The sequence below is a fragment of the Phytohabitans sp. LZ39 genome (genome assembly GCF_059359075.1).
The window spans coordinates 281746-397088 of the sequence record NZ_JCADBM010000002.1 but is presented as its reverse complement, the minus strand read 5'-3'; the positions used below and the strand labels follow the sequence as shown (position 1 = coordinate 397088).

Here is a 115343-nt window from a genome sequence, read left to right as displayed (position 1 = left end):
TAGACTGCCCAGCATGCCACTCACCCGCACCCTCGGCCCAACGACGGTCGTCGCTCTGCACGACGGCGAAGGCACCTTCTTCGAGCCGCGCGAAGAGGCGTTTCCGCAGGTCAGCGCCGAGTTGTGGGCGCGGGCCGACGAGCGGGACCCGGGCGCGGTGACAGCTGACGGACAGTGGCTGCTGCGCTTCCGGTGCTTCGCGGTCCGCCACGGCGACCACATCACGCTCGTCGACACCGGCATCGGGCCGGCCGACTCGCTCGCGGCGAGCTGGGCGCCCGTGCCCGGCCGCCTGCCGGACGAGCTCGCCGCCGCCGGCATCGACCCCGCCGACGTCGACACGGTCGTGCTCAGCCACCTGCACACCGACCACATCGGCTGGGCGGTCGTGGGCACGCCGTACTTCTCCAACGCCACGTACCTCGTCCAGCGGGCCGACGCCGAGGCCTTCCGCGCGGATCGGGAGAGCGTCCTGGGTCCGCTTCGCGAGGCCGGCCAGCTCAGGCTCGTCGAGGGCGATGTCCCGATCGCCGCCGGGGTCACCGCGATCGCGACGCCCGGCCACACGCCGGGCCACCAGTCGGTGCTCGTCGAGTACGGGCAGGAGCAGCTCCTCGTCACCGGCGACCTCCTGGTGCACGCGGTACAACTCGTCGCCCCGGAGACGGCGTACTCGCACGAGGCGGACCCGTCGGCGGCGAGGGAGTCCCGGACGAAGCTGTTGAAAGCCGGCATCACCCTCGCCACACCTCACCTGACCGAGCCGTTCGTTCGGGCGTAAGGGGCGATTCACCGCCATCCACGAGTGTCAGTGCATGGCTAACCCGTACCCCCTAAGCCGGCGACGCTTCGTCGCCGCAGGCGCTGGCCTCGTGGTCGGACCCATGTTGCTCTCCCCCGACGGCCGAACCGAGGCGCACATCCCCTCGACCGCCGGTGGCTCTCTCCCGTCCGGCCTCTTCACCCTCGGCGTGGCCTCCGGCGATCCGCTGCCCGAGGCGGTCGTCATCTGGACCCGCCTCGCCCCGCGGCCGCTCGACGGCGGCGGCATGCCCGACCGCCCCGTGCGCGTGCGGTGGGAGGTCGCCGAGGACGAGCGCTTCCACCGCGTGGTCCGGCGCGGCGTGGCGCTCGCCCATCCCCTGGTCGGGCACTCGGTACACGTGGACGTGCAAGGTCTGCGCCCGGACAGCGTGTACCACTACCGCTTCCGCGCCGGCGACGAGATCTCGCCGGTCGGCCGCACCCGTACCGCCCCCACGCCACACTCGCGTCCGCGGCTGCTGCGCTTCGCGTTCGCCAGCTGCCAGGACTACCAGGCGGGCTTCTACACGGCCCACCGCCACCTCGCCGCGGAAGACCTGGCGTTCGTGGCGTTCCTCGGCGACTACATCTACGAGGGCCCGGCCAACCCGGCCGCCCTCCGGCAGCACGAGGGCACCGGCGAGCCGATGACGCTGGCGCAGTACCGCAACCGGCACGCGCAGTACCGGAGCGACCCCGACCTGCAAAGCTCGCACGCGGCGTTTCCGTGGATCGTCACGTTCGACGACCACGAGGTCGACAACAACTGGGCCGACGAGATCCCGCAGGACCCCGCCCTACAGACGCCGGAGGCGTTTCGGGAGCGGCGCAAGGCGGCGTTCCAGGCGTACTACGAGCACATGCCGCTGCGCCGCGAATCCACACCACGCGGGCTGGACATGCGCCTGTACCGGCGGCTGCGCTTCGGCCGGCTGGCCAGCGTGCACGTGCTGGACACCCGGCAGTACCGCAGCGACCAGCCGGCCACGATCGAGGCGGCCAACGACCCCGCGCTCAGCATGACCGGCGCCGAGCAGGAGCAGTGGCTGGTGCACGGCATGCGCACCTCGGGCAGCCGCTGGAACGTGCTGGCCAACCAGGTCATGTGGGCGTCCAACGACCGCCGGGCCGGGCCGGAGAAGGTCTACGACCTGGACAACTGGGACGGGTACCGGGTACAGCGGCGGCGGCTGCTGGAGTTCTTCGGCTCGGGGCAGGTGGACAACCCCGTCGTGCTCACGGGCGACCGCCACTGCACGTGGGTGTGCGACCTCAAGCCAGACTTCGACGACCCGGCGTCGCCGGTGGTGGCCGCCGAGATCACCGGCACGTCGATCACGTCGGGCGGCAACGCGGACCCGGTGGCGTTCCACAACACGTACGACCCGATCATGGCGGAGAGCCCGCACTGGAAGTACATCGACAACCAGCGCGGCTACGTGGTCTGCGACGTCACCCGCGAGCGCATGCTCAGCTCGCTCCGCCTGGTCAGCACGGTCCGGGCCCAGGAGTCGACCGTCCGGACAGCAGCCCAGTTTCTCGTGGAATCCGGCCGCCCCGGCATCTCGGTCGCCGGGTAACGACCGTGACTCCGGGCCCGCCCGTGCGCGCGGGTGGACCCGGAGTCCTTCACGGCTACAGGGTCGCTACGTCGGCCTGCTTGGCGCGGACCGCCTCGGCGGCCTCCTTGAGACCGGCCAGCTCCGACTCCGTCAGGTCGGTCTCGACGACCCGGTTGACGCCGTTGGCGCCGATCGCGGCCTCGACACCGAGGTAGACGCCGGAGATGCCGTACTCGCCGTCGACCCACGCGCAGACGGGCAGCACGGCGCCGGAGTCTTCGGCGACGGCGCGGGCCATACGGGCGGCGGCCGCGGACGGCGCGTAGTAGGCCGAGCCGGTCTTCAGCAGCGCCACGACCTCGGCACCGCCGTTGCGGGTGCGGACGACCAGCTCCTCGATCTTGTCGGCGGGCAGCAGCTCGGCGAGCGGCTTGCCGTTGACCGTGCACTTCGAGGGCACCGGCACCATCGTGTCGCCGTGCGAGCCGAGCGTCAGCGTCTTCACCGAGCCGACCGGCACGGCCAGCGCCTCGGCGACGAAGTGGGTGAAGCGGGCGGTGTCGAGCATGCCGGCCTGGCCGAGCACCCTGTTCTTCGGGAAGCCGGTGGCGAGCTGGGCGAGCGCGGTCATCTCGTCGAGCGGGTTGGAGACGACGATGACGACGGCGTTGGGCGCGTACTTCGCGACGTTTTCCGCGACCTGCCGCACGATCTTGGCGTTGACGCCGAGCAGGTCCATCCGGCTCATGCCGGGCTTGCGGGGCAGGCCGGCGGTGACCACGACGACGTCCGAGCCCTCGATCACCTCGTAGCCCTCGCCGTTGGGGCCGGTCGTCTGCCCGACGACCTTGGTCTCGAAGCCCTCGATCGGCCGCGACTGGTTGAGGTCGAGCGCGAGACCCTCGGGCTTGCCCTCCACGATGTCGGTGAGCACAACCGTGTCGAAGATGTCGTATTCGGCTAGCCGCTGCGCCGTCGTCGAGCCGTAGAAGCCGGCGCCGACGACGGTGACCTTCTTGCCCATGGTCGTCTCACTCCCTGATACGGACGGCACTCTTTTCCGGACCGTATCAGCCGGCTCAGGTGCAGAGTCCGTTGACCGGGGCGCCTGTGCCGGTCCACACGTACGCGTCGCTCACCCAGCTCCCGTCGGCCAGCTTGTTCCACAGGTCCGTGACGTAGCTGTTGCGGCCGGCGTGCTTGGTACCCCGGGCCGAGCAGGTGATCGTCACCGTGTCGCCGTCGGTCAGCTTGCCCACCACCGGGTTGGCCGTGCCGGGGCCGGAGCGGCGGTTGAGCGTGGTGCCGCCGTCGGTGTCGACCACGCCCTGGGTGAGGCCGAGCGCCCCGTAGTTGTAGAGGCCGCCGCCGACCGCGACCCGCTTCGAGCCGTGCAGCGCGGCGCCGTCGTACGCGCCGCCGGTCGCGACGATCACCCACTTGCCGAACGAGTACTTGTCGATCGGCGTGTACGCCCCGTCGCGCCGCAGCGAGAAGTGCACGTGCTTGCCGGTGGAGCGGCCGCCGCAGGAGACGTCGTTGCCGATGTTGCCAAGGAACGCACCCTCGGCCACCCGCTTGCCGTCCACTTTGATGTTGCCTTCGAGGTGGTAGTAGTCGGTGGCGAAGCCGCGGTCGTGTACCACGCGCACCCAGCCCCGACCGGATTTGCACATCGTGTACGCCAGCCCGGCCCGCGCCGCGAGCACCTTGCCGTCGCCGCCGGCCAGGTCGACCGAGCTGCGCGCGCCGCCGCTCATCGGGTGCGGCCCGCCGGTGTACCGCCAGGTCTGCCCGACCGCGAACGGCAGTCGCATCCCGGTGCGCCGGTCGGTGGTGGACTCGGGCCCGCGCGTGCGCGCCCTCGTCGCACCGAGGGCGCGGCGCTCGTCGCCGGTCAGGATCACGGACGCGGCGCTGAGCGTGGCGAACTCCGCCTCGCCCTCCAGCGCGACCCGCCAGACGCCGGTCTCCCGCCGCGCGACGAAGAGCCACCCCTCCGGGTACGCGGCGGTCGGCCGCACGGCGGTGCCGAAGCCCCACCGGTCGGTGGTGCGGGGAGCGATGTTCACCTGCACGGTCGGGCCGAGCCGCGCGACAACAGCCGCCTCAAGACCCCCGACGGACGCCGCGGCCGCCGGCGTGCCAGCACCTACGAGGGAAAGGGCCAGAAGCGCAATGGGTAGTCGCATAACTCGATCTTGAACAAAAGATACAATTTGGTCACGGTGCCGCGCCGACGCCAGCACCAGCGAACCAACATCGAGCGGGTCTCGAACGGTGGGCCGGATTCGGGCAGGACGCGGTCGAACCGCCCGAGGCATCGGCGCCCACCGATTTACACCTCATCGACCGGTACGCCGGGCACTCCCTGAGGGTCAGGCTACTGGGTTGGCACTTTCAACTGGCATATGTGGCCGAAATGGATCTCCCCGTGGCGCTTCCGTGCCAACAATTTGCCTGACAGGGCTACCGAACGCAACGATGACTGAACGGGCCTTGGCGCCTTAACCTGGTAGATTGAGAGGGGCATCTGCCGTTCGAGGCGGTCCCCCCTTTCTGTCCCCGAAAGGAAGCGCGAGTGGCCTCGGCGCAGTTGTCCCCACCGCTGGTGGTGGTCACGACCCGTGACGGCCGGCGACTTGCCGTCGAAGTCACGGGCGCACCGGATGGTTTGCCGGTCTTCCTCCTGCACGGCACGCCCGGGAGCCGGAGCGGTCCCAAACCGCGGGGCATCGTTCTGTACCGGATGGGCATTCGCCTCATCTCATACGACCGCCCGGGATATGGCGACTCCGATCGCCACGAGGGCCGCAGCGTGGCCGACGTGGCTGGCGACATCGAGGCGATCGCCGACCACTTGAATCTCGACCGTTTCGCGGTCGTCGGCCGCTCCGGCGGTGGCCCTCATGCCCTGGCCTGTGCCGCGCTCCTGTCTGACCGGGTCACGCGGGCCGCGGCGCTGGTCAGCATCGCACCCGCCGACGCGCCGGACCTCGACTGGCACCATGGCATGACCCACCTCAACGTCAACGAGTATCGGTCGGTCGACGCCTCCGGTACGGCATACGCCGCCGAGCTGGCCGCGCGTACGGAGGAAACACACAACAAGCCGGAGAGTCTCGTCGACCACCTGCGTCCGGCGTTGTGCGAAAGAGACCACCGCGTGGTCGACGACATCGCGATGAGAAAGCTCCTCACCGCCAGCTACAGGGAGGCGACCCGATCCGGCCCCGGGGGCTGGATCGACGATGTCACGGCGTTTCGCAAGAGCTGGGGCTTCGAACTCTCGACGATCAGGCCCCCGGTCCTGCTCTGGCACGGCGACGCCGACACATTTTCACCGCTCCAGCACACCAGATGGCTGGCGAAGCAGATTCCCAGTGCCAAGCTGCTGGTCAAAGAAGGCGCGGGTCATTTCGCCGCGGTCGAGATCCTGCCACTGACGTTGATGTGGCTCAGCGGCGTCCGGCAGGCCGCCGCGGACGACGTCCTGCCGGGGCCAGATTGGATGGCTGAGGCGTTTCCGTCAGAATGGGTGCGGATCTAGCACCCGATGCACAAGCCTCTCCGCCTGAAGCGTCTTGACCACCGGATGGTGGCGGCCGATCGCGTCGATCAGACGCCGCACTGATCCCGTCGGGTCGGCGCCCTGATCGGTCCGGCCGAGCCACCTGCCGGTGATCGCCACATGCGACTGACAGCAAAGGGTGTCCGGATGCTCCGGGCCGAGCGCCTCCGCCATCCGCGCCGCCACCTCCTGCATGCGGACGTGTGCCTCCTCGACCTCACCCTGCTCGGCCCGGCAGCTCGCCAGGTTCATCGCCGCCGCCAGGCTGTACGGGTGGTCGGGTCCGAGCGTGTGCTCGAACTCCTCGCTGGCCCGCTGTGCCAGCTCCACGGCCCGCTCAACCTGACGCGCCGCGCTGGCGGCCGCCGAGAGGTTGGTGAAACACACGAGCGTGTGGGGATGGCTAGGGCCGAGGAACTTTTCGTAGGCCTCGGTCACCTCCTCCATCTCCGCCATGGCCTGCGCCAGCGATCCGGTCGCCAGCAGGTTGGCCGACCGGCTCAGCCGGCAGGCGAGCGTGTCCGGGTTGCCGGGACCAAACCGTTGCTGGAGCCGGTCGTAGGCCTCGTCCAGGAGGGGCGCGGCGTCGGCCGCCTTGCCGGCGCTGCGCATCGAAACGGCGAGGTTTGCCTGCGTTTTCAGCGAGTCTGCCGCCTCCTTCCCCAGCACCGAGTGCAGGCTGCTCAACACGTTTTGGAGAAGCAGCACCGATTCCTCGTATTCACCGGCCTCGCGGAGATCACGGCCCAGGCAGGACGCCGATGCCAAGGTGCTGGGGTGGTCGGTGCCACGCACGATCTGAAGCCGGGCATAGACCTTCTCGTCGCGGCTGCGGGCGTCGCGGAAGTTGCCCACCGCGCGGAACGAGACAGCGAGGTTGTTGGCGGTGACCAGGGTTTGCGGGTGCAACTCGCCGAACACCTCCGCCCACACGCGATAGGCGTTCTCGTCCATTTCCAGCGCCTCCGCGTACATGCCGAGCCCGCGGAGGTCGGCGGCCAGGCCGCGGGCGGTCATCAGCGTGTGCGGATGCTCCGCGCCGAGCAGCGCTTGCTGCGCCGCGTGGACCTCCTCGTTGATCTGCCTCGCTTCCTCGAAACGACCCTGCGAGCGCAGGATGTTGGCGAGGTTGAACCGGAGGTGGAGCAGGTGCCGGCGCAGCGCGTCGGCCTCGTCCTCGTCCGACATGGAGTTCAGCTGCTCGAGCCAGGCTGCCTCGACCTGACGGCCGAACTTCTCGCCCTCGCTGAAGTCGCCGCCGAGCCAGAGATATCGCAGGCGGCTGACGATCAGCTGCCACATCTTCTCGTCGGTGCTGTGCAGGGCATGTGAGACCTCGAGGTGGGGCCAGAGCGTCCGGTAGCGGGCCCAGGTGGCCGGACTGTCGACCTCGCCGTCCGGCCGAGACCCGCAGAGCACTCGGTGGACCTGCTGGCGCACCTCCGCCAGCTCCTCGTCCGTCATCCGCGCGCGGACGACGGCCTGCAACAGGCGGTGGATGGCAACCTGCTGGTTGTGGGGGTCGAGCTTGACCAAGGCGAGCCGATTGGTGCGCTGGATCAGCGCGGACCGCACCATGGGCTCGATGACGGTCGCGTCGTACGGCTTGAGTGCGGCGGCCATCTCGTCGCTGTAGACCAGGCTCAGCGCGATTTCGGGGGCCAGCACCGAGCAGAGTTGGAGCAGGCGGTACGCGGCCTCGGACTGGCTCCGCAGGCGGGTGAGCGAAAGGTCCCACGTCGCCTCCACCGCGGCGCCGCTTCCCTTGTCGTCCGAGCCGGACAGCGCGCGTGGACCGTGGCGTTCGATCTCGCGCAGGTACTCGGGCACCGAGGTGAGGGTCTCCGCGAGCCACGCACCGGCCGCGGCGATCGCGATCGGCAGGTCACCGAGGATCTCCGCCACCTGGTCGGCCTCTTGCGCCGTCATCTCGGTCACGCGCTGGCGAAGGTGCGCGACGCTTTCCGCCCGCCGGAACACATCGACGGACATCCCCTTGGCATAGTCAGCCCACGCCTGGTTTCGGGACGTGATGATGATGTGGCCGTTTCCCTCCGGCATGAACCGCATGACCTGCTCCAAGTCCTCGGCGTTGTCGAGGACCACAAGCCAGCGACCGAACGGCTCGCCTCGGCGCAACGCCTGTAGCGCCCAGCGCGCCTTGTCGATGGTCTTGGACTCGGGTGGCACGGCGAGGCGGTCGGCCAGGTCGGCCAGCGCCGTGTCGATGAACTGGGGCAGTTCGGCGTTGACCCACCAAACGATGTCGTACGCGTTTCGGAACCGGTGGACATACTCCAAAGCGACCTGGGTCTTGCCCACGCCGCCCATCCCTTGCAGCGCCACCGGGAGTGCGGATGTCTTGGGCAGCACGATCGCCGTGCGATCCGACTGTAGGTGGGCACGGAGGCGCACGAGCTCCTCTTCCCGTCCCGTGAACATCGCGTTGCGGGTCGGCGCGGAGAAGATCCTCGGCTCCGCGCCCGGGAAGCGGGCCAGGTGGGGAGGTCGCTCCTTTATGGCCGAACCTTGGCGCCCGAGCAGCCGGAGGACGCGTTCCTCGGCGCTCTGCTCCGAAAGCCCGACGATGGTGGCTGACGTATCGCTCGGAAACGCGGGCAGCGGACGCAGCTCGCCGACATAGATCGCCAGCGGCGGTCGTGTGCTGACCTCCTCCCGCGGAGAGGTCGCCAGGGCGTCCGCCGCCACGTACGCACCGGAAACGACGGCCAGCCGGCGCGGCTTGACCCGGCGCCCCTCCGCGGTGAGGTGGACACCTCCGCTCGCGTGGACGCGTATGTCCGCGCTTTGCAGGACCGCCCCGATCCACTCCGCCCACAGCTGATCGGCCGGTGCGTACTCGAGGACGACGTCCTTTTCGATGTACTCGGGCACCTTGCGGATGAAGCGTGCCTTCTGGTGCAGGCGGGTGGCTTCGTCCATCGGCGGCAGCGCCCGGACCTCGCCGCCGGTGATGTAGTGGGTCAACGTCTCGAACGCGGCCAGCAACGAGGTGCGCGACCCCGGCTCGTCGCCGAATGTGGCGAGCGTCTCCTCGTAGGCGTAGTACGGCTTGTACGGCACCTCCACGGCGGCCCAGTACGCGTCGCGCTCCTCGTCGCTCATCCGCGCCGGCAGCGAGCCGAAACTCCGCTTGGCGAAGGCGCGGCCGGCGTCGACCTTCTCCTTTTCCGCGGCGTCGACGCGCATCGGCACGGGCAGGATCTGGATCTCGCGTTTGATGTAGTTGCGGACCCGGCGAGCGACCCATGCCGCCCCCTCGATGCCCTGGTCGCTGAGTGTGAAGCAGTCGACCAGGAGATCGGGAAGGTGCATCGTGCAGATGTCCGCGACGTCGCTCAGCCCGGTACGGCTGTCGATCAGCGTGTAGTCGTACCGGCGTTTCATGTCGTCGCGCAGTGCGTCGAAGAACGCGGCGCCGTCGAGCCGGTCGTAGAAATTGTCCCAGTCGAGGCCGCTGAGGGTGGCGGCGTAGTGGTCACTCTGGCGTCCGGCGGAGAGAAAGGCGAGCGAGCCGCCACTGGGAAATTGCCAGCCCACCGTGAAGGCACCGCCGACCTTGACGTACTCCTTCTGCCAGCCGTCGTCGCGATGCCGGTTTTTGATCGCCTCGTCCTCGTAGGCCCGGACAAGGTCGATGATCCCTTCGGTGCCGCCGATCACATCGGGATCGAGAAACGGCTTGTAGAACCGATGCAGGCCGGGCGACTCGAGATCCCAGTCGGTGACCAGCACGCGCTTGCCGCTGGCCGCCAGGATCCACGCGACATTCGCGACCGCCATCGTACGCCCGGTGCCACCCTTGTATGAGTAGAACGTGACGATCTGACCCACACGTGTGTCTGTCATGGTCTTTCCTCAACCGGCAGAGTTTCGGCATCCGGATCGATCAGCTTCGGACGCTTGACCGACTTGGTCGACGTGGGAACGGGCACATTCTTCAGGTACTGACGGCGTGCCTTGGCGATGAGACTGGGCATGATGCGAACGAACTCGCTCAGCTGACCCACCCGCTCCGGACGCCGACCGCCTTCCGCATAGAGGATATCCGCCGCTGTGCCTGCGAGTTTCGCGCCCCGCGCCAGATACTCGGGATCTTCTTCGTCCGCCACGATGAGCGGAATCACCCACTCGGGGAGCTCCCGCGCGAGGTCGCTCAACACCCGCGCGCCGTCTCGCGCGGCAATCACCCATGGATCGATGAGCAGCACGGCCGGACGCCCCGGCATCGGCCCGCCCGCGTCGGCGTAGTCGCTGACCTTGGTGGACAGCCCGAGCCGCTGCGCCGTGTTCGCGGCGTCGTCCGCGACCGGCAACGCCTGGCGGTTGCCAAACGGCCGCCACAGCACACTCGTCTCGCCGTAGCCGTCCGTGGCACGCTCCGGTGGCAGGTCCACAGTGGCGGGTGCGAGGACGGCCACCTCGAAAGCCGCGTCGACTCCGACACCCTGGTACGGGTCGGGTGTTGGCGACGGCCGCAGTGGGGCCCGTTCGGCCAGGTCCACGATGCCGCCGGCGATACGCCCCAGGACCGCTCGGTACTGGTCCTCGAAGTAGCTCAGCATTCGCAGCCCGCGCATGCCGTTCTCCAGGTACTCCGGAACGTCGTGCGCCAGCTTTCGGGCACGGCGAATCTGCGCCACGTGCGCCTCTCCGGGGTCCTCCCAGGACATGAACGGCACCCAGAGCACCGGAAGGAGCCGATCCGAAGGCGATCGTTGCTCGGCCACCCGCGCCCCGAACGCCTCCTGCTCCCTCGCCGACCAGGAGTTGCGGATGTAGCCCGGCGAGTACAGCGCCACGAACACCTGTGCCGAGCCGAGCGCCCGGAGGAGCGCGGTCCGAGCGTCGGCCGCGGGAGAGACCTCCAGGTCCAGAAAGCCGACCTCGGCGCCCACGTCGTGGCGGGCCCGCCGTCGTACCTCGAGGGACAGGTCCCGGAAGAACTCACGGACCCATGAGTCGGCGTCCGTACGCGCGCTGTCTGTCGGCGGTGCCACACGCGCATGGCTGAGGAAGAAGTACGTTTCCGGCGTCGGACTCATGGCACCCCCCGGTCACGGAAGACGTTGCGTAGCTCCTCCGGGCCTTCGGGAATCAACGAAGTCACCCAGTGGGACCGGAAAATCGACATCACGTGCTGCGCGAGCCGCCAGACGACCGCGCGATATTCCTTTTCCATGCCGAGCCGGAGCAGCCCCAGGAGACCCTCCCGCTCGTACGCCTCGACGATCTTCTGATCGGGTAGGCGTGCCGGAGTGAACCATTGGATCCCGCGGACGACATCGGGAAGATCGCCTGGCTCGATCGGCGACCACCGGACCGGCACGATCCCGGTCGCGTTGTCGGGCCGGCCGTCCGCACGCCGCACCCTCGTCCTGCGAGCGAAGGCGTGCCACTCCATGCCGCACCAGTCGCTCGTGATCAGCGAGGCGGAGAGCAACGGCACGAAGACCTGGCAGGTGCCGGCGGCCCTCAACAGCTCCGGACTCCACCGCTCGCCGCCGCCCATGACGGTGTCCATGAATCCGGGATACGCGCCCACCACACGGCCGAGGAGCTCGCTGATATCCGTCGAGAAGTCTTCGAAGAAGCGGGCGACCTCGTCGCGCGTCGCGGTGATATGCGCGTAGCTCATGAAGAACAGCGGCTCCCCCGGCTCGAGCTCGAACACGGGGCCGTCCATGGCGCTGCTCTCCCTGCCGACCGGGCGTGCCGTCCGCCACCATGGTAGGTATCCCTCCAAACCTCGGCGCGAAACGTGCTTTCTGATCGACTGTCAGCTATCCGACCACGTATTGAAGATCGCTACCAGCCATCCGCGCGCTGAAGCATTCGGCCGACGAATCGTTCGCCTTCGACCGTAAGCGCACCGGTGCCGACGAGCTGATCGATCGCCGCGTGCACCCAGTCTCGGTAGCGTCGAAAGGTCGCGCTCGCCCGGTCGCGGGTGCGCCAGATCTCGGCGACCGCCAGGTGCGCATAGGTCCCTTGCAGCACGGCTTCGAGCGGCCGCGGGTCCGAACGCCATCCCACCCGAAGGCGCAGATCGCGGGTGGTGTCGACAAGATCGCACAGATCCAGCACGGCGCCGAGCTTGAGATGCTGGATCTCATGCACCAGCAGGACGGCCAGCGCGTCGCCGTCCGGGACTTCCGCCACTCCCACGGCGCCGAACGCCAGTCTGCTGGTCGCGCTGCGCTGGAGACCACCTTCGCCGGGCAGCAGCGGGGTCAGCGCACGCAACCCGACACGCAGGGCGGGCATGTGCCCAGGCGCGTACTCCCGGATGCTCTTCCAGGCGACGTCCTGCAACCGCTGCCAGGAGTCCACCGCGGTGCCGTCCAGTCGGGTGGCCACCGGCGCGCCGTAGCAGTCGCGGTAGGGATCGGTGTCTTCGAGCTCGACCACCAGCCCATCCCCATCGAGCCGCCGGACCGGATGCCAGTTCGTGAGGCGCGGAGCCGCACCCACGACGGGTGCCGTGTGGACGGTGCCGCCCGCCCGAACCTCGAACCCGCCGGTGACGGACCGGAGCGTCGCTACCTCACCGACGCCGGGGCCGAGCACCAACCGGCCGAGCGTCGGCAGATACACCATCTCGTCGTGCACCGGCAACGCGATCTCGACAAGCTCGCCGGCCCGCACCGCGGCGGCCGCGGCCAGACAAGCCAGGTAGGCCGGATCCGCCTCTCGTCTCAGGCACCGCACCGCCCATGCCTTCACGTACGGATGGGCCAGCACCTGCTCGACTGCCCGTGGACGCTCGCCGTCGAGCCGGCCGAGCAGATCCCATCCGTCGACCGCCACCTGGTTGTCCGTCGTCGCGCCGAGCACCGCCAGCAGCGCTCGGGTGATGGAGAGTTGGGAAGCGGCCAGATACCTCATGGTGGCCGCGTCGCCGTAACCAGAGCCCAACTCGTCCAGGACGGTCTCGGGCACCGAAGTGCTTGCCCGCGCAGGTGTGCTGTCCATACGGGAGATGAACTCCTTGAGGTCGGAGCAGTAGACCGAGGGATTGTCGTACCCGTTGGCGGACCGGAACCGGTGGGCGTACAACCCACCGCCGCACCGGTGCACCACCTCGCAGTCGCGGCACGTCTCGCACACGCCCCTGATCCCCGACTGGCGGACGGCGATACCCGGGTGCCGGGCCGTGTCGTCGACCGTGTGCCGAAACACGTCGAGGCCGGTCGCCGCCGCTCCGTCGTAGGCCGTCTTCAGCGAGTCCGCCTGCTCCCAGGTCCCGTCAGTCTCGATGACGGCGACGTCGGCCGGGTCGAGGCCGACCGCTTCGGTAAAGCTGGGGCCGCCGCCGGCCGTCGACAGCAAAGAGTCGAAGAGGCGAATCGGAACCGGCCGCCCGTCGCGTATCCAGCGTTCGTAGATCCTGCCGAGCCAGGTCGCGTACGGCGTAGGATCGGCGTGCGGCCGTGGCGGAGGGTGATCCCACGTGGCATGCGGCAGCAGCAGGTCGATGCGGGGCGGATCCTCGGCCAGCAACGCCTCGTACACCTGGATCGGATCGCTTTCGGCGTCGACGGTGCAGAGAATGCCGCCATAGATCTGTCGGTGCTTTCGCAGCAACGCGAGCGCGCGGAGTGTCTGTCGATGACTGCTCGCGCCGTTGGCGAATCGGCGGTGCCGGTCATTGGCCACGCGATCGCCGTCCAATGAGACTCCCACGTGGACGCGGAAGTCGGCGAGGATCGCACAGAATCGTTGCGAGAGCAGCACGCCATTGGTCTGAAGGTGCAGCCGCAGGTCGGTGACGGGCGCAATCGTGGCGTGGAGCACCGTGAGTACGTCACGTAATCTGGCCGGCCCCAGGAGGAGCGGCTCGCCGCCGTGGAGCACGACATGCACCTGGCCGAGCCGGTGGGAGCGCACGTGTTCGGCGATCCGCCTCGCCGCAGCCTTTACCGTGCGGAGGTCGATCGCGTGGGGACGTTTGCGCCAGCTGTGGTCGCCGTGCTCGTAGACGTAGCAATGGTCACAGGCAAGATCGCAACGGCTGTGGACCTTGAGTACGTAGTTGGTCAGGGCAGGGGTCGGCGACGGCTGGACAGCGTCCGCGATCGACACGACGGAGACTAGATGGCGGACTGGAACCGCGTGGGATCATGATCCGGTAAGACCCGACGACAGACCGCCGCCACCAATCCAGGGTGCTGGTCGAATATCGCGTCCAACCGGGTGAGCTGAAGGTCCTTCAACTCAGTGGGATCGAGACCTGGTGGGCCGGTGTCCGGCAAACGCGCTCCGACTTGGTTCACGACGGTTTCCCCTTAGTTCAAGCAACATCGATCCCCCTGGTTAGGATAGGCAATACTCGCCGTGATGTCACGGTTGCGGGAGAGTCAACTTCGACATCCGCCGATGCGAGAAAAATCGAGTATTCGGCCGATTCCCAGAGTTCCGGAGGCCAGGCGGCGTGCGGGCGGCGCGTGAGCTTAGCCGGCGTCCCGCTCCGCGCGTTCGACCACATTGGTCAGCAGCATCGCGCGGGTCATCGGGCCGATCCCGCCCGGCACCGGGGCGAGCGCGCCGGCCACCTCGGCCACGTCTGGGGCCACGTCGCCGGTGTAGACACCCTTGCCGTCCTCGCCGACCACGCGGGTGATGCCGACGTCGATTACGACCGCGCCGGGGCGCACCATGTCGGCGGTGACCAGCCCGGGCACGCCAGCCGCGGCGATCACGATGTCGGCGCTGCGGGTGTGCGTGCCCAGGTCGCGTGTGCCCGTGTGGCACAGGGTCACGGTCGCGTTTTCGCTCCGGCGGGTGAGCAGCAGCCCGAGCGGGCGCCCGACCGTCGTGCCGCGGCCGACCACGGTGACCTCGGCGCCGCGCAGCTCCACCCCGTATCGCCGGAGGATCTCCACGATCCCGCGGGGCGTGCAGGGCAGCGGCGCCGGGTAGCCGAGCACGAGCCGGCCCAGGTTGACCGGGTGCAGGCCGTCGGCGTCCTTGTCCGGATCGATCAGCTCCAGCACCCGCTGGGTGTCGATCTGCGGCGGCAGCGGCAGCTGCACGATGTAGCCGTGGCAGGCCGGGTCGGCGTTGAGCTCCGCGACGACGGCCTCGACCTGCTCCTGCGTGGCGTCGGCGGGCAGCTCGCGCTGGATCGAGGCGATGCCCACCTCGGCGCTGTCGCGGTGCTTGCCCCGCACGTACGCATGTGACCCCGGGTCGTCGCCCACCAGCACGGTGCCGAGCCCTGGAATGATGCCTCTTTCGGCGAGAGCCTTGACCCGCGCCCGCAGGTCGTCCTTGATTGCGGACGCTGTTGCCTTACCGTCCAGGAGTGTCGCGGTCACGCCGCAAATGGTCTCATAAGGAGCCGACGAGAAACTGATGAGGGATGTCATGCAGCTACGCGCGATCGCCGTCTGTGCGATCCTCCCGGCGCTGGCCCTGACGGCGTGCGACCCGCTCGGCGGCGAGTCGGCCAGCGGCACCGGCCCGCGCTCGGTGAGCGTGCAGATCGCCCAGCCGCGACACCTGCTGCCGACGAACACGAACGACCCGGACGGCGCCCAGGTGCTCTCCGCGCTGTTCGCCCCGCTGGTCACCTACGACGGCGACCACCGCCCGCGCGAGCTGGCCGCCGAGTCGATCAAGTCGACCGACCGCCGGGTCTGGACCATCACGCTCAAGGACGGCTACACGTTCCACAATGGCGAGAAGGTGACCGCCGACAGCTACATCAACGCGTGGAACTACGGCGCCTACGCGCCCAACAGGCAGAGCAACGGCTACTTCTTCGCCAAGATCGGTGGGTACGCGGACACCCAGCCCACCGACCCCGACGGTGCCGGCCCGCAGCCGGTCGCCGAGCCGAAAGCCAAGACCCTCTCCGGCCTCAAGAAGCTTGACGACCGCACCTTCCAGGTCACGCTCTCCACGCCGTTCACCGAGTTCAAGGCGATGCTCGGCGACACCGCTTTCTACCCGCTCCCCACCTCCGCGTGGAAGGAGCCGGGCGTGCTGGCCGACGGCTTCGAGGACGCGATCGTGGGGCAGGGGCCGTTCAAGCTCAAGGGCGGCTGGCGAGACAAGTCGGCGATCGAGGTCGAGCGCTTCGACGCGTACCCGGGCGACAAGCCCAGCGTCGAGAGCGCCGCATTCCGGGTCTACGACAACCTCGCCAAGGCGTACGAAGACGTCCGCGACGGCGACCTCGACGTGATCCGCACGATCCCCGCCGAGCAGGTGACCAGCGCGGCCAAAGACCTCGACGGCCGGGCCGGCAGCAGCCCCGACTCGACGATCCAGTTCCTCGCGTTCCCGGCGTACCGGCCCGAGTTCTTCAAGGGAAGCGTGCGGCGCGCGGTCTCGATGGCGATCGACCGGGACGCGATCGTCACGTCGGTGTTCCACGGCGCGCAGCGGCCCGCCCGCTCGTTCGTCGCGCCCGTCGTGACCGGCTACCGCGAAAACAGCTGCGGCGCCGCCTGCGAGTTCGACCCCGCCGAGGCCAAGCGCCTCTACACCGAGGCGGAAGGCCCCGCCACGCTCCAGATCAGCTACAACGACGACGGCGGCCACAGGGCCTGGGTAGAGGCGACCTGCGCGCAACTCCAGGCCAACCTGGGCGTCCAGTGCACGGCGGTGGCCGAGCCACGCTTCGGCGACCTGCTCGCCAAGGTCGAGCAGCACAAGGCGGTCGGCCTGTTTCGGATGGGGTGGCCGATGGACTACCCCTCGATGGAGAGCTACCTCGCCCCGCTCTACTCCACCGCCGGCTCGTCCAACTACGCCGGCTACCGCAACGCCCGCTTCGACACCCTCGTCAACGACGCGATGCAGGCGCCCGACGAGGCGGCGACGATCAAGAAGTACCAGGAGGCCGAGGACATCCTCGCCCGGGACATGCCGGTGGTCCCGCTCCGCTTCGGCCAGAACAACTACGGCTACTCAGCCCGCGTCGGGGGTGTCGAGCTCGACATCTTCGGCCGGGTGAGCCTCACGAAGATCACCGTCAGCGCCGCCGCTTGATCGAAGAAGATTCGAGCTACCGCGACGTCCTCGCCTGCGGCCTCCGCGGACGTGGCGGTAGCTCGAATATCGATGTCGCGGTAGCTCGGATATCGATCAGTGGAAGAAGTGGCGTGTCCCGGTCAGGTACATGCTTATGCCGGCCGCGTTGGCGGCGGCGATGACCTCTTCGTCGCGGACCGAGCCGCCCGGCTGCACGACCGCGCGGACGCCCGCCTCGGCCAGCACCTCCAGCCCGTCGGGAAACGGGAAGAACGCGTCCGAGGCGGCCACCGCGCCGGCCGCCCGGCCGCTGGAGCGGGTCACCGCCAGGCGTGCGGAGTCGACGCGGTTGACCTGGCCCATGCCGACGCCCACGGCGGCGCCGTCGGCGGCGATCAGGATCGCGTTGGACTTCACGGAGCGCACCGCGCGCCAGGCGAACGCGAGGTCACGCAGGTCGTCGACCGGCTCGCCGGCCACGAGGCGCCAGGTGGCGGGGTCGTCGCCGGGCGCGCCGATGCGGTCGCTGATCTGGACCAGGACGCCGCCGCCGACGGGGCGCCACTCCGCGGGCAGCGGCTGCCACGGCGGGGCGACGAGGATGCGCAGGCTTTTCTTGGCGGACAGCAACTGCACCGCACCGTCCTCGTAGGACGGTGCCACGATCACCTCGGTGAAGACGTCGGCCACCTGCTTGGCCATCTCGACCGACACCGGGCGGTTGACCGCGATCACGCCGCCGAACGCCGACACCGGGTCGCACGCGTGCGCCTTGCGGTGGGCCTCCGCGACGTCGGCCGCGATCGCGATCCCGCACGGGTTGGCGTGCTTGATGATCGCCACGGCCGGGTCGCCGAAGTCGTTGGCGGCGCGCCAGGCCGCCTCGGCGTCGACGTAGTTGTTGTACGACATTTCCTTGCCGTGCAGCTGCTCGGCCTGCGCCAGCCCGGGCGGCGAGTCCGGGTTGAGGTAGAGCGCGGCCTCCTGGTGCGGGTTTTCGCCGTAGCGCAGCACGTCCGCCCGGCGCAGCGCCAGCCCGGCGAAGGCCGGCCAGCCGCGCGGGTCGGGGTCGAGCACGGCCGCCGTCCACTGGGCCACCGCGATGTCGTATTCCGCGATGTCCGCGAACGCGCGAGCCGCGAGCGACTTGCGCTGCGCCAGCGTGAAGCCGCCGCCGTCGAGGGCCTCCAGGAGCATTGGGTACAGGGAAACGGAGGTCACCACGGCGACCGAGGCGTGGTTTTTCGCGGCGGCGCGCACCATCGCCGGCCCGCCGATGTCGATCTGCTCGACGCAATCGTCTTCGCTCGCGCCCGAGTCGACCGTCTCGCGAAACGGGTAGAGGCTGGAGACCAGCAGGTCGAACGGGCGCACGCCCAGCTCCGCCAGCTGCGCCTCGTGGGCCGGGAGTCGCAGGTCGGCCAGCAGGCCCGCGTGGATCGCCGGGTGCAGCGTCTTCACCCGGCCGTCGAGGGTCTCCGGAAAGCCGGTCACGTCTTCGACCCGGGTCACCGGCGCACCGGCCGCCTCGATCGCCGCGGCGGTGGAGCCTGTGGACACCAGCTCGACGCCGGCCTCGTGCAGCGCCTTGGCCAGCTCCGGCAGGCCGGTCTTGTCGTACACGCTGATGAGGGCGCGCCGGATCGGACGCCGCCCCTCCGCGGAGCGCTGTGCCTGCCGCGCTCCGTCGCTCGGCGCTCGTCCTCCGTCGTGCCCAAGGCCCGTAGCCTCGCGACTCCCGCTCATGGGATCGTGACCTTTCTTCCCGTGATGGTCCAGCCCTCGCGGACCAGGCGGCCGACCGACTCGACGAGCTGGCGCCGCTCGGCCTCCTTGATCCGCTCGGTGAGCGTCTCCTCCGTGTCTTCGGGCAGCACGGGCACCGCGACCTGGGCGATGATCGGCCCGGTGTCGACGCCGGCGTCCACGAAGAACAGCGTCGCGCCGGTCACCCGCACCCCGTAGGCGAGCGCGTCGCGCGGGCCGTGCATGCCGGGAAACGCGGGGAGCAGCGAGTTGTGCGTGTTGATGTAGCGGTCGCCGAAAGCCTCGAGGAACGCGGCGCCGACGAGCTTGAGGAAGCCCGCGGAGATGACCAGGTCGGGCTTGTACTCGGCGACGTGCGCGGTGAGCGCGGCGTCCCACTGCTCGCGCGTGGGGTAGGCGCGGACGGAGTCGACGAAGGTGGGCACACCCGCCGCGGCCGCCCGGTCGAGGCCGGCGATGGCGTCACGGTCGGCACCCACGGCCACCACCCGGGCCCCGTACGCCGGGTCGCCGGCGGCGTCGAGCAGGGCCTGGAGATTGCTGCCCGAGCCGGATACCAGGACCACGAGACGAGCGGGATCACGCACGTCGAAACCCTACCGGGACCTCGCGGAGTGGCGATGACCAGGTACGCTGCCGGTCGCCGTGGGTCACCCGGCAGGAGGACCCAGCACCCTCGTCATCAAGGAGCTCCGATGCAGCCCGGCTATCCAGGCCAGGACCCGTACGGCCAGCAGCCTCAGGACCCTAACGCGCAGCCACCCTACGGCCAGCCCCAGTACGGTCAGCCGCCCACCTCTGGCCAGCCTTACGGTCAGCCGACCTCTGGCCAGCCGAGCTCCGGGCAGCCGTACCAGGACCCTTACTCCGCGCCGCAGCAGCCCTACCAGGACCCGTACGCCGCTCAGCAGCCGTACCAGGATCCGTACGGGCAGCAGCCCACCTCGGGCCAGCCGTACCCGCAGGCGCCGATCTACCCGGGCACGGGCTACGGCCCGCCGGCGCCCACGGGGCAGAACAACACGCAGGGCCTGCTCGCCATGATCTTCGGCATCGCGTCGATCCCGCTGGCCCTCTGCTGCGCCCTCCTCGGCCTGGGCCTCGGCATCGCCGGCGCGGTGCTCGGCCACCTGGGCCGCAACAAGGCCGACCAGGGCCTGGCGAGCAACCGCGGGCAGGCGCAGGCCGGTTTCATCACCGGCATCATCGGCGCCGTCATCGGCGTGGCCAACGGCATCCTCGGGCTGGTGCTCAACATCAGCTACTACTAGCGACTCGCCCAGGCGGCGGGGCTTGACGAGCATGTGATCAAACGCGAGCATCGTCCAGCCACGTCTATCCATCGGAGAAAGAAATTGGGGAGGAACAGAAAGTGACATACCCGCCACCCGCCGCGCAGCCGGCCAACGACAAGACGACCCTCTGGGGCGTTCTGGGCATCGTCCTCGGCCTCATCTGCTGCTGGCCCGCCGGCGTCGTTTTCGGCATCCTGGCTCTCCAGGAGGCGAAGAAGGCCGGCAAGCCGCCGACGCTGGCCTACCTCGCGTTCGCCGCGAGCGCGCTCAACCTGATCGTCGGCATCATCTACATCGCCGGTCGCTGACCTCAGGCGACCGCGTCGGGGCGTTCCGGGTGCACCGGGGCGCCCCGAGCTGTTTATGGCCCGGTGAACGCCCTCGTGCCGGCCGCGCCGATCACCGCGCCGACCGCCACGACCACCGCGGACATGACCACCACCTGCCACGCGACCGGCCCGATCTCCGCCATCCGCCCGCCGCCGAGCGAGCCGCCGGAGACGAGTGCACCCGCGCCTAGCACCAGGCCGGCGACCGGCCCGGACAGCAGCGCCGCGCCGAGGACCGCCCGCCAGCGGGCCGACCGGTCCGCCCGCAGCATGCGACGGGCGAGCAGCCAGCCGGCGGCCATCCCGGCCACGACCGGCACCGCGAGCAGGGCCGCGCCGGCACCGCCCAACGGGCCCTCCGGCAGCCCGGCCAGCAGCGGCACGGCGGGCAGCGCGCCGATCGACACCTCGGTGGTCCGCACGACCGTGTCGGTGCCGACCGCGAACCCGGGGCCGAGCAGGTAGGCGGCGGACCAGACCGCGGCGTTCGGCGCGTAGGCGACGCAGACGAGCGTGATGCCGGCCTGGCCGGTGACCCCGGTGCGGTACGCGCCGAGCATCTCGCTCGCGTCGCCCCCGCCCAGCGCCACGGCGAGCCCGGCCGCGCCCGCGCCCGCGCCGAACACCAGGAACGCGGCCACCACACCGGTGCGCAGCCCGTCGCGCAGCACGCCCGGCATCCGGCGGGCCACCAGCCGGAGCGCGCCGGTCGTGCGGAGCGCGCCGACCAGCGCGGCGGCGGCCCCGAACGCGGCGAGCGTCAGCCCGGCCCGGAGTGGCGAGGCGGAGACGTTTCCGGTGTTGAGGATGACGGCGGCGAGCAGGCCGATCACCCCGTACGCGAGGCCGACCGCGCCCGCGACGGAGAGCGCCTGAACCGGCGTGCCGCGGTGACGCGCGCCGATGGCCCGGCTGACGTGCACCCCCGCGCGGGATACCCGCCACGCCGCGAGCGCGGCCAGCGCCAGCGGGGCGAGGCCGATCGGCCCGGTGGGGGTGTCCAGCGGTACGCCGTGCCCGAGCAGCCAGCCGGCCAGGCCGAGGCGGGCCGCGCCGGGCGGTGAGCCGGCGTCCTCGGCGAACTGGGCCATGCCCAGCACGACGGCCACCGGCAGGTACGAGATGAGGGCGGCCCAGAGCGTCGCCACGGCGACGGCCACCGGGAGCGGGGCACGGCGGGCTCGCCGGACGGGGCGGCCAGGGTGGGCGCCGCGGCCCGGGCCAGAGCGCTGGCTAGGCAGCCGGACGGTTTCCTGCTCCCGGACCGTGATGCGCACAGTCTCCCTGTTGGCCGGGTTTTCCGGCTCGGGCTGGTCAGGGGTGGTGGCGGACATCAGGCCCTACTCTGACACGCGGCGGGCCCCGCTCGATGGCGACACCACCGTCGATCATGGTGTTCTCGGGGCAATATGCGGGCATATCAGGACGTTTTCGCGCTAGCCTCTGCCCAGGACCGCGATCATCGGGGGTCGCGGACGTGACCCGCGGAGATCAGCATGAGCGAACCATATCCGCCACCCGCGGCGGCTCCGTCCAACGACCGCACGACGCTCTGGGGCGTGCTCGGCATCGTCATCGGCCTGATCTGCTGCTGGCCGGCCGGTCTCGTCTTCGCGTTCCTCTCCTTCCGCGAGGCACGGAAGGTGGGCAAGCCGCCGACGCTGGCCTACATCGCGTTCGCCTGCTGCGCGATAGGCATCATCTGGAACATCATCTACGCCGCCACCCGCTAGCCGGCCACGAGAAAGTCCAAACCCAAGAAGCTTTGGGCTACCGCGATATCCGTCGTGGTCCAGACCGTTGCTCCCGCGGCCTCACCCGTCCGCTGTTGGTCGAGGTGTCGTTTTCGCGACGCCTGGCGGGTTGGGCTTGTCGCGCGGACCCGGCAGCGGAGGTCGGGGGTTTCGGCTCGCCCCGCGAGCCGCCGACCTCCGCGGTCTCCGGCGGGAGCGGCGGTCCGCAGCTGACGCGGCCCGGGACATGGGTTCTCGCAAACGATCAGGCCCGGACCGCTGTCGCGGGCCGGGCCTGAGGCGGTTCTGAGATCAGCTCATCAGCTCGCGCATGAGGCGGGCTGTCTCGCTCGGGGTCTTGCCGACCTTGACGCCGGCGGCCTCGAGCGCGACCTTCTTGGCGTCGGCCGTGCCGGACGAGCCGGAGATGATCGCGCCCGCGTGGCCCATGGTCTTGCCGGGCGGCGCGGTGAAGCCGGCGATGTAGCCGACCACCGGCTTGGTCACGTTGGCCTTGATGAACTCGGCGGCCCGCTCCTCCGCGTCGCCACCGATCTCACCGATCATCACGATCGCGTCGGTGTCGGGGTCGTCCTGGAACGCGGCCAGCGCGTCGATGTGCGTCGTGCCGATCACCGGGTCGCCACCGATGCCCACGCAGGTGGAGAAGCCGATGTCGTTCAGCTCGTACATCATCTGGTAGGTGAGCGTGCCGCTCTTGCTCACCAGGCCGATGCGGCCGGCCCCGGTGATGTCGGCCGGGATGATGCCGGCGTTGGAGGCGCCCGGCGAGGCGATGCCGGGGCAGTTGGGCCCGACGATGCGGGTCTTCTTGCCCTTCGAGACGTTGTACGCCCAGAAGGCCGCCGTGTCGTGCACCGGGATGCCCTCGGTGATCACCACGGCGAGCGGGATCTCGGCGTCGATCGCCTCGATGACCGCCGACTTGGCGAACGCCGGTGGCACGAAGATGACCGTGACGTCGGCGCCGGTCTCCTTCATCGCGTCGGACACGGTCGCGAAGACCGGCAGCGCGGTGCCGTCGAAGTCGACCGTCTGCCCGGCCTTGCGCGGGTTGGTGCCGCCGACCACGTGGGTGCCCGCGGCGAGCATCCGCCGGGTGTGCTTGGAGCCCTCGGAACCGGTGATGCCCTGGACGATGACCTTCGAGTCCTTGGTCAGCCAGATTGCCATGATCAGACTCCTGCCGCGGCGAGCTCGGCGGCGCGCTTGGCCGCCCCATCCATAGTGTCCACCCGCTCGACCAGCGGGTTGTCCGCGCCGTCGAGGATGGCTCGACCCGCCTCCGCGTTGTTGCCGTCGAGGCGGACGACAAGCGGCTTGGTGACCCGCTCGCCGCGCTGCTCGAGCAGGGCGAGCGCCTGCACGATGCCGTTGGCCACCTCGTCGCAGGCGGTGATGCCGCCGAAGACGTTGACGAACACGCTCTTGACGGCCGGGTCGGAGAGCACGATCTCCAAGCCGTTGGCCATGACGGACGCGCTCGCGCCGCCGCCGATGTCGAGGAAGTTGGCCGGCTTGGCGCCGCCGTACGCCTCACCCGCGTAGGCGACCACGTCGAGAGTGGACATGACCAGGCCCGCGCCGTTGCCGATGATGCCGACCTCGCCGTCGAGCTTGACGTAGTTGAGGTCCTTCTCCTTGGCGCGCTGCTCCAGCGGGTCGACCGACGCCTGGTCGACCAGCGCCTCGTGCTCCGGGTGGCGGAAGTCCGCGTTGCCGTCGAGCGTCACCTTGGCGTCGAGGCACAGCACCTGCCCGCTGTCGGTCTTCGCCAACGGGTTGACCTCGACCAGCGTCGCGTCTTCGGAGACGAACGTCTGCCAGAGCCTCACCGCGATGTCGACGACCTGGTCGGCCACGTCGGCCGGGAAGCCCGCCTGCGCGACGATCTCGCGCGCCTTGGCCTCGGTGACGCCTTCGACCGCGTCGATGGCGACCTTGGCCACCTTCTCCGGCGACTCTTCGGCCACCTGCTCGATCTCCATGCCGCCGGCGACGCTGGCGATGCAGAGGAAGGTGCGGTTGGCGCGGTCGAGCAGGTAGGAGAAGTAGTACTCCTCGGCGATGTCCGCGGTCACCGTCAGCATGACCTTGTGGACCGTGTGACCCTTGATGTCCATGCCGAGGATGTTCGTGGCGTGGGCCACCGCCTCCTCGGCGCCATCGGCGAGCTTGACCCCGCCGGCCTTGCCCCGGCCCCCGACCTTCACCTGGGCCTTGACGACTACGCGTCCGCCAAGGCGCTCGGCGATCGCGCGGGCCTCCTCCGGGGTCGTGGCGACGCCACCGGCCAGCACGGGCAGCCCGTGCCGGTCGAACAGCTCGCGCCCCTGGTACTCGTACAGGTCCACGTAGCACCCTCAGCGTGAGAAAACGGTTTGACGCCTGTCATCGGAAAGAAACAGGCCATTGGGCGCAGCCTAGCGACAGCCGAACAGCTGGCAACCGAACGGGTGACCGGTGTGCGGTACTGCACAGCAGCGGGGTTCAGGTGACGTGCATCCGGCCGCCGGAGAAGTGCGCGACCGCCGCGATGATCTCGGCTTCGGGGCGGTCGGCGAAGTTGAGCGGCGCGGTGAAGCCGGTGCCGAAGACCATCTGCTGCATGCCCGAGTCGAGCGCGGTGAAGGCGCCGAGGTTGGCGCCGGTACGCGGGTCGCGCGGCTTGACGCAGAGGTTCTTGTCGAACGCCCACCGCCGCTGGTAGACCCGCTCGATCGCCTCCCACGGCAGCCAGATCGCCTGCCCGCGAGTGGGACGCGTCTTTATCCAGAGGCCGGCCGGGCCGATCGCGAGCACCGGGCCGCCGGAGGCGAGCAGCCAGATCTGTAGGCCGAAGACGAGCCCGAAGAAGGCCGCGAAGCAGCCGAACGTGGCGAGCGCGACGAGCGCCTCTCCGGACGAGACGCCGATGCACGCGGCGAGGACGAAGGCGATGCCGCCGAAGATGCCGCCGACCAGGAGCACCCGCTTTTTGACGCTGTGCCGGGCGACGAAGGGCTGGTCCTCGGGGATCCGCTTGGTCACCGGCGGCGGTGGGGGCTGCTGGTGCCACGCCTGCGGCTGTTGGGGGTAGCCCTGCGGTGGCTGCTGTGGATACGGCTGCTGGTGCGGGTGGCCCTGCGGCTGTTGTGGGTAAGGCTGCTGCGGGTATGGCTGCTGAGGCGGGTATCCGCCTGGCTGCGGCGGCTGCCAGCCGCCGGGAGGGGGCTGCGGAGGGACGGTCACGAGCGCACACGTTACGCGGGAATCTTTTTGCGACGGCCGCGTAACCCCCTGTGAAGGGCGTCGTTGATTCAAGTGTCTGAGCGATACAGCGACGACGAAGACGGCCGATGCCCTGTCGGTCGAGGGGTGGCGGCGGGGCATCGTGCATAGAGAGGCCGGACGTGTGAGGGGTGCGTCCGGCCTCTCCCTTTTCGTCTACAGCGTGTGATGCTATCCCACTGGCTGAGTAACGTTCGCCCGTACCCATTCGACGATGGACTGTGTCGTGGCACCGGGCGTAAATATCTTCGCTACACCGAGTCGCTCAAGTTCTGGAATGTCGGCGTCAGGAATGATGCCGCCACCGAAGACGACGATGTCGCTCGCATCCCGCTCGGCCAGCAGCTCCAGCACCCGCCGGAAGAGCGTCATGTGCGCCCCGGAGAGCACCGAGAGGCCGACGGCGTCGGCGTCCTCCTGGATGGCGGTCTCCACGATCTGCTCCGGCGTCTGGTGCAGCCCGGTGTAGACGACCTCCATGCCCGCGTCGCGCAGTGCTCGCGCGACAACCTTCGCACCGCGGTCGTGCCCGTCAAGACCCGGCTTGGCGACGACGACCCGTATCCGAGAACTCATCAGCACTGCACCTTCCCCGACCGCATGCTCGGCCCTGACCGCATTGCTCACCTGAACGAACGGTAACCCCTCGGACGCGCAGCGAAGCAGCAGGGGCCGCGAACGTCCTATGAGGAGGGCAAGCATTTACGACTGTTGAATGGGTCACATAACTATCAGTATTATTCGATGTGACGGAACGCTACTAACGAGCCGGCTCGCAAATAGTAACGAATTCCGGCATTCCACAACGGACAGTACGCAGTTCTGTAGCGAATTTGCCTGTTCGGGTTGTGACACGCCCACTCGCTTAGTTACGGTGTCCCACGGCTGTCATCCCGGCCCCCACGAGATGACAGCGCGGCGACCGAGCGTTCACCCCCCTCATTTGAGACGCTCGTCAGCCGCCAGCCTATGGATCACGGAGGATGTGCGTGCGCCAGCGCTTGTCGTCTGAGCCCGACCGCTACCGCGGTCGACGGCGCGTCCCCACACCCCCGCGCAGCCGCTACGCGGCAGTTGTCACGACCGCGTTTGTCGGCGCTGGGATCGTGGCGCTCGGTGCGGGCGCCATGCCGGACGCGAAGACCGTCGACCCGTCGGCGATCGCCGACCTCGACCAGGCATCGACCCAGCAGGATCTCGCCGAGCGCGCCGAGGACGCCAATCGCGCGTCCCGCGACGGGCGGTCCGACACAGCCGCCCAGCCGGCCTCTGACGACGTGTGGCGGCTTCCGCTGCACGGCTACGAGTTCACCTCGGCCTACGGCATGCGCTGGGGCCAGCTGCACGCTGGCGTCGACCTGGCCGCCCCGGAGGGCACGCCGTACGTCGCGGTGCACGCCGGCACGGTCAAGCTCGCCGGTTACTACGGCGGCTACGGCTACGCGGTGATCGTCGACCACGGCAATGGCATCGAGACCATCTACGGCCACTCGTCGCAGGTCGCGGTGCAGGCCGGCGAGCAGGTGAAGGCGGGCGACACGCTCGGATACGTGGGCAGCACGGGCCACGCCTACGGCAACCACCTCCACCTCGAGGTGCATGTCAACGGCCAGCCGCGCGACCCGATCCCGTGGTTCCGCGACCGCGGAGCGGACATCAAGCTAGAAGTCGAGGCAATTTCCACCGACGTAGCGGCCTCCTGACCCTGCGTATTGTGCCTCCAACCGCCCACGCCTGCCGGTGTGGGCGGTTTTTTCATGCCCTCGACCACGCAAAGTTTCCCTGGTCACAGCCTTGATTGTGACCGACGCCACCGCTGAGCCCAAGGGAATTACCGGGTAGTAACCCGCAAATCCGGGCAAAGTGGCGTACCCTCCGGCGAACTCCTGTCGATGGCTCCTCCCACCCCTTCCCGTGGTGAACGGCCGGCAAACAAACATTTCCCGGTCCGACAAACCACGGAGGTCCCCCCGTGCAAAGCACGTCCCCCCATGTACCAACCCACGCCCGCCCCCGCGGTCGTGAGGTCATCCGGCACCGGGTACGCACCCGGCTCAGCGGTCGCGGCCGCTTCGTCGTGCCCGCCGCGATCCTGCTCCTCGGCCTGCCCGTCGCCGCCGTCTCCGCGGCCGTGAGCGGCGGCGAGCCCGAACCGGCCAGCACGCTCGCGGTCGCCGCCGGCCAGCAGGCCCGCGCCGAAGCAGCCGACCGCGCGGACCGCGCCGAACGCCCCCCGGCGTCCGCGTCGCCCTCGGCCTCCACCCAGGCTCCGGCCAAGGCAGCACCCCCGAAGGCCGCCGCCCCCGCCGCGCCCGCCCCGAAGGCGACGACGGCCAAGCCGAAGGCCGCCATCCCCGCCTGGGTCACCCCGATGCCCGGAGCCGAGATCACGTCGTGCTTCGGGCAGCGGTGGGGCGTACTGCACGCGGGCATCGACCTCGCCGCCGACGAAGGCACTCCGATCCACGCGGCCGCCGCCGGCACGGTACTCGCGGCCGGCTGGGTCTACGCCGGGTACGGCATCTCGGTGATGATCGACCACGGCGGCGGTGTACAGACCCACTACGCCCACCAGTCGCGCACCGTCGTGCAGCCCGGCCAGAAGGTCAAGGCCGGCCAGGTCATCGGCTACGAGGGCTCCACCGGCGACTCGACCGGCCCGCACCTGCACTTCGAGGTGCACCAGGGCCTCTGGAACCAGATCAACCCCGCACCGTTCCTGCGCTCCCAAGGGGTCAATCTGGGCTGCTGAGCAAAAGCGGATCTGCCCGCGTCCGCGTCACCTGCGGACCGCATGCTCCCGCGGGCCGCCGGGTCCGCGGGTCAAGCCCAGGCCGGAGCTGGTCCGGCCTCGCCCGATTGGCGAAGATGCGCGTTGCTGTCGCCCGCGACGTGTCAATCGCCCTTCCATCAACGGATCGTGGTACCGAACTGCCCCTGGAGGGGCAGGAAAGTACCACGATCCGTTCGCGCGACGCCCTTTCTCCCGCCGATCAAGGAATCCTGCCGCAGCGTCGTCCTGGTCAGGACTCGACGTGGCATTCACTCGCGGCGACCACGCCTCCATGGCTACCCTCGCCGCGTATCCGCCAGGAACATTGTGGACAAAACGTCTACCGCCCACCGGGAGCCGCGAGTCAAGCCTTCAGGCCCTACGGTCACCAACCCCGGGCCGCCCGCGGCTGCCTCTCGCCGTGGCCTGAGGCCGGCCTCGCCGGCCACCGTTCGTGACGCGGCGTCAGCAGGCTAAGGCAAGAAACTTCGAGATCTAGGAGGGTTAGGGTTGATATGGCGCCCGAACTCTCCTAGATCTCGAGTCTCGGACCGCACGCACAGCGACGATGGTTACTCAGGGCGACGAAGTCCTCGTTTGCGATCTCGCCGCATGTTCGGCGACGGGCATTGTGGACAAACACCGCCGCACCGCAGGCCGCGCATCCGCCGGGCCAAAGGGGTGACCGCGACCACACGCGAGGGTGAGGCCGCGGGAGCAGCGGTCTGGGCCACGACGGACGTCGGCGCAATTCGGGTCAGGGTCTGTGGCCGCCGCCCACCGAAGCCACCGCGACCCCGGAAGCGCTCTAGATCTTTTCGATCGGAGCGTGCCGGAGCACGATCCACATGATCTGGTCGCCGAAGTCGACCTTTGCCTGGGCCCTGGCGCCGTAGCCCTCGACCTCGACGACGCGGCCCATGCCATAGCGCTGGTGGTTGATGCGGTCGCCGGCGGCGACGCTGGGCACCTGGGGCAGGTCGCTGGCGGTGGCGAGCTTGGCGCCGTCGACGCCCAGGCGCTCGGCCAGGCGGGCGGCCTTGGCGGTGCCGCCGGTGAAGGTGCCACGGCTCGCCCCGGCGCCGGACGACCGGCCGCCGATGCCGCCGCCGGTGCCGGACCACGACGTGTACGCCGCGTCGGTGCGCTCCCACCGCACCAGGTCGCCGGGCAGCTCGGCGAGGAAGCGGGAGGCCGGGTTGTATTGCGGCTGGCCCCACGCGCCCCGGGTCATCGCGCGGGAGATGTAGAGGCGCTGGCGGGCGCGGGTGATGCCGACGTACGCGAGGCGGCGCTCCTCCTCCAGCTCGCGGGTGTCGCCCAGCGAGCGCAGGTGTGGGAAGACGCCGTCTTCGAGCCCGGTCAGGAACACCACCGGAAACTCCAGGCCCTTGGCGGTGTGCAGCGTCATCAGCGTGACCACGCCCTGGTGGTCGGGGTCGTCGGAGGGCACCTGGTCGGCGTCGGCGACGAGCGCCACCTGCTCCAGGAAGCCAGCCAACGTGGCCCCCTCGCCGCCCTCTTCGGCCTGGGCCTCGGCACGCTCGGTGTACTCCCGGGCGACGCTCACGAGCTCCTGGAGGTTTTCCACCCGGCCGGCGTCTTGCGGGTCGAGGCTCTCCTCCAGCTCGGCGAGGTATCCCGAACGCTGGAGCACCGCCTCCAGCACCTCCTCGGGCGGCGCGGTCTCGGCCAGCTCGCGCACGGTGTCGAGGAGGGCCACGAAGTCGGCGATGCCGTTGGCCGCGCGGGTGGAGATGCCGGGCGCCTCGGCGGCGCGGCGCAGCGCGGCACCGAACGAGACGCGGTCGCGGCTGGAAAGGGCCTCGACGCACGCCTCGGCGCGGTCGCCGATGCCCCGGCGCGGGGTGTTGAGGATGCGCCGGATGCTCACCGTGTCGTCGTCGTTGACTACCGCGCGCAGGTAGGCCAGCGCGTCGCGGACCTCTTTGCGCTCGTAGAAGCGCACGCCGCCGACCACCTTGTAGGGCAGGCCGACCCGGATGAAGACCTCTTCGAACACACGCGACTGGGCGTTGGTCCGGTAGAACACCGCGACGTCGCCGGGGCGGGCCTCGCTCGCGTCGCAGAGGCGGTCGATCTCGCGGGCCACCCAGTCGGCCTCGGCGTGCTCGGTGTCCGCGACGTATCCGACGATCTGCTCGCCCTGCCCCTGCTCGCTCCAGAGACGCTTGGGCTTGCGTGAGCTATTGCGGTCGATGACGGCGTTGGCCGCGTTGAGGATGGTCTGGGTGGAGCGGTAATTCTGCTCCAGCAGGATCGTGCGCGCGTCGGTGAAGTCGCGCTCGAACTCCAGGATGTTGCGGATCGTGGCGCCGCGAAACGCGTAGATCGACTGGTCGGCGTCGCCGACGACACATAGCTCCGCCGGCTCCAACCCCGGCGTGCCCGAGACCAGCTCTTTGATCAGCACGTACTGCGCGTGGTTGGTGTCCTGGTACTCGTCGACGAGCACGTGCCGGAAGCGCCGCCGGTAGGTCTCGGCCACGTGCGGGTGTGACTGGAGCAAGTGGACGGTGGTCATGATGAGGTCGTCGAAGTCGAGCGCGTGGGCCTCCTTGAGGCGCCGCTGGTAGAGCGTGTATGCCTCGGAGATCGCCCGCTCGGCCGGACCCTTGGCGCGCTCGGCGAAGCTCTCCGGGTCGATCAGCTCGTTTTTCAGGTTGGAGATCTGGTGGGCCAGGCCACGCGCCGGGTAGCGCTTGGGGTCGAGGTCGAGCTCACGGGCCACCATCTGCATCAGCCGGCGGGAGTCGTCGGCGTCGTAGATCGAGAACGTCGACTTGAGCCCGGCGTGCTCGTGCTCGGCCCGCAGGATGCGCACACAGGCGGAGTGGAAGGTCGACACCCACATGAGCCGCGCCCGGCCGCCGACCAGCGCGGCCACCCGCTCCTTCATCTCACCGGCGGCCTTGTTGGTAAACGTGATCGCGATGATCTGGCCCGGGTGCACGTCACGGGCGGCCAGCAGATAGGCGATCCGGTTGGTGAGCACGCGGGTCTTGCCCGAGCCGGCACCCGCCACGATCAGGAGGGGCGAGCCGGCGTGGACCACCGCGTCCCGCTGCGGCCCATTGAGCCCCTCCAGCAGCTTTTCCGGCTCGAGCCGAGGCCGCCTGGGCCGCTTGGGCTGCGCCTCCGGCTCCTGAGCGGCGGAATCGCCGCCCTCCGCCTGGGCGTCCGTCTGGGGGGTGTCGAAGAGAGCATGCATCGCTCAGCGAGTCTATGCCGCCCCTCCGTCAGTTTCGGGCGCTGGTTGTCGCGTCGCGGGTCCGCGACGCGACAACCAGCGCCAAGTAGCAAGGTCACATCCCGTTCGCGCGCCGTATGGCTACTAAACCGTCACCCGGGGGCCCTGGTGCGATCATGCCGCGACGAGAAATATGGCCTCTGTTGTTCTCGCACATGCACATATGCACATTAGGGAGAGACACCATGACCCCATCGCGCTCGCGCGGCTGGGGGGTGCTGCGTAACCTCGCCGTACCCGCCCTCGCGCTGGCCGTTGTCGCAACAGTGCCGTTCAGTTCTCCCGACTCCGCCGAGTCCGACCAGGCGGCCGCCGCCTGGACCCCGATGTCCCCGGTCTCCGTGTCGTACGAGCTGGCCGGCCACGGCAAGGGCGACCGGACCGCCAAGGGCAACCTGCTGGGCTTCAACGACTTCCACGGCGCGATCGACCCGCCCACCGGCAGCGGCGGCCTGGTCAACGGCACCCCGGCCGGCGGCGTGGAGTACCTGACCACCTGGATCAAAAAGCTGCGCGCCGAGGCCACGGCCGAGCGGCGCACCTCGCTGACCGTCGGCGCGGGTGACCTGGTCGGCGCGACGCCGCTGGTCAGCGCGGCGTTCCACGACGAGCCCGCGGTCGAGCTGCTCAACAACGCGGGCCTCCAGATCAGCTCGGTGGGTAACCACGAGTTCGACGAGGGCACCACCGAGCTGCGCCGCCTCCAGCGCGGGGGCTGTCACCCGGTCGACGGGTGCCAGGACGGCGACGGCTTCAAGGGCGCGAAGTACAACTACCTCGCCGCCAACGTGGTGAAAAAGGACTCCGGCCTTCCACTGCTGCTGCCGGTCGACATCCGCATCGTCGACGGCGTCCCGGTCGGCTTCGTGGGCATGACGCTCAAGGGCACGCCCTCGATCGTCAACCCGGCGGGCATCACGTCCGTCGAGTTCCGCGACGAGATCGAGACCGCCAACAAGTGGGCCACCCTGCTCCGCTTCGTCGGCGTGAAGTCGATGGTGCTGCTGATCCACGAGGGTGGCGCCCAGTCGGCCCCGCCTACTCCCCAGCCCGTCGACGGGTGCGCCAACTTCGCCGGCCCGATCACCAACATCGTGGCGGGGCTGCGTCCCGAGTTCGGCATCGTGGTCTCCGGCCACACGCACCGCTTCTACTCGTGCCAGCTGCCGAACTCGTCGGGTGCCCCGACGGTGGTGACGAGTGCCGGCAGCAACGGCGTGCTGGTGACCGACATCGACTTCACGCTCGACAGGCGCAGCGGCAAGTTCGCCGAGATCGCCGCCCGCAACGTCATCGTGGAAAACGGCGTCCGCAACCCGGACGGCAGCTGGCAGACCGACGCGGGCGGCGCGTTCGTGCGCAACCCCGCCCTCGTCGACGCGAGCGCGAAGAAGATCGCCGACAAGTACCGCACGGCGGTCGCGCCCATCGCCAACCGTGTGGTGGGCAAGATCACGGCAGACATCACCAACACCGCCAACGCGGCCGGCGAGAGCGCGCTCGGTGACGTGATCGCCGACGCCCAGCTCGGTTACACCGCCGCGGCCGGCGCCCAGATCGCCCTGATGAACCCGGGCGGCATCCGCGCGTCGATGACGTTCGCCAACTCGCCCGGCGGCGAGGCACCCGGCGACGTCACGTACGGCGAATGCTTCACGGTGCAGCCGTTCAACAACCTGGTGGTCACCCAGACACTCACGGGTGCCCAGCTCAAGGAGGTGCTGGAGCAGCAGTTCGTCGGGTTCGGCGGGCAGACGGTGCAGCGCATCCTCCAGGTTTCGGCCGGCTTCACGTACTCGTACAACTCCACACAGGCGCCCGGCTCCAAGGTGAGCAACCTGGCGCTCAACGGCACGCCGATCGACCCGGCGGCCACCTACCGCGTCACGACGAACGACTTCCTGGCCAACGGCGGCGACGGGTTCTCCCGGCTCACCGCGGGCACGGATCGGGCCACCGCGCCCGGGTTCGACATCGACGCGCTGGTGGCACACCTCGGCGCCGGCGCTCCGGTGGCGCCCGGCCCGCAAAACCGGATCACGAAGACCGCCTGAAAACGGGTAGGAGCGGCCTCGCCCACGCGGGGCCGTTCCTTGCACCCGGCCAGAGCCGCTGGCATACTTCAGCGCGTGATCCAGCAGGTGCGGCGTTACTTTAGCTACGGCTCCGGGAGTCCGGCAGCCGTAGGTCGCGCCTGATCACAAGACCTACCAAAAGCCCCGGGCTCCTGGAGCCCGGGGCTTTTGGCGCTCTGGGCACCAGCTGACCGGACAAACACCCAGGGAGTACCCGATGGCCACCGACGTGGCGGAACAGCCCGGCACCCCGGCGAGCAACGGCGATACGGGCACGAACGCCCCAGACGCGGCGGAGAGCATCCTCGCCATGCGTGAACGCATCGACGAGATCGACAGCCAGCTCATCGCCCTCTGGCAGGAGCGCGCGCGCCTCTCCCAACGCGTGGGCGCCACCCGCCTGGCCTCCGGCGGCACGCGGCTCGTCCTCTCCCGCGAACGCGAGATCGTCGACCGCTTCCGCTCCGCCCTGGGCGCCGACGGCACCCAGCTCGCCCTCCTCATCCTCCGCGCTGGCCGAGGGCCTCTGTAGGCCTGATCGGGGGCTCAGGCGACACAACCCCGATGGTCTCGGTGGCGGGCCGGATCCTCGCCGCCGTAGGGGCGGGGTGGGTTGTGAACCGCGGAGGGTGAGGCCGCGGGAGCAGCGGTCCGGACCACGACGGACATCGCGGTAGCTCAAATCTTCTGGATCGGGCTTTGCGGCCGCTCGACTGGCGCGGTTCGAGACTGCTGGGGCCGTGGGGTAACCCCGCGGCCCCAGAACCTCACAGCGTGCGAGTCGGAAGCTCCGTCAGGTCGCTCGCCTCGTGCGACACCACGATCTCGCGCTTTTCGGCGAAGTGGCAGGCGCTCGGGTGGTCGGAGCCGGGGCGGGCCACGAGCTGCGGCACCTCGACGGCGCAGATCTCCTGGGCCTTCCAGCAGCGCGTGCGGAAACGGCAGCCGGACGGCGGGTTGGTGGGGCTCGGCACGTCGCCGGTAAGCCGGATGATCGCCTTGCTCTTTCGGCTGTTGGGGTCGGGCACCGGCACCGCCGAGAGCAGGGCCTGGGTGTACGGGTGGGTCGGGCGCTCGTAGATCTCGTCTTCGGTGCCGAGCTCGACGATCTTGCCGAGGTACATCACCGCGACGCGGTCGGCGAGGTGGCGGACCACGGACAGGTCGTGCGCGATGAAGATGTACGACAGGCCGAACTCGTTCTGGAGCTTCTCCAGCAGGTTCATCACCTGGGCCTGGATCGACACGTCCAGGGCGCTCACCGGCTCGTCACAGACGATGATCTCGGGCCGCAGCGCCAGCGCGCGGGCGATGCCGATGCGCTGCCGCTGGCCGCCGGAGAACTGGTGCGGGTAGCGGTTGATGTGCTCGGGGTTGAGCCCGACCACCTCCAGCAGCTCCTGCACCTTCTGGCGCCGGCTGCCCTTGGGCGCCACCTCAGGGTGGATCTCGTAGGGCTCGCCGACCAGGTCGCCGACCGTCATGCGCGGGTTGAGCGAGGTGTACGGGTCCTGCATCACCAGCTGGATGTTGCGGCGCAGCCGGCGCAGGCCGCCGGCGCCCAGTTTGTAGATGTCCTGGCCGTTGAAGGTGACGCCGCCGCTCGTCGGCTTTTCCAGGTGCATCAGCACCTTGGCCAGGGTCGACTTGCCACAGCCGGACTCGCCCACGATGCCGAGCGTCTCGCCCTTGTGCAGGTCGAACGAGACGCCGTCGACCGCCTGCACGTGGCCGACCGTCTTCTTGAACACCACGCCGCGGGTGACCGGGTAGTACTTGACCAGGTCGCGGGCCTCGAGGATGGTCTCAGTCACGTTTCACAAGCTCCTCGGCGAAGTGGCAGGCGCTGGCCCGGGTCGGGCCGAGCTGGAGCAGCGGCGGCACCTTCTCCTGGCAGACCGGCTGCGCCATCGGGCAGCGCGGGTGGAAGGGGCAGCCGGGCGGGATCTTCAGCAGGCTCGGTGGGAGCCCGCGGATGGTCCGGAGCTGCTGCCCCTTTTCGTCGATGCGCGGGATCGACTCCAGCAGGCCCAGTGTGTAGGGATGCGCCGGCTTCGCGTACAGCTCGTGGACGTTGGCCTCTTCGACGATGCGGCCCGCGTACATCACCGCGATGCGGTCGGCCACGTCGGCCACGACACCGAGGTCGTGCGTGATCAGGATCAGGCCCATGTGGCGCTCGCGCTGGAGGTCGGCGAGCAGGTCCATGATCTGGGCCTGCACGGTGACGTCGAGCGCGGTGGTGGGCTCGTCGGCGATCAGCACCTCGGGGTCGAGGGCCAGCGACATCGCGATCATGACGCGCTGCCGCATGCCGCCCGAGAACTGGTGTGGGTACTCGTTGACCCGCTGCTTCGCGTTGGGGATCTTGACCTGGTCGAGCATCTCGGCCGCGCGCTTTTTGGCGTCCTTGCGGCTCATGCCGCGCCGGATCCGGAACTGCTCGGCGATCTGGAACCCGACGCTGAAGACCGGGTTGAGCGCGGACAAGGCATCCTGGAACACCATCGCGATGCCCTCGCCCCGGATGCGGCGCCGCTCCTCGGTCGACATCTTGAGCATGTCTTTGCCGTGGAAGCGGATCTCGCCGCCGGTGACGAACCCGGGCGGCGTGTCCAGGATGCCCATGATCGTCTGGGCGGTCACGCTCTTTCCGGAGCCGGACTCGCCCAGCACGGCGAGCGTCTCACCCGCGTCGACGTGGTAGGTGACACCGTTGATGACCTTGGCAACGCCGTCGCGCGTGCGGAACTCGACGCGCAGATCCTCGACCTCGAGCAGGCGCCCGGTCGGGTGCCCCACGGTCGCGGCTTCGGGCTGGTCGGCCACGTACAAATCGGACAACTGGGTCTCCTACCGCATCTTCGGGTCGAGAGCCTCGCGCACCGCTTCGCCCAGCATGACGAAGCTGAGCACGGCGAGGACGAGGGCCGCGGCCGGGAACAGCAGCATGTACGGCGAGACCCGGATGAGGTTCTGCGCGTCACTGATCATGACGCCCCAGGACACCACCGGTGTCTGTAGCCCGACGCCGAGATACGACAGCGCGGCCTCGGCGCTGATGAACGCCCCGACCAGGATCGTCGCGTACACCAGCACGGGTGCCAGGCAGTTGGGGATCAGGTGCCGGAAGATGATCCGGGTGTTGCTGGCCCCGAGCGCCCGCGCCGCGATGATGTAGTCCGCGTTTTTCGTGGCGAGCACCGTCGACCGCATGATCCGCATGGACACCGGCCACGCCAGCACGATCAGCGCGAGGATCACCATGCCCATGATCGACCACTCACCACGGTGGGCACCCGGCCCGTTGAACGTGCTGAGGATGACGATCGCGCCGAGGATGAACGGAAGGCCGAAGAACACGTCGGCGATCCGGGACAGGAGCTGGTCGATCCAGCCGCCGCGGAACCCGGCGATGACTCCGACGGTCGCCCCGATCAGGACCGTGCCGAGCGTCGCGGTGAGCGCGACGATGATCGACGCGCGGCTGCCGTAGATCACCCGGGCGTAGATGTCTCGCCCCTGGATGTCGGTGCCGAACCAGGCGTCGCCGGATGGCCCCTGGCGGCTGCGCGACAACGTGCCGAAGTCGGGATCGGTCTGGGTGAACAGCCACGGGAAGGCGGCCATCACCACGAAGAACAAGATGAACCCGGCCGAGATCCAGAAGAGCGGCTTGTGCCGCAGGTCGTACCAGGCGTCACCGAGCAGGCCGCGAGGCTTTTCCTTGCGGTCGCCGGGCTTGCCGGCGTCGGGTGGGGTGGTCTCGCTGACCGGACCGGGTAGCTCGGCCTGCGGTGCCGTGACCATCGCAGCAGTGGGGTCACTCATAGCGGATCCTCGGGTCCAGGGCGGCGTAGAGGAGGTCGACCAGCAGGTTCATCAGCAAGTAAACCATCACCAGGACCACCACGATGCCGACCACGGTAGCGCTTTCCTTGGTGACGATCGCCCGGTAGACCGCGCCGCCGATGCCGTTGATCCGGAAGATGCCCTCGGTGATGATCGCGCCGCCCATGAGCGAGCCGAGGTCGGTGCCGAGGAACGTGACTACGGGGATCAGCGAGTTGCGCAGCAGGTGCACACCGACCACGCGGCGCATCGGCAGCCCCTTGGCGATGGCCGTGCGCACGTAATCGGCCCGCCGGTTTTCCGCGATGCTCGTGCGGGTGAGCCGGGCGACGTACGCCATGGAGCCGCTGCCGAGCACGAAGCCGGGGACGATGAGGTCTACCCAGGGCGCCCCGTCGCGGACCGTCGGCTCGATGATGCCCAGCTCGACGCCGAGCAGGAACTGGAGCACGAAGCCGAGGACGAAAACCGGGATCGCGAGCAGGAAGAGCGTGGAGACCAGGACCAGGTTGTCCAGGAAGCCGTTGCGCCGCAGCCCGGTGAGCACGCCCGCGGTGAGCCCGATCACGGCCTCGATGGTGAGCGCCATGGCCGCGAGCTTCAGCGTATTCGGATACGCCTGAATGATGATGTCCGAGATGGGCCGCTGACCGAACGTTTCGCCGAAATCGCCGGTGAGCAGGTTGCCCATGTAGTGCAGGTACTGCAACGGCAACGGGTCGTCTAGGTGGTACTTCTCAGTCATGCTCGCGATGAATCCGGGCGAGCACGGTCGTTCGCCGCATTTGCCGGCAAACGGGTCACCGGGTACGGACCACACAAGCCAGTAGATGAGCAGCGTTGTTCCGAAGAACACGGGGATGAGTTGGAGCAGCCGCCTCAACACGTAACGGCCCATGGGTTCCTCCAGGACGGGGGCGCCGCGCCGGCGCCCGACACGGTGTGGGTCACACGCCGGGGGTGATGACGCGCTTCCACGTGTGAACTACCCCAGGTCCGGCCCGCAAACGCGGCGAGCCGGACCCGGGGCTGAGCCGCCGTTACGCGATTTCGACCTTGGAGAGGTCGAGCTCGCCCACGTTGGTGGTCTCAACGTTCTTGAGCTTGGTGGAGTAGCCGGACTGCTCCTCGACCGTCACGATCGGCATGGACGGGGCGTCCGCGTCGATCAACTTCGTGGCCTCGGCGAACTTGGCGTGCGCCGCGTCCACGTTCGCCGCGCCGACACCCTCCTTGAAGAGCGCGTCGACCTGCGGGTTGCTGTAGCCACCGTCGTTGGAGGAACCACCGGTGACGTACAGCGGGCCGACCCAGTTCTCCACGTCCGGGTAGTCCTGCTGCCAGGCCGCACGGTACGGGCCGTCCATCTTCTTCGCGTTGATCCGCTCACGGAGCGCGGCGAAGGTCGGGATGCCCGTGGCGACCGCGTCGATGCCAAGAACGTTCTTCACGCTGTTGGCGACGGCCTCCATCCAGGCCTTGTGGCTGGCGTCGGCGTTGTAGTAGAAGGTCATCTTGCCCTGGAAGCCACCGGCCTTCTGGTAGAGCTCCTTGGCCTGCGCCTCGTTGAACGTGCAGATCGTGCAGTCGTTCGCGCCGTTGCCCGGAGCGAGGGGGTTCGACCACGTCGTCGCCGGCTTGCGCGAGTTGAAGAAGATCTTCTCCGCGATCTCCTGCCGGTTGATCGCGAGCGATACCGCCTTGCGCAGGTCGGGGTTCTGGAAACGCTTGTCGTACAGGGGGAAGGAGATGATCTGGGTCACCGGGGTGGCCTTGCTGATCGCCCGCTCGCCCAGGTCGGTCTTCCACTGGTCACCGGCCAGCGCCGTGACCGGGACCTGCTGCATGAAGTCCAGGTTGTTGGCAAGCAGGTCGTTGTAGGCCGCGTCGTCCGACTGGTACAGCTTGACCTTGACGTCCTTGATCTTGACCTTGTCCGACAGGTTGTAGTCGTCGAAGCGGGTCAGGTTGATCTCGACGTCGTTGGTCCAGCTGACGAACTTCACGGCGCCGTTGCCGATCGGCTTCTTGCCCCACTCGGCCTTGTCCGCCGCGGCGAAGAAGGCGTCCGGCATCGGCACGAACGCGCTGTAGCCCAGCTTGACCGGCCAGATCGAGAACGGCTCGGAGAGCGTCACGGTGAACGTGTGGTCGTCCACGACCGCCAGGCCGGACATCGTCTTGGCCTTGGGCTCCGGCGCCTTCTGCGGGCCGTCGTCGTCCGGGTCGGCACTCGTGACGTCCTGGTAGCCCTGGATCTCAGCGAAGAAGCTGGCACCCTGCGCGCCGTTCGGCGTGTATGCCGCCCAGTTCCACGCGTCGACGAAGTTCTTCGCCTTCACCTCGGTGCCGTCGTGGAACTTGGTGCCCTTCTTGATCTTGATCGTGTAGACCTTGGAGTCGGTCGTGTCGATCGACTCGGCAAGCAGGTTGCTCGACTCACCAGTGGTGTTGTCGTACTGAGTCAGACCGCTCCACAGGTAGTCGACGACCTTGCCGCCACCGGTCTCAGTGGTGTTCGCCGGCACCAGCGGAACCTCTGGCTCGGTGCCATTGATCGTGATAGCGGCGTTGGCGTTCTTGTCGCTGCCTGTGTCCTCGCCGCTATCGTCTCCGCCACTGCAACCTGCCGCGACGAGCGCGAGGGCAGCCACTGCCGCGGCCGCACTCGCACGCCTCGAGACTCTCATTTCTCAGGGCCTCCCTTGTGTCATTGCTGTTGTTCCTCGGTATTCGCACAGCTACGGGTCGGTGCCGGCCGATGGTCCGCGGCAAATCGTGCTGCCAGCACGCTACCGCCGGGGATCGGCGGGGCCCTGACAGGTCGATGATCCGCCGAGATCGGCCGCCACCACCGCTGACGCGCGGAACGCCGCGGAGGCTCCTGAGTCGCGGACAGCCTTGGGTGCGGCGTCTGCGTGCATGACCTTGCCTCCTGGGCGCGGTGCTGGGCGGGTGAGGTGCTGACACTGTGACACCACGCGCCCACGAACGTGAAGGAGCGTTATCAACCCGATATTCGGCCGGGACGCTGCCGATACGGTGTAGAGATCGTTTTGGGGCCCGAAAAGTGGCCTCTGACCTGCCCTTTTTCCGACGAACGGCCAGACTTGTCGCCGACGTACCATGGGTTGTCGTGACGTTTCCACCCTCCGCTCCCGCACTCTCCGACGTTCGACGCGCACTTGCCGTGTTCGCTCATCCCGACGATGTCGACTTCGGTGCGGCGGGCACCGTGGCCGGATGGGTCGACAGCGGGATCGAGGTCGCCTACCTGATCGTCACCCGCGGCGACGCCGGTGGCTTCGACGACACCCCGAGGGGACAGATCCCCATAATTCGACAAAAGGAGCAGGAAGCAGCGGCGGCCGCCGTCGGAGTCGGGCAGGTCGACTTCCTCGACGGGTATGCCGACGGCGCCGTCACGCCCAGCCTGGCGCTCCGGCGGGACATCACGGCGGCGATCCGCCGGTGGCGGCCGGACCGGATCCTCACCAGCGCGCCGCTCCGTCGCTGGGAGCGGCTGGCTGGCCCGAGCCACCCGGACCACCTCGCGGTGGGGGAGGCCACGACGTGCGCCATCTACCCGGACGCACGCAACCCGTTCGCCTACCCGGAGCTGCTCCGGGACGAAGGGTTGGAGCCGTGGGTGGTGCGGGAGGTGTGGTTCTCGGGCGGACCGGACCCTGACCATGCCGTCGACGTCACGGAGGCGTACCCGAAGAAGATCGCGGCGCTGCACGCACACGCATCGCAAACCTCCCATCTGGACCTTGACGCCCTGCTGCGCGATCGACTGGCCGCCGTCGCGAAGGCCGCCGGGCTGCCCGCCGGCCGGCTCGCCGAAGCGTTCACGGTCCTACGTACGGAATAGAACGCCGACCCAGGCACAGATGGTTGTCGTTGAAATGAGGCTCTGTTTCCCAAAAGGTTCGTCGAGGCGAGCCGGTCTCCGGCGGTGAGTCACGCGGGAGGGGTCGGGGTCCGTTCGAGACAGGTTTCCCGGATCCGCGTCAGCTGCGGACCGCCGCTCCCGCCGGAGACCGCTACGGCCGGCGGCTCGCCAGGGCTCGCCGAAACCCCGGCCTCCGCTGCCACGCCCGCGCGGCAAGCCCTGGCGAGGAGATCGTTGTCCTTGAGACCCCAGCCGGGGCCGTAAGGGCCCGGCGCAGCCGCCGGGTTGAGCGCGACCAGCGGCGGACGGGTGAGGCCGCGGGAGCAACGGCACGGACCACAACGGGCATCGCGGTAGCTCACATCTTTTGTCCAAGCAGGGATCCAGAGGCCGAAGCCACCCCGACCCCGAAAGGTCTCTAGACGAGGCGGCGGTCGGCGGCCCAGCGCGAGAGCTCGTAGCGGTTGGACATCTGGAGCTTGCGCAGCACGTTCGAGACGTGGGTCTCCACCGTCTTGATGGAGATGAAGAGCTCCTTGGCGATCTCCTTGTAGGCGTAGCCCCGGGCGAGCAGGCGCAGCACCTCGCGCTCGCGGTTGGTGAGCTGGTCGAGCTCGGGGTCGGCCACCGGAGCGTCCGGCCGCGCGGCGAACGCGTCCAGCACGAACCCGGCCAGCCGGGGGCTGAACACCGCGTCGCCATCCGCCACCCGGCGGATCGCCGCGGCGAGCTCGTCGGGCGAGATGGTCTTGGTGACGTAGCCGCGCGCGCCGGCCCGGATCAGGCCGATGACGTCTTCGGCCGCGTCGGAGACGGAGAGGGCGAGGAAGCGGACCTGCGGGTGGGTGCGGCGCATCGCCTCGAGCACGGCGCGGCCACCGCCCTCGGGCATGTGCACGTCGAGCAGCACCACGTCGGGCTCGAGCGCGGCGATCCGGGAGACCGCCTCGGTCACGGTGCTCGCCTCGCCGATCACCTCTACGTGCACGCCGAGCTCGGCGCGGACGCCGGCCCGAAACATCGCGTGGTCGTCGACGAGGAACACCCGCAGCCGCCGCTGCTGCTCGGTCTGGTCGGTCATGATCCGTCCTTCCCAGTGGTGACGGTCTCTCGGCTCGTCGGCATGAACAAGCGCACCTCGGTGCCGTCGCCGGGCTCGCTAATGATCTTCGCGCGCCCGCCGTGCCGCTGCATCCGCCCGATGATGGAGCCGCGGACGCCATGCCGATGATCCTCCACCGTGGACGGGTCGAAGCCGGCGCCCCGGTCGCGCACGAACACGCTCACCTGGTCGGGCTCCACCTCCGCGTAGAGGGAAACGGTCTGCACCTTGGCGTGACGGGCCGCGTTGACCAGGGCCTCGCGGGCGGCGGCGACCAGCGCGCCGACCTTCTCGTCGGTCTCCCGGTCGCCCACCACGACGGTCTCCACCGTGATCGCGTACGTATCTTCGACCTCGGCCGCCACCTGCTCCAGCGCGGCGGAGAAGCGCTCGTTGGGCGAGGCGATCGGCTTGTACAGCCAGTTGCGCAAGCTCCGCTCCTGCCCGCGGGCCAGCCGCTGCACCGCCTTGACGTCGCCGGCGTTGCGCTGGATGAGGGCGAGCGTGTGCAGCACCTGGTCGTGCACCATCGCGGCCAGCTCGGCCCGCTCCATCTCCCGGATGCGCCCCTCGCGCTCGGTGCGCAGCTGGTTGTACGTACGCCACAGCACCGGACCGGCCACCACCGCCACGCCGGCGAGGCCCACCAGCGCGAAGATGATGCCGTTGATCACGGCGCCGAAGTTTTCGGTCGGCGAGTAGACCGCGATGACCCCGATGATGCCCACCGAGACGAGCACGCCGCCGCCGATGAAGCGGAGCAGGAACGCCCGCCGGTCGCTCTCGTCGACCACCGCGCCCAGCCACGGCACGCGCGGCAGCGTCTCGCTCCACTGGCGGCGCCGCTCCGGGTCGGACTCGTGCCAGATCACGCCGGCGCCGACCGCGATGATCGCGACGAGCCAGCCGGCCAGGCCGGTGACGCCGAGCGCGCCGAAGCCGAACACGAGCGTCTGCACCAGGATGAGGCCAAGCCCGATCGCGACGAACGGCAGCAGGTGCATGAAGTTACGCCGCGGCGGGGCCTCGGCCGTGCGCACCTGGAGGGGCAGCACCGCCCAGAACGCCGCATATAGAAGCAGCCCCAGGCCGCTGAGCGGGAGGAGGACCACGAAGGCGATGCGCACCCGCACCGGGGGGATGCCCAGGTGGCGCGCGATGCCCGAAGCCACACCCGCGACCACCCGCTGGTCGCGGGAGCGGGTGAGGCGGGGCTGCTGGGTCCCGACGGTGACGATCGCTCTGCTCCCTCGCTGCTCGATGCCTGTTCACCGATCGTCACACGCCGGACAGGCCCCTGGCCACGGGGACGCCCCGGACATTGGCCACGAAGATCTCAGGGTGGCGTCAGGGTTGCCGCCTGAGGCTGTTCGGGTGGGGTAGCGGCGAGGATCGAACACATGACGGATGAAGGTGCCCAGGCCCGCCGACCGGAGGGCGACGACACGACCAAGCCCTCGCCCGGGACGCCCGCGCCTTCGGAGGCCGGAGCCTCGGCGGGTGCCGCCTCCACGGCGGGCGACGAGCCCACAGCCGAGGTGCGGCCGGACGAGCCGACAGCCGAAGTGCGGCCGGACGAGCCCACAGCCGAGGTGCCGGCGGGCGACCGCTGGGCGGCTGACCCGACGCTCAAGGACACGCCCGTCGGGGCCGAGCCGCCGGGCGCGGGCCGGCAGGCGCCGCCACCTCCCGGCGCGGCCACTCCGCCGCCGCCACCACCGCCACCGCCGGGCGCGGGCCGGCAGGCACCGCCACCTCCCGGCGCTGCCACTCCGCCGCCGCCACCGCCGGGCGCCGCCTTCACTTCGCGGTACGGGCTGGTCCGGCCACGCCAGGGCCGCTACGTGGCCGGTGTGTGCGCGGCGATCGCCCGGGCCACCAACACCGACCCGGTGCTGTGGCGGGTGCTCCTCGCCGTGCTGGGCTTCTTCGGCGGCATCGGCATCCTCGTCTACCTCGCCGCGTGGCTCATCATCCCGGCCGAGGGCGACACGGCCTCGCCGGTGGAGTCGATGCTGGGCCGCGGCCGGTCGAGCATGTCACCGATCATGGTGATCATCCTCGGCATCCTGGTCGTGGTGATGTTCGGCCTGATCGTGACGGACGGCTTCCGGGCGGTGGTGCTGGGCGCCGCGGCGCTCATCGGTGGGGCACTGCTGCTCAACCGGAAGCCCGGCCGCTCCGCCCCGGCGGCACCCGGCGGGGGTGGGGTGCCGTTCGGGGCGGGGCGGCCATGGCAGCCGACCCCTCCGCCGTACCCGCCGCCGCACGGTCCCGGCGCTCCCGCGCCGGCCGCCGCCGGGCCGTACCCGTCGACGGCCACCTTCCCTCCCCCGCCCTCGGCGCCGTATCCGCCGGTGCCTCCGAACCCTCCGGTGCCGCCAATGCAGCCTCCAAGCCCGCCGCCGATGTCGCCGCCCCCGCCGCACCGGTCGGGCCCGTATCCGCCGGCACCGCCCCGCCCGCCCGGACCGCCCGGGCCCCCGCCGGGTGGCTACCGCCCGCCGTTCGCCCCGCACGGGCCGTACGGCGGACCCGGTCCCTACCCGCCCAGCTACAGCGGGCCGCCGGCGCCACCGCCCAAGCCGCCCAAGCCACCGAAGGAGCGCTCGCCGCTCGGCGCCGCGACATTCTCGATGATCTTCGTGGCGCTCGGCGTGGTGGCCGCGTTCGATCTGGCCAACGTCATGCCCATCAAGCCCTCGACGTACTTCTTCGGCGTGCTCCTGACGATCGCGCTCGGCCTGCTGGTCGGGGTCTGGTTCGGCCGGGCCCGCTGGCTGATCGCGCTCGGCTTCATCGCCGCGGCCGCGCTCGGCATATCCACGATCGCGGAGTCACAGGTCGGCCAGTACCAGGCCACCGGTGGCGACCAGTACTGGCAGCCGGTCAGCGCGCAGGACATGCCCACGCGGTACGAGCACAACTTCGGCAACGCGGTGCTCGACCTGTCCAAGGTGGACTTCACCGACCAGGACAAGGTGCTGAGCGTGCACCTGAGCTTCGGCGACCTCGAGGTCATCCTGCCGCCCGACGTGGACGCCACCGTGCGCGCCGAGGTCAACGCGGGTGACGCGGACATCTTCGACAGCAAGACGAGCGGCTTCCAGAACTCGCCCACCGACATCGTCGACCTCGGTGCCGACGGCGAGGGCGGCGGCAAGCTCAACATCACCCTCAAGGTCAACGCGGGCTCGGCGGAGGTGCACCGATGAAGCCGCACCGTACCGATGGCGTCTCCCTGACGTTCGCTCTGGTATTCCTCTTCATCGCCGGCTGGTGGTTCATCGCCCAGCTTTTCCACCTGCCGCTGCCGGCCGTGGGGTGGTTCGTGGCCACCGCGCTCATCCTCCTCGGGGCGCTGGGGCTGATGGGCGCGCTCCGCTCCGGCAAGGGTGAGCCACCGCCGCCGGCCGAGCCGCCCGCGCCGGAGCCGGCGCTCGTCCCGGTCAGCGGCCTACCCGCCGAGCTGCACGCCGACATCGTGCGGGAGCTGCTGGCCGGCCCGCAGGTGCCCTACCTGCCGCCGGTCAGCGCGGCCCCGGCTCCGGAATCGGCTCCCGAGGCACCGAAGCGCGACAAAAACCCGGGCTGACGGACCATCACGATCATCAGGGCGTCTCACACATGTGGGACGCCCTGATGGCGTAAGGAATGCCGCCTATGCTGGGCGCGTGACTCAGACCCGCACCGCCGCCCGCGCCGCCCGCACCCTCGCCTCCGAGCTGGCCCGGCACAACGGTCCGAAGACCGGCCTCGTGGTCGGCGCGCACGGCCGCTCCGCCGTGCTGACCGCCGCCATCGAGGGCATGTTGCCCGGCGACACGCTCACCGTCGTGCCGGCGGAGGCATCCGGGGTGGGCGCCCTCCGCGACCACGTCGCGGCGCAGAGCCGGTGGGTGACCGAGCGGGTACGCGTCGCGGACTCGCTCGCCGAGGCCGACCCGGCCCACGTCGTGATCGTCGCCGAGCCGCTGGAGGGCTCCGCCGAGGAGGCGCGGGCGTCCATCGAGGGCCTCACCAAGTACCTCGTGGAGGGCGGTGTGCTGGCGGTGGCCACCGGGCTCACCGGGAGCGCCGCCGCCGAGCTGGGCCGGCAGGCCGCGCTCTTCGGCGTCGGTTCCGACCTCGTGGTGCGCAACAACCCGCCGCTGCGCGTCCACCGCCTGCGCTTCACCACCGCGGAGACGGCACTGGCCAGCCACCTCGCGCCCGCGTACCGGCCGTCGAGCGTGCCGATGAGCCGCGCCATGCACATCGACTCCAACGGCGTGGCCGCCGCCGGCATCGCGCTCGGCCTGGCCGCGCTGACCCGGGTCGCCCGCCCCAAGTCACGGCTGTGGCTGGTGCCGGCCCTGGCCGCCGCGCCGGTGGCCGCGTTCTTCCGCGACCCGCAGCGCGACGTGCCCGAAGACCTGTCGGCGGTCGTGGCGGCCAGCGACGGCAAGGTGCTCTCCGTCGAGCGGATGCGCGACGACCGGTTCGGGCCGGACGAGTTCCTGCGGGTGGCGGTCTTCCTGTCGGTGTTCGACGTGCACGTCAACCGCGCCCCGGTGGCCGGCCGGGTGGTCGACTACTTCGTCACTGACGGCGGCTTCGCCGCGGCCATGCGGCCGGAGGCCGAGCACAACGTCGCGGCGTACACGGTGCTGGACACCGCCCGCGGCACCGTGGTGGTGGCCCAGCGCACCGGGCTGGTGGCACGCCGGATCGTGCAGCGCGCGCCGGTGGGCGCACTACTGGCGAAGGGCGAGCGGTTCGGCCTGATCCGCTTTGGCTCCCGGACCGACGTCTACCTGCCCGCCGAAGCCGCCGAGCCGCTGGTTGCACCCGGCGACCGCGTACTGGGCGGCGCCTCGGTGATCGCCCGCTGGCTCTGACCCTTCGCCGCCACGGGGGATGAGCAGCACGGCAGGTCTCCGCGCTGCCGACCACTCGCGGGGCGAATCATCGGCAAAGCCGGCTGGTGCGGGGGCCAGCCGGCCTCGACGAGCTTGTGGCGCTACGCGGCGTGGCGGTGGCGGAGCCAGAGCACGGGGCCGCTGAGCAGGTAGCCGACCACGATCGCGGCGAAGGTCAGGCGTGGGTCGACGAGCGCGCCGACCACCGGCAGCAGCCAGAGCCACGGTGGCAGCCGGAACAGGCGGCCGATCTTGGCGTACGGGAAGCTGGACACCATCGCGAACGCCAGCAGTGCCACGCCGGCCAGCTGGGCCGGACCGGACAGGGGCAGCTCGATGAGCACCCCGACGGCGAGCACCGCCGCGACCATCGTGGTGGGCACGCCGCAGAAGAAGCGGCCGTCCTTGGGTGAGACGTTGAAGCGGGCCAGCCGGATCGCGGCGCATCCGGCGACGAGCGTGCAGCCGGCGGCGGCGGCCGCGGTGGGCACCGTGCCGGCCAGTGACGCGTACACCACCACGGGCGCGGCCAGGCCGAACGAGCACATGTCGGCGAGCGAGTCCATCTGCGCGCCGAACGGGCTGACCACGCCGAAGCGGCGGGCGAGCGCGCCGTCGAGGCCGTCGAACGCCACGCAGGCGACGAGGCACACGGCGCCGGCCCGCACGTCGCCGCGCATGGCCAGGAAGATGGCGAGCAGGCCGAGCGTGAGGCTGCTAAGGGTGCAGGCGTTGACCAGCGCGAACATGGCCCGCCGGGCCGGCGTGTGCTCGCCAGGGAGGAGCGGGATCGGGCCGCCGCTGACGGCCGCACCCGCGGGAGCCGGGCTCACCGGCAGAAGCGACTCGATCTCGTCGTCGGTCACCGACTCGTAGTGGGCCGGCACGACAACCGTGGAGCCTGCGCTCGACTGCGGCCGGCGCCGGCCGACGCGGACCAGCAGGACCTGCCGGGCGAACGAGCCGCTGCGGCGCAAACGCCCTGCCCAGCGGCGCCCTCCAGGGCGTGGACTGTCCGTCGCACGACGCCGGCGCCAAGGGGCTCTCGGCACGTATCCCTCCATGACCGGATCGGTCTCTCCGCCGCCTCGGCGGCCGTCCGGTCGCATGCGGCCTACACCATCGCACAGTCCGGATGGGCTTGGCGATAGCCTCGCCAGCGTGCCTGGCGGGCCGCTGACTACGAACGCAGCCACATATTCTAGCCGGTGCCGCCCAAACCGGCCGTCAGGTGCGATAACCCGGCAGCCGCGACGTCGGTCAACGGCAGCCGCGCCGCCTCGGCCACGCTCCACCAGGCCGCCCGCGCGGTCGACCCGCCGGCCGCCTCGGTCACACGGGGCTCGGTGGGCGTGTCGACCCGTACCCGATAGGTGGCCCGCACGGCGTGCCAGTCGATCGGGTAGCCCTCGGGGCCCAGCGCACGCGGATTGCGGTGGTGGGTCACGTCGAGCAGGTCGGTTACCCGACCGACCTGGTCGGTCTCCTCGGCGAGCTCACGCAGCAGCGCGGCGGCCGGCTGCTCGCCGTGGTCGGTCCCGCCGCCGGGCAGGTGCCACTTTCCGGCGCCCGGGTACCCGTCGGCGATCAGCGTGAGCAGCAGGCGGCCGGCCGGGTCGGTGGCGACCCCGTACGCCGCGAACCGCTGACCCTGTGACGGTCGCGGGTCCACCGGCGGCGGGGTGGCACGCGCGGGGGCCGTGACCGGCTCCGGGGGCTGGCCGAGCAGCTCGGCCGAGAACGGCAGCAGGGGCAGGCCGGGCAGCTCCGCCGGAGCGATCCAGGCCGCCAGGTCGGTGGTGCCGTCCGGCTCGTCGCGCAGTGTGCCGCCACGCACGGCCACGTCGTAGACCACGCGGTCGGTGTGCTTGTCCCACAGCACGTCGGAGACGACGGCGCGCAGCCCGGTGACGGTCACGGTGAGGCCGGTCTCCTCGGCGAACTCGCGTACCACCGCGTCGGCCGGGTGCTCGCCGTGGTCGATGCCGCCGCCCGGAATCTGCCAGACCCCCGGCAGGTCGGCGGCCGACGAACCGCGGACCAGCAGCACTCGCCCCTCGCCGTCCCGGCAGACGCCGTAGGCGGCGATCCGTCTCAAAGGCGCGCCGCGCGCATGGCTTCGGCCGTGACCTCGGTCAGCTCGTGTGCGGCCAGCGCGTACAGCTCGTCGGGGCGGAACCAGCGGGCCTCGGACGTGGAGCCGCCGACGTCGCCCACGCTCGGCGGGGCCGGCGCCTCGACCTCCACGCGGTAGAACGCGCGCACGCCGTGCCAGTCGATCGGGTAGCCCTCCGGGCCGAGCGAGGCGGCGTCGCGGTGGCTCGCCACGCCCAGCAGCTCGACGAGCCGCCCGCGCTGCCCGGTCTCTTCCAGCAGCTCGCGGATGAGCGCCGCGCCGGGCTGCTCTCCGTAGTCGGTGCCGCCGCCGGGCAGGTGCCAGCAGCCCGCGCCCGGGTAGCCGTCGGCGACCTTGGTGAGCAGCACACGGCCGGCGGGGTCGGTGGCCACCGCGTACGCCGCGAAGCGCTGCGCCCGGTGCAGCCCGTCGGGCCCGGGCACGGCGTAGAACGAGGGGAAGTCGGGTGCCTCGTCGGGGCGCACGTCGACCGCGGCGGCGGGGAGCCCCAGCGCGCTTGCCGTGAACGGCCGCAGCGGCAGCCTCCCCGCGGCGTCGATCGTGTGCCAGCGGGCCAGGTCGGTGGGCTGGCCGACGCGGTCGCAGAGCGTGCCGCCACGCACCGCCACGTTGTAGATCAGCCGGTCGGTGTGGATCGTGATGCCGCGGTGCGGCAGCGCCCGCATGTCGGCCAGCACGTCGCGCAGCCCGGTGACGCTCACCGAGAGGCCGGTCTCGGCCGCGGTCTCGCGGACCACCGTGTGGTTGGGGTCTTCACCGTGGTCGACCGCCCCGCCCGGCAGCGACCAGACGCCCGGCGTGCCGGAGCGCGGGGAGGCGCGCACGAGCAGCACCTGACCGTCGGAATCGGACACGACGGCATAGGCCGCGATCCTGCGGAGCGGCTCGAGCGCGGGGGTCACAGGGGGGCATTCTTCCCGAATGAGGTGACAAGTCTATGACCACAGTCAGATTCCTGACAGAAGGCTAAACCGGAATTCGGGTCCAGCACCGTCGTGCTCACCCGCGGCCCCCATCCCTTTCGATAGGTAACGTCAGCCCGTCGGGGACGTTTCAGGGTAGTCATCCGGGCGCTCACCGAGGTCGCCGAGCGGCCCGGCGCGGACCGTTGAGACATGACCGAAAACCCTCCCTACAAGCAGCTCAGGCGGCCCACCACCGACCGCATCATCGCGGGCGTGGCGAGCGGCCTCGGCCGTTACTTCAACGTCGATCCGGTGCTCGTTCGCGTCATCTTCGCGGTGGCCGCGCTGCTCACCGCCGGGGTGGCCGCGCTCGCGTACCCGGTGATGTGGTTTCTGATGCCGGAAGAGCCCGCGGACGCGCCCGCCTGGCCGGTGCACCCGCCGACCGGCCCGAGCGCCTAGCTACTCCCACTCGATCGTGCCCGGGGGCTTGCTGGTCACGTCCAGCACCACGCGGTTTACCTCGGGCACCTCGTTGGTGACGCGGGTGGAGATCTTGGCGATCACCTCGTACGGCAGGCGCGACCAGTCGGCCGTCATGGCGTCTTCGCTGGAGACCGGGCGCAGGACGATCGGATGGCCGTACGTACGGCCGTCGCCCTGCACGCCCACCGACCGCACGTCGGCGAGCAGCACGACCGGAAACTGCCAGACGTCGCGGTCGAGCCCCGCGGCGGTGAGCTCCTCGCGGGCGATCAGATCGGCGGCGCGCAGCACGGCAAGCCGGTCGGCGGAGACGGCGCCGATGATGCGGATGGCCAGCCCCGGCCCCGGGAATGGGTGGCGCCACACCATCGCCTCGGGCAGGCCGAGCGAGAGGCCCAGCTGGCGCACCTCGTCTTTGAAGAGCGTGCGCAGCGGCTCGACCAGCGAAAACTTGAGGTCGTCGGGCAGACCGCCGACGTTGTGATGTGACTTGATGTTGGCGGTGCCGGTGCCGCCGCCGGACTCCACCACGTCGGGGTAGAGCGTCCCCTGCACCAGGAACTCCACGTCGCCCGCCGCCGCGACCTCCCGCGCGGCGGCCTCGAACACCCGGATGAACTCACGCCCGATGATCTTGCGCTTGTCTTCCGGGTCGGTGACCCCGTCGAGCGCCGTGAGGAAACGGTCGGCCGCGTCGACCACCTTGAGCTTGATGCCGGTCGCCGCGACGTAATCCTGCTCGACCTGCTCGGCCTCGCCCGCGCGCAGCAGCCCGTGGTCGACGAAGACGCAGGTGAGCTGGTCGCCGACGGCCTTGTGGACGAGCGCGGCGGCCACCGCGCTGTCGACGCCGCCGGAGAGCGCGCAGATGACCTCCTTGTCGCCCACCTTCTCGCGGATCGCGGCCACCTGGTCGTCGATGATGTTGCCCATCGTCCAGGTCGGCTCGATGCCGGCGATGTCGTACAGGAAACGGGTGAGCATCGCCTGCCCGTGCGCCGTGTGCGCCACCTCCGGGTGGAACTGCACGCCGGCACGCCGGCCGGCCACGTCTTCGAAGGCGGCCACCGGCGCGCCCGGCGACCCGGCGGTGACCGTGAACCCGGTGGGTGCCTCGGTCACGCAGTCGCCGTGGCTCATCCACACCGACAGCTCGGCGGGCAGGTCACGCAGCAGCACGCCGGCCTCGGGACGGGCGGCGAGCGCCGTGCCGCCGAACTCACGCCGGCCGGTGTGCGCCACCGTGCCGCCGAGCGCCTGCGCCATCGCCTGGAACCCGTAGCAGATGCCGAAGACCGGCACGCCCGCGTCGAAAAGCTTGGCGTCGATCTGCGGCGCGCCCGGCTCGTACACGCTGGAGGGCCCGCCGGACAGGATGATCGCGGCGGGGTCTTTGGCCAGCATCTCGGCGACCGGCATCGAGTGCGGCACGATCTCGGAGTAGACCTTCGCCTCGCGCACCCGGCGGGCGATCAGCTGGGCGTACTGGGCCCCGAAGTCGACGACCAGGACCGGGCGCGGTGTGCTCATGCCCGTCCTCGCTTCGCTGCGGGCGGGCACGAGACTCCCCACGCGCTGAGTTTGATGATTCGCTCGCTCCGCTCGCTCATGTGCGTGAAGCCTACCGGCGCAGTGCCGCCGGGGCGTGTGGCGGCACGGCTGGTGTCGCGGGCGCCACTGGGGCGATCCGCGCGTAGGGCGAGCCGAGCGGTGGTCGGGGATCGATGCCGCCGCGGTTGGGCCAGAAGGACATGGCGCGCTCGGCCTGGGCCGTGATCGTGAGCGACGGGTTGACGCCGAGGTTGGCCGTCACCGCCGCGCCGTCGACCACGTGCAGGCCGGCATGGCCGTAGACCCGGTGGTACGCGTCCACGACGCCGTCCTCCGGGGTGGCGCCGATCGCCGCGCCGCCGAGGATGTGTGCGGTCATGGGCACGTTGAACGCGTCGGTCACCGCGCCGCCGGGCAGGCCGCCGATCTCCTCGGCGAGCAGTCGCACCGCCTCGTTGCCGGCCGGGATCCAGGTCGGGTTGGGCGCGCCGTGGCCCTGGGTCGTGCGCAGCCTGCCGCGCTTGTACAGCGTGGTCAGCGAGTTGTCGACCGACTGCATGACGAGCGCGATCACCGTGCGCCTGGACCAGTCGCGCACCGAAAGCAGCCGCAGGTAGGTGAGCGGGCGGCCGGCGATCGTGCCCAGCCAGCGCAGCGGGCGGCGCGGCCCGCCGTCGACGAGGGCGGACTGGAGCAGCCCCATCACGTTCGAGCCGCGGCCGTAGCGCACGGGCTCGATGTGCGTGTGCTCGTCGGGGTGGAAGGAGCTGGTGATGGCCACGCCCTCGGTGAAGTCGAGCCCGCGCCGGCGCGCGTCCGGGCGCAGCACGCCGGCGCCGAGGATCGCCTCGGAGTTGGTGCGGGTGAGCGCGCCGACCCGGTCGGAGAGGTGGGGCAGCGTGCCGGACGCCTTCATCGCGTGCAGCAGTCGCTGGGTGCCGAGCGCGCCGGCGGCGAACACCACCTGGTCGGCCTCGAAGACCCGCCGGGAACGGCGGAACCACGCACCGGTGCGGGCCGTCTCCACGCTATAGCCCGATCCCGCCGGGCGCACCGCGACCGCCGTGGTCAGCGGGTGCACCTCGACGCCGAGCCGCTCGGCGAGCCAGAGGTAGTTCTTCACCAGCGTGTTCTTGGCGCCGTGGCGGCAGCCGGTCATGCACGACCCGCAGTGCAGGCAGCCGGTGCGCTCCGGCCCGGCACCGCCGAAGTACGGGTCGGCGACCCGCTCACCCGGCCGCCCGATGTGGACACCGACGGGCGTGGAGTGGAACGTGTGCCCGACACCCATCCGCTCGGCCACCGCGCGCATCGCCCGGTCCGCGGCGGTGTCATGGGGGTACGTGGTGACGCCGAGCATCCGCTTGGCCTGGTCGTAGTGCGGGGCCAGCTCCGCGCGCCAGTCGGTGATGTCGCGCCACTGCGGGTCGGCGTAGAACGGTGGCATCGGCTCGTAGAGCGTGTTGGCGTAGTTGAGCGAGCCGCCGCCCACCCCGGCGCCGGAGAGCACGAGCACACCCGCGCCGGCCTCGCCGCGCGCCGAGCGGAGCAGCGTGATCCGCTGGATGCCGAAGCAGCCCAGCTTGGGTGCCCAGAGAAAACGCCGGGTGCGCCACGAGGTCTCTGGAAACTCGCTGTCCGCGAAGCGCCGCCCCGCCTCCAGCACAGCGACCGAGTAGCCCTTTTCGGCCAGCCGCAGCGCGGCCACGCTCCCACCGAAGCCAGACCCGATCACCACGACGTCGTAGCGCATATCAGCCATCATTACTCACCAGTAGCTAGCACACCAGAGCACCGACCGGGCACGATGCCACTCTATGACTCGGCGACGATGGATCATCTTGGGCGCGGCGGCGCTGGCCGCGATCGTGCTGCTGGGTGGCGGCGCGGTGGCGGTGGGGTACGCGCTGCGCGACCGGTACGAGATCGGCACCGCCGACCTCTTCGGCACCGCCAGCCCGTCTCCATCGGCAACCCCCAGCCCCACGCCACCGCCCGGCGCCGACATCACCGGCCCGCTCAACATGCTCATCGTCGGCGTGGACACGCGCGAGGACGATCCGACCTGGGAGCCGCACGCCGACGCGGTGACGATCCTGCACGTGGAGCGCGGGCTGAAGACCGGGTACATGGTCTCGCTCCCCCGCGACCTGCTCGTCGACGTCCCGGCCTTTCCCAAGTCGAGGTACCGGGGCGGGCGCACGAAGCTCACCGAGGCGATGAGCAACGGCAGCCGGCGGGGCGACGCCAGGCCCGACGTGGCGCAGGGGTTCCAGCTGTTGGCCCAGACGATCAGCCGGTACACCGGGATCAAGCGGTTCGACGCGGGTGCGGTGCTGACGTTCACCGGCTTCCGCAAGCTCGTCGACGCGCTGGGCGGGGTGGACATCTACGTCGACCAGCGCACCCCGTCCCAACACCTGCGCCCGGACGGGCGCGGCCGCTCGGCCGGCGGCGGGCCGGCCGGCTACGGCGGCCCGCAGATGGTGTACGAGGTGGGCATGCGCCATCTGGTCGGCTGGCAGGCGCTGGACTTCTCGCGGCAGCGCTACCTGCCCGGCGGCGACTACACCCGGCAGCGGCACCACCAGCAGCTCGTCCGTGCGGTCCTGGCCAAGGCGCTCAGCCTCGACGTCGCCCGCAACCCGCTGGAGTTCGACCGGGTGCTGCGCGCGCTCGGCAAGACCCTGACCTTCGACGGGCGGGGTCGGCCGGCACTCGACTACGCGTCCGCGCTCAGCGGCCTGCGCCCGGAAGGGCTGAAGCTTGTGGTGCTGCCCGGCGCCGGCGTGGGGCGCGGCTCGGGCTACCGGGGCGAGCAGCTCACCGCGGAGGGCCGAAAGTTCTTCCCCGCGCTGGTGGCCGGCCGAGCGGACGCGTACCTGCGCACCCACCCGGCCGTGGTAACCAAGAAATAGCGCGCCCTACCCGGGGATCTCCGGGGGTGACTGGCCGATCAGCCATGCGTCGAAGAGGCGGTCCAGCGACTCGCCGGAGACCCGCTCGGCGACCGTGATGAAGTCGGCGGTGGTGACGTTGCCGTTGCGCTTTTCCGCCGTCCACGTCTTGAGGATGCGGAAGAAGTCGGTGTCGCCGACCTCCAGCCGCAGCGCGTGCACGGCCAGCGCGCCGCGCTTGTACACCGCCCGGCCGAAGAGGCCCGCCCGGCCCGGGTCGGCGGTGGGGTTCTTCCAGTCGGTGTCGGCGTACTCGCGCTGGAAGCTCTCCTGCACCGAGAGGCCGCCCTCCTCCTCGGTCCACAGCCACTCGGCGTAGCTGGCGAAGCCCTCGTTGAGCCAGATGTCCCGCCACTGCGCGACCGAGACGCTGTCGCCGAACCACTGGTGGGCCAGCTCGTGCGCGACCACCTCGGTGAACGGGCCCTGCTTGAAGAACAGGCCCCCGTAGACCGGCCGCGACTGGGTCTCCAGCGCGTACCGGATGCGGTCGTCGTCGACCACCACGCCGCCGTACGCCTGGAACGGGTACGGGCCGAACTGGGTCTCCAGGAAGTCGGCGATCTCGGTGGTCTGTGCCATCGCCTGGTCGGCCGGGCTGCCCGGTCTCAGCTTCGAGTCGATGGCGGTGAACACCGGCTTGCCCTTGTGCTCGCCGGTCTCCACCCGAAACTTGCCGATCACCAGGAACGCCAGGTAGCTGGCCATCGGCACCTTCTCCGACCACTTCCAGGTGGTCCAGCCGCCGCTGTCGGCGTCGCCGCCCGGCACGCCGTTGCTGAGCGCGGCCAGCCCTTCCGGCACGGTCGCCTCGACGTCGTACGTGGCCTTGTCGATCGGGTGGTCGTTGACCGGAAACCAGGTGCTGGCCGACTCGGGCTGGCCGAGCGCGATCGCACCGTCGTCGGTGTGCAGGAACCCGCCTTCGCCGAAGTCAGGGCTCTTGATCGGCACCGGCTTGCCCGAGTATCCGATCTCGACGGTGAACTCGGCGTCCTTGGCGATCCCGCCGGACGGCGTGACGACGAGCTCGGCGTCTTCGCGCTTGTCCTCGGCGTCCGCGCCGTCGACCTTCACCGAGCTGACCGACATGCCGACGAAGTCGAGGTTGAACCTGGACAGGTCTTCCGTCGCGGCCGCCGTGATCGTGGCGGTGCCGGTGAGCTCGTCGGTGCTCGGGTCGTACTTGACGACGAGCTTGTAGTGGCGCACGTCGTAGCCGCCGTTGCCGTACGTCGGGAAGTACGGGTCGCCGACGCCGTCCTCGCCCGGCTTGAAGTCGCGCTTGGCCGCCTGAGGCGAACTCGGCGGCGATTCGGGAGCGGAGTCGGTGCAGCCGCCGGCGGCCAGCGCTACGACGGCCGCGGCGGCCAGGATCCTGCGATTCACGTAGGGAGCGTCCTCTCTCGCGCCGAAAGCGACAAGAAAGTCCATCGTCTCGTCGCGGGCAGGCGCCGCGACGATATCGCTACCTGTCGAGGACCAGGCCGACCCGCTGGAACTCCTTGACGTCGCGGTAGCCGCACTTGGCCATCGCCCGCTTGAGGCCGCCGAAGAGGTTGAGCTGCCCGTCCGGCGCGTCGGCCGGCCCGTACAGCACCTTTTCCAGGCTGCCGAGCGGCTCGTCGGCCACCCCGAACGCCCCGCGCGGCAGGTTGGGGTGGCTGGCGGCCGAGTGCCACCACGCGCCCATCCCCGGCGCCTCCTCGCTGAGCGAGAGCGGCTCGCCGAGCATCACCGCGTCGGCGCCGCAGCCGAGCGCCTTGGCGATGTCGCCCGATGTCTGGATGTCGCCGTCGGCGATCAGGTGCACGTAGCGGCCACCGGTCTCGTCGAGGTAGTCGCGGCGGGCGGCCGCCGCGTCGGCGATCGCGGTGGCCATCGGCACCCGGATGCCCAGCACGGTGTCGGTCGTGGACCACTCGTCGGCGCCCACGCCCACGATCACGCCGGCCGCGCCGGTGCGCATGAGGTGCAGCGCCGTCTTGTAGTCGGTGCAGCCACCCGCGATCACCGGCAGGTCGAGGTCGGCGATGAACTCCTTGAGGTTGAGCGGCTCGTCCGTGGTGGAGACGTGCTCGGCGGAGACGAGCGTGCCCTGGATGACCAGGATGTCGACTCCGGCATCGAGGATCACCGGGGCGAGCGCGAGCGTGTGCTGCGGCGAGACCCGCACGGCGACGGTCACCCCACCCTCGCGGATCGCACGCACGCGCTCGGCGATCAGCTCGGGGCGGATCGGCTCGGCGTACGCCTCCTGGAGGCGCCGCGTCGCGGGTGCGTCCTCGTCGAGCGAGGCGAGCTCTTCGAGGACCTTCGTCGGGTCTTCGTAGCGGGTCCACAGGCCCTCGACATTGAGCACGCCGAGGCCGCCGAGGCGCCCGAGGGCCACGGCCGTCGCCGGGCTCATGGTGGCGTCGGAGGGGTGGGCCACGCACGGGATGTCAAACGGGTACGCGTCGAGCTGCCAGCCCGTGGACACGTCGTCGACGTCCCGCGTGCGGCGGCTCGGCACGATCGCAATATCGTCGAGGTGGTATCCGCGCTGCGCGGTCTTACCCAACCCGATCTCCACCACGTCACGCACGGGTCGCTCCTATCGCGTGTGGTAGTTGGGCGCCTCGACGGTCATCTGGATGTCGTGCGGGTGGCTCTCCTTGAGCCCGGCCGCGGTGATCCGGATGAGCTGACCGCGACTGTGTAGCTCGGGGATGCTCTCCGCGCCGACGTATCCCATGGCCAGCCGGAGGCCGCCGATCAGCTGGTGGGCGACCTGCGACAGCGGCCCGCGGTAGGGCACCTGGCCCTCGACGCCCTCGGGCACCAGCTTTTCCTCGCTGAGCACGTCGTCCTGGAAGTAGCGGTCCTTGGAGTAGGACCGGGCCTGCCCGCGCGACTGCATCGCGCCGAGCGACCCCATCCCCCGGTATGCCTTGAACTGCTTGCCGTTGATGAACAGCAGCTCGCCCGGGCTCTCCTCGCAGCCGGCGAGGAGGCTGCCGAGCATTACCGTGTCGGCGCCGGCCACCAGGGCCTTGGCGATGTCCCCGGAGTACTGGATGCCGCCGTCCGCGATCACCGGAACGCCGGACGGACGGCAGGCCCGGGTGGCCTCCATCACCGCGGTGATCTGCGGCACGCCGACACCGGCCACCACCCGCGTGGTGCAGATCGCGCCCGGCCCCACGCCGACCTTGACCGCGTCGGCACCGGCGTCGACCAGCGCCTTCGCACCCGCGAACGTCGCCACGTTGCCACCGACCACGTCGACCGTGGTGTCCTTCTTCAGCCGGGCGACCATCTCCAGCACCGCGCGCTGGTGACCGTGTGCCGTGTCGACGATCAGCACGTCGACGGCGGCCTCGACGAGAGTCCGGGCCCGCTTGTACGCGTCTTCGCCCACGCCGACCGCGGCGGCCACGCGCAGCCGGCCGGCCGGGTCCTTGGTGGCGTCCGGGTACTGCTCGCTCTTGGTGAAGTCCTTTACCGTGATCAGCCCGCGCAGCCGGCCGCCGTCGTCGACGATCGGCAGCTTTTCCACCTTGTGCTGGCGCAGCAGGGCGAGTGCCTCGTCCTTGGAGACCCCGACCCGCGCGGTGACCAGCGGCATCCGGGTCATGATCTCGTGGACCGGCGTGCCGCCGTCGGTCACGAAACGCATGTCGCGGTTGGTGACGATGCCGAGCAACGTGCCGTTGGCGTCGGTGACCGGCACGCCGGAGATCCGGTATCGGCCGCAAAGGGCGTCGACGTCGCGGAGCGTGTCGTCCGGGCTGCACGTGATCGGGTTGGTCACCATGCCCGCCTCGGAGCGCTTGACCTGGTCGACCTGGAGCGCCTGGTCTTCGATCGAGAGGTTGCGGTGGAGCACGCCCAGACCGCCCTGACGCGCCATCGCGATCGCCATCCGCGCTTCGGTCACCGTGTCCATGGGACTCGACATCAGCGGGATTGCCACGCTGACGTTGCGACTCACCTGGGTAGCGGTGTGCACCCGGCTCGGGATGATCTCGGATTCGGCGGGCTGGAGCAGCACGTCGTCGAACGTCAGCCCGATCGGCACAGCCTCGGCGGAAGGCAGGTTATCCACAATTGGGTCCTCTCGGTGGCACGATGGTTCATCGTACCCATCGCCCGGTCCGCCCCTCCGCGCCTACCTGCGGCTCGTCGGGTTACGACGCCGTCTGATCGTGCGGCCAGCGCCGCGTGTCATCACTGAGCCTGATGGTTGTGCTCGCAAGCTCGCACAACTCAGCATGCGCGGCACACGCGGAGAGCTGGGTTGCGACTACGGTGGAGGGGTGCAGCACGACGAGCCGATCGACCCGTTCAACGGCGATCCCGCTGACCCGTCCGCGGGCCTGGAGGACCTCGGTGAGGACCCCCAGCTCGACCCGCTGTCCGACGCGGAGCGGCAGGACGTGCTGGAGGACCTGGCCGACCTCGAGATCTACCAGGCTCTGCTGAGCCCCATCGGCATCCGCGGGCTCGTGATCGAGTGCGAAGACTGCCACGAGCCGCACTACTTCGACTGGGACCTGCTCCGGGGCAACCTGCGCCATCTGCTCAACTCGGGCCGCCCGAGGGTGCACGAGCCGGCGTACGACCCGGATCCAGACCACTACGTGACCTGGGAGTACGCCCGGGGGTACGCCGACGGCGTGCACGACACCCTCTCCGAGGGCACCGACGAAGACTAGGGGCTAGGCGACCAGGCCGGCGCGAAACCCGGCCGCCACGGCGTGGGCGCGGTCGCGCGCGCCCAGCTTGCGAAACAACCGCCGGGCGTGGGTCTTGACCGTGTCTTCGGAGACGAAGAGCTCGCGCCCGATCTCGGCGTTGCTCTTGCCGTCGGCCATGCCGCGCAGCACCTGGAGCTCGCGCTCGGTGAGCGTCATGCGCCGAGCCACCACCTCGGGCCGGTCGCCGGCGCGCGGGCCGACCCGCCAGCTCGGGCCGGTGTTGGGGCTGCCACCGGGCGGCCGGCCGGGGCCGCCGGGGCCTACGTCGAGCTGGTCACCGCGCTGCACCGGCACCATCGAGGGCGGTGGCTGGGTGCGCGAGAGCGGGCCGTTGGTGGGGCGGGCGGCGGGGGCGCCCGCGGCGGGTATCGCCTGGTCGGCAGGGGGTTCGCCAGCCACGGCCACCGCTTCGCCGGACCGTGACACGGCGGGACGGGTGGCGGCTGGTCGGGCCGGCTCGGGCAGGCAGAGCAGCAGCGCCTTGGCGACGATGCTCACCAGGTCGTGGTCACCACCGCCGCGGAGCACGCCACGGGCGCCGGCGGCGATCGTGGCTGCCGCCACGCGGGGATCTTCGGCGCCAAAGAGGATGATCACCGCCCCGGGCGCCCGTACTAAGGCCCGCCGGGTGAAGCCGACGCTGTCCCGCCGGGTCAGCGCGGTATCCGCGAGGATTATGTCGGCGGGGCGCTCGGCCAACCGCATTAAGGCTTCGGTCTCCGACACGGCCGTTCGCACGGCGCCGCTCATCCCGAGACGGGCGGCGGCGGACGCGACGGTCTGGGCCGCGAGCGGTGTCCGGACACACACGAGGACGGTACGCACTGTGATCCTCCTCTTCCTCTGAGGAGGAGACCACGGAAGCAACTGATCATTACGGGCTTTCGGACGAAAGAAGTTGAAAGTTCCCGACAGTAGACACGCCGGTTTCCCTACGCGCGCGGGCGGGTAATCCGTGATTCGCGTGGCCGGAGCGCCTCGTGGGAGGAGTGTCGATGTCCAACGTGAGCAGATTGCCCGGTCCCATCTCTGACATCTGGGACTGGCAGCGGCTTGGCGCCTGCCGGGGTAGAGACAGCGCGCAGTTTTTCCACCCCGACGGTGAGCGCGGTTCCTCGCGCAACCGTCGTGAGGCGAAGGCGAAGTCGTTCTGCCACTCCTGCCCGGTACGCCCGGAGTGTGCCGCGCACGCGCTGTCGGTACGGGAGCCGTACGGCGTGTGGGGCGGCTTCAGCGAGTCCGAGCGGCTGCGGCTGCTCGCGGTGGGCTGGGAAGACCTGGCCGACCGCCACCAGAGCCGCGTCGACGTGACCCGGCTCGAAGCGCGGCTGGGCAAGCCGCACAAGTCCGTGCCGTCGGTTATCCCACCTCAACGTCAACCGAGTGCCACCCGGTAGCACCGTCCGGGTCCGGCGGCCGCTCCTCCTCCGGCTGCACCGCTCCGGTCGCGTCGGTGGCGCGTACCTGTAGGCGGTGCATGCCCCGTGTCGCGTCCCATCGCCACGACCACTGCACCCACGTGTCGATCGACACCGTGCGGGCCAGCGTGGCCTCCTGCCACGGCCCGCCGTCGACGCGTACCTCCACCTTGCGGATGCCGCGGTGTTGCGCCCACGCGACCCCGGCCACCGTGACGGCGCCGGCGGTGAGGTTGTTGCGTGAGCGGGGCGCGTCGATCCGGGACTGGGTCTTGATCGGCGCCTGCTGCGACCAGCCGCGCGGAATCCAGTACGCGTCGAAGTCGGCGAAGCTGGTCAGCTCCATCTCCACGATCCACTTGCACGCGGACACGTACCCGTAGAGCCCCGGCACCACCATCCGCGCCGGGAAGCCGTGCTGGATGGGGAGCGGCTCGCCGTTCATGCCGACGGCCAGCAGCGCGTCGCGGCCGTCGCGGAGCACGGCGGTGGGTGTACCGCAGGTCCAGCCGTCGGCCGAGCGGCCCACGACCTGGTCCGCGCCGTCGAGCGGGCCGGCCTCGTCGAGCAGGTCCTTCAGCGGTACGCCGAGCCAGCGCGCGTTGCCGATCAGGTCGCCGCCCACCTCGTTGGAAACGCAGGCGAGCGTGACGTACCGCTCGACCATGGGCCGGGCCAGCAACTGCTCGAAGGTGAGCGTGATCGGGTTGCGCACCCGGCCGTGGATCTTCAGCGTCCACGAGTCCGGGTCGACCTGCGGCAGCACGAGCGCGGTGTCGATGCGGTAGAAGGCCCGGTTCGAGGTGACGTACGGCGCGAGCTGGGTGATCTCGAGATCCGACCCGGCGGGCACGGCCGGCGCGGGACTGGCCGGCGCGGGCAGCCGCACCGCCCTGCGCGCCTCCGAGACGGTGCGGCGGGTGGCCAGCCAGCGCCCAGCGAGCCCGCTCGCGGCGGCCGCGCCGGCCACGACGGCGGCCTGGGTGAGAAAGCGCCGGCGGTCGGCGGAGTCCATCTCGGCGGGCTCGGCGGATGAGCGCGGTGGGACCAGCCGCCACAGCACGACACCGGCCACCGCCGCGCCGAGCACGGACGGCACCGCCGCCTCCGCACCGGCGTCCGGCCTGGTCAGCGCCGCCGCGACACCGATCACGCCGAAGAGGGCGATGCCGGCCACGCCGTACCAGATATTGCGGAGGCTGAGCCAGCCGATAAGCGCGGCGAACGCGGCGAGCAGCACCACCGTGCCGGTCAGGAGGGCGGTCTTGTCGTGGGTGCCGAAGGTGTCGATCGCGAACTGCTTGAGCGGTTCGGGCACGTGATCTACGACAAACCCGCCGACCGCCACGAGCGGGGCCGAGCGGGCGCCGGTGAACACCGCGACGAACTCCGCCAGCCCGAGGGCCACCGCGGCGGCGGCGATCCCCGCCAACGCACCGCGCACGCCATTTCGCATGGGCCCAAGTGTGCCGCGCCGGATGCCCCGGCGAGCAGCGCCGTAAGGCGCCTGTAATGAGAAGGGGCGCTCCCGAAGGAGCGCCCCCGTCAAACGCGAGCTAGAACCCGGGTCCGTGCTGGTGACCGTGGCCGTGGCCGTGGCCACCGGCGGGTGCCGGCTCGGGCTTCTCCGGCTTTTCCACGATCAGGCTCTCCGTGGTGAGCAGGAGACCGGCGATCGACGCCGCGTTGGTGACCGCGTTGCGGGTCACCTTGACCGGGTCGATGATGCCGGATCCGGCCAGGTCGACGTAGTCGCCGATGGCCGCGTCGAGGCCGAAGCCCCAGTCGTTGGCGCGCACCTTGTTCACCACGACGTAGCCGTCGTGGCCGGCGTTCTGCGCGATCCAGCGCAGCGGCTCGTCGAGCGCCTTGCGGACGATCGACACGCCGGTCGCCTCGTCGCCGGTGTGGCCCAGCCCGCCGTCGAGGGTCGCGGCCACCTGCACCAGCGCGGCGCCGCCGCCCGGCACGGTGCCCTCCTCGACCGCGGCCTTGGTCGCCGAGATGGCGTCCTCGATGCGGTGCTTGCGCTCCTTGAGCTCGACCTCGGTCGCGCCGCCGGCCTTGATCACCGCGATGCCGCCGGAGAGCTTGGCCAGCCGCTCGGCGAGCTTCTCCCGGTCCCAGTCGGAGTCCGAGGCCTCGATCTCCTTGCGGATCTGCGAGACCCGGTCGGCGACCTCGACGTCGTTGCCGCCGCCCTCGATGATCGTGGTGTTGTCCTTGTCGACGACGATGCGCCGGGCCGAGCCGAGCACCTCCAGGCCGACCGAGTCGAGCTTGTAGCCGAGCTCGGGCGCGACCACCTCACCGCCGGTGAGGATGGCCATGTCCTGGAGCATCGCCTTGCGGCGGTCGCCGAAGCCGGGCGCCTTGACCGCGCAGACCTTGAACGTCTTGCGGATCGCGTTGACCACCAGCGTGGCCAGCGCCTGCCCCTCGACGTCTTCCGCGATGATCAGGAGCGGCTTGCTGGCCTGGAGCACCTTCTCCAGCAGCGGCAGCAGCTCCTCGACCGCGGAGATCTTCTGCGTGGTGATCAGCACGTAGGCGTCTTCGAGCACCGCCTCCTGCGCGTCCGGGTCGGTCACGAAGTGCGGTGACACGAAGCCCTTGTCGAACTGGAGGCCCTCGGTGACCTCGAGCTCGGTCGCGAGGGTGGAGCCTTCCTCGACGGTGATGACGCCGTCGCGGCCGACCTTCTCCATCGCCTCGGCGATCAGGTCACCGATGGTGGCGTCCTGGGCCGAGATCGTGGCGACGTGCGCGATCGACTTCTTGTCGGCGACCTCGACCGCCTTCTCCAGCAGCGCCTTCGACACGGCCTCGGCCGCGGCGTCGATGCCCCGCTTGAGGCCGGCCGGGTTGGCGCCGGCGGCAACGTTGCGCAGGCCCTCGCGCACCATGGCCTGGGCGAGCACGGTGGCGGTGGTGGTGCCGTCGCCGGCGACGTCGTTGGTCTTGGTCGCCACCTCCTTGACCAGCTGCGCGCCGAGGTTTTCGTAGGGGTTGGCGAGCTCGATCTCCTTGGCGATCGTCACGCCGTCGTTTGTGATCGTCGGGGCGCCGAACTTCTTGTCCAGCACGACGTTGCGCCCGCGCGGACCGAGAGTGACCTTGACCGCGTCCGCCAGCGCGTTGACGCCGTGCTCGAGCTGGTGCCGGGCGTCATCCGAGAAACTCAGGATCTTCGCCATGTAAGTCCCTTCAGGCAGTACGCCCCGGACCGTGGTTCCGGCCCGGGGCGTATCAGCGTTCAGTCAGTCACTTCTCGATGACGGCGAGGACGTCGCGGGCGGAGAGCACCAGGTACTCCTCACCGGCGTACTTGACCTCGGTGCCACCGTACTTCGAGTAGATGACCGTGTCGCCGACCTTCACGTCAACCGGGATCCGGTTGCCCTTGTCGTCGACGCGGCCGGGGCCGACAGCGAGGACGGTGCCCTCCTGCGGCTTCTCCTTGGCGGTGTCGGGAATCACGATGCCCGACGCCGTGGTGGTCTCAGCCTCATTTGCCTGGACCAGAATCCGGTCCTCGAGCGGCTTGATCGCAACCTTGGTCGCGGTAGTCACGGGCATACCCTCCTGGGGTACTGGTCTGGTAGCCACCCGGATCGCTCCGGACGGCGGTCATACTGCTGCCTCATGCCACCGGGCGATGCCGTCGTCGCGGGTGCCGGCGTGCCCGAGAGCTAGCACCCTCGGTTTGAGAGTGCTAACCCGCAGGTTATGCCGGCCGCTAGCACTCCGTCAAGGAGAGTGCCAGCGTGCCCCGAACCGATGGCGCGCCGGAAGGTTTTGCGGGATCGTCAGAGGGAGTACCCCGCAGCCCATTCGCGCGGAGGCGATGACATGCAGGCCACAGTTGGTGACCGCTTGCACGTGCACAGCAATACGGTCGGCGCCCGCGATCGGATCGCCGAGATCGTCGAGGTCCGCGGGGCCGACGGCCATCCGCCCTACCTCGTCCGCTTCCCAGACGGCCACGAAAGCCTGGTCTTCCCCGGCCCCGACTGCGTGGTCGAGCCCACCGCACACTGATCCGGCGAGCACGGCCCGCTGACGACCGGCGGCCGGGCGGGGCCGACAATCGGGCGGTGCATCCCGACCAGCTCGCCGCGCTGCGTACCCCGGAAGGGGTGAAAGCCCTCGCGGCGGCGGCCGAGCTGGCCGGCGGTGACCCGCTGGCCGCGGCGGCCGCGCTCCGTGGTGCCGGCGTGCCCGCCGACCTGGCCGCCGCCGCGCTCACGCAGGCCGAGCTGCGGCGGCGCGCGGTGGCCAAGTTCGGTGTCGACGCTGGCCGCATGTTCTTCACGCGCGCGGGGTTGGAGCAGGCGACGCGGTCCGCGGTGGCCGAGCGCCGCGCCGCGCGGTTGCGCGCCGCCGGGGTGCGCACACTCGCCGACCTGGGCTGCGGCATCGGCGCGGACGCGATCGCCGCCGCCCGTGCCGGCATCGTCGTGTACGCGCTGGAAGCCGACCCGAGCACCGCGGCGATAGCCGCCGCCAACGCGGAAGTCCTGGGGCTCGACGGGATCCGCGTGAGACACGGTGACGCCACCGCGGCCGACCTGTCCGATGTGGACGCGGTCTTCTGCGACCCGGCCCGGCGGCGGGACGGGCGGCGGGTCTTCGATCCGAAGGCCTACTCGCCGCCGTGGGACTTCGTCACCTCCCTCCCCGAGCGGGTCCCGCGCACCGTGCTCAAGCTCGCGCCCGGGATAGACCACGCCCTGATACCTCGGGGCGCGGAGGCGGAGTGGGTGAGCGTGCGGGGCGAGGTGGTGGAGGCCGCCTTCTGGTGCGGCCCGCTCGCGGAGGTGCCCCGCCGCGCGGCGCTGCTGGGCGCCGCGGAGCTGCCCCGCCCCGCAGAGTTGGCCGGCGCGGCGGAGCTGACCGGCTCTGGCCTGGCGAGGGCGCCGGTGGGCGGCGTGCGGCCTTACCTCTACGACCCCGACGGCGCGGTGGTCCGGGCGCACCTCGTCGCGGAGTTCGCCGCCACGGTGGGCGGTCATCTGGCCGACCCGGAAATCGCCTACGTCTACGCGGACTCGGCGGTCGCGACTCCGTACGCCCGCCGCTTCGCGGTCGAAGAGGTGCTGCCCTTTTCGCTGAAGCGACTGAGGGCACTCCTTCGTGAGCGGGGCGTCGGCCGCCTGGAAATCATGAAGCGCGGCTCGGCGCTGGAGCCGGAGCGACTCCGCCGCGACTTGCGCCTGTCCGGCCCGGCGGCGGCCACGCTCGTGCTGACCCGGGTGGCCGGCGCACCCACCGCCCTGATCTGCTCCACGCTCAGCGGTACCACGAGTACCTCATAGCGCCGCCATAACGTACTTGTGGTACCGCTGAGCAAGGGGGCAGCATCCTTGGCCATGGCGGGCCACCGCATGTGCCTCCGCAGCTACGCGCCGTGGGCTGGCGGGTCCTGCGGTTCACCGCGGACGACGTGCTGCGCCATCCGGACCGGACCGTGCGGCAGATCGCGGGCGCTGTCGAGGAGCGGCGGTAGTCTTCGCAGTCGTGGCAGGCCAAGGCACCCCGGCGACGTCGCTCCTCACGAAGCAGAAGGTCGCCCACACCACGCATCCGTACTCGGTGTCGCCCGACTCGCCCAACTACGGCGCCGAGGTCGCGGCCGTGCTGGGGGTGCCGGCGGAGCGGGTCTTCAAGACCTTGGTCACCGAGGTCGACGGCGCCCTGACCGTGGCGGTCGTGCCGGTCACCGGCGACCTTGACCTCAAGGCGCTCGCAGCGGCCGCCGGCGGCAAGCGGGCGGTGCTGGCCGACCGGGCGTTGGCCGAGCGGACCACCGGGTACGTGCGCGGCGGGATCAGCCCGCTCGGGCAGCGCAAGCGCCTGCCGACCGTCGTCGACGCGACCGCCGCCGATCACGACACGATCTACGTATCGGCAGGTCGTCGAGGACTCCAGGTAGAGCTGTCGCCGCGCGACCTGGTGCGCCTCACCGCCGCGACACTCGCCGCCATCGGCAGCTGAGCGATTCGCCCTTTTTGCCCCGATACCGGGGTTAAAGTGGCTGATGATCGAGTCGGACATGATCCACGAACGGGCACATGTCGATCGCGTTGCTGAATTGTTATCGCCGCCAACAAACTCGTGGCGTCGGTGGTCTTGTGCGATCGCTCCGTGCCGCAATACGTTGCCGGGCACAACAAAAGTACGTGCCCACGACGCTCATCGCGCCTCGACGCGCGAAACACCCACCAAACCCACATTTCGATGAAAGGGCCCATGCAATGCGCAAAGGGATCCTCTCCATCGCTGCCGCCAGCCTGTTGGCAGTAGGGTCGCTCGCCGCGTGTGGCGACGACTCCGGCAGTGACACCGGCTCTGGCAACAACGGCGGCGGCAAGACCCCCAAGATCGGTGTGATCCTGCCGGACAGCAAGTCTTCCGTCCGCTGGGAGACGGCCGACCGCAAGTACCTCGAAGAGGCCTTCAAGGCCGCGGGGGTTCAGTACGACATCCAGAACGCCCAGGGTGACAAGAACACCTTCCAGACCCTGGCCGACCAGATGATCACCAATGGGGCCACCGTCCTGATGATCGTCAACCTCGACTCCGGCACCGGCAAGGCGGTCCTCGACAAGGCCAAGTCGCAGGGTGTCGCCACGATCGACTACGACCGGCTGACGCTCGGCGGCTCCGCCTCCTACTACGTCAGCTTCGACAACGTGGCCGTCGGCAAGCTCCAGGGCGAGGGCCTCGTCAAGTGCCTCACCGACATGAAGGTGCAGAAGCCGGTCGTGGCCGAGCTCAACGGCTCGCAGACCGACAACAACGCCACCCTCTTCAAGGAGGGCTACGACTCGGTCCTCAAGCCGAAGTATGACTCCGGCGAATACCAGAAGGGCCCGGACCAGTGGGTGCCCGACTGGGACAACACCCAGGCCGGCACGATCTTCGAGCAGATGGTGACCCAGACCGGCGGCAAGATCAACGGTGTGCTGGCCGCCAACGACGGCCTCGGCAACGCGGTGATCTCCGTCCTCAAGAAGGACAAGCTGAACGGCAAGGTCCCGGTGACCGGCCAGGACGCCACCGTGCAGGGCCTCCAGAACATCCTCGCGGGCGACCAGTGCATGACCGTCTACAAGGCGATCAAGCAGGAGGCCGACGCGGCCGCCGAGCTGGCGATCGGCCTGGCCAAGGGCGAGCAGAAGACCACCTCGCAGACGGTCAAGGACCCCGAGGGCGGCCGGGACGTGCCGTCGGTGCTGCTGACTCCGGTAGCGATCACCAAGGAAAACGTGAAGGACGTCGTCGCGGACGGCTTCGTCACCAAGGAAGAGCTGTGCACGGGCAGCTTCGCCGCCGCATGCACAGCGGCCGGCATCAGCTGACCTGAGATACGGTCGATCTAGGGCATATCGGCGCCAACCGATTTGGTTGCGCGCCGGTGTGCCCTAGATCAACGCTAAGGAGATGGCGTGACACCGCTGCTGGAAGCGCGCGGGATCGTGAAGCGGTTCGGCCCCGTACAGGTCCTGCAAGACGTGGATTTTTCCGTACCGCCCGGCGAGGTCACCGCGCTCGTCGGTGACAACGGCGCCGGCAAGTCGACGCTGATCAAGTGCATCAGCGGGATTTATACGAGCGACGAGGGCGAGTTCCTCTTCGAGGGCAACCCGGTCACCATCCATGGCCCGCGGGACGCCGCCGCGCTCGGCATCGAGGTCGTTTACCAGGACCTGGCGCTCTGCGACAACCTCGACATCGTGCAGAACATGTTCCTTGGGCGGGAAAAGCGCTCCGGCCTGGTGCTGGACGAGCCGACCATGGAGCAGATGGCCGCACAGACCCTGGCCGGTCTCTCGGTGCGCACGGTGAAGTCACTCCGCCAGCTCGTCGCCAGCCTCTCCGGTGGCCAGCGGCAGACGGTGGCGATCGCCAAGGCCGTGCTGTGGAACAGCAAGCTGGTCATCCTGGACGAGCCGACCGCCGCGCTCGGCGTGGCGCAGACCGCCCAGGTGCTCGAGCTGGTCCGCCGCCTGGCCGACAACGGACTCGCCGTCGTGCTGATCTCGCACAACATGAACGACGTCTTCGCGGTCTCGGACAACATCGCGGCCCTTTTCCTCGGCCGCATGGTCGCGCAGCTGCGCACGACCGACGTGACCCATGCCCAGGTGGTCGAGCTGATCACCGCCGGCCGCAGCGGCAACCTCGGCCTGCCCCCGGCGGACAACGGTGCCGAGCTCATGGACCCGACCATCCCGGGAGCTAAGGAATGACCATCACGGCGCAACACATCGAACCGGCGGCCGTGACGCCGAAGCCCACGGTGACGAGCATCGTCCGGGACTACATCGCCCGCATCCGCGGCGGTGACCTGGGCGCGCTGCCGGCCGTGCTCGGCTTGGTCGTGCTCTGCGTGTTCTTCGGCCTCATGCGTCCGGCGTTCTTCTCGGAGCGCAACTTCGCCAACCTGTTCACCCAGGGCGCCGGGGTCGCGGTGATCGCGATGGGGTTGGTGTTCGTCCTGCTGCTGGGCGAGATCGATCTTTCGGCCGGCTTCGCCGCCGGCGTCTGCGCCGCGGTGCTGGCGCAGGTCGTCGCCGTGCACGGTTACCCGTGGTACGTCGCGGTCCTCGCGGCCCTCGCGACCGGCGTTGTGATCGGTCTGGTACTCGGATTCCTGGTCGCGAAAGTCGGCATACCGTCGTTCGTGGTGACACTGGCCGCGTTCCTCGCGTTCCAGGGCACCGTGCTGCTGCTGATCAAGGGCGGCACCAACATCTCGATCGGCGACGACGTGATCGTCGCCATCGAAAACAACAACATGCCACCGTGGCTGGGCTGGGCTCTCGTGGCGCTGGCCGGCGGCGGCTACGCGGCGGTACAGCTGCTGAGCCACAGCCGGCGGCAGGCACGCGGGCTGGTCGTCGAGCCGATCGCGATCCCACTCGCCCGGATCGCCGGGCTCGTGCTGATCCTCGGTGGCTCGGTGTACTTCCTCAACCTCGAGCGCAGCATCAACCCCGTGATCAACTCGCTCAAGGGCGTGCCGATTGTCGTGCCGATCATCGGGATCCTGCTGATCGTCTGGACGTTCGTGCTGCGGCGCACCGCGTACGGCCGGCACATCTACGCGGTCGGCGGCAACCGGGAGGCCGCCCGCCGGGCCGGCATCAACGTGGACCGGATTCGCATCTCGGTCTTCGTGATCTGCTCGTTCATGGCGGCGATCGGCGGCAAGGGCCGCGTGATGGACGCCGTCCTCGGCGGCGCGGTGATCGCCGTGATCGACAATGGCATGGGCCTCATGGAGCTCAGCTCCGGGCAAAAGTTCGTCTTCACCGGCTCCGTGCTGCTGCTGGCGGCCGGCGTGGACGCTCTTTCCCGGCGGCGGGCGGCGGCCACCGGCATCAGGTAACGCCGTTCATCATCGGGGAGGCTGGGCAACGGATGCGCACGGGACCAAGCCAGGAGGAGGTGCGCCGGCAGAACCTCGGTGCGCTCCTTCGGTACGTGCACATCCACGGTCCGACCTCGCGCGCCGAGCTCACCTCCGAGCTGGGTCTCAACCGCAGCACCATCGGGGCGCTCACCGCCGACCTGGCCGGCGTCGGCCTGGTGACGGAGGCGGCGCCCCGGGAGACGGGCCGGGCCGGGCGACCATCGCTGGTCGTCCGGCCGGAGTCCGAGCGGGTGTACGCGTACGCGTTCAGCATCGAGGTCGACCAGCTGCGCGTGGCACGGGTGGGGCTGGGCGGCGAAGTGCTCGACCACCGGGCCGACGACCGCCCCTCCGGCCAGCCGGCCGCCGAGGCGGTGCCGCTGCTCGCCGAGTTCGTCAAAGACCTTCAGCAGGCGGTGCCGGACGGCGCCGTCTACGTCGGCGGCGGCGTATCCGTGTCGCGGGTGATGCGCCGGGCGGACGGCAAGGCGGGGCTGAGCGGTGGCGCCGACAACGCCGCTGTGGCCGAGCCGCTCAGTGCCGTGCTCGCCGCCGAGCTGGACGCCGATCGACCACTGGTCGTCGGCAACGCGGCCGACGTGGCGGCGCTGGCCGAGCACGCCAGAGGCGCCGCGGTCGGTTGCGACAACGTTATCTACCTGCACCGCGATGCCGGCGTCGACGCCGGCATCATCGTCGGCGGCCGCCGGCTCACCGGCCACGCCGGGCAGGGCGGGCAGGTCGGCCACATGGTGGTACTTCCCGGCGGGCGGCCGTGCAGCTGCGGCTCGCGCGGCTGCTGGGAGACCGAGATCGGCGACCGCGCGCTGCTCAACGCCGCGGGGCGCGACAGCGAAGGCGGCCGGGGCGCGGCGCTGGCCGTGGTCGACGCGGCCTCTCGGGGCGACGCGAGCGCGCAGGCGGCGGTGCGGCAGGTCGGTGACTGGCTCGGCTTCGGCCTGGCCAACCTCGTCAACATCTTCGATCCCGAGATGGTCATCTTCGGTGGCACCCTCCGCGACGTCTATCTCGTCGCCGCCGCGCAGGTGCGCAGCCGCCTCAACTCCATGGCCCTGATCGCCGCGCGGGAACACGTACGCCTGCGTACCCCGCAGCTGGGCGAGGACGCCGCGCTGATCGGCGCGGCCGAGCTGGCCTTCGAACGACTTCTAGCCGATCCCCTGTCCAGCTGAGCCGGCGCTACCCTGAGCCGGTGGGTAGCGAGCTGCGGGCGTCGGATGAGGATCGGCACCGCGTGGTGGACGCTTTGCAGCGCCACACGGAGGCCGGGCGGCTGAGCCTCGACGAGTTCACCGAGCGGGTCGACAGCGCCTACGCGGCCCGCACGCTGGCCGAGCTCGCCGCGGTGACCCGCGACCTACCCGCCGAGCCCGTCACCGCCCCGGCGGCCGCGGACACCGGACGGCGAGACCTGCTCGTCATCTTCGCCGTCGCCGGTGTCGCGCTCGTGTTGCTCCTCGTCTTCATGGCCCTGACCCGCTGAGCGGTCCATCTCGCGCCAGGCCGGCGAGACGAGCGGCACCAGCGTGACCGCGAGGTAGAGGGCGCCGAAGAGCAGCCACGCCGTGGTCAGCCCGAGCAGCTCCACCGACCACCCGCCGAGCAGCGCGCCGAGCGGGATGCCGCCCCACGCGATCGCCAGCGTGATACCCAGCACCCGGGCCCGCATCGCGTCGGGCACCCGCTGGTACTGCACCGCGCTCAGCACCGGGTTGACGCCCCCGATCGAGAAGCCGGCGACCAGCGCGACCGCGTAGACCAACCACGTGTCGCCGGCGAGCCCCAGTACGACGAAGCGGGGCGCGCCGCCGATCAGCATGCCGACAACGAACGTGCCATAGCGCGGCAGCCGCGGCGCGAGCACGGCGAAGACCGCGCTGCCCGCCACCGCACCCACGCCGAAGACGCCGAAGAGCAGCCCGAGCGCGGTGGCGGAGCCGGCCACGTCGCGGGCCCAGACCGGCGCGAGCACCGCGGAGTACGCCTGGTCGAGCAGGTTGGTCGCGAAGATCATGAGGGCCAGGCCGATGATCAGGCGGTCGCGCGCGATAAACCGCCAGCCGGCGCGCAGCGCCCGCAGGTACGGCTCGCGCCGCTGCTCCGCCTCGCCGCCCGGCACCAGGAGCGCGACGAGGACACCGGCGATCGCGAACGACGCGGCGTCGAGCAGCAGCACCACCGTCGCGTCGAACGCGGTGACGAGGACGCCGGCGATCGGCGGGCCGAGCAGGGTGGAGAGTCGGTACATGCCGTCGTGCAGGCCGGTCGCGCGGGTCACGTCGATGCCGGCGGTGGCGATGGTCCGCGGGAGCAGCACGCGCTTGGCCGAGTCGCCGAAGCCGCGCAGTGTGCCGACCATCGTCACGAGCGCGACGAGCCCGGCGTAGCCGAGCCCGGGACCGTGGTGCAGCAGCGGGATTGCCGCCACCGTCGCCGCGCTGCCGATGTCGCCGAGCACGGACACCCGGCGGTGGCCGAGCCGGTCGAGGAGCGGGCCGCCGAACGCGCACACCAGCACGTACGGCAGCATCTCGGCGAACACCACGATGCCGGTGCGGGCGGCGCTGCCGGAGGTGGCGAGCACAAACCAGGGCAGCGCCACGAACGACATCCGGGTGCCCACAAAGGACACTCCCTCGGCGGCGAGCAGGCCGGCGAACCCCCGCCTCATCCGTCGTCCGCCCTTCGCACGAAGGGCATCAGCTGCACCTGGTAGACGACGAGCTCGGCGTCCTCCGGCGGCTCGGGCTCGGCGTGCTGCCGGTAGCGCTGGATCACCGCGTCGAGCTCGTCGCGCAGCCGCGCCGCCTCAGCCGGGGTCAGCCGCAGCATGGCGTTGCTGAGGGTGCTGCCGGGGCGCCACTCCTCCGGCAGCACCTGGCTCTCCCCCAGCCACCGCTCCGTGGTGTCCGCGTAGCTGGCGGCCACCGCCCGCATGTAGGTCTCCGCGTCGGCCGGCGCCTCCAGGACCGTCTTCTCGTCGAGCAGCGTGCGCTCGTGGGCGGCCCGCCACCAGCGCTCGCGGCCCACGCCGCGGCCGGTCTCCTCCACCACGAACCCGTATGTCGCAAGCTGCCGCAGGTGGTAGCTGGTCGCGCCGCTGGAGAGCCCGAGGCGCTCGGCCAGCGTGGTGGAAGTGGCCGGCCCGTCCTGCCGCAGCAGCCCGAGGATGCGCACCCGCAGTGGGTGTGCGACCCCGCGCAGCGACGTCGGATCCAGCCGTACGCGGCTTTCTTCAGACATGTTTGCAAAGGTAGCCTTGCAAAGACTTCTTTGCAAGACGTGTGTCTATGAGCCGTGCCAGCTCCGCCACAGCGCGGCGTACGAGCCGCCCGCCGCCACCAGCTCGGCGTGCGAGCCGAGCTCGGTGATCCGGCCGTCTTCGACCACCGCCACCCGGTCGGCGTCGTGCGCGGAGAAGAGCCGGTGCGCGATCGCGATGACCGTGCGCCCCTCCAGCACCGCCGCGAGCGAACGCTCCAGGTGGCGGGCCGCCCGCGGGTCGATCAGCGAGGTGGCCTCGTCGAGCACCAGCGTGTGCGGGTCGGCCAGGACCAGCCGGGCGAGCGCCAGCTGCTGCGCCTGCGCCGGCGACAGCGGATGGCCGCCCGCGCCCACGACCGTGTCAAGCCCGTCCGGCAGGGCCCGCGCCCACTCCAACGCGTCGACCGCGGCCAGCGCGGCACGGACCCCGTCGTCGGTGACCGAGGGGCGGGCCAGCACCAGATTTTCGCGGAGCGTGCCGATGAACACGTGGTGCTCCTGGGTGACCAGCGCGACGTGCGAACGCAGCTCGTCGAGCGGCAGCTCCACCAGCGGCGCGCCGCCAACGGTGACCGAACCCGCCCGCGGCCCGTGTATGCCGGCGAGCAGCCGGCCGAGCGTGGACTTGCCCGCGCCGGACGGACCCACCATGGCCAGCCGCTCACCCGGCGCCACCGCGAGCGAGACACCGTGCAGCACGTCGCGTCCCTCCACATAGGAGTACCGCACGTCGCGCGCGGCCACGCCCTCGCCATCCGGCCGCGCGTCCGACGGGATCCTGTCGTCCGGCACCTCCGAGACGCCGAGGATCCGGGCCAGCGAGGCGCCGCCCACCTGGAGCTCGTCGAGCCAGGACAGGAAGCGGTCGAGCGGGTCGACGAGCAGCTGCACGTACAGCGTCGCGGCGGTCACTTCGCCGAGCGTCACCCACCCCTCCAGGTAGAACCAGCCGCCCACGACGAGCGTGGCGACGACCGGCAGCACGTACGCCACCTCGGTCAGCGGCCACCACACGGTACGCAGCTTGAGCGTGTACAGCTCGGCCGAGTACTGCCGGCGGATGTCGTCGTCGGTGCGCCGCCGGCGGCTCTCCTGCCGGCGCAGCGCCTCCGTCGTCCGCGAGCCCTCCACGGTCTCGGTGATGCCGTCGGTGATATCCGAGTACGCCGCGTTCTCCCGCAGGTAGCCCTCGGGCGCGCGGCGCAGGTACCACCGGGTGCCCACCCACAGGATCGGCACCGCGATCAGGCAGGGCAGGCCCAGCAGCGGGTCGACGAGCAGCAGCGCGCCGATGGCGAAGACGCCGGTGGCGAACGCGATCAGCGTCTCCGGCACCGCGAAGCGCACCGACTGGGAGAGCGCCGCCACGTCGCGGGAGGTGCGGGTCACCAGGTCGCCGGTGCCCGCACGCTCCACCGTGGACAGGGGGATGGCGAGGATGCGGTCGACGAAGTCTTCGCGCAGCTCGGCCAGCACCCGCTCGCCCAGCCGGGCCGACGCGATGTGTGCGAAACGCGTGACCACGGACTGCACTACCACGAACCCGGCGATGGCCAGCGCGATCCGGTCGACCGTCACGGTCGTGGTGCCCCGCTCGATCGCCTCGACGAGGTCGCCGATGAGGCGGGGCGCGGCCAGGCCGGCGACCGCGGCGAACACGTGCAGGCCGATCGCCCCGGCCAGCGCACCGGGGTGGCGGCGCATCAGCGCGCGGGCGTACCGCCGCACCTGCCGCGCGTCCGCCACCGGCAGTGCCGCGCTCACGTCTCCTCCCCTCGGGTCACCACCGCGGCGTACCGCGGCTCGTTTTCCAGCAGCTCGCGGTGGCCGCCCTCGGCGGCCACCTTCCCGTCTTCGACGAAGACCACGTGGTCGGCCCGATCCAGCACCAGCGGGCTCGTCGTGCAGACCACGGTGGTGCGGCCGGCCCGCGCGCCACCCAGCCGGGCGGCGATCCGCGCCTCGGTGTGCGCGTCGACCGCGCTCGTCGGCTCGACGAGCACCAGCACCCGCGGGTCGGCCAGCAGCGCCCGGACCAGCCGCAGCCGCTGCTGCTGCCCGCCGGAGAACTCCCGGCCGCGCTCCGCGACCACGGTGTCCAGCCCCTCGGGCAGGGCGTCCACGATGTCCGTCGCGCTCGCGGCCTCGAGGGCGGCCGGGATCCGCCCGTCGTCACCGCCCAGCTCGCCTCGGAGCGGGCCCGAGAACAAGCGCCCGTCGTTGTCGGCCACCATCACCCGCTCGCGCACGGTCGCCAGCGGCAGGTCCCGCAGGGGTACACCGGAAAGCGTCACGTCGCCGTCCACGTACCGCCCGAGGCGGTCGGCGATCTCCGCCGCGTCTTCGGGCGCCGTGGCCGCGATCGCGGTGAGCCGCCCGGGGCGCACGACCACGCCGGACTCCTCGTCGACGAGGTCGCCGTCGCCGTCTGGCAGCGACGCCGGGCGGGCCGGCTCGGCGAGGTCGCGGCGCAGGTCCAGCATCGCCACCACGCGCCGGGCGGCCACGTGCCCGCGGGTCAGCTTGTCGATCGTCTCGGTGATCGTCCTCAGTGGAGATATCAGGAACGACGCGTACCCGTAGAACGACACGAGCTGGCCCGGCGTGATCTCGCCGCGCAGCGCAAACCGGGCGCCCAGCCACACGACCAGCACCACGAACGCGCCCGGCACGAACACCTGGGCCGCCTCGAGCACCGACTCGACCCGCGCCACGCGTACCCCCGCGGATCGCAGCGACTGCGACTCGGCGCGGTAGCGCGCCGAGAAGGTCGCCTCGCCGCCCACGCCGCGCAGCACCCGCAGCCCGGTCACGATGTCGCCGGACCGGGTGGTGAGCTGACCCTGCTGGTCGCGGTATGCCTGCTGGCGGTGGTGCAGCGGCCGGATCAGCCCGCCCACGAGCGCCATCAGCAGCGGCACGCCGATGATGACGACGAGGCCGAGCGGCACCGAGGCGCTGAAAAGGATCGCGGCGATCGTGACGATGGCGGCGACCGCGCCGGCGCCGCGCGCGGTCACGTCGAGCGCGTTGCCGATGTGGCTGATGTCGGCGGTGCCGATGCTCACCACCTCGCCGGTGGCCAGCCGCTTGGTCAGCGTGGCGCCGAGGCGGTTGGCCTGCGCGATGGTGAGCTGGATGGTCCGGTAGGCCGCCGCGAGCCAGTTGAAGACCGCGAAGCGGTGCCGGAGGATGCCGGCTGCTGCCTGGATGAGGCCGAGTCCAAGAAGGACAGTGCCCCAGGTCAGCAGCGCACCGTGGTCGCGGTCGGCGAGGCCGGCATCGACCGCCTTGCCGATCACCGCCGGCATCAGCGCCTGGCTGACCATCCAGACGACGCCCCAGGCGAGGCCGGCCACCATGGACGGCCACGTACGCACGGCCAGCCACCACAGGAAACGGGTGGCTGACCGGTGATCGGGCGCGCCGGGATCGGCGACCGGTAAGGAGCGCATAGTATCCGCGAAATTACAAGATCAACACACCGCAACGCCACCGATTTTCGCTGCTCCGGGGCCTCCCTATGCGACGCAGCCCGCCGTCGGCACGCCCGCCACCCGCCAGCGGTTGTTGGTCCAGTCGAGGCTCACCATGCAGTTGGCGACGGTCAGTCCGGCCAGGCTCCCCCGCTCCACGCCGGTGCGGTCGAGGGTCGCGCGCGGGCTGCGGTCGAGGGTCGCCTCGTAGATCGGGCTGTCGAGGGTGAAGAGCCCGTTGGTGGCCACGTTGCGCACCACGTAGACGCCGCCGCGCATCGAGCCGCCGTCGCCGTACGCGTCGCCGATGGTCTCCACCACCGTCTCGCACTCCCGGCAGCCCGGCCCGGTGGCCTCCCGCAGCGGCGCGGTCTCGCCCGTGCCCTGCGCGTGGTTGAGCAGTGTGAACCAGTACCTGACGAACGCCGCACCGCCCTCCCGGGTGTGCGCGCCGGCGGCGGACGGCAGGGGTGGCGCCTTCGAGGTGCCGGTCGCGGACGCGGCGCCGCCGGTCGAGCCGGCGGGCGGGCGGGTGCCGCCGCCACCACCCTGCTCACTCGCCGGCTCCCACGGCCTCGTCACCGCGAAAGCGGCCAGCACCAGCGCCAGCGCCACACCGAAGGCGACGGCCAACCGAGTCGGGCTGCCGAAGAGCCAGGCCGGGCCGCGCGCGCCCGGCCGGCTCTGGCCGCGCGTACGCGCCGGGCCGGCACCGATCGCCGCGCGGGACGCGGGTGCCACCGCCGCCGGCGCCGTCGCCAGCCGCGTCGCCAGCGTGCCCAGCTCGTGACCGATCTCGGCCGCCGAAGGACGGGCGCCGGGATCGGGGCGCACGCACTCTTCCGCGATCATGCGCAGCCGCGCCGGCGAGTTGCCGGGCAGCATCTCGCCGAGCATCGCGCCGAGCGCGTAGACGTCGCTGGACGGCACCGGGACCGCCCCGTCGGTCACCTCCGGTGCGCGGTACTTGAGCCGCTCGAACGGCTCCGGGTAGCGGCGCCCGGCCCGTACCAGGAGCATCACCGAGAAGTCGGTGACGCACGCCGGCCCCTGCCCCTGGACCGGCACCACCACATTGGACGGTTTGATGTCTCCATGCACGACGCCGATCTGGTGCGCGGCGCTCAGCGCGTCGGCCACGGCGGCCCCCACCGCCGAGGCGCTGCCGGCGTCGAGCGGCCCCTCACGGGCGAGCCGCCGCCCGAGGTCGACGCCGGGCACGAGGTCGGTCACCAGCGCCAGCGTCCCCTCCTCCACCACGATGTCGAGCAGCCGGGCGATGCTCGGGTGCCACAGCATCGTGAGCTGCCCGCGGGCGCGCACGAACCGGTCCACCAGCCGCGGGTCCGCGGCGAGGTCGGGATACATCAATTTGACGGCGACGGCACGGTCGGTCCCGAGATCGACCGCTTGCCACACCTCGCCGGTATCCCCACCCGCCATGAACTCATACAGCCGGTAACGGCCTCCCACCGTTCGAGTCACGTACCTCGTCCCCCAATATGACCATTGGCCTGCTGGATTGTGACCGTGATGGCCACCAACCCAACCCCCCGGGACCGTATGTTCGTATCACTGTGCAACCAACGCGGCGATAAGTCATCCTCGTGTACTGAGCGCGATCATGACATCGCTGGGCGTCATGCGATGTGGGGTGAATAGCCTTGGCGGAATCCGTCCTCCGACACCGGCGTTCCAGCCGCAACGGCCGGCTGGCCGTGACCGCGGGCGCCGTCGCGCTCGCCGTCGGCGGCGGCACCGTGGGCTACTTCCAGCTGACCGGCGAGGAAGAGGTCTGCACCGGCGCGCCCGTGCAGATCAGCGTCGTGGCCTCACCCGACCACTACCCCATCGTCAACGAGCTCACCGACCAGTGGAACGACGCCGGCCCGGTCGTCGACGGCCACTGCGTCTCCGCCACCGTGCGCGCGATGCCGTCGAGCGCGGTGGCCGCCTCGATCGGCCCAGGTTGGGACGAGGCGCGTGACGGACCCCGGCCCGACGTGTGGGCACCCGACTTCAGCGCCTGGCTCTCACTCGCCGCCGGCCGCCCCGACGCCGCGGCCGTGCTGCCGCAGGAAAAGTCGCCGAGCCTGGCGAGCTCGCCGACGGTCATCGGCATGCAGCGGCCGATGGCGGAGGCGCTGGGCTGGCCCAAGCGCGCGCTCGGGTGGACCGACCTGGTCGGCGCCTTCCAGGGCGGCAAGACCTGGGCCAACTACGGCCACCGCGAGTGGGGCGCGATGCGGCTGGGCATGGCCGACCCGACCCGTTCCGGTGCGGGGTTGGCCTCCGCGATGACCATCATGGATCCGGACAACAACCAGACGCAGACCAACGAAGAGCTGTACATCGCCCTCTCCGCCTCGCAGCTCACCACGACGACCGCGGAAGACCCGGCGGCGCTGCTGCGCAAGTACTCCGACGCGGGCGCGGCCGGCGTCGCCACGCTGCCCGCGGCGATTCCCGTGCTGGAGCGCGAGCTGGCGGAGTACGCGGCCGGCTCGCCGAAGGTGCCGCTGGTGCCCGTCTACCCCAAGGAGGGCGCGGCGTACGCCGACTACCCCTTCGCCGTGCTGCGCGCCCCGTGGGTCGACGAGGTACGCCGGCAGGCGGCCGCGGGGCTGCTCGCCCACCTGCAAAAGCCGGAGAGCCGCCAGGCGTACGAGCGCGCCGGCTTCCGCGACACCGGCCACGCCACCCGCGACACCGGCCTGCTCAACGCCGAGCGCGGCTTCCAGACCACGGTCACCTCGCCGGAACGCACGCCGACCGCGCAGGCCCTCAGCCAGATGCTCGCCGTGTGGGGCGTGCTCCAGCGCTCCAACAACGCGCTGCTGCTCCTCGACGTCTCCGGCTCGATGAACGACCCGGTGCCGGGCACCAACCAGACCCGCCTACAGCTCATCCAGAAGGCCGCGATCGCCGGCGCCGGGCTGCTCAACAACGGCACTGTCATCGGCCTGTGGGCGTTCGCCACGCAGCTGACCCCGACCACCGACTACCGCGAGCTCGTCGCGCCCGGCCCGGCCGGCGGCATCGTCGGCGGCGTCCCACGCCGCCAAGCGGTGGCCGGCGCCGTGCAGACCCTGAAAGCCTCGGGTGGCACTGGCCTCTACGACTCCATCGGCGCGGCCTACGACCGCATGCAGAAGGCGTGGAAGCCCAACGCCCAGAACATGGTCGTGGTCATGACCGACGGCAAGAACGAGGACGAGTCCGGCCTGTCGCTCCAGCAACTGCTCGCCAAACTGAAGACCTCGGCGCGCGCCGACCGCCCCCTGCCGATCCTGGCCATCGCGGTAGGCCCCAAGGCCGACGCGTCGGCGCTGGAGCAGATCACCAAGGTCACCGGCGGCCGCACCTTCGTCGAACGCAACGACGTCAGCGCCATCCAGCAGATCATCCTGGCCTTCGCCGGCAGGGTTTCCTGACGATCTCGAGAGCTTGCCGGGTGTGGCTTGGGGATCGTGGAGGATTCGGGTCGCTATGACGACCTGAATCCTTCACCTAGAACCGTGCCGATCAAGGTCTCGTGGTGTGGTGCCGAGAGCGCTGCCAGCGAGGGGGTAGATCTTGGTATGAAGGTGCCCCTCTGAGGGCCAATTCGTACCAAGATCTGCTCAGCGCCGGCCGGGAGCGGCCGGCGTGGTTTCAGCGGTCGACTTGGGTGAAGTCCCAGGCGTGGGGCTTGCGAGCAACCAGGTCGGCCGGCGGGTCGGGCAGCTGCACCGGGGTGCTGCCCCGCCACTTCGAGACGACCACGACGCGGTGGTCGGTGGAGGAGAAGACCTCGCTGGAGATGTGGAGCGGCTCGACCTCGATCCGTGGCACCGCCGTGTCGCATACCCACGAGATCAGGTCGGCGAACCTGGCCGGCTCGCCGCGTACCTCCCACATCCGGACGATCACGTCGCCGGACACTACACGCTCACGATCGTCAGCGGCATGGCCGAGTCGGCGGGAAGGTCGAGCCGGCTCGGGGCGACGCCGCGCGCGACGAGGTGGGAGCCGAGTGCGGCCACCATGGCGCCGTTGTCGGTGCAGAGCTTGGGGCGTGGTGTGCGCACGGTGATGCCGTGCTTGGCGCAGCGTTCCTCGGCCATCGCGCGCAGCCGCGAGTTTGCCGCCACGCCACCGCCGATCACCAGCGTCTCGATGCCCCGGTCGCGGCAGGCGTCGACGGCCTTGGCGACCAGGACGTCGCAGACCGCTTCCTGGAACGAGGCCGCCACGTCTGCCACCGGCACCGGCTCGCCGAGCCGCTCGCGTGCCTCGACCCACCTCGCCACCGCGGTCTTCAGGCCGGAGAACGAGAAGTCGAACCGGTGCGCGGCCAGGTCCTTCGGCGCGGTGAGCCCGCGCGGGAAGGGGATCGCGCCCGGGTCACCCTCGCGCGCCGCCCGGTCGATCGGCGGTCCGCCCGGGAACGGCATGCCCAGCAGCCGGGCCACCTTGTCGAACGCCTCGCCGGCCGCGTCGTCGATCGTCGCGCCGAGCGGCGTCACGCCGGTGGCCAGGTCGTCGACCTCCAGCAGCGACGAGTGACCGCCGGAGACCAGCAGCGCGATCGCCGGCTCGGGCAGCGGCCCGTGTTCCAGCGTGTCCACCGCCACGTGCGCGGCCAGGTGGTTGACGCCGTAGATGGGCTTCTCGGCCGCCACCGCATACCCCTTGGCGGCGGCGACCCCGACGAGCAGCGCGCCGGCGAGACCGGGGCCGGCGGTCACGGCGATCGCGTCGACGTCGGCGAGCGTGACGCCGGCCTCCTTCAGCGCACGCTCCATTGTGGGCACGATGGCCTCCAGGTGCGCGCGGCTGGCCACCTCGGGCACCACACCGCCGAAGCGCGCATGCTCGTCCACACTGGACGCCAGCGCGTCGGCGAGGAGCGTGTGCCCGCGGACGATCCCCACACCGGTCTCGTCGCAGGAGGTCTCGATTCCCAGTACCAGCGGCTCAGTCATCGTGTCTCATCATCACCAGGGCGTCGGTGTTGCTCGGTTGGTAGTACCCGCGGCGGAGGCCCACCGCCTCGAATCCGTAGTCGCCGTAGAGCTTCTGCGCCGGTCCATTGTCGACGGCGACCTCCAGCAGCACCTTGCGTACGCCGCGCCGCGCCGCCTCGGCCAGCAGCGCCTCCAGCAGCGTGCGCCCGATGCCACGGCGCTGCGCGTCCCGCCGCACAGCGATGTTCTGCACCCAAGCCTCGTCGGGCGGCTGCACGGCGAGCCCGGCGTATCCGAGGACCTCACCCTCGTCGCCGGTCGCGGCGAGGTAGTGGTGGCCGTTGGCCAGCTCGTTCCAGAACATGGCCGCCGACCACTGCTCGGCGCCGAAGAGGTCGGCCTCGATGGCGATCACCTCGTCGATGTGCCACCAGCGGAGCGGCAGGATCTTCATCGCAGGACCGGTTTGCGCCCTGCCGCCGCCACCGCGTCCGGGCGCCGCAGGTAGAGCGGGGTGAGCCGCTCGCCCGGCCCTTTCGCCCGGATCCGCTCGGCCGCCAGCTCGACGAGCGCGGCCGCCGGCGGGTATCGCGGCTCGTCGCGCACCGGGAGGCCGAGCACGTCCGCGTACTTGAGCGCGCCCTCGCCCACCGCGCCGGTCACCCCGAGGCCGGCGACCCGCTCGGCCACGGCGGCCGGCAGGTCGACGTCGGGCTCGGTGACCCGGGCGCCGCGATCGTAGACGGCCCAGTAGATCTCCTTGCGCCGCGCGTCGGTGGCGGCGAGGACGCGGCCGCCGCGGTCCACGCGGCCGAGCGCGTCGAGCGAGCGGCCGGCCTGATCCGCGCGGCCGGCCTGATCCACGCGGCCGAGGGCGTCGAGTGAGCAGACGCCGTACGTGGGGATGTCGAGTGTCTGCCCCATGCTGGCGGCGGTGACGAGCCCGACCCGTAGGCCGGTGAACGGCCCCGGTCCGACGCCGGCCACGATCGCGTCGAGGTCACGGGGGGCGGCGCCGGCCTCGCCGAGCACGGCCTCGACGGCGGGGGCGAGCAGCTCGCCGTGTGCCTTGGCGTCGACGGCCTGCCGCTGCGCGCGCATGACGACGCCGTGGTCGGTCACCTCCGCGAGGGCGGCCGTGACCGCCGGGGTCGACGAGTCCACCACGAGTACAAGCACGATATGCACCCTATCCGGGCCGCCAGGGGCTAGAGGCGGGACCAGTCGATGGGGTCGAGGCCGGCGTCGGCGAGGGCCTTGTTTGTCGCGCTGAAGGGCCGGGTGCCAAGGAAGCCACGCGGGTTCATCGGGCTCGGGTGGCCGGCCTCCAGCACCACGTGCGCCGGGTTGGTCACCAGCTCGGCCTTCTTGCGCGCGTATCCGCCCCAGAGCAGGAACACCACCCGCTCCGCGCGGTCGTTCAGCGCACGGATCGTGGCGTCCGTGAAGTCTTCCCAGCCGCGGTTGGCGTGCGAGCCGGGCTTGCCCTCGCGGACGGTGAGCACCGCGTTGAGCAGCAGCACGCCCTGGGCCGCCCAGCCGGTGAGGTCGCCGGAGCGGGACGGCGGCACGTCGAGGTCGGCGGCGAGCTCCTTGTACACGTTGCGCAGGGAAGGCGGCACCGCGATGCCGGGGCGCACGCTGAAGCTGAGCCCGTGCGCCTGGCCGGGCTTGTGGTACGGGTCCTGGCCCAGGATCAGCACGCGGCAGGCCTCGGGCGCGCAGAGCCGGTACGCCGAGAAGAGGTCCTCCAGCGGCGGGAAGCACGGCCCGGCCTGGAACTCGGCCTCGACGAACGCGGCCAGCTCCGCCATGCGCGCGTCGTCGAGATACGGCTTGACCACCGCCTGCCACGACGACGGCAGCAGGGTCATCAGGTCGAGAGTCACAAGTCCTCCACGCGTGCCGTCCAGTCCCCACCGTGGGGCTCGAGTCGGACCTCGCGGGAGTCGTCGTCGCGGCGGTCGATGCGGACCTGGAGGTGCGCGTCGGACAGCTGCTCCACCACGCCCTCGCCCCACTCCACCACGGTGACCGAGTCGTCCACCGAGGCGTCCAGGTCGAGGTCGTCGATCTCCGCCCGCGGGTCGATCGCAGAGCCTAGCCGGTACGCGTCCGCGTGTACGAGAGCGACGCGGCCGCCCTTGGCCGGATCCGGCCGGTGTACGCGGGCGATGACGAACGTGGGCGAGGTGATGTCGCCGCGCACGCCGAGGCCGGCGCCGATCCCGCGGACCAGCGCGGTCTTGCCGGCGCCGAGCGGGCCGGTGAGCACGACAAGGTCACCGGCGCGGAGCACGGCGCCGAGGCGGCGCCCGAATTCTTCGGTATCGGAGACAGTGGACAGAGTGGTCACGCGGTCAGTTTCTCCAGAAACGCGATGAGCACGGCGTTGACCTCGTCGGCGTGTTCCAGCATCACCACGTGGCCGCTGTCGGGCACCTTCACGAACTCGGCGTCCGGCACGTGTCGCAGGATCTCCTCCGAATGGGTGACCGGCGTGATCATGTCTTTGTCGCCGACGATGACCAGCGCGAGCGCCGACCGCAGCGCCTTGAGCGCCGGGTAGCGGGCGTGCGTGTAGAGGGTGCGCAGGTAGCGCGCGACGGTCTCGGTGGAGGTGCGGGAGTTCATTTCCTCCACATAGGACACCAGGGCGGGGCTGGGCTTGGTGTCGCCGAACCCGTACCTGCGGGTGAGCAGCCAGGCCAGGTCGGACGACGCGTGCCGGGCCCGGTCGATCACGCCGCCGCTGAGCCGGGTGGCGCTGTTGACCAGCGGCATCAGCGGCGAGCCGGCCTTGGCGATCAGCGCGGGCAGCCCGAACTTGGTCTCCTCCAGCCGCCCGCCCGAGGTGGACATCAGCACGGTGGCCACGACCCGGTCGCCGAAGTACTCCGGGTGCTGCTCGGCGAAGGCCATGATGGTCATGCCGCCCATGGAGTGTCCGATCAGCACGATCGGGCCCTCCGGCACGGTCTCGTCGAGCACGGCCTTGAGGGCCTCGCCGAGCGCGGGCAGCTCGTACTCGCCGGACTCCAGCTTGCCGGAGTGGCCGTGTCCGGGCTGGTCGTAGAAGACCATCCGGTAGTCGCCGCGGCGGGTCAGCTCCTTGCGCTGGAAGTGGAACGTGCCCATGTCGAGGCAGAAGCCGTGCACGAAGACGAGGGTCGGCTCCAGCGAGGTCATCGCGCCGGTCACGTCCGCGACGAAGTCGGCGTCGAGCTCGACGCCGTCGGTGGGCTCGACGATCTCCACGTAGAGGTCGGTGCCGTCCGCGGTGGTGACGGTGAGTGCCTCGTCGTATGCGAGGCGACCGAAGTCCTCGTTGGCGTACGGGTCGTCGGGCGCGCGCTTGGAGCGGCGTACCAGGGCGCGCTCGGCCACCACACCGGCCGCCACGCCGACGGCCGCGATACCCACGACGGCGCCGAGCAGCCCAGCCCGTTTGCGCATCGACCGACTGGCAAGACTCATGCGCCCGCTCCGTCGTAGATCCGCGGCACCCGCACCCCGCCGAAACGCGTCACGATCTCGTAGTTGATCGTGCCGACGGCCTCGGCCCAGTCGTCGGCGGTGGGCTCGCCGTTCGCGCCGCTGCCGAATAGCGTCGCCACGTCGCCGGCGGCGACCGGGTCGTCGCCGCAGTCGAGCACCACCTGGTCCATGCAGACCCGCCCGGCGATCCGCCGCACCTTGCCGCCCAGCTCGATGGGGCCCGAGTTGGAGGCGTGGCGGGGGATGCCGTCCGCGTATCCGAGGGGCACGACGGCGAGGGTGGTCTCCCGCTCGGTGAAGTACGTGTGGCCGTACGACACGCCCTGCCCCGCCGGCACCCGCTTGGTGAGCATGACCCGGGCTCGCGCCGTCATCGCCGGCCGCAGACCGTAGCGCTCTCCGATCACCGGCGAGAGGCCGTAGACGGCGATGCCTGGCCGCACCAGGTCGAAGTGGGCGTCGGGGCGGGTAAGGGTGGCGGCCGAGTTGGCGATGTGCTTGTAGGGGGCGTCGACGCCGAGGCGCTCGGCGGTCGCCACGCCCTCCCGGAAGACGTCGAGCTGGCGGTCGATGGTCTCGTGGCCGGGCGCGTCCGCGTACACGAAGTGGCTCCAGATCCCGACGATCTCGATCGATCCGTCGGCCTCGGCCTTCGCGGCGGCTTCGACCAGCGCCGGCCAGTCGGACGGTGTCGCGCCGCCGCGCGCCAGGCCCGTGTCGATTTTCAGGTGTACCCGTGCGGGGCGGCCGGCCGTGCGTGCCGCGTCGATCATCTCGCCGAGCTGGGCGAGGCCGCCGACGCCGAGGTCGACTCCGGCGGTGACCCCTTCGTGCAGGGGCAACCCGGGCGCGAACAGCCAGGCGAGCACCGGTGCGGTGATGCCGGCGCGCCGTAAGGTGAGCGCCTCGTCGAGCGTGCACACGCCGAGCCAGCTCGCGCCCGACTCGAGGGCCGCTCGAGCCACCGGCAGCATGCCGTGCCCGTACGCGTCGGCCTTGACCACCACCATGACCTCGGCGGTCGTGCCGGCACGCAACAGGGCCACGTTGTCGCGGATCGCGTCCAGGTCGACGCGCACTTCGGCCTGCCACATGCGGATCAGCCTACTGGCCCGTCAGCACGTAACATCCTGTACATGCGCCTGTCCGTTGTGGTGCCGTGCTTCAACGAGGAGGCGTCCGTCGAGCGGCTGCACGCCGCGGTCAAGGCCGCCACCGAAGCGCTGCCCGCCGAGATCGAAATCGTCTTCGTCGATGACGGCAGCGACGACGGCACGCTCGTGGCGCTCCGCGGGCTGGCCACGCGGGACGAAACGGTCAAGTACACGTCCTTGAGCCGAAACTTCGGCAAGGAGTCGGCCATGTTGGCCGGTCTCGAGCGGGCCAGTGGCGACGCCATCGTGATCATGGATGCCGATCTCCAGCATCCGCCGCACCTGCTGCCCCGCATGGTCGAGCTCTTCGAGCAGGGTTACGACCAGGTGATCGCCACCCGCGACCGGCGGGGTGACCACTTCTTCCGCTCGTTCGCCTCGCGTGCCTTCTACCGGATGGTCAACCGCCTGGTCGACGTGCAGCTGACCGACGGCGCGGGCGACTTCCGGCTGCTCTCCCGGCGGGCGGTCGACGCGATCCTGTCGCTGCCCGAGTACAACCGCTTCTCCAAGGGCCTCTACTCGTGGATCGGCTTCAACACTGTCGCGTTCGCGTACACGAACGAGGCGCGTCAGGGCGGCCAGAGCAAGTGGACCATCGGCAAGCTGTTCAACTACGCGCTCGACGGGCTGCTGTCGTTCAACAACCGGCCGCTGCGCCTGGCGATCTACGCCGGCATGGCGCTGACGGTGCTGGCCGTGGCGTACATGACATGGGTCGTGATCAGTGCGGTCGCGCGCGGCATCGACATGCCCGGTTACACCACGATCATCGTCAGCGTCATCGGGCTGGGCGGCATCCAGATGACGATCCTCGGGATCATCGGCGAGTACATCGGCCGCCTCTACTACGAGGCCAAGCGGCGGCCGCACTATCTGGCCAAGGAGACCGAGGCCTCGACCATCCGACCACCCAGCGCCCGCCGTCCGTCCTCGGAGTCCACCCGTCCGTAGTCACCCGGTCACTGAGCCTTGACATGCGCGCTTGACCAGGGGCTACGTTCGAGCAATGTGACGTGGACCACACGCGTCGCAGGCACGAAGGGGGGCGCTATGGGAAGCAATGTCGAAACCCACCGCGCGACGATGGAGGCCTTCAACAACCGGGACTGGGCGGCCGCGGCCGGGCCGATGCGGGAGGACGCGATCTACACCGACCATCCGCGCGGCGAGTCGGTGAAGGGCCCGGTCGAGTTGGTCGACTGGATGAAAGAGTGGGCCGCCGGGTTTTCCGACGGGCGGAGCGTCGACCACCGGTTCATCGACGGTGGCGACTACACGGTCTGCCTCTTCCGCGCGCAGGGCACCAACGACGGGCCGATGGGGCCGCTGCCGGCCACCGGGCGCCGGATCGACGTGCCGTTCTGCGAAGTGTTCCACTACGACAGCGACGGCAAGATCGTCTCGGGCGAGATGTTCTACGACGTCATGACGATGATGGTGCAACTGGGCCACGCCGAGCCCATGCCGACCAGCTGACGGACTTTTCGAGGGGGGATACCGGGCTGGGGAGGCTTCGGGGTTAGGGGGAGTCATGAGCAACATCGAGATCAAGACCTTCGACAAGGCGGACGAGACCCGCACATTCGAAGGCCAGGGCTGGGCCGACTTCGTAACCGTCGGCGGCCGGACGGTAGCCAGAGGCCACTTCGAGCCGGGCTGGCGGTGGTCCCGCAACGTCAAGCCGATCGTGGGCGGTGACCTGTGTCAGGTGTCGCACCTCGGCTACTGCCTCGAGGGCCGCATGCGGGTCACCATGGGCGACGGCACCGAGCGGGAGCTGACGCCGGGTGAGGTCGCGGCGATCCCGCCCGGACACGACGCCGAGGTGGTGGGCAGCGAGACCTGCGTGTTCCTCGACTTCGGGGAGATCGCCGAGTACGCACTGCCCAAGTAGCGCTTTCAGAACGAGGCGGGCACCACGTCGCGGAGCGCGGTGGCCACGTCCGGCGCGGTCACCGGGCCGCGCCGGGCGGCCTCCCGTCCGGCCAACCCGTGCAGGTAGGAGGCTGCGACCGCCGCCCGCTCCGGTGACACCCGGGCGGCCAGCAGCGAGCCGAGCAGCCCGGCCAGCACATCGCCGGTGCCGCCGGTGGCCAGTGCCGGCGTGCCGGTCGGGTTGGCCCACGCGTGGCCGGCCGGCGTGGCGACGACCGTGCGGTCGCCCTTGAGCAGCACGACCGCGTTCATCCACGAGGCCAGGCGGAGCGCGGCGCCCACGCGGTCGTCGCCGGGCTCTCCCCCGGCCAGCCGGGCGAACTCACGGTCGTGCGGGGTGACCACGATCGGCGCGTCGCGGCCGCGCAGCTGGTCGGCCATCGAGCCGTCGACGAGCAGCGTCAGCGCGTCGGCGTCGAGCACGACCGGCAGCGAGGTCGCCAGCACGGTACGTAGCTCGGTGGCAGCCGACTCGTCGGTGCCGAGGCCCGAGCCGCACACCCACGCCTGCACCCGCCCGGCGTCGGCCACCCGCTTGGTGGCGATCACGGAAGGGTGGTGGCGAAGCACGTGGCCCGCGGCGCCGCCGGCGTACCGGACCATGCCCGCCGGGCCGGCCAGCGCGCCGCCGACGGAGAGGACAGCCGCGCCCGGATATGTCGCCGAGCCGGTCGCGATGCCCACGACGCCCCGCGTGTACTTCTCCGAGGCGGCGTCCAGGCGCGGCCACCACTCCTCGATGTCCGGCCACTCGGCCACGGCCAGCGCCGCGTCCGCCCGCAGCCAGGGCCCGAGGCCGATGTCGACGAGCTCGACCTCGCCGGCGCACGGCGCGGCCGGCCCCACCACCAGCGCCGGCTTGAGGCAGCCGAACGTGACGGTCACGTCGGCCCGCACCGCCGGCCCGCTCAGCCCGCCGCTGTCGACGTCGACGCCGCTGGGGATGTCGACCGCCACGATCGTCGTACGCCGCGCGGTGAGCAGGCGCACCGCGGCCTCGGCGGCCGGGCGCAGGCCACCCGACCCGCCCAGCCCCACGATGCCGTCGACGGCGAGGTCGACCTCGCGCGGCACCGCGTCGACCACCTGGCCGCCGGCGGCCCGGAGCGCGGCGAGGCCGCCCTCGTGCACCCGCTCGGGCGCCAGCAGCAGCACCGAGACCGCCACTCCGCGGCGGGCCAGGAAGGCGCCGGCGTAGAGGGCGTCGCCGCCGTTGTTGCCGGCGCCGACGAGCAGCAGGACGCGGGAGCCGTACACGCCGCCCCGCTCGGCGAGCAGGAGCGCGCACCGGCGGGCCAGGCCGGCGGCGGCGCGCTGCATGAGCGAGCCCTCCGGCACGGTGCGCATCAGCGCTTCCTCGGCCGCGCGCACGTCGCTGACCCGCCAGGCACGCCTCATGGGGTCGCCACCTCTTCCGCCAACCGCTCCGCTACCACCATGGCGGATGCGATGCCCCCGTCGTGCGACAACGACAGATGCCAGCGGGTGATCCCCCGGTCGGTGGCCACGGCCTTGACCGTGCCGGAGACGGTCAGCCACGGCCGGCCGTCGGGGTCGGTGACGATCTCGCAGTCGTGCCAGCGCAGCCCCACCGGCGCGCCCAGCGCCTTCGCCACCGCCTCCTTGGCCGCGAAGCGGGCGGCGAGCGACTCGGGCGAGCGCGGGTTGCCCGACGCCGTGAACCGCTCGGACTCGGTGAAGAGCCGGTCGGACAGCAGCGGTGTGCGGGCGAGCGCCCTGGTGAACCGTTCTACGAGGACGACGTCGATGCCGACAGCCACGATCACGGGTTAGACCCTATCGGCGGCGGCTCACTCCACAGTGACGGACTTGGCCAGGTTGCGCGGCTGGTCGACATCGTGGCCGCGGGCGGCGGCGATCTCGCAGGCGAGCACCTGGAGCGGCACGGTGGTCACCAGCGGAGCGAGGAGCGTCGGCGTGCGGGGCACCCGGACGAGGTGGTCGGCATAGGGCACGACGGCCTCGTCGCCCTCCTCGGCGATCACGATCGTGCGGGCGCCGCGGGCGCGCACCTCCTGGATGTTGGAGACGATCTTGTCGTGCAGCACGCCGCGGCCGGCCGGCGAGGGCACCACGCACACCACCGGGCAGCCCTCGTCGATCAGCGCGATCGGACCGTGCTTGAGCTCGCCGGCCGCGAAGCCCTCGGCGTGCATGTACGCCAGCTCCTTGAGCTTGAGCGCGCCCTCCAGCGCCACCGGGTAGCCCACGTGGCGGCCGATGAACAGCACGCTCTTGGCCTCGGCGAGCGAACGGGCCAGCTCGCGCACCGGCTCCATCGTGGCGAGGACCTCCTGCACCTTGCCCGGCATCTCCTGTAGCTGGGCGACGACCGCGGCGACCTCGTCGGCGTACTTGATGCCGCGCACCTGGGCCAGGTGGAGCCCGACGAGGTAGCAGGCGACGAGCTGGGTGAGGAACGCCTTCGTCGAGGCGACCGCGATCTCCGGCCCGGCGTGCGTGTAGAGCACGGCGTCGGACTCGCGCGGGATCGTGGAGCCGTTGGTATTGCAGATCGCGAGCACGCGCGCCTTTTGCTCCTTGGCGTGCCGCAGCGCCATCAGCGTGTCCATGGTCTCGCCGGACTGGCTGATCGCCACCACCAGCGTCGACCGGTCGAGCACGGGGTCGCGGTAGCGGAACTCGCTGGCCAGCTCGACCTCGCAGGGGATGCGGGTCCAGTGCTCGATCGCGTACTTGGCGACGAGGCCGGCGTGGTACGACGTGCCGCAGGAGACGATGAAGATCTTGTCGACGTCGCGCAGATCCTGGTCGGTGAGGCGCACCTCGTCGAGGATGATCTCGCCGTTTTCGCGCAGCCGGCCGATGAGCGTGTCGGCGACCGCCTGCGGCTGCTCGGCGATCTCCTTGAGCATGAAGTAGTCGTAGCCGCCCTTTTCCGCGGCAGAGGCATCCCAGTCGATGTGGAAGTCCTTGCCGGTGGCGGGCTGGCCGTCGAAGCTGGTGATCTCGATGCCCTCGGGGGTGATGAGCACGACCTGGTCTTGCCCCAGCTCGACCGCGTCACGGGTGTGCTCGATAAACGCGGACACGTCGCTGGCCAGGTAATTTTCCCCCGCACCGCGGCCCACCACCAGCGGCGAATTGCGCCGGGCGCCGACCACCGCGCCGGGCACGGCCGAGTCGACCGCGAGCAGCGTGAACGCGCCCTCCAGCCGCTGGCACACCCGGCGCATCGCGGCCGCCAGCCCCTCGGCGCTCGGCACGCCCTGGTCGGCCAGCTCGGCGGCGAGCAGGTGGGCGGCGCACTCGGTGTCGGTGTCGCTGGCGAACTCGACGCCGTCTGCCTCCAGCTCGGCGCGGAGCTTGGCGAAGTTTTCGATGATGCCGTTGTGGATCACGGCCACCCGGCCGTCGCGGGACATGTGTGGGTGAGCATTGCGGTCGGTCGGGCCGCCATGGGTGGCCCAGCGGGTGTGGCCGATCGCCGTTGCGCCGTCGCTCATGCCGGCGGTGGGCGCGTCGACCAGGATCTTTTCCAGATTGGCCAGCTTGCCGGCGCGCTTTTCGGTCAGCAGGCGGTCACCGACCACCACGGCGACGCCCGCCGAGTCATACCCGCGGTATTCCAACCGGCGCAGACCGTCCAGCACGATGCCCAGCGCCGGCCGCGCGCCGACGTAGCCCACGATTCCACACATGGCCCGCAGCGTAACCCACTTTCGCTCACGACGCTTGCTCGAAAGGCCCCCTATCGCTCATCCGACATGAGCGTTTGCGGCAATCCGGGGAAGAATCGGACACCGGACTTGCCCCGCGGGGCGATCGTGGAACACCGTGACTCGCCGCAGTCTCTATCCGGGGGGATAACGCTCGATGACCTACCCGCCGCCGCCCTACGAGCAGCAGCCGGGCGCCTACCCGACGCAGCCGGTGCCGCCCCCGCCGACCTCGTCCCCGCCCACCTCGCCCTACCCGACGTACCTCGGCCCACCCACCCCACCGCGCCGGTCCAACCGGCCACTGCTCGCGGTGGTGATCGTGCTGGCCGTGCTGCTGGCCGGCGGCACCGTGACGACGTGTGCGCTGCTGGGAAGGACCCCCGACCCCGGCACCACCGCGGGAGACAACACCCGCGACCCGCAGACGCCACGGGCGGAGCAGACGACGCCGGAAGCCGAGCCCTCGCCGAGCAAAGACGGCGGCTACGGCAGCGGCGCCAAGGTGGTGTACGAGGTCACCGGCGACGGCCCGGTGAGCATCGTCTTTCTCAAGGACGACGGCGTCACACCCGAGCGGGCCAGCGACACCGACCTGCCCTGGCGCAAGGAGCTGACGCTGTCGGAGGACGCCGCGCTGGTCACGGTGACCGCCATCCGCAGCGGCGGCGGCAAGGGCGCCATCGAGTGCCGCATCACGATCGACGGTGAAGAGGTCGCCAAGAAGAAGGCCAGCGGCACCTTCGCCACCGCCACGTGCACCAAGCTGATCCTCTGACAACCTTGAGCTGCCGCGACGTCCGCCGTGGTCCAGACCGCTGCTCCCGCAGCCTCACCCGTCCGCCGCTGGTCACGGTTCCACCTTTGCCTCCGGCGGTAGCTCAAATCTTTGATAGGGGCTTTCCGCGTGCGGGCCGAGGTCACGCCGCCCCGATGGTCGCGGGTCGCACGCGGCGTGGCGGACGGCCCGCCGGACCGCGGCCGGCATCGGCCCGCGCCGGATTAGGCTGGCCGCGTGACCACCATCGACAGCGATCCCGGCGTGCGGCGGATGCGGCCGTTCGGCACCACGATCTTCGCGGAGATGTCGGCGCTGGCGGTGCGCACCGGCGCGGTCAACCTGGGCCAGGGCTTCCCGGACACCGACGGGCCGGCCGAGATGCTGGAGGCGGCCGCCGAGGCGCTGCGCACCGGGCACAACCAGTACCCGCCCGGCCCCGGCGTCCCCGCGCTCCGCGCGGCCGTGGCTCAGCACCAGCGGCGGTTCTGGGGTCTGGAGTACAACCCGGACGGCGAGGTGCTGGTCACCGCCGGCGCGACCGAGGCGGTAGCGGCGGCGATCCTGGGGCTCTGCGAGCCGGGCGACGAGGTGGTGTGCTTCGAGCCCTACTACGACTCGTACGCGGCCTCGATCGCGCTCGCCGGCGCGGTGCGGCGGCCGGTCACGCTCCGCCCGTCGGCCGGCGGGCGGTACGCGTTCGACCCCGACGAGCTGCGCGCGGCGTTCGGCCCGCGTACCCGGCTGGTGCTGCTCAACTCCCCGCACAACCCGACCGGCAAGGTCTTCACGCGCGGCGAGCTCGCCCAGATCGCCGAGCTGTGCCAAGAGCACGGGGCGTACGCGGTGACCGACGAGGTGTACGAGCACCTGGTCTTCTCCGACGCCGCCGAGGCGCACATCCCGCTCGCCACGCTGCCCGGCATGCGTGAGCGCACCCTGCGCATCTCCTCGGCCGGCAAGACGTTCTCCTGCACCGGCTGGAAGATCGGCTGGGCGAGCGGCCCGGCCGAGCTGGTCACCGCCGTCATGCGGGTAAAGCAGTTCCTGACGTACGTCAACGGCGCGCCCTTCCAGCCCGCCGTGGCGGTGGCGCTCGGCCTGCCGGACAGCTACTACGAAGGGTTCCGCGCCGGGCTGGAGGCGCGGCGCGACCAGCTCGTGGCCGGGCTGACCGACGCCGGCTTCGGTGTGCTGCCGTCGGAGGGCACCTACTTCGTGACCGCCGACATCACCCCGCTGGGCGGCACCGACGGCATGGACTTCTGCCGCTCACTGCCCGAGCGCTGCGGCGTGGTGGCGGTGCCGACCCAGGTCTTCTACGACGACCCGGAGGCGGGCAAGCGGCTGGTCCGCTTCGCGTTCTGCAAGCGCCCGGAAGTCATCGACGAGGCCGCCCGGCGCCTGCGGGCGTGAGGCCGGGGCGGGCAGACCGCGGGGCGTAGCGACTCAGGCCGGGCTGACCGACCGCACGACCGCCGCGATGCGCTCGGCGACCGAGCGGGCCGTCTCCACCGTGGCCGCCTCGACCATGACCCGCACCAGCGGCTCGGTGCCGGAGGGGCGCAGCAGCACCCGCCCGGTCTCGCCCAGCTCCGCCTCCGCGTCGGCCGTCGCGGCCAGCACGGGCGCGGCGGTGGCACCGGCCGCGCGGTCGCCGACCGGCACGTTGACGAGCACCTGGGGCAGCTTGGTGACCACCGAGGCGAGGTCGGCGAGCGACCGGCCGGTGGCGGCCATCCGGGACATGAGGTGCAGGCCGGTGAGGACGCCGTCGCCGGTGGTGGCGTAGGCCGGCATCACGATGTGCCCGCTCTGCTCGCCGCCGAGCGCAAGGGCCGCGCCGCGCAGCTCCTCCAGCACGTACCGGTCGCCGACCTTGGTCTCGATCAGGCGGATGCCCTCGCGCGACATCGCCAGGCGCAGGCCGAGGTTGCTCATCACGGTGGCGACGAGCGTGTCCGCGGTCAGCGCGCCGCCCTCCCGCATGGCCAGGGCGAGGATCGCCATGATCTCGTCGCCGTCGACCTCGGTGCCGTCGGCGGTGACGGCCAGGCAGCGGTCGGCGTCGCCGTCGTGCGCGATGCCCAGGTGCGCGCCGTGCTCGAGCACCGCGGCCTTGACCGGCTCGAGATGGGTGGAGCCGCAGCCCTCGTTGATGTTGAGGCCGTCGGGCTCGGCGTGGATGGCGATCACCTCGGCGCCGGCCTCGCGGTAGGCCAGGGGTGCGACGTCGGAGGCCGCGCCGTTGGCGCAGTCGACCACGACCCGCAGCCCGTCGAGCCGGTGCGGCACGGTGCCGACGAGGTGCTGCACGTAGTGCTCGGCACCGTCGAGCAGGTCGTGCACCCGGCCGACGCCGCCGCCGGTGGGGCGGACGAACGACGCACCCGCCTCGATCGCCGCCTCGATCTTGTGCTCGACCTCGTCGGGAAGCTTGTGCCCGCCGGCCGCGAAGAGCTTGATGCCGTTGTCGGGCATCGGGTTGTGCGAGGCGGAGAGCATCACGCCGAGGTCGGCCTTTGCCTCGCCCACCAGGAAGGCCACGCCGGGCGTCGGCAGCACACCCACCCGCACCACGTTGGCGCCGGCGCTGGCCAGGCCGGCCACGACCGCCGCTTCGAGCATCTCGCCGCTCGCCCGCGGGTCGCGGCCGACGACCGCGAGCGGCGGGTGGCTGCGGTCGGACTCGGCGAGCGTGCGGGCCGCGGCGACCGCCACCGCCATCGCGAGCTCGGGCGTGAGGTCGGCGTTGGCCCGGCCCCGTACGCCATCAGTGCCGAAGAGACGAGCCATGACCCCTACTTCCTCGCAGCCGAGCAACAGAAGCGGCCGGCGCCGCCCCACTGTGTCACAGGGCGGCCCGGCCGTCTTTCAGCAGTACAAAACGCGTCAGCGCTTGGAGTACTGAGGAGCCTTGCGGGCCTTCTTCAGACCGTACTTCTTGCTCTCCTTGACGCGGGCGTCACGGGTGAGGAAGCCGGCCTTCTTCAGCGCCGGGCGGTCGTCGAGGTCGTTGGCGCAGAGCGCGCGGGCGATGCCCAGCCGCAGCGCGCCGGCCTGGCCGGTGATGCCGCCACCGCGCAGGTTGGCGATCACGTCGAAGGCCTCGAGCTTTTCGGCGGTCACCAGCGGCTCCTTGATGAGCTGCTGGTGCACCTTGCTGGGGAAGTAGTCTTCGAGCTCGCGACCGTTGCAAGTGATCTTGCCGGTGCCGGGCACGATGCGCACCCGGACGATGGCCTCCTTGCGGCGACCCACGGTCTGGATGGGACGGTCACCACGGGGCACGCGAACGACCGCGGGCGCCGGGGCGGTCTCGACGACCGGCGGCGCCGGAGTCGGGACGATGGTGTCGGTCATGCTGCTTCCTTCGTCCGCGCTCACTGCGCGATCTGCTTGATCTCGAACGGCACCGGCTTCTGGGCGGCGTGCGGGTGCTCGGCGCCGGCGTAGACCTTGAGCTTCTTGATCAGCTTTCGGCCCAGACGATTGTGCGGGAGCATGCCCCTGACGGCCAGCTCGATCGCCCGGTCGGGCCGCTTGCTCAGCAGCTCTTCGTAGTTGACCTGCTTGAGACCGCCCGGGTAACCGGAGTGCCGGTAGGCGATCTTGGTCTGCCGCTTGTTACCGGTAAGCGCGACCTTGCCGGCGTTGACGATCACCACGAAGTCACCGGTGTCGACGTGCGGCGCGAAGGTCGGCTTGTGCTTGCCGCGCAGCAGCGTGGCGGCGTGGGTCGCCAGACGGCCCAGCACGACGTCAGAGGCGTCGATGACGTGCCACTGACGCTCGATCTCACCCGGCTTCGGGCTGTACGTACGCACAGGTTTACCTTGTCTCGTCGTCGGTCTGGGGGCGCACGCCGAGGACGCCGCTCTTCGGCAGCGCGTCCGGCATTAGCACAACAGCAGGCAACGATACCCGGTCGCCACCCCGGGACGCAAAACGGGTCCGGCTCCTCACAACCTCCGGCGCCGTCGTGGTGCGGCTCGGTTTACCGCCCGGGTACGTCGAACGGAATCACGCGGCAAAGTCTCCTCCGTAACTTGCCCGCCATGAGTACGACACTGACCCCCACCGTGGCCGCCGCCGCGGCCGCCCCCGCCGGTAAGGGCCGGTGGCTCACCCACTGGGAGCCGGAGAACGAGGAGTTCTGGGCCACCACGGGCCGCCGGGTAGCCCGGCGCAACCTGGTGTTCTCGATCTTCGCGGAGCACCTCGGCTTCTCCGTCTGGACCATCTGGAGCGTCGTGGTCGTAGCGCTCCCGCAGGCCCAGTTCCCCTACTCCGTGGACCAGCGCTTCTGGCTGGTCGCGCTGCCCAACCTCATCGGCGCGCTGATGCGCATCCCCTACACGTTCGCGGTCACCCGGTTCGGCGGGCGCACCTGGACCATCATCAGCGCGCTGCTGCTGCTCATCCCGCTGGCCGGCCTCACCTACGCGGTGACCGCCAAGCCGTCGTACTGGGTGGTGCTGGCCTGCGCCGCCGCGGCCGGCTTCGGCGGCGGCAACTTCGCCTCCTCCATGACGAACATCTCGTTCTTCTACCCCGAGCGGAAGAAGGGTGCCGCGCTTGGCCTCAACGCCGCCGGCGGCAACATCGGCATCAGCACGATGCAGCTGTTCGTCCCCGTGGTGATCGCGGCCGGCCTCGTCTACGGCGGCCTGATGTGGGTGCCGCTGGTGCTGGCGGCGGCCGTCGGCGCCTACTTCTTCATGAACAACCTGGCGGTGGCCAAAACGCCCTTCCGGGCCCAGTTCGCCACCGTCAAGCGGCCGCACACCTGGGTCATGTCCTTCCTCTACATCGGCACGTTCGGCTCGTTCCTCGGCTACTCGGCGGCGTTCCCGCTGGTGCTCAAGCTCCAGTTTCCGGACGCGCCGACCGCACGCTGGGGCGCGGCGACAATCACGCTGGCCTTCACCGGCCCGCTGATCGGCTCGCTGGCCCGGCCGTTCGGCGGCTGGCTCTCCGACCGGGTCGGCGGGGCCCGGGTCACCGCGGCCTGCTTCACGCTCATGGCTCTGGGTTCGTACGGCGTGGTCAGCGCGGCCGGCGCCAAGAACATGGGGCTGTTCCTCGCCTCGTTCTGGCTGCTCTTCACGGCCGCCGGCGCCGGCAACGGCTCGACGTACCGGATGATCCCGGCGATCTTCGCGGCGAAGTCACCCGATCTCGCGACCGCCAAGCGCGAGTCGGCCGCGACGCTCGGCATCGCCGGCGCGATCGGCGCGATCGGCGGCTTCTACCTGCCCCGGGCGATAGCCGACTCGTACAACGCGACCGGCGGCGTCTCGACCGCCTTCACCTGGTTCGGCGTGATGTACGGCACCTGCCTCGCCGTCACCTGGTGGTGCTACCTGCGCCGCCGCGTCCTGATCACCCAGGTGCCGAGCCTGGCCCACGCCTCCATCTGACCGCACGCGAGTCTCGGGCCGCTCCCGCACCGGGGGCGGCCCGAACTTCTTATTTCCCCCACCACCGCGGACGTCGCGGTAGCTCGGATTGTCTCGATCTTCTACAGGTCTTGGATGATGCGGAGCGCTCTCGACACCCGCTGCATGGTGTCGGTGTCGGCGTAGTCGACGCACTCGGTAAACCACTTCTTCATGGGCGAGGAGAGCCGGTCGGGCATCACCACGTACTGGCCCATGGAGACGGCGAGTGGGGAGTCGCGCAGCAGCTCCTCTTCGACCACCTCGGCGACGAGGACGATCGGCACGTCCGTGCTGTTGTAGACGTCTGAGCTGATCACCAGGCCCAGCCGCTCGCGGGCGCCCTCGACGCGCCAGACCTCGCCCCTACGCAGCACGGAAGATCGCTGCGTCCACCATCGCCACCTCGCGCTCGTCGGCCAGCGCCGCGGCCTCCAGGTCGAAGCCGGCGCGCTGCACCGCGGCGGCGTGCGCGGCGAACACCTCGCGCAGCGCCTTTTCCCTCGCGGCCTGGTCCATCCAGGCGGACAGCGTCAGGCCGTCGCGCTCGGCGAACCGCCGTGCCTCTTCGATCGTGTCGTCGGGGAACGACAGGGTCACCTTTTTGGTCATGCGCCAGAGCTTACTCCCGGTATGACCGGCCGCCATCCGGACCGGCCACCTCGTCATATGCTGGGCAAACAGGCCGCGCGCTCACTCTCCGCGACCTGTCCCTCTTCCAAGGGTTGCGGTGAACGCCTCTTAGCAGGCCCGAAACAATCGGGACCCGGCCGCGAAACCGCCCCTGGGCACGCTTTGCGGCATGGCAGGCGCGGTGGAGAGTCTCGTGGCGACCCGGGAGGTCGCCACCCACTGTCCCTACTGCGCGCTCCAGTGCGGCATGACCCTCCGGGCGGCGCCGGAGGGTCCGGTCGAGGTCGTGGCCCGCGAGTTTCCCACCAACCGGGGCGGTCTGTGCCAGAAGGGTTGGACCGCGGCCGAGCTGCTCGACCACCCCGACCGGCTCACCACGCCGCTGGTCCGCGACGGCGGCGAGCTGCGCCCGGCCACCTGGGCCGAGGCGCTCGACCGGATCACCGCCGGCATCCGGCGGATCCAGGCGGCGCACGGGCGGGACGCGGTGGCGGTCTTCGGCGGCGGCGGCCTCACCAACGAGAAGGCGTACGCGCTGGGCAAGTTCGCCCGGGTGGCGCTCCGCACGAAAAACATCGACTACAACGGCCGGTTCTGCATGTCGTCGGCGGCCGCCGCGGGCATGCGGGCGTTCGGCGTCGACCGGGGGCTGCCCTTTCCGCTCGCCGACATCGGGCAGGCCGACACGCTGCTGCTCGTCGGTGCCAACGTCGCGGAGACGATGCCGCCGTTCGCGCGCTACCTCACCGAGCAGAAGGCGCGCGGCGGCACGCTGATCGTGGTCGACCCGCGGGCCACGGCCACCGCCCGGCAGGCCACGCTCCACATCCAGCCAACGCCCGGCACCGACCTGGCGCTGGCCAACGCGCTGCTGCACATCGCGCTGGGCGAGGGCTGGGTCGACGAGGCGTACATCGAGGACCGCACCAGCGGCTTCGACGAGGTGCGGCGCACGGTGGCGAGCTACTGGCCGGCCCGGGTCGAGCGGATGACCGGCGTGCCCGTGTCCGACCTGGAGGCGGCGGCCCGCGCGCTGGCCACCGCGCAGACGGCGATCATCCTGACCGCGCGCGGCGCCGAGCAGCATGCCAAGGGCGTCGACACGGTCACCGCGTTCATCAATCTGGCGCTCGCGCTCGGCCTGCCCGGACGGCCGGGGTCCGGCTACGGCTGCCTCACCGGCCAGGGCAACGGGCAGGGCGGGCGCGAGCACGGCCAGAAGGCCGACCAGCTTCCCGGCTACCGCAAGCTCGACGACCCGGCGGCACGCGCGCACGTGGCAGGAGTGTGGGGCGTCGACCCCGACGACCTGCCCGGCCCCGGCCCGTCGGCGTACGAGCTGCTGACCGGCGACGAGATGCGTGCCCTGCTGGTCTTCGGCTCCAACCCGGTGGTCTCCGCGCCCCGCGCCGGCCGCGTCGAAGCGCGCCTCAAGAGCCTCGACATGCTCGTCGTCGCCGACTTCGTGCTCTCCGAGACCGCGGCGATCGCCGACGTGGTGCTGCCGACCGCACAGTGGGCCGAGGAGGACGGCACGATGACCAACCTGGAGGGCCGGGTGCTGCGGCGCCACGCCCTCCGCGAGCCGCCGCCAGATGTGAGGACGGATCTGGCGGTGATCGCCGAGCTGGCCTCCCGGCTCGGCGCCGGCGCGCGGTTCACCACCGAGCCGCGAGCCGTGTTCGAGGAGCTGCGGCGTGCTTCTGCCGGGGGCACGGCCGACTACGCAGGCGTGACGTGGGAGCGGGTCGACGCCGAGGACGGCGTGTTCTGGCCGTGCCCATCGGTGGACCGGCCGGGTACGCCGCGGCTTTTCCTCGACGCCTTCGCGACGCCGGACGGGCAGGCCCGCTTTCTGCCGGTCGAGCACCGGCCGGTCGCCGAGGAGGTCGACGCGGAGTTTCCGCTCTACCTCACTACCGGCCGGGTCCTCGCGCAGTACCAGTCAGGCGCGCAGACCCGGCGGATCGAGCCGTTGCGCCGCAGCGCGCCCAACGCGTTCGTGGAGCTACACCCCGACCTGGCCGCCCGCCTCGGCATCGAGGCCGGCGACGAGGTCGTGGTCACCAGCCGGCGCGGTGAGATGCGGGCACCCGCCCGCCTCACCGAGACGATCCGGCCGGACACCGTTTTCGCGCCGTTCCACTGGGGCGGCGCTGCCCGGGCCAACTCACTGACGAGCGACGCCCTCGACCCGACGTCTCGAATGCCGGAGTTCAAGGTGTGCGCAGTCAAGGTACGAGCAGCATGAACGTCGTCATCATCGGATACGGCATGGCCGGCTCCCGGCTCGCGGCGGAGCTGCGTGACCGCGGCCCCCACATCAAGGTCACGGTGCTCGGTGCCGAGCCGCACCGCGCGTACAACCGGATCATGCTGTCGAGCGTGCTCGCCGGCAAGGTTCGCGAGCGCGACGTGGAGATCACCGAGGCCGCCGGGCACGGCATCGACCTGCGGCCGGGCGTGACCGTCACCGCGATCGACCGCGGCGCGCGCATGATCACGACGGATGCCGGCGACCGCATCGAGTACGACCACCTCGTGCTCGCCACCGGCAGCCGCGCGCTCATCCCGCCGCTGTCCGGCCTCGACCGCGAGCACCTGCCCGAGCGGGTCGCGGTGTTCCGCACGCTCGACGACTGCCGGCGCATCCTCGCCACCGCCTCCGGAGCGCGCACCGCGCTCGTACTCGGTGGGGGTCTGCTCGGCCTGGAGGCCGCGCGCGGGCTCGCCGCCCGGGGCATCGCCACCGAGGTCGTGCACGCGGTCGGCCACCTCATGGAGCGCCAGCTCGACCCCGGCGCCAGCGCGGTGCTCGTGCGCACGCTGGCCGGCATCGGCATCACCGCACACCTCGACGCGATGGCCGCCTCGGTGGCCGCCGACGCCGACGGCGTGACGCTCGGCCTGGCCGACGGGCGCGAGCTCCGCGCCGACCTGCTCGTGGTGGCCTGTGGCGTGCGGCCCGAGACGGCGCTGGCCGCCGAGACCGGCCTCGCCGTCGAGCGGGGCGTCGTGGTCGACGACCACATGCGCACCAGCGACCCGCACATCTCCGCGATCGGCGACTGCGCGCAGCACGAGGGCGTGGTGAGCGGTCTTGTCGCGCCGGCGTGGGAGCAAGCCCGGATCGTCGCCCGGGTGCTCGGCGGCGAAGACCCGCTCGCGAGGTACCGGCCGCTTCCGGTGGTGACCCGGCTCAAGGCCGCGGGCATCGACCTCGCCGCGATGGGCACGTCGATGCCGGCCGAAGGCGCCGAGGAGCTGAGCTTCGCCGACCCGGCCCGCGGCACCTACGCGAAGCTGACGATCGTCGACGAGCGGCTCACCGGTGCCATCCTGCTCGGTGACAACCCGTCGGTCGGCGCGGTGATCCAGCTCTTCGACCGCGGGGCGCCGGTCCCCGTCGACCGGCGGGCGCTGCTCCTCGGCCGCGCAATCGGGGTGCCGGCCGCGACGCAGGCGGAGTCGCCGGCACTGATGCCCGACGCCGCCACGGTCTGCCAGTGCAACACCGTCAGCAAGGGGGCACTCGTGCGCTGCTGGCGCGCGGGTGCCCGGTCCGTCGACGACGTGGTCGCCGCGACCAGGGCCACGACCGGCTGCGGCACCTGCCGCGACGCGGTCGAAGGCATCGTCGACTGGCTCTCCACTGTGGACTCGTCGGAGGTCGCCGCATGAAACAGCTCGTGGTCGTCGGCAACGGCATGGTGGGCCAGCGCTTCGTCGAGGCGCTGCGCTCCCGGGACACGGCGGGCGAGTGGCGGGTCACCGTACTGGCCGAAGAGGGCCGCGCGGCATACGACCGGGTGCGGCTCTCCGCGTTCTTCGACGGGGTATCGGCCGAGGAGCTGAGCCTGCACACCGCCGACGACGGCGTCGACCTGCGGCTCGGCGAGCCGGTCACGCGGATCGACCGCGCGCGGCGGGTGGCGTTCACCGGCGGCGGGGAGTACCCGTACGACGCGCTCGTCTTCGCCACCGGCTCGTACCCGTTCGTGCCGCCGGTCGACGGCACCGACCTGCGTGGGGTCTTCGTCTACCGCACGCTGGACGACCTCGAGGCGATCCGCGACCACGCCAAGGGCCGCCGCACCGGCGCCGTGATCGGCGGTGGCCTGCTCGGGCTGGAGGCGGCCAACGCGCTGCGGCTGCTCGGGCTCTCCACCCACGTGGTGGAGTTCGCGCCGCGGCTGATGCCGGTGCAGGTCGACGAGGCCGGCGGCGCGATGCTGCGGCGCTACGTCGAGGAGCTCGACGTCAAGGTGCACACCGGCACCGGGACGACCGCGATCCGCCCGCGCACCGACGGCGACGGCGTGCACGGCCTCACGCTCTCCGACGGTTCCTGGATCCAGGCCGACATCGTGGTGGTCGCCGCCGGCATCCGGCCGCGCGACGACGTCGCCCGTGCCGCCGGGCTCGACGTGGGCGAGCGCGGCGGCATCCTGGTCGACCCCGCCTGCCGCACCTCCGACGAGCGCATCTGGGCGGTCGGCGAGTGCGCGGCCGTCGAGGGGCGCTGCTACGGGCTCGTCGCACCCGGATACGCCATGGCCGAGGTGGTGGCCGACCGGCTGCTCGGCGGCGAGGCGACGTTCCCCGGCGCGGACCTGTCCACCAAGCTCAAGCTGCTCGGCGTCGACGTGGCCTCGTTCGGCGACGCGCACGGCACGACCGAGGGCTGCCTCGACGTCACGTTCACCGACCCGGCCACCCGCGTGTACGCGAAGCTGGTGCTCTCCGACGACGCGAAGACGCTGCTCGGCGGCGTGCTCGTCGGTGACGCGACGGCATACCCGACGCTCCGGGCAAGCGTCGGGGGGCCGTTGCCCGGTCCGCCGCTGGCGCTGCTGGCCCCCGAGTCCGACGGCGCCGGCACCGGTGCGGGCATCGCCGCGCTGCCGGGCGGGGCGCAGGTCTGCTCGTGCAACGCGGTGACCAAGGACCAGATCGTCGGCGTGATCCACGAGGGCTGCACCGACGTGCCGGCCATCAAGGCGTGCACCCGCGCCGGCACCAGCTGCGGCTCCTGCGTGCCGATGCTCAAGCAGCTGCTGGCCGTCTCCGGGGTGCAGCTGTCCAAGGCGCTGTGCGAGCACTTCGAACACAGCCGGCAAGAGCTCTTCGAGATCGTCCGAGTGCGCGGCATCCGCACGTTCTCGCAGCTCGTGACCGAGCACGGGCGCGGGCGCGGTTGCGACATCTGCAAGCCGGCGGTGGCCTCGATCCTCGCCTCGCTCGGCAACGGGTACGTGCTGGACGGCGAGCAGGCCGCGCTCCAGGACACCAACGACCACTTCCTGGCCAACATCCAGCGCGACGGCACGTACTCGGTGGTGCCACGCATACCCGGCGGCGAGATCACCCCGGAAAAGCTCATCGTGATCGGCGAGGTGGCCCGCGACTTCAACCTGTACACGAAGATCACCGGTGGCCAGCGGATCGACCTGTTCGGCGCGCGCGTGGAGCAGCTGCCGCAGATCTGGCGCCGGCTCGTCGACGCCGGTTTCGAGTCCGGCCACGCGTACGGCAAGGCACTGCGCACGGTCAAGTCCTGCGTCGGCTCCACCTGGTGCCGCTACGGGGTGCAGGACTCGGTCGGGCTCGCAGTCGCGCTGGAGCTGCGCTACCGCGGGCTGCGCGCGCCACACAAAATCAAGTCGGCGGTCTCCGGGTGTGCCCGCGAGTGCGCCGAGGCGCGGAGCAAAGACTTCGGCATCATCGCCACCGACAACGGGTGGAACCTCTACGTCGGCGGCAACGGCGGCTTCCGCCCGCGCCACGCCGACCTCTTCGCCAGCGATCTGTCCACCGAGGACCTCGTGCGGTACGTCGACAGGTTCCTCATGTTCTACATCCGCACGGCCGACCGGCTCCAACGCACCGCCGCGTGGATCGAGGCGATGGAAGGCGGCCTCGACCACCTGCGCGCGGTCATCGTCGACGACTCGCTCGGCATCTGCGCCGACCTCGACGAGGCGATGGCGCGCCACGTCGACAAGTACGAGGACGAGTGGCGGGCCACCGTCGACGACCCGGAGCGCGTGCGCCGGTTCACCTCCTTCGTAAACGCGCCGGACACCCCCGACCCCACCATCACGTTCGAGGTGGAGCGGGGCCAGCCGGTACCGGCACTGGGCGAGCGCCGACCTGTGGTGCTCGGTCTACCGACGATGGGAGTACGCCAATGACGGACACTCTGACGGCGCGCTGGGAAGTGATCTGCCCGCAGCAGCGGGTAGAACCAGAGCGGGGTGTGGCCGCGCTGGTCGGGGGTGAGCAGGTCGCCATCTTCCGCACGTTCGACGGCGAGCTCTTCGCCATCGAAAACCGCGACCCGATCGCCGGCGCGAACGTGATGTCGCGGGGCATCGTCGGCAGCCGCGGCGACGCGCCGACGGTCGCGTCCCCGCTCCACAAAGAGGTGTACGACCTGCGCACCGGCGAATGCCTGGACGTGGCCGGCGTGGCGGTACGCACCTTTGCGGTGCGGGTGCGGGACGGCATGGTCGAAGTGAGCGGCGGCTGATGTCCGAGGAGCTCTCCGGCTTCACGGTCGGGGTGACCGCGGACCGGCGCCGCGACGAGTTGGCCGCCCTGCTGGAACGGCGCGGCGCGCGCGTCGTGCTCGCCCCCGCGCTGCGGATCGTGCCGCTGGCCGACGACACCGAGCTGCGCGCGGCCACGAGGGCGTGCCTGGAGCGCCCGCCGGACGTGGTGATGGCCAACACCGGCATCGGCATGCGCGGCTGGCTGGAGGCCGCTGAGGGCTGGGGCCTGGCCGAGCCGCTCCGCTCGGTGCTGGGCCACGCGTACATCGTTGCCCGCGGCCCCAAGGCCCGCGGCGCCATCCGGGCGGCCGGGCTGCACGACGAGTGGTCACCCGCCTCGGAAAGCTGCGACGAGGTCATCGACCATCTGCGACACCGAGGCGTCGACGGCCAGGTCGTCGCGATGCAACTCCACGGCGAACGCCAACCCGAGTGCACCGCCGCCCTGGAGGCCGCCGGCGCCACGGTCATCGAGGTGCCCGTCTACCGCTGGGCACCGCCCACCGACCCCGCTCCGCTGCACCGCCTGGTAGACCTGATCACCGGCCGTCTGGTCGACGCGGTCACGTTCACCTCGGCACCGGCAGCCGGCGCACTCCTGCGGGCGGCCGGCGCCAGCGGCGACGCGGTCCTGGACGCGCTCCGCTCCGACGTGCTGGCGGCCTGCGTAGGCCCGGTGACCGCCGCCCCCCTGCGCCGCCACGGCGTGCCGGTGATAGCACCCGCCCGCGCACGGCTCGGCGCGCTGGTCCGCACGATCGTGGACGAGCTCCCCCAACGCGCGGTAAACCTCAAGGTGGCCGGCCACGTCCTCACCCTCCGCGGCCACGCGGCGGTGGTCGACGGCGAGCTCCGCCCACTGGCACCGGCACCGATGTCGGTGCTCCGCGCCCTAGCGGCAACCCCTGGCCGCGTGCTGTCCCGGGCCGCGCTACTACGCACCCTCCCGCGCGGCGCCGACGAACACGCCGTGGAGATGGCCGTGGCCCGCCTCCGCGCCGGCCTGGGCGCCCCCGGGGTGGTCCAGACCGTCGTAAAGCGCGGCTACCGCCTACCCGTCGACTGAATCCGCTCCGTGGCCTTCGACTGAACCGAGACCCGAGCTACCACGACGCCCGTCACCGCAGGTCGAAGGTGGTCTGGTCCGCTGCTCCCGCGGCTCACTCTCGCGTTGGGTCGCGGCCGCCCTCTTGCCCCGGCGGATGCGCGGTTTGTCCACAATGGCTGTTGCCGACCAGGCGGTAGCTCGTCGCCTGGGTCAGCCGACCGGGGTGGGGCGGCGGCCGCCGCCGCGTTCGGCGCGGAGGGTCATCATCGCGTGCTCGACGACGTTGACCAGCACCTGCTTGACCGAGTCGCGGTGGCGGGCGTCGCACATCACGAGCGGCACGTGGGGTGCGATGGCGAGCGCCTCGCGTACCTCCTCGATCTCGTACTGCGGGGAGCCGTCGAAGACGTTGAGTGCCACCACGTACGGCAGGTGCCGGTTTTCGAAGTAGTCGAGCGGGGCGAAGGCGTCCGCGATCCGGCGGGTGTCGACCAGCACGGCCGCGCCTACGGCGCCTCGGATGATCTCGTCCCACATGAACCAGAAGCGGGTCTGGCCAGGGGTGCCGAAGAGGTAGAGGATCAGGTCTTCGGCCATGGTGATGCGGCCGAAGTCCATCGCGACGGTGGTGGTTTCCTTGCCGGGCACGTTGGAGGGGTCGTCGATGCCGACGCCGGCCGCGGTCATGACCGCCTCGGTGGTCAGCGGGGTGATCTCGGAGACGGCACCGACGAGCGTCGTCTTGCCGACGCCGAAGCCTCCCGCGATCACGATTTTGGCGGACGTGATCCCTCGGTTACGGCGCGCTCCTGCGGCGTTATAGCCTGCGAAGTCCACTCAGCACCCTCTCAAGCAGTTCCATCCGCTCCTCATAGGCTTCGACCGGAGCGGCACTGTGCAGCGTCAGCAAGCCTTCCGCCACCATGTCGGCGACGAGCACCCGGGCGACGCCCAACGGGAGCCGGGTGTAGGCCGCTATCTCCGCCAGCGACTGCGCGCGGTTTTCGCAGACGGTGGCGATGCGGTGCTTGTCGTGGCCCGCGAACCGCGACTCTTGCACGGCGGCCGGGTCCGCCACGAGCACCGCTTCGAGGGCGATGTCCTGGCGGGGTTCGGTGCGCCCACGGGTGACAGCGTATGGCCGGACCAGCGCACCTCTCGGATCTTCTCGCGGTTGGTCCACCATGACGCGGTCACCTCCTTCCGTGTTCGTCGTGGCGTCACCGTCATTATCTACTTAGGACTAGCGCGCGACGGCCTCTCGGGTCGCCGGCGACAGGGCCGCGCCGACCCGCTCGACGAGCAGCGCCATCTCGTACCCCACTTGACCGACGTCGCAGCTGCGCGCGGCCAGCACGGCCATCGAGGAGCCGTCGCTGATCGACATGAGGAAGAGGTAGCCACTGTCCATCTCGATGACCGTCTGGAGCACTCCACCGGCGCTGAACATCCGCGACGCGCCGTCGGTGAGGCTGACCACACCGGACGTGATCGCGGCCAGCTGGTCGGCCCGGTCGGCCGGCAGGTCACGCGACGACGCGAGGAGCAGGCCGTCGGCCGACACCGCGACGACGTGGGCGATCCCGGCCACGCTGTCGGCGAAGTTGCTGAGCAGCCAACCCATGTCCTGCATCGCTGCTGGCCTCGTCATCAACTGGTCTCCTTGGTAGAGGTGCTCCCGTTTTCCTGGCTGCCGGCCGAACGGCCGCGCTGCACGCCCCGGTGGTACGCGGATAGCAGGCCGCGGACCTCGTCGGGCGTACGCCTGGCGCGCTGCTGGGCGGCCGAGTTGTCCACGCCGCCGGGCACGAGCTGGGCCTGCGGCACGCGCTTGGGCAGGCCGGAGCGCGTCGTGCCCCCGTTTACCGGCTCGGCGGCCCGCTCGGCGCGCCGCCAGCCCTCGTCGGCGGCGGTGCGCCAGCTCTCGTCGGCGCCGCTCCTCGGGCGGGGCACGGCGCCGGCACCGGCGTCGCCGGCGCCCTGGGTCGCGGCGGGCGGCACCACCGGCGGCGCGTACGCGGCCGGCGGCGGCGCGGCGGCCGGCGGCGGGGTGGGTGTGCGGCTCGGCAGCGAACCGCCGAAGCCGGAGCCGCTGTTGAGCCCGCCGTTGCCGAGGCCGGACCCTGCGCCAGGGCCGCCGTTGCCGAGGCTGGAGCCGCCGGAGAGCCCCGAAGACCCGCCGGACAGGCCGGAAGACCCGGAGTAGCCCGTGGAGGCGCTGGAGAGGCCTGAGGCGGCCGGTGCGGCGCTCGCCGAGGTGTAGCTGCCGCTCGGGCTGGCCGCGGTGCCGCCCGGGCTCACCGCGGAGAAGATCTGCGTGGAGGCCTGGCCGTGTGAACGGAACCAGACCGCTTCCATCTCCCGGTAGATCGGCACCTCGCCGCCGTCGTCAGGACGCGGGACGACACCGGGCGAACCGGCCACCGGGCCAGCCGGCAGGCCGGAGGGTGGCAGCACGGCGGGTGTCATCGGGTGGGCCGTCGCGGGGATCGCGCCACCCCGCTGCGGCAGCGGTGAAGGCTGCACGGTCGGGTACGCCACCGTTGGCGAGCCGAACCCACCCTGCGGCTGGCCGACCGTGGCGCCGGCCGGCTGGTTGATCGTCGGGAACGCGCTGGTCGCCGCCGTCGCGTTGACCGGCACGGCGGAGGTGTCCCAGGAGGGCTGGGTCTGCCCCGGCCGCGGGTCGGAGATCGTGGCGGCGGACGAACGCATCGGCGCGGCCGGCTGCGACCAGCCGCCGGACACCGGGGCCGCGGCGGCCGGGCTGGTCTCGACCGCGAGCGGCGAGCGTGGGCGGGTGAGCACCTGCTCGCGGGTACGCGGCGCGGGCAGCACGACGATGCCGCTCGGCAAGGTCACCTGCGCGACCGTGCCGCCCTCGACGTTGGGCCGCAGCTCGACCCGGATGCCGTATCGGGAGGCGAGGCGGCCCACGACCGCCAGGCCCATCAGCCGGAACGCGGCCACGTCGACCGCGGGCGGCTGGCTGAGCCGGTGGTTGAGCGCGTCCAGCTGGTCTTCGGTGAGGCCGAGGCCGCGGTCTTCGATCTGGATCAACACGTAGTCGCGGATGCGCCGGGCGTCGGCGACGACCACCGTGTTGGGCGGCGAGAACCGGGTGGCGTTGTCGAGCAGCTCGGCGACGAGCCGGACGACGTCGTTGACCGCGTGCGCGGCGATCGAGATGTCGGTGTCGACGGTGCCGAACTCGATGCGGTTGTAGAGCTCCACTTCGGACTGGGCGGCGCGGAGCGCGTCGACCAGCAGCGCGTCGTCGCGCCGCGGCGCGGTGGAGTCGGCGCCGGCGAGCACGAGCAGGTTTTCGTCGTTGCGGCGCATCCGGGTGGCGAGGTGGTCGAGCTGGAAGAGCTGTGCCAGCCGCTTCGGGTCTTCCTCGCCGCGCTCGATCATGTCGAGCTCGCCGATCATGCGGTCGACCAGCGCCTGGCTTCGGCGGGCCAGGTTGAGGAACATCGCCGAGACGCTCGTGCGCAGTGCGGCCTGCTCGGCCGCGATCCGGACGGCTTCGCGGTGTACGACGTTGAACGCCTGTGCCACCTGCCCGACCTCGTCGCGGTTGGGCAGTCGGATCGCGTCGCGCACTTGGCGCACGATCTCGTCGGGCCCGCCGTCACCGATGCTGCGCACGTCGCGCAGCTGGGCGACCGCGTCGGGCAGGTCGCGGTTGGCCACGGCGAGCGCACCTTCGCGGAGGCGGCGCAGCGAACGGTTGAGCGACCGGGCCAGGACCACGGCGAGGGCGACGGCGATGAACAGCGTGATGAGTACGAGGATCGACTCGACGACGGCCTGGCGGACCACGGCCGCGCGGACGTCGTCGGCCTCGGCCAGCGCGCGCTCTTCGAGCTTGACCTCGGCGTAGCGCATGAGGTCGACCACCGAGCCGACGGCCTGCTGGGCCGCGTCCGCGCCGACCAGTGCGGTGCCGCCGACCGACCGGTTGATCAGGGCCTCGACGCTCTGTGCCAGGTTGACCGCGTCGCCGGTGACGGTCGCGTCGGCGATCGACTGCTGCGCGCCGCTCGCGGCCAGTTCGAAGCTCGCCTGCGCGGCCTCCTGGCTCTTCAGCGCGCCGAGGAACGAGTTGAGCTCCTCTTCGGCCAGGCCACCGCCGCCGGCGAGGGAGGAGTAGATGACCGCTTCCTCGTCGGCCTTGGCCGCCTTGGCCTTGGCAAAGGCGGCCGCCGCGCGCAGCTCGTCGGCCAGGTCGCCCTCGCCGGCGAGCTGGCCGACCACGTCGCCGTACGCCACGAGGTCGGTGAGGATGTTGCCGTAGCGGAGCACCGCCTCGGCGACCGGACGCTGGCCGGCGAGCATGTCCCGGCGGGTGCCGTCGAGCGTGGCGATGTGCCCATCGATCTTGACGAGCCGGGTCTCTACGGAGTTGGGAACGTCGCCGACGTCCTGCCGCTCGCTCGTGTATCCGGCGACGGTCTGGTCGGTGCGGCTGACCGCCTGGTTGTAGGCCTGCTTGGCCTTGTCCTTGTCCCGGTTGTTCGCGGCCAGGTACTTCGCCGCGGCCATGCGCTCCTTGTGCAGGTCCTGGTTGAGGGACGAGACGTTGGTGGAGAGGGCGGTGAGGTCGCGGATGAGGCTGGCGTCGAGGGCGCCGCGGCCGACGTCGACGAGCCGGACCGTGGCGAGCGCGAGCACCGCCGCGACCGGCACGACCAGGATGAGCGCGAGCTTCGACCTGATCCGAGCGTCGCGCAGACGCGGAAACCAGCGGCGCGCAGCACGGCGGGCCTGCACACCTTTTTCGGGCAGGGTCGTAGGTCCCGTGCTCACGACATCGCCTCCGTCGTCGTCTCCACGCGCGACTCGCTCGACCGACGCCTGGGTGCACCGGTCAGCGCCGCACGCGGCACGGCCGCGATTTCACCAGAAACGGCACCCACTTGGGAAGCCTCAGTCAGGCAGGAAACGGTCGCACCATCCCCAATACAAACTCCGCCCACTCCGCCCCTTCCCAAGAATGTGGCCGTGACCTGCGCAAACAGTAACCCGCAAGGCATTGATGTCGATAAAGTTAACGAGTGCAAACTTCTTCGCAAACCACTATGTGGGATAGCCGTCCCGTGGAACAGGTACCCCGTCAGCTTGACCCCGGCGTCCGCCGTTGGCATGGTTTCCACGTTCGAATGACTGCGCGCTCACACCGTACGGCAGGCCCGTCCGCGTCGCTCCACAGGGGACGGACAGCGGTAGCCAGCCCCTAAAACACCAGCTCTGCTGGGTCGTCCACCTGGAGGACCACCTTGAGGCCCATACGCTCCGTGACGCTGTCTGCGCTCACCGCAGCCGCGCTGGTCCTGTCCGCGTCCGCCTGCCAATCCAGCGATGACGCCGGCGACGACGTCGAGGAAATCATCATCGGTGCCGACCTGGAGCTGTCCGGCCCGACGGCGGCCATCGGGCAGGCCTACCAGCGCGCGCTCGACCTGAAAATCAGCCAAGTCAACGACTCCGGTGTGCTCGGCAACCGAAAGCTCAAGCTCGAACCCAAGGACAACCGCTCCGACTCCAGCCTGTCCCTGACCAACGTGGGCGCGTTCGCCAACAACTCCAACGTGGCGGCCATCGTGATGGGCACCTGCGCGGCGTGCGTCGACGAGGTGGTGCCAACCGTCGAGCAACGCGGGATCCCCACCATCGCGCTCGCTCCGGCCAGCGCTGTGGCGGCGCCGGTCAGCGAGCGGCGGTGGGTGTTCAAAATCGGCCCCAACGCGACCGACAACGCCGCCGCCCTCACCGCGGAGCTCGGCAACGCGAAGAAGAAGCGGGTCGCCGTCCTGTACACCGACGACGCCTACGGCGTCGAGGGATACGAGGCCCTCAGGGACGCGCTGGCGAGCGCGAAGATCACGAAGACCGGCGAAGCCAAGATCCGCCCGACGGACACCGACGTGAGCCAGGCCGTGCAGTCGCTGCTCGACACCGAGCCGGGCCAGGAGCCGCAGGCGATCGTGGTGTGGACGTTCGCGGAGCAGGCGGCGCTGGCGGCCACCAGCGCGAAGCAGGCGGGCTTCACCGGCTCGCTGTTCTTCGACGGCGCGGCGGCCGGCGACCTCTTCCTGTCCGGGCAGGGGGCCTCCAACGGCGCGACGATGGTGTTCACCCAGACGATGGTGATCGACGACGTCATCGCCACCACGCCCGCGACGGCGGCCCGCAAGCAGTGGTTCCGTGACTACACCGCCAAGTACGGCAGCTACAACGGCTTCTCGTCGTTCGCCGCCGACGCCATCCAGATGATTACCAACGCCCTACAGCAGAGCACCTCGCTGAGCCGCGACAGCATCCGGTCCATTGTGGAGACGTCGCAGTTCGACGGGTTGTCCGGGCCGATCCGGATCACCCCGGACAACCACTCCGGCCTGATGCCGCAGGCGCTCACCGTGCTCGTGGCCCGCAACGGCCGCTGGCGGCTGGCCAGCTAGGAGCCTGTCGAAACCCTTTCCAGGCAAGAGATTTGGGCTACCGCGACGTCCGTCGTGGTCCGGACCGTTGCTCCCGCGGCCTCACCCGTCAGTCATCCCGGGAGGTTTGACCGTGACCAACGGCGGACGGGTAAGGCCGCGGGAGCAGCGCCGCGCCCAGGGTGGGCTTGGCGCGCGGAGCTGGCAGCGGGGGCCGGGGATTTCGGCTCGCCCCGCGAGCCGCCGGCCACCGCGGTCTCCGGCGGGAGCAGCGGCCCGCAGCTGACACGGACCCGGGAAACCTCTTGAAACTCAAGGGTCAACTCAAGCCGAGCGGAATCGGGTCTAGACCACGACGGACAGTGCGGATGTAAGGGCGGTCAGCGGTCGGTGGTGGCGCGCACCCAGGGCAGCAGCAGCCGCTCGAGCCCGAGCAGCGCGGAGTAGAGGAGGATCGTGGTGGCCGCGATCAGCACGAACGCGGCGAACGCGGTCGCCGACTCGCCCTGACCGAGCGTCTGCACGATGATCGAGCCGAGACCCGGCCGTTCGGCGTCACCGGCCTGAAACTCGCCGATGATCGCGCCCACCGAGGCGAGCGGCAGCGCCAGCTTGAGGCCGACGAGGAGTTGCGGCATCGCGGCGGGAAGCCGGACCTTGAGAAACATCTTCAGCCGGGACGCGTCCAGCGCGCGGGCCATCTCCGCAAGGTCGCCGGGCGTCCTGGTCAGCCCGGTCACCGTGGAGAGCACGACCGGGAAGAAGCACATGATGAAGATCATGAACTGGATCGAGGGCTGACCCCAGCCCAGCCAGATGACCAGCATCGGCCCGAAGGCGATCTTGGGCACGGCGTTGACCGCCACCAGCAGCGGCGAGAACATCCGCTCCAGCACGGCGGAGCTGGCCAGCACGATGCCCATCAGGAAGCCGACGAACGACGAGATCACGAAGCCGAACAGCGTTTCCAGCCCGGTCGTCAGCGTGCCTTCGAGGATGAAGCTCCGGTTGGCGTTGAAGCCGCGCAGCACGTCTTCCGGCGGGGGCAGCACGACCGGGTGGGCCAGGCCGAGCACGCTTGTCGCCAGCCACCACACGAAGACCGTGACAACCAAGCCGGCGATGGGATAGACGAAACTGGGTACCCGTATCCCGGACCGGTCGGCCGCCGCGATGGGCGGCGCGGCGACTGACGTCTCGCTCATCTCACGCTCCTTGCGGGTCTACCTCGGGTGTGGCGGCCGGGTCAGCCGCCACACCCGCTTGGTTCGATGGGTCAGACCTTCGGCACCAGGTCGACGGAGATGATCTGCTCGGGCGTGATGCCGGCCGGGATCTGACCGGCGCCCTGGAGGATCGCGATGCTCCGGGCCACGCGCTGGGTGTCGATCAGACCGATCTTCTCACCGGAGCCGGCGGAGCGGACGAAGGAGCCCATCAGCTCCAGCTCGGCCTGCGCCGCCTTGTCGTTCGCGGCCTGGTCCTTGGCCTTGAGGATCTTGGCCGCCTCGGCGGGGTTGGCCAGCGAGTACTCCAGGCCCTTGAGCAGGGCGGCGGTGAACTTCTTGACCTCCTCCGGCTTGTCCGTCGCGTTCTTCGTCGA

The 115343-nt window shown here is 70.9% G+C and carries 100 protein-coding genes and 2 pseudogenes (1 of these 102 running past the window's edge); 41 read left to right on the top strand and 61 right to left on the bottom strand.

Annotated elements, in window-relative coordinates; genetic code table 11:
• The first annotated feature begins 13 nt into the window (after nt 1-13).
• On the top strand, nt 14-781 hold the full coding sequence (locus AC5L36_RS05480) for an MBL fold metallo-hydrolase (RefSeq protein ID WP_441214238.1): 768 nt from the start codon (nt 14-16) through the stop codon (nt 779-781).
• Between the two features lie 103 nt (nt 782-884).
• Nucleotides 885-2384: an alkaline phosphatase D family protein gene (locus AC5L36_RS05475; protein ID WP_441214237.1), complete on the top strand. Its 1500-nt coding sequence runs from the start codon at nt 885-887 to the stop codon at nt 2382-2384.
• Between the two features lie 55 nt (nt 2385-2439).
• On the opposite strand, the gene mdh is transcribed toward AC5L36_RS05475, so the two are convergent.
• Nucleotides 2440-3390, bottom strand: a complete 951-nt coding sequence (mdh, locus tag AC5L36_RS05470; protein WP_441214236.1) for a malate dehydrogenase — start codon at nt 3388-3390, stop codon at nt 2440-2442.
• Between the two features lie 55 nt (nt 3391-3445).
• On the bottom strand, nt 3446-4558 hold the full coding sequence (locus tag AC5L36_RS05465; protein ID WP_441214235.1) for a M23 family metallopeptidase: 1113 nt from the start codon (nt 4556-4558) through the stop codon (nt 3446-3448).
• A gap of 389 nt (nt 4559-4947) precedes the next feature.
• Here AC5L36_RS05465 and AC5L36_RS05460 point away from each other — a divergent pair, with 389 nt between their 5' ends.
• On the top strand, nt 4948-5916 hold the full coding sequence (locus AC5L36_RS05460; RefSeq protein WP_441214234.1) for an alpha/beta fold hydrolase: 969 nt from the start codon (nt 4948-4950) through the stop codon (nt 5914-5916).
• On the opposite strand, the gene fxsT is transcribed toward AC5L36_RS05460, so the two are convergent.
• From fxsT to AC5L36_RS05435, 5 genes are all read right to left on the bottom strand, one after another.
• Nucleotides 5896-9807, bottom strand: coding sequence for an FxSxx-COOH system tetratricopeptide repeat protein (gene fxsT / locus AC5L36_RS05455; RefSeq protein ID WP_441214233.1), 3912 nt, complete (start codon nt 9805-9807; stop codon nt 5896-5898). The two genes, AC5L36_RS05460 and fxsT, sit on opposite strands and share 21 nt — an antisense overlap.
• The gene (locus AC5L36_RS05450; RefSeq protein ID WP_441214232.1) at nt 9804-11003 is read right to left on the bottom strand and encodes a TIR-like protein FxsC; all 1200 of its coding nucleotides are present in this window, start codon (nt 11001-11003) and stop codon (nt 9804-9806) included. The genes fxsT and AC5L36_RS05450 overlap by 4 nt, the downstream gene beginning before the upstream one ends.
• Nucleotides 11000-11644: a TIR-like protein FxsC gene (locus tag AC5L36_RS05445; RefSeq protein ID WP_441214231.1), complete on the bottom strand. Its 645-nt coding sequence runs from the start codon at nt 11642-11644 to the stop codon at nt 11000-11002. The genes AC5L36_RS05450 and AC5L36_RS05445 overlap by 4 nt, the downstream gene beginning before the upstream one ends.
• A 122-nt stretch (nt 11645-11766) precedes the next feature.
• Nucleotides 11767-14043 (bottom strand): FxsB family cyclophane-forming radical SAM/SPASM peptide maturase, encoded by a 2277-nt coding sequence (locus AC5L36_RS05440; protein ID WP_441214230.1) that lies wholly within the window; start codon nt 14041-14043, stop codon nt 11767-11769.
• A 368-nt stretch (nt 14044-14411) separates the two neighbouring features.
• On the bottom strand, nt 14412-15278 hold the full coding sequence (locus AC5L36_RS05435; protein ID WP_441214229.1) for a bifunctional methylenetetrahydrofolate dehydrogenase/methenyltetrahydrofolate cyclohydrolase: 867 nt from the start codon (nt 15276-15278) through the stop codon (nt 14412-14414).
• Nucleotides 15279-15327: 49 nt separating this feature from the next.
• Between AC5L36_RS05435 and AC5L36_RS05430 the strand changes: the two genes are divergently transcribed.
• Complete coding sequence (locus AC5L36_RS05430) at nt 15328-16959, top strand: peptide ABC transporter substrate-binding protein (RefSeq protein WP_441214485.1); 1632 nt, start codon at nt 15328-15330, stop codon at nt 16957-16959.
• Nucleotides 16960-17055: 96 nt separating this feature from the next.
• On the opposite strand, the gene purH is transcribed toward AC5L36_RS05430, so the two are convergent.
• Together purH and purN are read right to left on the bottom strand one after the other, a co-directional pair.
• Complete coding sequence (gene purH / locus AC5L36_RS05425) at nt 17056-18585, bottom strand: bifunctional phosphoribosylaminoimidazolecarboxamide formyltransferase/IMP cyclohydrolase (RefSeq protein ID WP_441214484.1); 1530 nt, start codon at nt 18583-18585, stop codon at nt 17056-17058.
• A gap of 98 nt (nt 18586-18683) precedes the next feature.
• Nucleotides 18684-19295 carry a phosphoribosylglycinamide formyltransferase gene (gene purN / locus AC5L36_RS05420; RefSeq protein ID WP_441214228.1) on the bottom strand — a complete coding sequence of 204 codons (612 nt, stop codon included), beginning with the start codon at nt 19293-19295 and terminating at the stop codon, nt 18684-18686.
• 108 nt (nt 19296-19403) lie between these two features.
• On the opposite strand from purN, the gene AC5L36_RS05415 reads away from it, so the two are divergent.
• Nucleotides 19404-19979 (top strand): DUF4190 domain-containing protein, encoded by a 576-nt coding sequence (locus AC5L36_RS05415; protein WP_441214227.1) that lies wholly within the window; start codon nt 19404-19406, stop codon nt 19977-19979.
• Between the two features lie 101 nt (nt 19980-20080).
• Nucleotides 20081-20311: a hypothetical protein gene (locus AC5L36_RS05410; RefSeq protein ID WP_441214226.1), complete on the top strand. Its 231-nt coding sequence runs from the start codon at nt 20081-20083 to the stop codon at nt 20309-20311.
• A 53-nt stretch (nt 20312-20364) separates the two neighbouring features.
• On the opposite strand, the gene AC5L36_RS05405 is transcribed toward AC5L36_RS05410, so the two are convergent.
• Nucleotides 20365-21666: a cell division protein PerM gene (locus AC5L36_RS05405; RefSeq protein ID WP_441214225.1), complete on the bottom strand. Its 1302-nt coding sequence runs from the start codon at nt 21664-21666 to the stop codon at nt 20365-20367.
• 162 nt (nt 21667-21828) lie between these two features.
• Between AC5L36_RS05405 and AC5L36_RS05400 the strand changes: the two genes are divergently transcribed.
• On the top strand, nt 21829-22065 hold the full coding sequence (locus AC5L36_RS05400) for a hypothetical protein (RefSeq protein ID WP_441214224.1): 237 nt from the start codon (nt 21829-21831) through the stop codon (nt 22063-22065).
• Nucleotides 22066-22377: 312 nt separating this feature from the next.
• Here the strand turns inward: AC5L36_RS05400 and sucD are convergent, their stop codons facing one another.
• From sucD to icmB, 4 genes are all read right to left on the bottom strand, one after another.
• The gene (gene sucD / locus AC5L36_RS05395) at nt 22378-23259 is read right to left on the bottom strand and encodes a succinate--CoA ligase subunit alpha (protein ID WP_441214223.1); all 882 of its coding nucleotides are present in this window, start codon (nt 23257-23259) and stop codon (nt 22378-22380) included.
• Between the two features lie 2 nt (nt 23260-23261).
• On the bottom strand, nt 23262-24440 hold the full coding sequence (sucC, locus tag AC5L36_RS05390) for an ADP-forming succinate--CoA ligase subunit beta (protein ID WP_441214222.1): 1179 nt from the start codon (nt 24438-24440) through the stop codon (nt 23262-23264).
• A gap of 136 nt (nt 24441-24576) precedes the next feature.
• Complete coding sequence (locus AC5L36_RS05385; protein ID WP_441214221.1) at nt 24577-25317, bottom strand: hypothetical protein; 741 nt, start codon at nt 25315-25317, stop codon at nt 24577-24579.
• A gap of 210 nt (nt 25318-25527) precedes the next feature.
• Nucleotides 25528-25932: a coenzyme B12-dependent isobutyryl CoA mutase small subunit gene (icmB, locus tag AC5L36_RS05380; RefSeq protein WP_441214220.1), complete on the bottom strand. Its 405-nt coding sequence runs from the start codon at nt 25930-25932 to the stop codon at nt 25528-25530.
• A 413-nt stretch (nt 25933-26345) separates the two neighbouring features.
• Here icmB and AC5L36_RS05375 point away from each other — a divergent pair, with 413 nt between their 5' ends.
• Both AC5L36_RS05375 and AC5L36_RS05370 read left to right on the top strand, forming a co-directional pair.
• Nucleotides 26346-27059 (top strand): M23 family metallopeptidase, encoded by a 714-nt coding sequence (locus AC5L36_RS05375; RefSeq protein WP_441214219.1) that lies wholly within the window; start codon nt 26346-26348, stop codon nt 27057-27059.
• Nucleotides 27060-27328: 269 nt separating this feature from the next.
• Nucleotides 27329-28108, top strand: coding sequence for a M23 family metallopeptidase (locus AC5L36_RS05370; protein ID WP_441214218.1), 780 nt, complete (start codon nt 27329-27331; stop codon nt 28106-28108).
• A gap of 829 nt (nt 28109-28937) precedes the next feature.
• Here the strand turns inward: AC5L36_RS05370 and pcrA are convergent.
• A complete protein-coding gene (gene pcrA / locus AC5L36_RS05365) occupies nt 28938-31361 on the bottom strand; it encodes a DNA helicase PcrA (RefSeq protein WP_441214217.1) in 2424 nt (807 codons plus the stop codon).
• Between the two features lie 224 nt (nt 31362-31585).
• Here pcrA and AC5L36_RS05360 point away from each other — a divergent pair, with 224 nt between their 5' ends.
• Both AC5L36_RS05360 and AC5L36_RS05355 read left to right on the top strand, forming a co-directional pair.
• Nucleotides 31586-33454: a bifunctional metallophosphatase/5'-nucleotidase gene (locus AC5L36_RS05360; protein ID WP_441214216.1), complete on the top strand. Its 1869-nt coding sequence runs from the start codon at nt 31586-31588 to the stop codon at nt 33452-33454.
• Nucleotides 33455-33692: 238 nt separating this feature from the next.
• Complete coding sequence (locus tag AC5L36_RS05355; RefSeq protein ID WP_441214215.1) at nt 33693-34007, top strand: chorismate mutase; 315 nt, start codon at nt 33693-33695, stop codon at nt 34005-34007.
• Nucleotides 34008-34242: 235 nt separating this feature from the next.
• Here the strand turns inward: AC5L36_RS05355 and AC5L36_RS05350 are convergent, their stop codons facing one another.
• From AC5L36_RS05350 to AC5L36_RS05330, 5 genes are all read right to left on the bottom strand, one after another.
• On the bottom strand, nt 34243-35289 hold the full coding sequence (locus AC5L36_RS05350) for an ABC transporter ATP-binding protein (protein ID WP_441214214.1): 1047 nt from the start codon (nt 35287-35289) through the stop codon (nt 34243-34245).
• A complete protein-coding gene (locus tag AC5L36_RS05345) occupies nt 35282-36319 on the bottom strand; it encodes an ABC transporter ATP-binding protein (protein ID WP_441214213.1) in 1038 nt (345 codons plus the stop codon). Before AC5L36_RS05345 ends, AC5L36_RS05350 begins: the two co-directional genes overlap by 8 nt.
• 9 nt (nt 36320-36328) lie before the next feature.
• Nucleotides 36329-37306, bottom strand: a complete 978-nt coding sequence (locus tag AC5L36_RS05340) for an ABC transporter permease (RefSeq protein ID WP_441214212.1) — start codon at nt 37304-37306, stop codon at nt 36329-36331.
• Nucleotides 37299-38225, bottom strand: a complete 927-nt coding sequence (locus AC5L36_RS05335) for an ABC transporter permease (protein ID WP_441214211.1) — start codon at nt 38223-38225, stop codon at nt 37299-37301. The genes AC5L36_RS05340 and AC5L36_RS05335 overlap by 8 nt, the downstream gene beginning before the upstream one ends.
• Before the next feature lie 142 nt (nt 38226-38367).
• The gene (locus AC5L36_RS05330) at nt 38368-39855 is read right to left on the bottom strand and encodes a peptide ABC transporter substrate-binding protein (RefSeq protein ID WP_441214210.1); all 1488 of its coding nucleotides are present in this window, start codon (nt 39853-39855) and stop codon (nt 38368-38370) included.
• 608 nt (nt 39856-40463) lie between these two features.
• Between AC5L36_RS05330 and AC5L36_RS05325 the strand changes: the two genes are divergently transcribed.
• Nucleotides 40464-41201, top strand: coding sequence for a PIG-L deacetylase family protein (locus AC5L36_RS05325; RefSeq protein ID WP_441214209.1), 738 nt, complete (start codon nt 40464-40466; stop codon nt 41199-41201).
• Between the two features lie 439 nt (nt 41202-41640).
• On the opposite strand, the gene AC5L36_RS05320 is transcribed toward AC5L36_RS05325, so the two are convergent.
• Together AC5L36_RS05320 and AC5L36_RS05315 are read right to left on the bottom strand one after the other, a co-directional pair.
• Entirely contained in the window at nt 41641-42303 is a 663-nt protein-coding gene (locus AC5L36_RS05320; protein ID WP_441214208.1) for a response regulator, read from the bottom strand.
• Nucleotides 42300-43562 (bottom strand): PspC domain-containing protein, encoded by a 1263-nt coding sequence (locus tag AC5L36_RS05315; protein ID WP_441214483.1) that lies wholly within the window; start codon nt 43560-43562, stop codon nt 42300-42302. Before AC5L36_RS05315 ends, AC5L36_RS05320 begins: the two co-directional genes overlap by 4 nt.
• 162 nt (nt 43563-43724) lie before the next feature.
• Here AC5L36_RS05315 and AC5L36_RS05310 point away from each other — a divergent pair, with 162 nt between their 5' ends.
• From AC5L36_RS05310 to AC5L36_RS05300, 3 genes are all read left to right on the top strand, one after another.
• Nucleotides 43725-45539 (top strand): PspC domain-containing protein, encoded by a 1815-nt coding sequence (locus tag AC5L36_RS05310; protein WP_441214207.1) that lies wholly within the window; start codon nt 43725-43727, stop codon nt 45537-45539.
• Nucleotides 45536-45919 carry a hypothetical protein gene (locus tag AC5L36_RS05305; RefSeq protein WP_441214206.1) on the top strand — a complete coding sequence of 128 codons (384 nt, stop codon included), beginning with the start codon at nt 45536-45538 and terminating at the stop codon, nt 45917-45919. The genes AC5L36_RS05310 and AC5L36_RS05305 overlap by 4 nt, the downstream gene beginning before the upstream one ends.
• A gap of 79 nt (nt 45920-45998) precedes the next feature.
• The gene (locus AC5L36_RS05300; protein WP_441214205.1) at nt 45999-47204 is read left to right on the top strand and encodes a phosphatidylserine decarboxylase; all 1206 of its coding nucleotides are present in this window, start codon (nt 45999-46001) and stop codon (nt 47202-47204) included.
• Nucleotides 47205-47326: 122 nt separating this feature from the next.
• Here AC5L36_RS05300 and AC5L36_RS05295 read toward each other — a convergent pair whose 3' ends face one another.
• The 3 genes from AC5L36_RS05295 to AC5L36_RS05285 form a co-directional block, all read right to left on the bottom strand.
• Nucleotides 47327-48202, bottom strand: a complete 876-nt coding sequence (locus AC5L36_RS05295) for a CDP-alcohol phosphatidyltransferase family protein (protein ID WP_441214204.1) — start codon at nt 48200-48202, stop codon at nt 47327-47329.
• Nucleotides 48203-48426: 224 nt separating this feature from the next.
• A complete protein-coding gene (locus AC5L36_RS05290) occupies nt 48427-49323 on the bottom strand; it encodes an NUDIX hydrolase (RefSeq protein ID WP_441214203.1) in 897 nt (298 codons plus the stop codon).
• Nucleotides 49320-50264, bottom strand: a complete 945-nt coding sequence (locus AC5L36_RS05285) for an NUDIX domain-containing protein (RefSeq protein ID WP_441214202.1) — start codon at nt 50262-50264, stop codon at nt 49320-49322. Before AC5L36_RS05285 ends, AC5L36_RS05290 begins: the two co-directional genes overlap by 4 nt.
• Nucleotides 50265-50477: 213 nt before the next feature.
• Here AC5L36_RS05285 and AC5L36_RS05280 point away from each other — a divergent pair.
• Nucleotides 50478-50809 (top strand): annotated as a pseudogene (locus AC5L36_RS05280) (PspC domain-containing protein).
• On the opposite strand, the gene guaA reads toward AC5L36_RS05280, so the two are convergent.
• Nucleotides 50730-52283, bottom strand: coding sequence for a glutamine-hydrolyzing GMP synthase (gene guaA, locus AC5L36_RS05275; RefSeq protein ID WP_441214201.1), 1554 nt, complete (start codon nt 52281-52283; stop codon nt 50730-50732). The pseudogene AC5L36_RS05280 and the gene guaA overlap by 80 nt on opposite strands.
• 91 nt (nt 52284-52374) lie before the next feature.
• Complete coding sequence (locus tag AC5L36_RS05270) at nt 52375-54057, bottom strand: FAD-dependent oxidoreductase (RefSeq protein ID WP_441214482.1); 1683 nt, start codon at nt 54055-54057, stop codon at nt 52375-52377.
• A gap of 64 nt (nt 54058-54121) precedes the next feature.
• On the opposite strand from AC5L36_RS05270, the gene AC5L36_RS05265 reads away from it, so the two are divergent.
• On the top strand, nt 54122-55222 hold the full coding sequence (locus tag AC5L36_RS05265; protein ID WP_441214200.1) for an LCP family protein: 1101 nt from the start codon (nt 54122-54124) through the stop codon (nt 55220-55222).
• A gap of 6 nt (nt 55223-55228) precedes the next feature.
• On the opposite strand, the gene AC5L36_RS05260 is transcribed toward AC5L36_RS05265, so the two are convergent.
• The 3 genes from AC5L36_RS05260 to guaB form a co-directional block, all read right to left on the bottom strand.
• Entirely contained in the window at nt 55229-56650 is a 1422-nt protein-coding gene (locus AC5L36_RS05260; protein ID WP_441214199.1) for a M1 family metallopeptidase, read from the bottom strand.
• A gap of 79 nt (nt 56651-56729) precedes the next feature.
• Nucleotides 56730-57848 carry a GuaB3 family IMP dehydrogenase-related protein gene (locus tag AC5L36_RS05255; RefSeq protein ID WP_441214198.1) on the bottom strand — a complete coding sequence of 373 codons (1119 nt, stop codon included), beginning with the start codon at nt 57846-57848 and terminating at the stop codon, nt 56730-56732.
• Between the two features lie 9 nt (nt 57849-57857).
• Nucleotides 57858-59351, bottom strand: coding sequence for an IMP dehydrogenase (gene guaB, locus AC5L36_RS05250; RefSeq protein ID WP_441214197.1), 1494 nt, complete (start codon nt 59349-59351; stop codon nt 57858-57860).
• A gap of 166 nt (nt 59352-59517) precedes the next feature.
• Here guaB and AC5L36_RS05245 point away from each other — a divergent pair, with 166 nt between their 5' ends.
• A complete protein-coding gene (locus AC5L36_RS05245) occupies nt 59518-59961 on the top strand; it encodes a DUF5319 domain-containing protein (protein ID WP_441214196.1) in 444 nt (147 codons plus the stop codon).
• 3 nt (nt 59962-59964) lie between these two features.
• Here AC5L36_RS05245 and AC5L36_RS05240 read toward each other — a convergent pair whose 3' ends face one another.
• Complete coding sequence (locus AC5L36_RS05240) at nt 59965-60828, bottom strand: response regulator transcription factor (RefSeq protein ID WP_441214195.1); 864 nt, start codon at nt 60826-60828, stop codon at nt 59965-59967.
• Nucleotides 60829-60998: 170 nt separating this feature from the next.
• Here AC5L36_RS05240 and AC5L36_RS05235 point away from each other — a divergent pair, with 170 nt between their 5' ends.
• Nucleotides 60999-61400 (top strand): WhiB family transcriptional regulator, encoded by a 402-nt coding sequence (locus AC5L36_RS05235; protein WP_441214194.1) that lies wholly within the window; start codon nt 60999-61001, stop codon nt 61398-61400.
• Here AC5L36_RS05235 and AC5L36_RS05230 read toward each other — a convergent pair.
• The 3 genes from AC5L36_RS05230 to groES all read right to left on the bottom strand — a co-directional run bounded on the left by AC5L36_RS05230 (nt 61363) and on the right by groES (nt 65000).
• A complete protein-coding gene (locus AC5L36_RS05230; RefSeq protein WP_441214193.1) occupies nt 61363-62877 on the bottom strand; it encodes a molybdopterin-dependent oxidoreductase in 1515 nt (504 codons plus the stop codon). The two genes, AC5L36_RS05235 and AC5L36_RS05230, sit on opposite strands and share 38 nt — an antisense overlap.
• A gap of 100 nt (nt 62878-62977) precedes the next feature.
• Nucleotides 62978-64618 (bottom strand): chaperonin GroEL, encoded by a 1641-nt coding sequence (gene groL / locus AC5L36_RS05225; RefSeq protein ID WP_441214192.1) that lies wholly within the window; start codon nt 64616-64618, stop codon nt 62978-62980.
• Nucleotides 64619-64685: 67 nt separating this feature from the next.
• The gene (gene groES, locus AC5L36_RS05220; RefSeq protein ID WP_089012574.1) at nt 64686-65000 is read right to left on the bottom strand and encodes a co-chaperone GroES; all 315 of its coding nucleotides are present in this window, start codon (nt 64998-65000) and stop codon (nt 64686-64688) included.
• Between the two features lie 273 nt (nt 65001-65273).
• On the opposite strand from groES, the gene AC5L36_RS05215 reads away from it, so the two are divergent.
• The 9 genes from AC5L36_RS05215 to AC5L36_RS05175 all read left to right on the top strand — a co-directional run bounded on the left by AC5L36_RS05215 (nt 65274) and on the right by AC5L36_RS05175 (nt 72346).
• Nucleotides 65274-65462, top strand: coding sequence for a DUF1918 domain-containing protein (locus AC5L36_RS05215; RefSeq protein WP_441214191.1), 189 nt, complete (start codon nt 65274-65276; stop codon nt 65460-65462).
• Between the two features lie 56 nt (nt 65463-65518).
• Complete coding sequence (locus AC5L36_RS05210; RefSeq protein WP_441214190.1) at nt 65519-66739, top strand: THUMP-like domain-containing protein; 1221 nt, start codon at nt 65519-65521, stop codon at nt 66737-66739.
• 92 nt (nt 66740-66831) lie between these two features.
• On the top strand, nt 66832-66930 hold the full coding sequence (locus tag AC5L36_RS05205) for a putative endonuclease domain-containing protein (RefSeq protein ID WP_441214189.1): 99 nt from the start codon (nt 66832-66834) through the stop codon (nt 66928-66930).
• A gap of 11 nt (nt 66931-66941) precedes the next feature.
• Nucleotides 66942-67418: a Cys-tRNA(Pro) deacylase gene (ybaK, locus tag AC5L36_RS05200; RefSeq protein ID WP_441214188.1), complete on the top strand. Its 477-nt coding sequence runs from the start codon at nt 66942-66944 to the stop codon at nt 67416-67418.
• 260 nt (nt 67419-67678) lie between these two features.
• On the top strand, nt 67679-68785 hold the full coding sequence (locus AC5L36_RS05195) for a sugar ABC transporter substrate-binding protein (RefSeq protein ID WP_441214187.1): 1107 nt from the start codon (nt 67679-67681) through the stop codon (nt 68783-68785).
• A gap of 87 nt (nt 68786-68872) precedes the next feature.
• Complete coding sequence (locus AC5L36_RS05190) at nt 68873-69676, top strand: ATP-binding cassette domain-containing protein (protein WP_441214186.1); 804 nt, start codon at nt 68873-68875, stop codon at nt 69674-69676.
• Nucleotides 69673-70818, top strand: a complete 1146-nt coding sequence (locus tag AC5L36_RS05185; protein WP_441214185.1) for a sugar ABC transporter permease — start codon at nt 69673-69675, stop codon at nt 70816-70818. The genes AC5L36_RS05190 and AC5L36_RS05185 overlap by 4 nt, the downstream gene beginning before the upstream one ends.
• A 32-nt stretch (nt 70819-70850) precedes the next feature.
• Nucleotides 70851-72035 (top strand): ROK family transcriptional regulator, encoded by a 1185-nt coding sequence (locus tag AC5L36_RS05180; RefSeq protein ID WP_441214184.1) that lies wholly within the window; start codon nt 70851-70853, stop codon nt 72033-72035.
• Between the two features lie 20 nt (nt 72036-72055).
• Nucleotides 72056-72346 (top strand): DUF1707 SHOCT-like domain-containing protein, encoded by a 291-nt coding sequence (locus AC5L36_RS05175; protein WP_441214183.1) that lies wholly within the window; start codon nt 72056-72058, stop codon nt 72344-72346.
• A 15-nt stretch (nt 72347-72361) separates the two neighbouring features.
• Here the strand turns inward: AC5L36_RS05175 and AC5L36_RS05170 are convergent.
• From AC5L36_RS05170 to AC5L36_RS05150, 5 genes and pseudogenes are all read right to left on the bottom strand, one after another.
• Nucleotides 72362-73534, bottom strand: a pseudogene (locus AC5L36_RS05170) (MFS transporter); the annotation flags it as partial.
• Complete coding sequence (locus AC5L36_RS05165; protein ID WP_441214182.1) at nt 73531-74106, bottom strand: ArsR/SmtB family transcription factor; 576 nt, start codon at nt 74104-74106, stop codon at nt 73531-73533. The gene AC5L36_RS05165 and the pseudogene AC5L36_RS05170, both read right to left, overlap by 4 nt.
• 45 nt (nt 74107-74151) lie before the next feature.
• Entirely contained in the window at nt 74152-75891 is a 1740-nt protein-coding gene (locus AC5L36_RS05160) for an ABC transporter ATP-binding protein (protein ID WP_441214181.1), read from the bottom strand.
• Nucleotides 75888-77582, bottom strand: a complete 1695-nt coding sequence (locus AC5L36_RS05155) for an ABC transporter ATP-binding protein (RefSeq protein ID WP_441214180.1) — start codon at nt 77580-77582, stop codon at nt 75888-75890. The genes AC5L36_RS05160 and AC5L36_RS05155 overlap by 4 nt, the downstream gene beginning before the upstream one ends.
• A 66-nt stretch (nt 77583-77648) precedes the next feature.
• Entirely contained in the window at nt 77649-79046 is a 1398-nt protein-coding gene (locus tag AC5L36_RS05150; RefSeq protein WP_441214179.1) for a DUF6318 family protein, read from the bottom strand.
• Between the two features lie 221 nt (nt 79047-79267).
• On the opposite strand from AC5L36_RS05150, the gene AC5L36_RS05145 reads away from it, so the two are divergent.
• Nucleotides 79268-81037 (top strand): substrate-binding and VWA domain-containing protein, encoded by a 1770-nt coding sequence (locus AC5L36_RS05145; RefSeq protein WP_441214178.1) that lies wholly within the window; start codon nt 79268-79270, stop codon nt 81035-81037.
• A 220-nt stretch (nt 81038-81257) separates the two neighbouring features.
• Here the strand turns inward: AC5L36_RS05145 and AC5L36_RS05140 are convergent, their stop codons facing one another.
• The 8 genes from AC5L36_RS05140 to alr are packed head-to-tail and all read right to left on the bottom strand — an operon-like array spanning nt 81258 to nt 87144.
• The gene (locus AC5L36_RS05140) at nt 81258-81515 is read right to left on the bottom strand and encodes a hypothetical protein (protein WP_441214177.1); all 258 of its coding nucleotides are present in this window, start codon (nt 81513-81515) and stop codon (nt 81258-81260) included.
• Nucleotides 81516-81526: 11 nt separating this feature from the next.
• Nucleotides 81527-82570, bottom strand: coding sequence for a tRNA (adenosine(37)-N6)-threonylcarbamoyltransferase complex transferase subunit TsaD (tsaD, locus tag AC5L36_RS05135; RefSeq protein WP_441214176.1), 1044 nt, complete (start codon nt 82568-82570; stop codon nt 81527-81529).
• Nucleotides 82563-83006 carry a ribosomal protein S18-alanine N-acetyltransferase gene (gene rimI / locus AC5L36_RS05130; RefSeq protein WP_441214175.1) on the bottom strand — a complete coding sequence of 148 codons (444 nt, stop codon included), beginning with the start codon at nt 83004-83006 and terminating at the stop codon, nt 82563-82565. The genes tsaD and rimI overlap by 8 nt, the downstream gene beginning before the upstream one ends.
• Nucleotides 83003-83731: a tRNA (adenosine(37)-N6)-threonylcarbamoyltransferase complex dimerization subunit type 1 TsaB gene (gene tsaB / locus AC5L36_RS05125; RefSeq protein ID WP_441214174.1), complete on the bottom strand. Its 729-nt coding sequence runs from the start codon at nt 83729-83731 to the stop codon at nt 83003-83005. The genes rimI and tsaB overlap by 4 nt, the downstream gene beginning before the upstream one ends.
• Nucleotides 83732-83760: 29 nt before the next feature.
• Entirely contained in the window at nt 83761-84426 is a 666-nt protein-coding gene (gene ung, locus AC5L36_RS05120; protein ID WP_441214481.1) for a uracil-DNA glycosylase, read from the bottom strand.
• An 11-nt stretch (nt 84427-84437) separates the two neighbouring features.
• On the bottom strand, nt 84438-84908 hold the full coding sequence (gene tsaE, locus AC5L36_RS05115; protein WP_441214173.1) for a tRNA (adenosine(37)-N6)-threonylcarbamoyltransferase complex ATPase subunit type 1 TsaE: 471 nt from the start codon (nt 84906-84908) through the stop codon (nt 84438-84440).
• Nucleotides 84905-86029, bottom strand: coding sequence for an alpha/beta fold hydrolase (locus AC5L36_RS05110; RefSeq protein ID WP_441214172.1), 1125 nt, complete (start codon nt 86027-86029; stop codon nt 84905-84907). The genes tsaE and AC5L36_RS05110 overlap by 4 nt, the downstream gene beginning before the upstream one ends.
• The gene (gene alr / locus AC5L36_RS05105; RefSeq protein WP_441214171.1) at nt 86026-87144 is read right to left on the bottom strand and encodes an alanine racemase; all 1119 of its coding nucleotides are present in this window, start codon (nt 87142-87144) and stop codon (nt 86026-86028) included. Before alr ends, AC5L36_RS05110 begins: the two co-directional genes overlap by 4 nt.
• A gap of 42 nt (nt 87145-87186) precedes the next feature.
• Between alr and AC5L36_RS05100 the strand changes: the two genes are divergently transcribed.
• The 3 genes from AC5L36_RS05100 to AC5L36_RS05090 all read left to right on the top strand — a co-directional run bounded on the left by AC5L36_RS05100 (nt 87187) and on the right by AC5L36_RS05090 (nt 89101).
• Nucleotides 87187-88158 carry a glycosyltransferase family 2 protein gene (locus AC5L36_RS05100; RefSeq protein ID WP_441214170.1) on the top strand — a complete coding sequence of 324 codons (972 nt, stop codon included), beginning with the start codon at nt 87187-87189 and terminating at the stop codon, nt 88156-88158.
• Nucleotides 88159-88257: 99 nt separating this feature from the next.
• Entirely contained in the window at nt 88258-88683 is a 426-nt protein-coding gene (locus AC5L36_RS05095; protein ID WP_441214169.1) for an ester cyclase, read from the top strand.
• A 55-nt stretch (nt 88684-88738) separates the two neighbouring features.
• On the top strand, nt 88739-89101 hold the full coding sequence (locus tag AC5L36_RS05090) for a cupin domain-containing protein (protein WP_441214168.1): 363 nt from the start codon (nt 88739-88741) through the stop codon (nt 89099-89101).
• Between the two features lie 5 nt (nt 89102-89106).
• Here the strand turns inward: AC5L36_RS05090 and AC5L36_RS05085 are convergent, their stop codons facing one another.
• Genes AC5L36_RS05085 through glmS form a run of 3 tightly spaced genes read right to left on the bottom strand, consistent with a single transcriptional unit; the run spans nt 89107 to nt 92825 of the window.
• Nucleotides 89107-90540: an NAD(P)H-hydrate dehydratase gene (locus AC5L36_RS05085; RefSeq protein ID WP_441214167.1), complete on the bottom strand. Its 1434-nt coding sequence runs from the start codon at nt 90538-90540 to the stop codon at nt 89107-89109.
• Entirely contained in the window at nt 90537-90929 is a 393-nt protein-coding gene (locus tag AC5L36_RS05080; RefSeq protein ID WP_441214166.1) for a holo-ACP synthase, read from the bottom strand. The genes AC5L36_RS05085 and AC5L36_RS05080 overlap by 4 nt, the downstream gene beginning before the upstream one ends.
• Nucleotides 90930-90953: 24 nt before the next feature.
• The gene (gene glmS, locus AC5L36_RS05075) at nt 90954-92825 is read right to left on the bottom strand and encodes a glutamine--fructose-6-phosphate transaminase (isomerizing) (protein ID WP_441214165.1); all 1872 of its coding nucleotides are present in this window, start codon (nt 92823-92825) and stop codon (nt 90954-90956) included.
• 175 nt (nt 92826-93000) lie between these two features.
• On the opposite strand from glmS, the gene AC5L36_RS05070 reads away from it, so the two are divergent.
• Both AC5L36_RS05070 and AC5L36_RS05065 read left to right on the top strand, forming a co-directional pair.
• Nucleotides 93001-93621, top strand: coding sequence for an MmpS family transport accessory protein (locus tag AC5L36_RS05070; RefSeq protein ID WP_441214164.1), 621 nt, complete (start codon nt 93001-93003; stop codon nt 93619-93621).
• A gap of 237 nt (nt 93622-93858) precedes the next feature.
• Nucleotides 93859-95037, top strand: coding sequence for a pyridoxal phosphate-dependent aminotransferase (locus AC5L36_RS05065; RefSeq protein ID WP_441214163.1), 1179 nt, complete (start codon nt 93859-93861; stop codon nt 95035-95037).
• Nucleotides 95038-95070: 33 nt separating this feature from the next.
• On the opposite strand, the gene glmM is transcribed toward AC5L36_RS05065, so the two are convergent.
• The 3 genes from glmM to rplM form a co-directional block, all read right to left on the bottom strand.
• Complete coding sequence (glmM, locus tag AC5L36_RS05060) at nt 95071-96417, bottom strand: phosphoglucosamine mutase (protein ID WP_441214162.1); 1347 nt, start codon at nt 96415-96417, stop codon at nt 95071-95073.
• A 96-nt stretch (nt 96418-96513) separates the two neighbouring features.
• Entirely contained in the window at nt 96514-96984 is a 471-nt protein-coding gene (gene rpsI, locus AC5L36_RS05055) for a 30S ribosomal protein S9 (RefSeq protein WP_441214161.1), read from the bottom strand.
• Between the two features lie 20 nt (nt 96985-97004).
• Complete coding sequence (gene rplM, locus AC5L36_RS05050; protein ID WP_441214160.1) at nt 97005-97448, bottom strand: 50S ribosomal protein L13; 444 nt, start codon at nt 97446-97448, stop codon at nt 97005-97007.
• Between the two features lie 231 nt (nt 97449-97679).
• Here rplM and AC5L36_RS05045 point away from each other — a divergent pair, with 231 nt between their 5' ends.
• On the top strand, nt 97680-99044 hold the full coding sequence (locus AC5L36_RS05045) for an MFS transporter (protein WP_441214159.1): 1365 nt from the start codon (nt 97680-97682) through the stop codon (nt 99042-99044).
• Nucleotides 99045-99145: 101 nt separating this feature from the next.
• Here AC5L36_RS05045 and AC5L36_RS05040 read toward each other — a convergent pair whose 3' ends face one another.
• Complete coding sequence (locus AC5L36_RS05040; RefSeq protein ID WP_441214158.1) at nt 99146-99439, bottom strand: type II toxin-antitoxin system PemK/MazF family toxin; 294 nt, start codon at nt 99437-99439, stop codon at nt 99146-99148.
• A complete protein-coding gene (locus tag AC5L36_RS05035) occupies nt 99429-99674 on the bottom strand; it encodes a hypothetical protein (RefSeq protein ID WP_308710614.1) in 246 nt (81 codons plus the stop codon). Before AC5L36_RS05035 ends, AC5L36_RS05040 begins: the two co-directional genes overlap by 11 nt.
• Before the next feature lie 190 nt (nt 99675-99864).
• Here AC5L36_RS05035 and AC5L36_RS05030 point away from each other — a divergent pair, with 190 nt between their 5' ends.
• Genes AC5L36_RS05030 through AC5L36_RS05010 form a run of 5 tightly spaced genes read left to right on the top strand, consistent with a single transcriptional unit; the run spans nt 99865 to nt 107315 of the window.
• On the top strand, nt 99865-101946 hold the full coding sequence (locus AC5L36_RS05030; protein ID WP_441214157.1) for a molybdopterin oxidoreductase family protein: 2082 nt from the start codon (nt 99865-99867) through the stop codon (nt 101944-101946).
• Nucleotides 101943-103376 carry an FAD-dependent oxidoreductase gene (locus AC5L36_RS05025; protein ID WP_441214156.1) on the top strand — a complete coding sequence of 478 codons (1434 nt, stop codon included), beginning with the start codon at nt 101943-101945 and terminating at the stop codon, nt 103374-103376. Before AC5L36_RS05030 ends, AC5L36_RS05025 begins: the two co-directional genes overlap by 4 nt.
• Nucleotides 103373-105889, top strand: a complete 2517-nt coding sequence (gene nirB / locus AC5L36_RS05020) for a nitrite reductase large subunit NirB (protein ID WP_441214155.1) — start codon at nt 103373-103375, stop codon at nt 105887-105889. The genes AC5L36_RS05025 and nirB overlap by 4 nt, the downstream gene beginning before the upstream one ends.
• On the top strand, nt 105886-106227 hold the full coding sequence (nirD, locus tag AC5L36_RS05015; RefSeq protein ID WP_441214154.1) for a nitrite reductase small subunit NirD: 342 nt from the start codon (nt 105886-105888) through the stop codon (nt 106225-106227). Before nirB ends, nirD begins: the two co-directional genes overlap by 4 nt.
• Nucleotides 106227-107315 (top strand): uroporphyrinogen-III synthase, encoded by a 1089-nt coding sequence (locus AC5L36_RS05010; RefSeq protein WP_441214153.1) that lies wholly within the window; start codon nt 106227-106229, stop codon nt 107313-107315. Before nirD ends, AC5L36_RS05010 begins: the two co-directional genes overlap by 1 nt.
• A 192-nt stretch (nt 107316-107507) precedes the next feature.
• Here AC5L36_RS05010 and AC5L36_RS05005 read toward each other — a convergent pair whose 3' ends face one another.
• Genes AC5L36_RS05005 through AC5L36_RS04990 form a run of 4 tightly spaced genes read right to left on the bottom strand, consistent with a single transcriptional unit; the run spans nt 107508 to nt 112109 of the window.
• Complete coding sequence (locus tag AC5L36_RS05005) at nt 107508-108134, bottom strand: GTP-binding protein (RefSeq protein ID WP_441214152.1); 627 nt, start codon at nt 108132-108134, stop codon at nt 107508-107510.
• Nucleotides 108115-108483, bottom strand: a complete 369-nt coding sequence (locus AC5L36_RS05000) for a DUF742 domain-containing protein (protein WP_377307454.1) — start codon at nt 108481-108483, stop codon at nt 108115-108117. The genes AC5L36_RS05005 and AC5L36_RS05000 overlap by 20 nt, the downstream gene beginning before the upstream one ends.
• A 57-nt stretch (nt 108484-108540) precedes the next feature.
• Nucleotides 108541-108948: a roadblock/LC7 domain-containing protein gene (locus tag AC5L36_RS04995; protein ID WP_441214151.1), complete on the bottom strand. Its 408-nt coding sequence runs from the start codon at nt 108946-108948 to the stop codon at nt 108541-108543.
• On the bottom strand, nt 108948-112109 hold the full coding sequence (locus AC5L36_RS04990; protein WP_441214150.1) for a nitrate- and nitrite sensing domain-containing protein: 3162 nt from the start codon (nt 112107-112109) through the stop codon (nt 108948-108950). Before AC5L36_RS04990 ends, AC5L36_RS04995 begins: the two co-directional genes overlap by 1 nt.
• 470 nt (nt 112110-112579) lie before the next feature.
• Between AC5L36_RS04990 and AC5L36_RS04985 the strand changes: the two genes are divergently transcribed.
• Entirely contained in the window at nt 112580-113761 is a 1182-nt protein-coding gene (locus tag AC5L36_RS04985) for an ABC transporter substrate-binding protein (RefSeq protein WP_441214149.1), read from the top strand.
• A gap of 359 nt (nt 113762-114120) precedes the next feature.
• Here AC5L36_RS04985 and AC5L36_RS04980 read toward each other — a convergent pair whose 3' ends face one another.
• Nucleotides 114121-114945, bottom strand: coding sequence for an ABC transporter permease (locus AC5L36_RS04980; protein WP_441214148.1), 825 nt, complete (start codon nt 114943-114945; stop codon nt 114121-114123).
• A gap of 71 nt (nt 114946-115016) precedes the next feature.
• Nucleotides 115017-115343, bottom strand: the 3' end of a protein-coding gene (locus AC5L36_RS04975) for an ABC transporter substrate-binding protein (protein WP_441214147.1). The gene runs 702 nt beyond the window's last position; 327 of the gene's 1029 nt are visible here — the last part of the coding sequence; the start codon falls outside the window, past its right edge — the gene reads right to left on this strand; it ends in the stop codon at nt 115017-115019.

Bases quoted from the DNA above. Each gene is read 5' to 3' on its own strand.
- AC5L36_RS05150 (WP_441214179.1), bottom strand. From the start codon at position 79,046: ATGGCGGGTGGGGATACCGGCGAGGTGTGGCAAGCGGTCGATCTCGGG.
- AC5L36_RS05360 (WP_441214216.1), top strand. From the start codon at position 31,586: ATGACCCCATCGCGCTCGCGCGGCTGGGGGGTGCTGCGTAACCTCGCC.
- AC5L36_RS05215 (WP_441214191.1), top strand. From the start codon at position 65,274: ATGCAGGCCACAGTTGGTGACCGCTTGCACGTGCACAGCAATACGGTC.
- AC5L36_RS05095 (WP_441214169.1), top strand. From the start codon at position 88,258: ATGGGAAGCAATGTCGAAACCCACCGCGCGACGATGGAGGCCTTCAAC.
- AC5L36_RS05400 (WP_441214224.1), top strand. From the start codon at position 21,829: ATGAGCGAACCATATCCGCCACCCGCGGCGGCTCCGTCCAACGACCGC.
- AC5L36_RS05085 (WP_441214167.1), bottom strand. From the start codon at position 90,540: ATGAGGCGTGCCTGGCGGGTCAGCGACGTGCGCGCGGCCGAGGAAGCG.
- alr (WP_441214171.1), bottom strand. From the start codon at position 87,144: ATGTGGCAGGCCGAAGTGCGCGTCGACCTGGACGCGATCCGCGACAAC.
- guaA (WP_441214201.1), bottom strand. From the start codon at position 52,283: ATGAGCACACCGCGCCCGGTCCTGGTCGTCGACTTCGGGGCCCAGTAC.
- glmS (WP_441214165.1), bottom strand. From the start codon at position 92,825: ATGTGTGGAATCGTGGGCTACGTCGGCGCGCGGCCGGCGCTGGGCATC.
- AC5L36_RS05405 (WP_441214225.1), bottom strand. From the start codon at position 21,666: ATGTCCGCCACCACCCCTGACCAGCCCGAGCCGGAAAACCCGGCCAAC.
- AC5L36_RS05035 (WP_308710614.1), bottom strand. From the start codon at position 99,674: ATGACCAAAAAGGTGACCCTGTCGTTCCCCGACGACACGATCGAAGAG.
- nirD (WP_441214154.1), top strand. From the start codon at position 105,886: ATGACGGACACTCTGACGGCGCGCTGGGAAGTGATCTGCCCGCAGCAG.
- AC5L36_RS05305 (WP_441214206.1), top strand. From the start codon at position 45,536: ATGAAGCCGCACCGTACCGATGGCGTCTCCCTGACGTTCGCTCTGGTA.
- AC5L36_RS05450 (WP_441214232.1), bottom strand. From the start codon at position 11,003: ATGAGTCCGACGCCGGAAACGTACTTCTTCCTCAGCCATGCGCGTGTG.
- AC5L36_RS05110 (WP_441214172.1), bottom strand. From the start codon at position 86,029: ATGAGTCTTGCCAGTCGGTCGATGCGCAAACGGGCTGGGCTGCTCGGC.
- AC5L36_RS05045 (WP_441214159.1), top strand. From the start codon at position 97,680: ATGAGTACGACACTGACCCCCACCGTGGCCGCCGCCGCGGCCGCCCCC.
- AC5L36_RS05090 (WP_441214168.1), top strand. From the start codon at position 88,739: ATGAGCAACATCGAGATCAAGACCTTCGACAAGGCGGACGAGACCCGC.
- AC5L36_RS05180 (WP_441214184.1), top strand. From the start codon at position 70,851: ATGCGCACGGGACCAAGCCAGGAGGAGGTGCGCCGGCAGAACCTCGGT.
- AC5L36_RS05185 (WP_441214185.1), top strand. From the start codon at position 69,673: ATGACCATCACGGCGCAACACATCGAACCGGCGGCCGTGACGCCGAAG.
- icmB (WP_441214220.1), bottom strand. From the start codon at position 25,932: ATGAGTTCTCGGATACGGGTCGTCGTCGCCAAGCCGGGTCTTGACGGG.
- AC5L36_RS05195 (WP_441214187.1), top strand. From the start codon at position 67,679: ATGCGCAAAGGGATCCTCTCCATCGCTGCCGCCAGCCTGTTGGCAGTA.
- AC5L36_RS05310 (WP_441214207.1), top strand. From the start codon at position 43,725: ATGACGGATGAAGGTGCCCAGGCCCGCCGACCGGAGGGCGACGACACG.
- AC5L36_RS05025 (WP_441214156.1), top strand. From the start codon at position 101,943: ATGAACGTCGTCATCATCGGATACGGCATGGCCGGCTCCCGGCTCGCG.
- AC5L36_RS05340 (WP_441214212.1), bottom strand. From the start codon at position 37,306: ATGAGTGACCCCACTGCTGCGATGGTCACGGCACCGCAGGCCGAGCTA.
- AC5L36_RS05070 (WP_441214164.1), top strand. From the start codon at position 93,001: ATGACCTACCCGCCGCCGCCCTACGAGCAGCAGCCGGGCGCCTACCCG.
- AC5L36_RS04980 (WP_441214148.1), bottom strand. From the start codon at position 114,945: ATGAGCGAGACGTCAGTCGCCGCGCCGCCCATCGCGGCGGCCGACCGG.
- AC5L36_RS05415 (WP_441214227.1), top strand. From the start codon at position 19,404: ATGCAGCCCGGCTATCCAGGCCAGGACCCGTACGGCCAGCAGCCTCAG.
- groES (WP_089012574.1), bottom strand. From the start codon at position 65,000: ATGCCCGTGACTACCGCGACCAAGGTTGCGATCAAGCCGCTCGAGGAC.
- AC5L36_RS05245 (WP_441214196.1), top strand. From the start codon at position 59,518: ATGCGCGGCACACGCGGAGAGCTGGGTTGCGACTACGGTGGAGGGGTG.
- AC5L36_RS05480 (WP_441214238.1), top strand. From the start codon at position 14: ATGCCACTCACCCGCACCCTCGGCCCAACGACGGTCGTCGCTCTGCAC.
- fxsT (WP_441214233.1), bottom strand. From the start codon at position 9,807: ATGACAGACACACGTGTGGGTCAGATCGTCACGTTCTACTCATACAAG.
- AC5L36_RS05270 (WP_441214482.1), bottom strand. From the start codon at position 54,057: ATGCGCTACGACGTCGTGGTGATCGGGTCTGGCTTCGGTGGGAGCGTG.
- AC5L36_RS05030 (WP_441214157.1), top strand. From the start codon at position 99,865: ATGGCAGGCGCGGTGGAGAGTCTCGTGGCGACCCGGGAGGTCGCCACC.
- sucD (WP_441214223.1), bottom strand. From the start codon at position 23,259: ATGGCAATCTGGCTGACCAAGGACTCGAAGGTCATCGTCCAGGGCATC.
- AC5L36_RS05230 (WP_441214193.1), bottom strand. From the start codon at position 62,877: ATGCGAAATGGCGTGCGCGGTGCGTTGGCGGGGATCGCCGCCGCCGCG.
- pcrA (WP_441214217.1), bottom strand. From the start codon at position 31,361: ATGCATGCTCTCTTCGACACCCCCCAGACGGACGCCCAGGCGGAGGGC.
- AC5L36_RS05155 (WP_441214180.1), bottom strand. From the start codon at position 77,582: ATGCGCTCCTTACCGGTCGCCGATCCCGGCGCGCCCGATCACCGGTCA.
- AC5L36_RS05100 (WP_441214170.1), top strand. From the start codon at position 87,187: ATGCGCCTGTCCGTTGTGGTGCCGTGCTTCAACGAGGAGGCGTCCGTC.
- rimI (WP_441214175.1), bottom strand. From the start codon at position 83,006: ATGAAGATCCTGCCGCTCCGCTGGTGGCACATCGACGAGGTGATCGCC.
- glmM (WP_441214162.1), bottom strand. From the start codon at position 96,417: ATGGCTCGTCTCTTCGGCACTGATGGCGTACGGGGCCGGGCCAACGCC.
- AC5L36_RS04995 (WP_441214151.1), bottom strand. From the start codon at position 108,948: ATGACGAGGCCAGCAGCGATGCAGGACATGGGTTGGCTGCTCAGCAAC.
- AC5L36_RS05000 (WP_377307454.1), bottom strand. From the start codon at position 108,483: ATGGTGGACCAACCGCGAGAAGATCCGAGAGGTGCGCTGGTCCGGCCA.
- AC5L36_RS05335 (WP_441214211.1), bottom strand. From the start codon at position 38,225: ATGGGCCGTTACGTGTTGAGGCGGCTGCTCCAACTCATCCCCGTGTTC.
- tsaD (WP_441214176.1), bottom strand. From the start codon at position 82,570: ATGACTGAGCCGCTGGTACTGGGAATCGAGACCTCCTGCGACGAGACC.
- AC5L36_RS05265 (WP_441214200.1), top strand. From the start codon at position 54,122: ATGACTCGGCGACGATGGATCATCTTGGGCGCGGCGGCGCTGGCCGCG.
- AC5L36_RS05430 (WP_441214485.1), top strand. From the start codon at position 15,328: ATGCAGCTACGCGCGATCGCCGTCTGTGCGATCCTCCCGGCGCTGGCC.
- ung (WP_441214481.1), bottom strand. From the start codon at position 84,426: ATGACCCTGCTGCCGTCGTCGTGGCAGGCGGTGGTCAAGCCGTATCTC.
- AC5L36_RS05010 (WP_441214153.1), top strand. From the start codon at position 106,227: ATGTCCGAGGAGCTCTCCGGCTTCACGGTCGGGGTGACCGCGGACCGG.
- AC5L36_RS05475 (WP_441214237.1), top strand. From the start codon at position 885: ATGTTGCTCTCCCCCGACGGCCGAACCGAGGCGCACATCCCCTCGACC.
- AC5L36_RS05320 (WP_441214208.1), bottom strand. From the start codon at position 42,303: ATGACCGACCAGACCGAGCAGCAGCGGCGGCTGCGGGTGTTCCTCGTC.
- groL (WP_441214192.1), bottom strand. From the start codon at position 64,618: ATGGCGAAGATCCTGAGTTTCTCGGATGACGCCCGGCACCAGCTCGAG.
- AC5L36_RS05355 (WP_441214215.1), top strand. From the start codon at position 33,693: ATGGCCACCGACGTGGCGGAACAGCCCGGCACCCCGGCGAGCAACGGC.
- AC5L36_RS05165 (WP_441214182.1), bottom strand. From the start codon at position 74,106: ATGTCTGAAGAAAGCCGCGTACGGCTGGATCCGACGTCGCTGCGCGGG.
- AC5L36_RS05235 (WP_441214194.1), top strand. From the start codon at position 60,999: ATGTCCAACGTGAGCAGATTGCCCGGTCCCATCTCTGACATCTGGGAC.
- AC5L36_RS05465 (WP_441214235.1), bottom strand. From the start codon at position 4,558: ATGCGACTACCCATTGCGCTTCTGGCCCTTTCCCTCGTAGGTGCTGGC.
- AC5L36_RS05445 (WP_441214231.1), bottom strand. From the start codon at position 11,644: ATGGACGGCCCCGTGTTCGAGCTCGAGCCGGGGGAGCCGCTGTTCTTC.
- rpsI (WP_441214161.1), bottom strand. From the start codon at position 96,984: ATGACCGACACCATCGTCCCGACTCCGGCGCCGCCGGTCGTCGAGACC.
- mdh (WP_441214236.1), bottom strand. From the start codon at position 3,390: ATGGGCAAGAAGGTCACCGTCGTCGGCGCCGGCTTCTACGGCTCGACG.
- nirB (WP_441214155.1), top strand. From the start codon at position 103,373: ATGAAACAGCTCGTGGTCGTCGGCAACGGCATGGTGGGCCAGCGCTTC.